The organism is Deltaproteobacteria bacterium RIFCSPHIGHO2_02_FULL_44_16 (assembly GCA_001798185.1).
Taxonomy (GTDB): domain Bacteria; phylum UBA10199; class UBA10199; order 2-02-FULL-44-16; family 2-02-FULL-44-16; genus 2-02-FULL-44-16.
In genome coordinates, this window is sequence record MGRM01000027.1 from 1 (window position 1) to 94425 (window position 94425).

At 43.6% G+C, this 94425-nt stretch carries 100 protein-coding genes and 1 tRNA gene; 65 read left to right on the top strand and 36 right to left on the bottom strand.

Going from position 1 to position 94425, the window contains the following annotated elements; translation table 11 throughout:
* Positions 1-96: 96 nt before the first annotated feature.
* Together A3C46_02720 and A3C46_02725 are read right to left on the bottom strand one after the other, a co-directional pair.
* A complete protein-coding gene (locus tag A3C46_02720) occupies positions 97-312 on the bottom strand; it encodes an antitoxin (protein ID OGQ21511.1) in 216 nt (71 codons plus the stop codon).
* Positions 296-556 carry a hypothetical protein gene (locus tag A3C46_02725; GenBank protein OGQ21512.1) on the bottom strand — a complete coding sequence of 87 codons (261 nt, stop codon included), beginning with the start codon at positions 554-556 and terminating at the stop codon, positions 296-298. The genes A3C46_02720 and A3C46_02725 overlap by 17 nt, the downstream gene beginning before the upstream one ends.
* Before the next feature lie 340 nt (positions 557-896).
* Here A3C46_02725 and A3C46_02730 point away from each other — a divergent pair, with 340 nt between their 5' ends.
* Genes A3C46_02730 through A3C46_02745 form a run of 4 tightly spaced genes read left to right on the top strand, consistent with a single transcriptional unit; the run spans position 897 to position 4464 of the window.
* Positions 897-1940 (top strand): DUF2157 domain-containing protein, encoded by a 1044-nt coding sequence (locus A3C46_02730; protein OGQ21513.1) that lies wholly within the window; start codon positions 897-899, stop codon positions 1938-1940.
* Positions 1937-2569: a hypothetical protein gene (locus tag A3C46_02735; GenBank protein OGQ21514.1), complete on the top strand. Its 633-nt coding sequence runs from the start codon at positions 1937-1939 to the stop codon at positions 2567-2569. The genes A3C46_02730 and A3C46_02735 overlap by 4 nt, the downstream gene beginning before the upstream one ends.
* Before the next feature lie 2 nt (positions 2570-2571).
* Positions 2572-3891 (top strand): hypothetical protein, encoded by a 1320-nt coding sequence (locus A3C46_02740; protein OGQ21515.1) that lies wholly within the window; start codon positions 2572-2574, stop codon positions 3889-3891.
* Positions 3892-3939: 48 nt separating this feature from the next.
* Positions 3940-4464: a hypothetical protein gene (locus tag A3C46_02745; GenBank protein OGQ21516.1), complete on the top strand. Its 525-nt coding sequence runs from the start codon at positions 3940-3942 to the stop codon at positions 4462-4464.
* A 17-nt stretch (positions 4465-4481) separates the two neighbouring features.
* Here A3C46_02745 and A3C46_02750 read toward each other — a convergent pair whose 3' ends face one another.
* From A3C46_02750 to A3C46_02760, 3 genes are read right to left on the bottom strand one after another with little or no spacing between them, the layout of a single operon-like run.
* Positions 4482-4706 (bottom strand): hypothetical protein, encoded by a 225-nt coding sequence (locus A3C46_02750; GenBank protein OGQ21517.1) that lies wholly within the window; start codon positions 4704-4706, stop codon positions 4482-4484.
* Positions 4693-5388 (bottom strand): hypothetical protein, encoded by a 696-nt coding sequence (locus tag A3C46_02755; protein OGQ21518.1) that lies wholly within the window; start codon positions 5386-5388, stop codon positions 4693-4695. The genes A3C46_02750 and A3C46_02755 overlap by 14 nt, the downstream gene beginning before the upstream one ends.
* Positions 5389-5426: 38 nt before the next feature.
* Entirely contained in the window at positions 5427-6575 is a 1149-nt protein-coding gene (locus A3C46_02760; protein ID OGQ21519.1) for a cystathionine beta-lyase, read from the bottom strand.
* Positions 6576-6682: 107 nt separating this feature from the next.
* On the opposite strand from A3C46_02760, the gene A3C46_02765 reads away from it, so the two are divergent.
* Positions 6683-7141: a hypothetical protein gene (locus A3C46_02765; protein ID OGQ21520.1), complete on the top strand. Its 459-nt coding sequence runs from the start codon at positions 6683-6685 to the stop codon at positions 7139-7141.
* A gap of 393 nt (positions 7142-7534) precedes the next feature.
* On the opposite strand, the gene A3C46_02770 is transcribed toward A3C46_02765, so the two are convergent.
* Complete coding sequence (locus tag A3C46_02770) at positions 7535-11038, bottom strand: hypothetical protein (GenBank protein OGQ21521.1); 3504 nt, start codon at positions 11036-11038, stop codon at positions 7535-7537.
* 94 nt (positions 11039-11132) lie between these two features.
* On the opposite strand from A3C46_02770, the gene A3C46_02775 reads away from it, so the two are divergent.
* A complete protein-coding gene (locus tag A3C46_02775; protein ID OGQ21522.1) occupies positions 11133-12155 on the top strand; it encodes an aldo/keto reductase in 1023 nt (340 codons plus the stop codon).
* Here A3C46_02775 and A3C46_02780 read toward each other — a convergent pair whose 3' ends face one another.
* A complete protein-coding gene (locus tag A3C46_02780; GenBank protein OGQ21523.1) occupies positions 12156-13979 on the bottom strand; it encodes a hypothetical protein in 1824 nt (607 codons plus the stop codon).
* Between A3C46_02780 and A3C46_02785 the strand changes: the two genes are divergently transcribed.
* From A3C46_02785 to A3C46_02815, 7 genes are all read left to right on the top strand, one after another.
* Positions 13978-14184, top strand: coding sequence for a hypothetical protein (locus A3C46_02785; GenBank protein ID OGQ21524.1), 207 nt, complete (start codon positions 13978-13980; stop codon positions 14182-14184). The two genes, A3C46_02780 and A3C46_02785, sit on opposite strands and share 2 nt — an antisense overlap.
* Before the next feature lie 30 nt (positions 14185-14214).
* The gene (locus A3C46_02790) at positions 14215-14400 is read left to right on the top strand and encodes a hypothetical protein (protein OGQ21525.1); all 186 of its coding nucleotides are present in this window, start codon (positions 14215-14217) and stop codon (positions 14398-14400) included.
* Between the two features lie 65 nt (positions 14401-14465).
* Positions 14466-14542, top strand: a tRNA-His gene (locus tag A3C46_02795).
* 165 nt (positions 14543-14707) lie between these two features.
* Positions 14708-15022 (top strand): hypothetical protein, encoded by a 315-nt coding sequence (locus A3C46_02800; GenBank protein OGQ21604.1) that lies wholly within the window; start codon positions 14708-14710, stop codon positions 15020-15022.
* A 13-nt stretch (positions 15023-15035) separates the two neighbouring features.
* On the top strand, positions 15036-15227 hold the full coding sequence (locus tag A3C46_02805; protein ID OGQ21526.1) for a hypothetical protein: 192 nt from the start codon (positions 15036-15038) through the stop codon (positions 15225-15227).
* Between the two features lie 47 nt (positions 15228-15274).
* Positions 15275-15775, top strand: a complete 501-nt coding sequence (locus tag A3C46_02810) for a hypothetical protein (GenBank protein OGQ21527.1) — start codon at positions 15275-15277, stop codon at positions 15773-15775.
* 6 nt (positions 15776-15781) lie between these two features.
* Positions 15782-16768: a hypothetical protein gene (locus tag A3C46_02815; protein OGQ21528.1), complete on the top strand. Its 987-nt coding sequence runs from the start codon at positions 15782-15784 to the stop codon at positions 16766-16768.
* A 598-nt stretch (positions 16769-17366) separates the two neighbouring features.
* Here the strand turns inward: A3C46_02815 and A3C46_02820 are convergent.
* Both A3C46_02820 and A3C46_02825 read right to left on the bottom strand, forming a co-directional pair.
* A complete protein-coding gene (locus A3C46_02820; GenBank protein ID OGQ21529.1) occupies positions 17367-17729 on the bottom strand; it encodes a hypothetical protein in 363 nt (120 codons plus the stop codon).
* Between the two features lie 17 nt (positions 17730-17746).
* Complete coding sequence (locus A3C46_02825; GenBank protein ID OGQ21530.1) at positions 17747-18004, bottom strand: hypothetical protein; 258 nt, start codon at positions 18002-18004, stop codon at positions 17747-17749.
* Positions 18005-18144: 140 nt separating this feature from the next.
* On the opposite strand from A3C46_02825, the gene A3C46_02830 reads away from it, so the two are divergent.
* Positions 18145-18366: a hypothetical protein gene (locus A3C46_02830; GenBank protein OGQ21531.1), complete on the top strand. Its 222-nt coding sequence runs from the start codon at positions 18145-18147 to the stop codon at positions 18364-18366.
* Here A3C46_02830 and A3C46_02835 read toward each other — a convergent pair.
* Both A3C46_02835 and A3C46_02840 read right to left on the bottom strand, forming a co-directional pair.
* Positions 18344-18946: a hypothetical protein gene (locus A3C46_02835; GenBank protein OGQ21532.1), complete on the bottom strand. Its 603-nt coding sequence runs from the start codon at positions 18944-18946 to the stop codon at positions 18344-18346. The genes A3C46_02830 and A3C46_02835 overlap by 23 nt on opposite strands.
* The gene (locus A3C46_02840) at positions 18919-20397 is read right to left on the bottom strand and encodes a glycerol kinase (GenBank protein OGQ21533.1); all 1479 of its coding nucleotides are present in this window, start codon (positions 20395-20397) and stop codon (positions 18919-18921) included. Before A3C46_02840 ends, A3C46_02835 begins: the two co-directional genes overlap by 28 nt.
* A gap of 95 nt (positions 20398-20492) precedes the next feature.
* Between A3C46_02840 and A3C46_02845 the strand changes: the two genes are divergently transcribed.
* From A3C46_02845 to A3C46_02855, 3 genes are read left to right on the top strand one after another with little or no spacing between them, the layout of a single operon-like run.
* A complete protein-coding gene (locus tag A3C46_02845) occupies positions 20493-21110 on the top strand; it encodes a hypothetical protein (GenBank protein ID OGQ21534.1) in 618 nt (205 codons plus the stop codon).
* A 13-nt stretch (positions 21111-21123) separates the two neighbouring features.
* Positions 21124-22425: a hypothetical protein gene (locus tag A3C46_02850; protein ID OGQ21535.1), complete on the top strand. Its 1302-nt coding sequence runs from the start codon at positions 21124-21126 to the stop codon at positions 22423-22425.
* A 10-nt stretch (positions 22426-22435) separates the two neighbouring features.
* The gene (locus A3C46_02855) at positions 22436-22999 is read left to right on the top strand and encodes a hypothetical protein (protein ID OGQ21536.1); all 564 of its coding nucleotides are present in this window, start codon (positions 22436-22438) and stop codon (positions 22997-22999) included.
* Here the strand turns inward: A3C46_02855 and A3C46_02860 are convergent.
* The 3 genes from A3C46_02860 to A3C46_02870 form a co-directional block, all read right to left on the bottom strand.
* Positions 22996-24957: a hypothetical protein gene (locus tag A3C46_02860; protein OGQ21537.1), complete on the bottom strand. Its 1962-nt coding sequence runs from the start codon at positions 24955-24957 to the stop codon at positions 22996-22998. The two genes, A3C46_02855 and A3C46_02860, sit on opposite strands and share 4 nt — an antisense overlap.
* Positions 24954-27008 carry a hypothetical protein gene (locus A3C46_02865; protein OGQ21538.1) on the bottom strand — a complete coding sequence of 685 codons (2055 nt, stop codon included), beginning with the start codon at positions 27006-27008 and terminating at the stop codon, positions 24954-24956. The genes A3C46_02860 and A3C46_02865 overlap by 4 nt, the downstream gene beginning before the upstream one ends.
* Positions 27009-27087: 79 nt before the next feature.
* Positions 27088-27681, bottom strand: coding sequence for a hypothetical protein (locus A3C46_02870; protein ID OGQ21539.1), 594 nt, complete (start codon positions 27679-27681; stop codon positions 27088-27090).
* Between the two features lie 345 nt (positions 27682-28026).
* Between A3C46_02870 and A3C46_02875 the strand changes: the two genes are divergently transcribed.
* The 7 genes from A3C46_02875 to A3C46_02905 all read left to right on the top strand — a co-directional run bounded on the left by A3C46_02875 (position 28027) and on the right by A3C46_02905 (position 34999).
* Complete coding sequence (locus A3C46_02875; protein OGQ21540.1) at positions 28027-28467, top strand: hypothetical protein; 441 nt, start codon at positions 28027-28029, stop codon at positions 28465-28467.
* 2 nt (positions 28468-28469) lie between these two features.
* Positions 28470-28955, top strand: a complete 486-nt coding sequence (locus A3C46_02880; GenBank protein OGQ21541.1) for a hypothetical protein — start codon at positions 28470-28472, stop codon at positions 28953-28955.
* A gap of 131 nt (positions 28956-29086) precedes the next feature.
* Positions 29087-31747: a hypothetical protein gene (locus A3C46_02885; GenBank protein OGQ21542.1), complete on the top strand. Its 2661-nt coding sequence runs from the start codon at positions 29087-29089 to the stop codon at positions 31745-31747.
* Positions 31748-31802: 55 nt separating this feature from the next.
* The gene (locus A3C46_02890) at positions 31803-32519 is read left to right on the top strand and encodes a hypothetical protein (protein OGQ21605.1); all 717 of its coding nucleotides are present in this window, start codon (positions 31803-31805) and stop codon (positions 32517-32519) included.
* A 4-nt stretch (positions 32520-32523) separates the two neighbouring features.
* The gene (locus tag A3C46_02895) at positions 32524-33189 is read left to right on the top strand and encodes a hypothetical protein (protein OGQ21543.1); all 666 of its coding nucleotides are present in this window, start codon (positions 32524-32526) and stop codon (positions 33187-33189) included.
* Positions 33190-33200: 11 nt separating this feature from the next.
* Positions 33201-33974 carry a hypothetical protein gene (locus A3C46_02900; protein OGQ21544.1) on the top strand — a complete coding sequence of 258 codons (774 nt, stop codon included), beginning with the start codon at positions 33201-33203 and terminating at the stop codon, positions 33972-33974.
* Positions 33971-34999, top strand: coding sequence for a hypothetical protein (locus A3C46_02905; protein ID OGQ21545.1), 1029 nt, complete (start codon positions 33971-33973; stop codon positions 34997-34999). Before A3C46_02900 ends, A3C46_02905 begins: the two co-directional genes overlap by 4 nt.
* Before the next feature lie 219 nt (positions 35000-35218).
* Here the strand turns inward: A3C46_02905 and A3C46_02910 are convergent, their stop codons facing one another.
* Positions 35219-35758: a hypothetical protein gene (locus tag A3C46_02910; GenBank protein ID OGQ21546.1), complete on the bottom strand. Its 540-nt coding sequence runs from the start codon at positions 35756-35758 to the stop codon at positions 35219-35221.
* Positions 35745-36503, bottom strand: a complete 759-nt coding sequence (locus tag A3C46_02915) for a hypothetical protein (protein OGQ21547.1) — start codon at positions 36501-36503, stop codon at positions 35745-35747. The genes A3C46_02910 and A3C46_02915 overlap by 14 nt, the downstream gene beginning before the upstream one ends.
* Positions 36504-36522: 19 nt before the next feature.
* Here A3C46_02915 and A3C46_02920 point away from each other — a divergent pair, with 19 nt between their 5' ends.
* From A3C46_02920 to A3C46_03035, 24 genes are all read left to right on the top strand, one after another.
* On the top strand, positions 36523-36792 hold the full coding sequence (locus A3C46_02920; protein ID OGQ21548.1) for a hypothetical protein: 270 nt from the start codon (positions 36523-36525) through the stop codon (positions 36790-36792).
* Between the two features lie 118 nt (positions 36793-36910).
* Positions 36911-37420 (top strand): hypothetical protein, encoded by a 510-nt coding sequence (locus A3C46_02925; protein ID OGQ21549.1) that lies wholly within the window; start codon positions 36911-36913, stop codon positions 37418-37420.
* A 52-nt stretch (positions 37421-37472) separates the two neighbouring features.
* Entirely contained in the window at positions 37473-37946 is a 474-nt protein-coding gene (locus tag A3C46_02930) for a hypothetical protein (protein ID OGQ21550.1), read from the top strand.
* Between the two features lie 91 nt (positions 37947-38037).
* Positions 38038-38949: a hypothetical protein gene (locus A3C46_02935; protein ID OGQ21551.1), complete on the top strand. Its 912-nt coding sequence runs from the start codon at positions 38038-38040 to the stop codon at positions 38947-38949.
* A 131-nt stretch (positions 38950-39080) separates the two neighbouring features.
* Positions 39081-39500 carry a hypothetical protein gene (locus A3C46_02940; GenBank protein ID OGQ21552.1) on the top strand — a complete coding sequence of 140 codons (420 nt, stop codon included), beginning with the start codon at positions 39081-39083 and terminating at the stop codon, positions 39498-39500.
* 21 nt (positions 39501-39521) lie between these two features.
* Complete coding sequence (locus A3C46_02945; protein OGQ21553.1) at positions 39522-39950, top strand: hypothetical protein; 429 nt, start codon at positions 39522-39524, stop codon at positions 39948-39950.
* Positions 39951-39956: 6 nt separating this feature from the next.
* Positions 39957-40145 carry a hypothetical protein gene (locus A3C46_02950; protein OGQ21554.1) on the top strand — a complete coding sequence of 63 codons (189 nt, stop codon included), beginning with the start codon at positions 39957-39959 and terminating at the stop codon, positions 40143-40145.
* The gene (locus A3C46_02955; protein OGQ21555.1) at positions 40139-41017 is read left to right on the top strand and encodes a hypothetical protein; all 879 of its coding nucleotides are present in this window, start codon (positions 40139-40141) and stop codon (positions 41015-41017) included. Before A3C46_02950 ends, A3C46_02955 begins: the two co-directional genes overlap by 7 nt.
* A 2-nt stretch (positions 41018-41019) precedes the next feature.
* On the top strand, positions 41020-41514 hold the full coding sequence (locus A3C46_02960; GenBank protein OGQ21556.1) for a hypothetical protein: 495 nt from the start codon (positions 41020-41022) through the stop codon (positions 41512-41514).
* A 15-nt stretch (positions 41515-41529) separates the two neighbouring features.
* Entirely contained in the window at positions 41530-42546 is a 1017-nt protein-coding gene (locus A3C46_02965) for a hypothetical protein (GenBank protein OGQ21557.1), read from the top strand.
* A gap of 127 nt (positions 42547-42673) precedes the next feature.
* On the top strand, positions 42674-43351 hold the full coding sequence (locus tag A3C46_02970; protein OGQ21558.1) for a hypothetical protein: 678 nt from the start codon (positions 42674-42676) through the stop codon (positions 43349-43351).
* 9 nt (positions 43352-43360) lie between these two features.
* Positions 43361-44686, top strand: coding sequence for a hypothetical protein (locus tag A3C46_02975; protein OGQ21559.1), 1326 nt, complete (start codon positions 43361-43363; stop codon positions 44684-44686).
* Positions 44686-45198, top strand: coding sequence for a hypothetical protein (locus tag A3C46_02980; protein ID OGQ21560.1), 513 nt, complete (start codon positions 44686-44688; stop codon positions 45196-45198). Before A3C46_02975 ends, A3C46_02980 begins: the two co-directional genes overlap by 1 nt.
* A gap of 4 nt (positions 45199-45202) precedes the next feature.
* Entirely contained in the window at positions 45203-45979 is a 777-nt protein-coding gene (locus A3C46_02985; GenBank protein OGQ21561.1) for a hypothetical protein, read from the top strand.
* 17 nt (positions 45980-45996) lie between these two features.
* On the top strand, positions 45997-46911 hold the full coding sequence (locus A3C46_02990) for a hypothetical protein (protein ID OGQ21562.1): 915 nt from the start codon (positions 45997-45999) through the stop codon (positions 46909-46911).
* Between the two features lie 3 nt (positions 46912-46914).
* Complete coding sequence (locus A3C46_02995) at positions 46915-47295, top strand: hypothetical protein (GenBank protein OGQ21563.1); 381 nt, start codon at positions 46915-46917, stop codon at positions 47293-47295.
* Positions 47292-47627: a hypothetical protein gene (locus A3C46_03000; protein OGQ21564.1), complete on the top strand. Its 336-nt coding sequence runs from the start codon at positions 47292-47294 to the stop codon at positions 47625-47627. The genes A3C46_02995 and A3C46_03000 overlap by 4 nt, the downstream gene beginning before the upstream one ends.
* Positions 47602-48375, top strand: a complete 774-nt coding sequence (locus A3C46_03005; protein OGQ21565.1) for an EscR/YscR/HrcR family type III secretion system export apparatus protein — start codon at positions 47602-47604, stop codon at positions 48373-48375. The genes A3C46_03000 and A3C46_03005 overlap by 26 nt, the downstream gene beginning before the upstream one ends.
* A 19-nt stretch (positions 48376-48394) precedes the next feature.
* A complete protein-coding gene (locus A3C46_03010; GenBank protein ID OGQ21566.1) occupies positions 48395-48658 on the top strand; it encodes an EscS/YscS/HrcS family type III secretion system export apparatus protein in 264 nt (87 codons plus the stop codon).
* 3 nt (positions 48659-48661) lie between these two features.
* Positions 48662-49567, top strand: a complete 906-nt coding sequence (locus tag A3C46_03015; protein ID OGQ21567.1) for a hypothetical protein — start codon at positions 48662-48664, stop codon at positions 49565-49567.
* A 167-nt stretch (positions 49568-49734) separates the two neighbouring features.
* Positions 49735-50832, top strand: coding sequence for a hypothetical protein (locus A3C46_03020; GenBank protein ID OGQ21568.1), 1098 nt, complete (start codon positions 49735-49737; stop codon positions 50830-50832).
* A gap of 15 nt (positions 50833-50847) precedes the next feature.
* Positions 50848-51498, top strand: a complete 651-nt coding sequence (locus A3C46_03025; GenBank protein ID OGQ21569.1) for a hypothetical protein — start codon at positions 50848-50850, stop codon at positions 51496-51498.
* Entirely contained in the window at positions 51495-52391 is an 897-nt protein-coding gene (locus A3C46_03030; protein OGQ21570.1) for a hypothetical protein, read from the top strand. Before A3C46_03025 ends, A3C46_03030 begins: the two co-directional genes overlap by 4 nt.
* Before the next feature lie 2 nt (positions 52392-52393).
* Positions 52394-52924, top strand: coding sequence for a hypothetical protein (locus A3C46_03035; GenBank protein OGQ21571.1), 531 nt, complete (start codon positions 52394-52396; stop codon positions 52922-52924).
* Between the two features lie 2 nt (positions 52925-52926).
* On the opposite strand, the gene A3C46_03040 is transcribed toward A3C46_03035, so the two are convergent.
* The 6 genes from A3C46_03040 to A3C46_03065 all read right to left on the bottom strand — a co-directional run bounded on the left by A3C46_03040 (position 52927) and on the right by A3C46_03065 (position 58968).
* The gene (locus tag A3C46_03040) at positions 52927-54270 is read right to left on the bottom strand and encodes a hypothetical protein (protein ID OGQ21606.1); all 1344 of its coding nucleotides are present in this window, start codon (positions 54268-54270) and stop codon (positions 52927-52929) included.
* A gap of 59 nt (positions 54271-54329) precedes the next feature.
* Entirely contained in the window at positions 54330-56801 is a 2472-nt protein-coding gene (locus tag A3C46_03045; GenBank protein ID OGQ21572.1) for a hypothetical protein, read from the bottom strand.
* A gap of 2 nt (positions 56802-56803) precedes the next feature.
* Entirely contained in the window at positions 56804-57394 is a 591-nt protein-coding gene (locus A3C46_03050; protein OGQ21573.1) for a hypothetical protein, read from the bottom strand.
* 2 nt (positions 57395-57396) lie between these two features.
* Positions 57397-57666: a hypothetical protein gene (locus A3C46_03055; protein OGQ21574.1), complete on the bottom strand. Its 270-nt coding sequence runs from the start codon at positions 57664-57666 to the stop codon at positions 57397-57399.
* Between the two features lie 174 nt (positions 57667-57840).
* Complete coding sequence (locus A3C46_03060; protein OGQ21575.1) at positions 57841-58140, bottom strand: hypothetical protein; 300 nt, start codon at positions 58138-58140, stop codon at positions 57841-57843.
* A gap of 3 nt (positions 58141-58143) precedes the next feature.
* Complete coding sequence (locus A3C46_03065) at positions 58144-58968, bottom strand: pyrroline-5-carboxylate reductase (protein OGQ21576.1); 825 nt, start codon at positions 58966-58968, stop codon at positions 58144-58146.
* Positions 58969-59062: 94 nt separating this feature from the next.
* Here A3C46_03065 and A3C46_03070 point away from each other — a divergent pair, with 94 nt between their 5' ends.
* The gene (locus A3C46_03070) at positions 59063-59269 is read left to right on the top strand and encodes a hypothetical protein (protein OGQ21577.1); all 207 of its coding nucleotides are present in this window, start codon (positions 59063-59065) and stop codon (positions 59267-59269) included.
* Positions 59266-59670 carry a hypothetical protein gene (locus A3C46_03075; protein ID OGQ21578.1) on the top strand — a complete coding sequence of 135 codons (405 nt, stop codon included), beginning with the start codon at positions 59266-59268 and terminating at the stop codon, positions 59668-59670. Before A3C46_03070 ends, A3C46_03075 begins: the two co-directional genes overlap by 4 nt.
* Positions 59671-59681: 11 nt before the next feature.
* Here the strand turns inward: A3C46_03075 and A3C46_03080 are convergent, their stop codons facing one another.
* A complete protein-coding gene (locus tag A3C46_03080) occupies positions 59682-60470 on the bottom strand; it encodes a hypothetical protein (protein ID OGQ21579.1) in 789 nt (262 codons plus the stop codon).
* A 241-nt stretch (positions 60471-60711) separates the two neighbouring features.
* On the opposite strand from A3C46_03080, the gene A3C46_03085 reads away from it, so the two are divergent.
* The 7 genes from A3C46_03085 (at position 60712) to A3C46_03115 (ending at position 68610) form a co-directional block, all read left to right on the top strand.
* On the top strand, positions 60712-61224 hold the full coding sequence (locus A3C46_03085; protein ID OGQ21580.1) for a hypothetical protein: 513 nt from the start codon (positions 60712-60714) through the stop codon (positions 61222-61224).
* Positions 61225-61274: 50 nt separating this feature from the next.
* The gene (locus A3C46_03090; GenBank protein ID OGQ21581.1) at positions 61275-62120 is read left to right on the top strand and encodes a hypothetical protein; all 846 of its coding nucleotides are present in this window, start codon (positions 61275-61277) and stop codon (positions 62118-62120) included.
* 12 nt (positions 62121-62132) lie between these two features.
* A complete protein-coding gene (locus tag A3C46_03095) occupies positions 62133-62882 on the top strand; it encodes an ABC transporter ATP-binding protein (GenBank protein ID OGQ21582.1) in 750 nt (249 codons plus the stop codon).
* A gap of 10 nt (positions 62883-62892) precedes the next feature.
* Positions 62893-63732, top strand: a complete 840-nt coding sequence (locus A3C46_03100; protein ID OGQ21583.1) for a hypothetical protein — start codon at positions 62893-62895, stop codon at positions 63730-63732.
* 55 nt (positions 63733-63787) lie between these two features.
* Complete coding sequence (locus tag A3C46_03105) at positions 63788-65878, top strand: serine protein kinase (GenBank protein OGQ21584.1); 2091 nt, start codon at positions 63788-63790, stop codon at positions 65876-65878.
* Positions 65879-66007: 129 nt separating this feature from the next.
* The gene (locus A3C46_03110; GenBank protein ID OGQ21585.1) at positions 66008-67114 is read left to right on the top strand and encodes a hypothetical protein; all 1107 of its coding nucleotides are present in this window, start codon (positions 66008-66010) and stop codon (positions 67112-67114) included.
* On the top strand, positions 67111-68610 hold the full coding sequence (locus A3C46_03115) for a SpoVR family protein (protein OGQ21586.1): 1500 nt from the start codon (positions 67111-67113) through the stop codon (positions 68608-68610). Before A3C46_03110 ends, A3C46_03115 begins: the two co-directional genes overlap by 4 nt.
* On the opposite strand, the gene A3C46_03120 is transcribed toward A3C46_03115, so the two are convergent.
* From A3C46_03120 to A3C46_03130, 3 genes are read right to left on the bottom strand one after another with little or no spacing between them, the layout of a single operon-like run.
* A complete protein-coding gene (locus A3C46_03120) occupies positions 68589-69458 on the bottom strand; it encodes a hypothetical protein (protein OGQ21587.1) in 870 nt (289 codons plus the stop codon). The genes A3C46_03115 and A3C46_03120 overlap by 22 nt on opposite strands.
* Positions 69428-70420, bottom strand: coding sequence for a hypothetical protein (locus A3C46_03125; GenBank protein ID OGQ21588.1), 993 nt, complete (start codon positions 70418-70420; stop codon positions 69428-69430). The genes A3C46_03120 and A3C46_03125 overlap by 31 nt, the downstream gene beginning before the upstream one ends.
* The gene (locus A3C46_03130; GenBank protein ID OGQ21589.1) at positions 70417-71364 is read right to left on the bottom strand and encodes a hypothetical protein; all 948 of its coding nucleotides are present in this window, start codon (positions 71362-71364) and stop codon (positions 70417-70419) included. Before A3C46_03130 ends, A3C46_03125 begins: the two co-directional genes overlap by 4 nt.
* A 59-nt stretch (positions 71365-71423) precedes the next feature.
* On the opposite strand from A3C46_03130, the gene A3C46_03135 reads away from it, so the two are divergent.
* Complete coding sequence (locus A3C46_03135) at positions 71424-71720, top strand: hypothetical protein (protein ID OGQ21590.1); 297 nt, start codon at positions 71424-71426, stop codon at positions 71718-71720.
* Between the two features lie 240 nt (positions 71721-71960).
* On the opposite strand, the gene A3C46_03140 is transcribed toward A3C46_03135, so the two are convergent.
* The gene (locus A3C46_03140; GenBank protein OGQ21607.1) at positions 71961-74483 is read right to left on the bottom strand and encodes a hypothetical protein; all 2523 of its coding nucleotides are present in this window, start codon (positions 74481-74483) and stop codon (positions 71961-71963) included.
* A gap of 333 nt (positions 74484-74816) precedes the next feature.
* Between A3C46_03140 and A3C46_03145 the strand changes: the two genes are divergently transcribed.
* Positions 74817-76718 carry a DNA ligase (NAD(+)) LigA gene (locus A3C46_03145; GenBank protein ID OGQ21591.1) on the top strand — a complete coding sequence of 634 codons (1902 nt, stop codon included), beginning with the start codon at positions 74817-74819 and terminating at the stop codon, positions 76716-76718.
* Between the two features lie 83 nt (positions 76719-76801).
* Positions 76802-77536, top strand: coding sequence for a hypothetical protein (locus A3C46_03150; GenBank protein OGQ21592.1), 735 nt, complete (start codon positions 76802-76804; stop codon positions 77534-77536).
* 65 nt (positions 77537-77601) lie between these two features.
* On the opposite strand, the gene A3C46_03155 is transcribed toward A3C46_03150, so the two are convergent.
* Both A3C46_03155 and A3C46_03160 read right to left on the bottom strand, forming a co-directional pair.
* Entirely contained in the window at positions 77602-79338 is a 1737-nt protein-coding gene (locus A3C46_03155; protein OGQ21593.1) for a hypothetical protein, read from the bottom strand.
* Positions 79339-79523: 185 nt separating this feature from the next.
* On the bottom strand, positions 79524-80477 hold the full coding sequence (locus tag A3C46_03160) for a hypothetical protein (protein ID OGQ21594.1): 954 nt from the start codon (positions 80475-80477) through the stop codon (positions 79524-79526).
* Between the two features lie 156 nt (positions 80478-80633).
* On the opposite strand from A3C46_03160, the gene A3C46_03165 reads away from it, so the two are divergent.
* The 3 genes from A3C46_03165 to A3C46_03175 all read left to right on the top strand — a co-directional run bounded on the left by A3C46_03165 (position 80634) and on the right by A3C46_03175 (position 83747).
* Positions 80634-81563, top strand: coding sequence for a malate dehydrogenase (locus tag A3C46_03165; protein ID OGQ21595.1), 930 nt, complete (start codon positions 80634-80636; stop codon positions 81561-81563).
* A gap of 261 nt (positions 81564-81824) precedes the next feature.
* The gene (locus tag A3C46_03170) at positions 81825-82199 is read left to right on the top strand and encodes a hypothetical protein (GenBank protein OGQ21596.1); all 375 of its coding nucleotides are present in this window, start codon (positions 81825-81827) and stop codon (positions 82197-82199) included.
* 156 nt (positions 82200-82355) lie between these two features.
* On the top strand, positions 82356-83747 hold the full coding sequence (locus tag A3C46_03175; GenBank protein OGQ21597.1) for a tyrosine phenol-lyase: 1392 nt from the start codon (positions 82356-82358) through the stop codon (positions 83745-83747).
* Here the strand turns inward: A3C46_03175 and A3C46_03180 are convergent.
* From A3C46_03180 to A3C46_03200, 5 genes are all read right to left on the bottom strand, one after another.
* A complete protein-coding gene (locus A3C46_03180) occupies positions 83744-84892 on the bottom strand; it encodes an ATPase (GenBank protein OGQ21598.1) in 1149 nt (382 codons plus the stop codon). The two genes, A3C46_03175 and A3C46_03180, sit on opposite strands and share 4 nt — an antisense overlap.
* A 52-nt stretch (positions 84893-84944) precedes the next feature.
* A complete protein-coding gene (locus tag A3C46_03185) occupies positions 84945-86669 on the bottom strand; it encodes a hypothetical protein (protein OGQ21608.1) in 1725 nt (574 codons plus the stop codon).
* Positions 86670-86788: 119 nt separating this feature from the next.
* The gene (locus tag A3C46_03190) at positions 86789-87661 is read right to left on the bottom strand and encodes a nicotinate-nucleotide diphosphorylase (carboxylating) (protein ID OGQ21609.1); all 873 of its coding nucleotides are present in this window, start codon (positions 87659-87661) and stop codon (positions 86789-86791) included.
* 13 nt (positions 87662-87674) lie between these two features.
* Positions 87675-87866, bottom strand: a complete 192-nt coding sequence (locus A3C46_03195) for a hypothetical protein (GenBank protein ID OGQ21599.1) — start codon at positions 87864-87866, stop codon at positions 87675-87677.
* Positions 87847-90504 (bottom strand): valine--tRNA ligase, encoded by a 2658-nt coding sequence (locus A3C46_03200; protein ID OGQ21600.1) that lies wholly within the window; start codon positions 90502-90504, stop codon positions 87847-87849. Before A3C46_03200 ends, A3C46_03195 begins: the two co-directional genes overlap by 20 nt.
* A 155-nt stretch (positions 90505-90659) precedes the next feature.
* Between A3C46_03200 and A3C46_03205 the strand changes: the two genes are divergently transcribed.
* Complete coding sequence (locus tag A3C46_03205) at positions 90660-91334, top strand: hypothetical protein (GenBank protein ID OGQ21610.1); 675 nt, start codon at positions 90660-90662, stop codon at positions 91332-91334.
* On the opposite strand, the gene A3C46_03210 is transcribed toward A3C46_03205, so the two are convergent.
* A complete protein-coding gene (locus tag A3C46_03210) occupies positions 91331-92212 on the bottom strand; it encodes a hypothetical protein (GenBank protein OGQ21601.1) in 882 nt (293 codons plus the stop codon). The genes A3C46_03205 and A3C46_03210 overlap by 4 nt on opposite strands.
* Positions 92213-92568: 356 nt before the next feature.
* Here A3C46_03210 and A3C46_03215 point away from each other — a divergent pair, with 356 nt between their 5' ends.
* Complete coding sequence (locus A3C46_03215) at positions 92569-93696, top strand: hypothetical protein (GenBank protein OGQ21602.1); 1128 nt, start codon at positions 92569-92571, stop codon at positions 93694-93696.
* 74 nt (positions 93697-93770) lie between these two features.
* Here A3C46_03215 and A3C46_03220 read toward each other — a convergent pair whose 3' ends face one another.
* Positions 93771-94316 (bottom strand): hypothetical protein, encoded by a 546-nt coding sequence (locus A3C46_03220; GenBank protein OGQ21603.1) that lies wholly within the window; start codon positions 94314-94316, stop codon positions 93771-93773.
* Positions 94317-94425: the final 109 nt, after the last annotated feature.

Sequence of the window (94425 nt, forward strand, 5' to 3'; positions counted from 1 at the left end):
AAAAATTCTTGGCGAATTTAAAGAAGAGTATGATGTTTTAGACCGTCGTTGTGAAGTTCTTACGATATCTGAACGTCATATTGGCGATTTTGTATCTTAAGCTGCCCATTTGAGAGAGAGTTTTTTGCGCCGTTTGACACAATCTAAAAGATAGAGATCGATGAGTTTTTGATACGGAACCCCAGTTTGATCAGCCATTTTTTTGAAATAATCAATGACTTCAGGGCTTAAGTTGATTCCCACAGCTTTCTTCTTCCCTATATAGGGATTTTTAATCTCTTTCATTTTGGAAAAATTATATTCTTTCTTCATAAAATTGTACCTCCTTCTTGGTGGCTTTTCTGGCCGAAATAATACGAATAACTGAGTCAGATTCTCGATAACAATGCACAATAATGAGAAGCCTTGATGCCGAGCTCATGCCTAAAATAATGAAGCGGTCTTCTGTATCAGAATGTTCATTGTCTAAAAAAACACGACTTAATGGGTCATCAAAAACGCTCTGAGCTTCTTCGAACCAAATACTGTGCTTGGAACGATTACTTTTGTTCTTCATTTCATCCCACTCGAATCGTATCACGTCTAGATAGTATATAGATATTAGAAAAATTACAAGAAAAGTTAATTTTCAAGTCATTTGTTTAAGGTTGCAAAATGTGACCTTAAACTTTTCAGTCAACTTGAGGTCGCAATTTGCGGCTTCAAGTTCACAACGAGTTGTTTTTATTAAGGTGCTAGCGATTTTTAAGGTCGCATTTTGCGACCTTAAGTTCATAATGTCTTGTTTTTCCAGTCAAAACACGAGAACAAATCTCGTTCACTTTTCCAGTGAAAATTGATATTTATCGCGAATCGAATTATCACCGGTCAACTCAAATCCTGTCGAAAGGGGAGTTATGAAAATTTCTCGGGAAGATTTGCAATGGGCAACCTCAAACGGACTCCTCACATCAGAGCAAGCCGCAACGCTTTGGCAGGCACTTGAAAATCGCTATCCCACGCGAGCTCGATTTGATGGCATTCATGTTGCTTATTATTTCGGTGCGTTGATTGTTATTTCCGCGATGGGGTGGTTCATGAATCGCGCATGGGAGCAATTTGGCGGTGATGGGATTTTTATCATTGCAACCATCTACGCGCTCTGCTTCCTTTTTATTGGTCAGAAACTCTGGACTAAACCTGGGCTGAAAACTCCGGGAGGACTTTTTTACACCATGGCTGTTTGTATGATCCCACTTGCGATCTATGGTCTGGAGAGAATGACAGGCATTTGGCCGCAAGGCGATCCTGGTTTCTATCAAGGCTATCATGTGTGGGTGAAGGGAAGCTGGTTTCTGCTGGAAATGGGAACAATTCTCGCAGCACTCATAACGCTCAAATTTATTCGCTTTCCATTTCTCATGGCACCGATTGCGCTTTCTCTTTGGTATATGTCGATGGATTTGGCGCCACTCCTTTTTGGCAAGACAGATTTTACGGTAGATGAGCGGAAGCTCGTGTCATTATGGTTTGGGCTGGCGATGCTCTGTGTGAGCTATGTCATCGATCGCCGCACAAAAGAAGATTATGCATTTTGGGGTTATCTTTTTGGTCTCTTTGCTTTTTGGGGAGGCCTCTCACTGATGGAGTCCACGAGTGAATGGAGCAAATTTCTGTATTGTCTTATTAATGTAGTACTCATCATGGTTTCCGTAATCTTGCAGCGACGTATGTTTATGGTGTTTGGTGTGCTCGGAGTGTTTGGCTATATTGGTCATCTGGCGTACAGAGTTTTTGAAAATTCACTTCTCTTTCCTTTTGCCCTGAGCATTTTTGGCATTTTCATTATTTATCTCGGTCTCCAATATCAACGCCATCGCATTTTTATCGAAACTTTCTTGTATCATTTAATTCCGGAAGGCTTGAGACAGTTCTTGCCAACCGAGAGAATTTCAAAATGAAAACATCACTTCAACTCCCAACCTGTACAGGAAAATATTGTTGTTTGATTCCCTTATCTGCAGACGAGATGGTGGATGATCTTTTTGCGGCAGCGCAAAGTGATGATCGGTTTTGGCAGTATATGCCGTATGGTCCGTTTAAAAATAGTGGAGAGATGCAAGCGTGGTTACTCTCCATGCAAAACTCTTCTTCTGATTTTATTTTTGGAGTGAAGCATAACACATCAAATCATTTTGTCGGTATGTGTGGTTATCTTGCGCATGTTCCTGATCATCGAAGAATCGAGATTGGACATGTCTGGTATGGAAGGGAAGCTCAAAAAACAAAAATCAATACGGAAGCGACCTATTTACTTTTAAAATATGCATTTGAAACATTGAACTATCGTCGTGCTGAATGGAAGTGTCACAGCGCTAACACGGAAAGTGAACGGACGGCGCTTCGTATGGGATTTGTATTTGAGGGACTTTTCCGAAATCACATGTGGGTCAAACATCAAAGTCGCGACACAAAATACTTTGCGATGATTGACAGCGAATGGCCAAAACATCGATCTGATTTTGAAAAGTATTTCAATTCCGAAGGTATGAGTCTAACGGTGTTAAAGAATTCATCAAAGGGAGGCTGAAGATGCAGAGAATATTAAAAAAGATTGTCATCATCTCAATGGGAAGTCTGCTTCTCCTTCAACCAAGTGTTGTTTTCTCCGCAACAAAACCTCTTCTCAATAGTGAAATGATTCAGAACAAATATGGAAGTTATGGTGTCAAAGTCCTGAAAAAAACTCCAACGCTCCGAGTGTCCAAACTCTATAGCACGCATGATGGAAAGGAGATTGCTCGTACATTGGCGTTTGTCATTTTTCCAAAGGTTATTGATGAACGAGTGCGCGAAGAGCATGTTTTGATTACCGAGAAATCTCAATCTATCGGCAGCACCTTCAAACAAAGAGGATGGATCGTTCAAAAGCAAAATAGATATTTCGGTATGCGTCCGGAAATACCAAAAAATGTTCGTCAACTCATGGGGGGAATTGAAGACCAGCCTTTGGTGCTTCATATATATGAATTATCCGTAGAGCAGGAAGGTAAGAAAATTCACTATTGTACTATCGCAGAGCTTCATCATCCGGACTATTTAACAACGAAGAAACTTAAAAAAATTTATGGGAAGCACACTGAAATATCAGCTCCTCATACGATTTCACTTGATGAGATTTTGAAACTTGTAGATGCAGAGTTAGAAAAAATAACAGTTCTGTTTCAGGAAGCCAAATTCGATTTTCAAGCTGAAAAAGCAACTATTACGAAGAACGGAAAAGTTGTTCGCTATATTGGAACAATGAGTGATGAAAATGTGCAACGTTTATTGAAAGAAACAGAAGGTCAAAAAATTAAAAAGCTCATTATTTCTTCAAGTGGCGGCGAAACATGTTCAGCAATTGAGTTTGGTTTCTGGGTTGCAAAAAATAAGATTGATGTTGATGTGGAGAGAGCTTGTCTTTCCTCGTGTGCGAATTATGTTTTTCCTGCGGCGAAAAAGAAGAAAATTTATCAACATGCGGTTGTTGCGTGGCATGGAAACATGCGTCAAAAAGATCTTCTTTCTGAGGTGGAACTGAAGAAATATGCTCAGGAGATGTTTAAGAGCATGCCAGCAGATGAACGAAAACTGCTTGGGAATAGCAATGCGTTGTTCCAAAAAATGAAAACACATACAGAATTTTGTCGAACAAGAGAAGATGAATTTTTTAAATTGGTTGGTGTTGATGAATATGTATGCAGAATTGGAAATGAAAAATATGATGCTCAAGGATTTTTCTTTATGTCCAAAAATGATATGGAACACTTTGGTATCAAAAATATCAGCATGCCAAAAAATTACGAGAAAACAAATTTAGATGAATTCCGCAAAAGAGCACCTTTTGATTTTATCCGTCTGCAACACTGATCGACGCGAACAGATCTCTTGAATTTATGTGACAAAGGCCTTTTAAAAATGGAAAAAAGAGGAAAAGAGGATCATTTCGTGACAAGACTCATAAAAGAGATCGCTCCATTGCCAGACACGCTTGTTCAATCAGCATTGTCTGGTGCAGATTATCGAGATGCATTTGCGGTGGATGTCCCTTCGGGGCGTTATGCTACCATCACTGATTTTGCTCGTGCTTACTTTCTAGCTCAGCCGGCATGGTTAAGAATTATTAGCATGAATCAATTGTCGCGAACGAAGATGGAACAAAACGTAAAAAGTGCAAAGTTCGCACCGGGCGAGGCGATCGGTTCATGGAAAATATATGCCCGCAATGATCACGAAATTGTCTTTGGTGAATCCTTAGGATTTATGACCTACCGTTTTTCTCTTTCTTTGAAACAGGGATCTCAGACAGATACGGTGATGGCGTCAACTATTACCAAAATAAATTCTCGTTTTGGAAAAATCTATTTTTTTCTCGTGAGACTTCTGCACAAACGTTTTGTACGATTAACACTTCGATATGCAATTTCTGAAAATGTGTCTTAAGTTTTCAGGATGTGTGTTTATTTTTTCTGCGTTAGAAGCGCTGGATCATCGGTAAACACCGCATCAGCTCCAAGGTCGCGAGCTTTTTTGTAGTCTTCCGCAGTGTTAATTCCAAAAAAGACAATTTTTGCACCCGTCATTGTTCGTGTGCACGCAACACTTTCCGATGTCCACATTTGAAAGGGAACCTTGACGCAGGTTTTACCCATTTTTGTCGTGTCGCAAACCTCAAGCTCTCGCACCAGTTCGTAGGCAATCCATTGTTGCGGATTTTTTTTCAACTTTACAGTCATTTGTGCCATCAATAATCATAAGACGTTTTAAACTCGGTTCTCGATCTTCAAAAATAACCGCATCTGGTTTTTGTGCATGAAGCGCTTTCGTATGCTCTGCGGAGGTGGAATAAAAACGAAGCCTTGGCCATTCTTTTTCTGGAACCGATTTTACAACTGCAGCAATAAGGGTTTCAGCCGGCAGTGATTTAAAATCGACAACAATTGGCATGTTTGGAATTTTTTCCAAAACTTCGTTGAGCATTGGGATGCGCAGTTCCTCTGGATTACATTGCGTTTTATACGTTTGAGGCCCTTGATATTTTGCGCTCGTATCAAGTGCTGTCACTTCTGCCGCTGTCTTGTCGGCAATAGCTCCTTTACTCTCTGTCCACATCGAGAGATCTTCAGGATGATAAAGAACAACAACGTCATCTTTCGTCACTTGGACGTCGAGTTCAAGAGCAGCTACTTTTTGCTGAACATTATGTCGAAAAGCACAGAGTGTATTTTCTGGAAAATTTAATTTCCCACCACGATGAGCAATGATTTCTGGTTTTGCCATATGCGATCCTTTTCTTTTGGGATGAGCATTTTCAAATGGGAATGCTGAAAATACGATCATGAGGAGAATCAGTCTTTTCTTGAACATGGAGCCTCCCTATCAACAAATGAGATTTGCAGCAAGAGCTATGCAAGCGCTTGTTTGAAATCTTCAAGTAAATCATGTGCTGATTCGATCCCCACAGAAACGCGGATGAGTGTATCAGAGACACCAGCTTTCATACGTTCTTCGTAACCCATGGCAGCATGCGAAGTTTTTGCAGGGCAACAGAGTAATGTTTCCACGCCACCAAGGCTCACCGCTTTGGTGTCGAGATTCAGTTTCTGAAAAAAACTCTCGGTGTGTGTTGCATCGCCGTCGATTTCAAAACTGAGCATGCCGCTAAAGCCATCCAGAAACTCCCGCGCGAAATGATGTTGTGGATGCGTGGTGAGACCTGGATATGAAACAGTTTTGACCTTGGGATGCTGCGAAAGCATTTCAGCAAGTTGCTTCGCATTCTGATGATGTTGCTTCATGCGAATCGCTAATGTTTTGAGACCACGGTGGAGCAAAAAACAGGCGTGGGGATCGAGCGCTGCGCCAAGATAGTGCATGGTTTGAAGCATTGCTGTGATGTACTGTTTTTTCCCGATGGCAGCGCCAGCGATGAGATCCGAATGTCCATTCAAATATTTTGTAGCGCTATGGAGTGAGACATCAAATCCAAGTTCAGCAGGACGAAAGTTGATCGGAGTTGCAAACGTGTTGTCTGTCATTGAGATCAAATTATGTTCGCGAGCAAAATCGACAACAGCTTTGAGATGAGGAACTTCCATAAGCGGATTAGTAATCGTTTCAATATAGATTGCTTTTGTATTTGGTTTTATTTTTTTCTTCCAGTGTGTGGGATCAGTTGCATCAATAAAATCACAGCTGATGCCAAACGAAGCAGCGTGTTTCTGGAAAAAATTCATGGTGCCGCCATAGAGCGATTGATGGGCTAAGAGGTGGTCTCCATGTTTGAGGGTCGCAAGGAGCGCTGTGGTAATCGCGGCCATGCCACTGGAAAAGACAAGGGCTGCTTCAGCATGTTCAAGCGCTGCAAGTTTGTGATGAAGTACTTCATGATTCGGGAGATTCGATCTTCGGATGTATTTTGTATCCCCTTGTTGCGCATCATTATATTCATAAGCAGATGATTGAAAAATCGGCAGCGTTACTTCACCCTCATAAGATGTTTCCCTTTCGCCAGCATGAATGACGGCAGTTTCAAGTGTGTAAGATTTTTTCATATTTTCTCCTGTTTTCTCTACCTAAAAGATCGTCATTCATTTCACAAGCTGCTTCATTGACACTGCTAAAGTGCTAGGCTACGAAATCTGAAAGAGAAGGAGGACGTATGACACTTACCTTAAAAAGTAATGGATTTGATGCGAATGGACTGATTCCTCAAAAGTTTACGTGCGACGGGAAAGATATTTCTCCTGAACTTGAGTGGAGTGGGGTCCCTGCTGGAACAAAATCATTAGCACTTATCGTCGATGATCCTGACGCTCCGATGGGAACGTGGGACCACTGGCTTCTCTTTAATATTCCAATGAACGTTACGAAATTTTCTGAAGGGATGAAAGCACGACCACTCGGAACGATTGAAGGAAAAAATAGTTGGAATCGAACAGGTTATGGTGGGCCGTGTCCTCCAGATCGCGAACATCGCTACTTTTTCAAACTCTATGCGCTTGATACGACACTGAGTCTGAAAACAGGCGCGACGAAAAAAGAAATTGAAAAAGCGATGCAAGGGCACATCCTCGCACAAACAGAATTGATCGGAAGATACGATCGTCCACGACGATAACTTTTGCAAACGCATATAATATGGAAGACACAACCTTCAATCGAAAATTGATTCGAACTTTCGTTGTGGTTCGTTCCGGCTTCTTTTCTGCACTGTTCCCTTTGTTGCTCTGCCATTTTTTATTTATGGAATGAATATTATTCGAAAAAACAGGGTTGTTTGTCCGATACCAAATAGTGTTGTCGGAGGTATACCCTTATGAAGGATGATCTGATTTATCTCCAGCATATCTCCGATGCTCTCAAGAAGATATTTTCGTATACTCACGATGGAAAAGAAGTATTTTTTTTTTGATCGTTCAAAGTTTGATGCTCATGGGACAACTTGCGTTTCGTTCGATTTATAGTTTGAGCCTTGTGCATCTTTTTGGAAGTGATTTTACAAGAGGAATGATCACTTCTTATGATATTCAATTTTTGGTGATGGAAGAGGCGTAACGTTTTGAGGTGTTATTTTTCTTATCTGCATCCCCTGGACTTCCACAAGTTGACGGCCTTCATAACCAAAGGTGTATCGACTTCTCTCAGAGCTTTGAATTTCTGTGATCAAAGATCGCTCACGTTTCGCTGCAAACGATGAAGGTTCCAAGGTTGAATGAACCAGGTCATCGTGAATTTCAGATGTTGGTATTTTTGTTTCTTCATCTGCGTAGTTCCGAAGAAAAATGAGAAGCTTTTGTAAAAAACGGGGGTGTCCCTTCGTGGCTGTATCCACCGCATAAGCAAGAGTTCTTTGACTATTGCGTATCCACGCATTTCCAATTGTTGCCCAATCTTCGTCCGCATCACTTTTCCCATATTCTTCCGCAAAATCTGCTGGATCTGAAGAATCTGCATGTAAACGAGTGAAAGCTTCCCGATCTTCATCTGAAATATGAAAAAAGAGCGGATGGACCGCTGCATGAGCGATCGTATCAATGTCAACATCCTCATAGAGTTCCATTCGGTAACGAAGAGGTTCTCCTCTTCGTGTGCGACCATCAGGGACGACAAGCTCCTGTAGACCTGATGCATGTTTCCGTTTGTCGTGAGAGTGACGTTCGACCCCGATGAAGCGATTTTTTACATGGAGCGGTATTTTGGTCAGTATCTCACGCGCTGCAACAACAGTGCGATCCGAAATTTTTTCTCCCTTGAAGTTAAAAATAATGACGGTCATGTCGGAGCTTTGATGTGGTTTTGCTGGATCTGGTGTGTTTCCAAGGAGAAGCATCGGTTTTATGTCTCCCTCGATTGTTGCAGGAGCAATGACCAGTTGTGAATATGAGTAACTACGATGCGCTTCATCTGCCACTGTTTGGGAATGATCATGCATCCCAAGTTGGAGACCCTGTGCGACGAGCTGCCAGTCCTGCATGCGTTCAGGGTTAAAGGTTCCCTGTCGTAGCCGATCAAGGTCTTGCTGATTCAAATAGATATATTTTCCGTTTTCTGCAGCGATCCTTCTGGCATTTGGGTCCGGATTATTCGCAATCGTGTCATAAAATTCCGATGCGCTCATGACACTTTCTGAAGGAATCTGTCCCCGAACTTCAAGGTTCGTGACAGCGTGTGAAAGATTTGCAAATTGTACTCCCTGTCCAGAAGCGAGTTGCTGAAAATGTTTTGCGGCTGCAAATGTGCGTGGTGAGAACGGTTCCTGACGAAGAGCCTGTTCATAGAAGTGGGCAGTTGCTGAAAATTTTTCCTTTGGAAAGAGGCCATCGACTTGAAGTGTGTAGAGATCATTAATTGCCAGACCTAATGATTTTTTATCGGTCAAACTTTCTGATGATACTGCCTCATTGATAAGAAATATTGCAAGAGGTTGGGCCCGAGCAAAGTTGATCCTACCATAACGATCTAGAATTGCGCGAAGCGCATTCCGGCCATGGAGTGTTTTGGCGATGTCGCGATTGTTCAGAATTTCATCTGCAATATCTAACATGGTCTTTGCAGCATCATCCCCAAACATCTGACCACTTACAGCGTCAATCAGTCGCGGATCGTGCGTTCTCGCCCACTCTTCTTTGATCCAGTCGTTATAATCTTCCTGAAGATTCTCATAGCGTTTAGCGAGTTGATGCAAAAGATTTGCCCATGGCGCAGAACTTTGCTCGCCCATTTCTGGATATTCAGCTTCGGCTGCGCGAGCGAGCCTTTCAAATTCCGCTCTTTGGTCTGATGGGGAAAGAGTCTTTTCAAGAAGTCGTGTCCAGAGTTCTTGGGGTGGTCCTTCATACGATCGTCTAACAAGTTTAAAATAGACGAGATTATCGTTTGCCGCATCAGATGGCGCAGGAATATATCCTGGTTCAAGATCAGCTCGAAGATAGCCAGCTACATGTTGGAGCCAGCCTAGTGCATGCTGATTTATAAGTGCGAGAAGCGTTTCACGCTTCCCTGATGTCGGTTGATCCGAAGTTTTATTCAAGATGACGCGTGCGACTTCATTCCATTGATCCTTCCATGCTGGATTAATTGAGGTCACAAGCGTGAGTGTTTTTGCCAATGCTTCGACATAAGCTTGTTCAGCTGGTCGATAGGGTGCATTTCCGACAGGAAGAGCTTTGAGAGCTTCAATACCTTTATGAGCAATGACGGTGAGAAAATAATTTATATTTCCAACGGTATTGGAAGGATTCTGCAGCAGATTTTTGGAGAGTCCCTTGAGCTCAAGTGTGCTCCCTGTCAATTTCCCCCAGATTGCATCACGGATGTGGAAAGGTGCGTGCTGCATTTTTTGAGCGAGCGCGCTTTCAAAAGAGATACGTGCATATAAAAGAGATCGCTCTCCTTCAATCGAATCTTTTTTTCGTAGTGGACCGACAGGTTGCTTCAGATAAGCATTTGCAACATAACGATGGAGCGTTGCATTGTTGACTTCAAGAAAACGAGAAAGAGTGGTGTAGGCGCCCATACGTGTGTATGCGTTAGGACTGTTGAGAGCGTTTGCCACACGATCGATCACTTCGAGAAGTCTTCGCATCTCAAGTGTCGCTCTTCCTTTTTGAGGTGCGAGGAGTGCTGCAGCTGTAACAGCTGACATCCATTCAAGAGGTTTAGCTTCAGTTGCAGCCATGACAACATCATAGAGGGCTTCGAGAGAGGCTAGAGTTGGAACAAGTGCGGGTTCCTGATCTGTAATCTCGCGTGCAACTTCATAATGATCCAGTTTGAAGAGTTCTTCCCATCGCTTCTTTTGTGTCGCTTTATCAAATCGAACGTTTTCAAAAATAGGGGTTGCAAACGTGGCTGTGGTTGCTCCGTTTGGCAATTGAGCAAGTTTATATAAATATCGGTAAACTCCTTCGGTAAGATAAAGATCACGATTATCTTTGAGAAAATCAAAGGGTCGCATTCCTCTGATATGAAATCCGCCATGAAGTTTGCTCAGCCAATTTGCATAGTTTTCATATTCTCCAACCGGAGCGCGCACAGAACTTCCATTTTCTGCATCGAGGCCAATGAAGGTTTGAAAATCAGATCGATCCGATTTCCCTTGAAAGCCGATTACTCCACTCGGTTTTCCATCGACCATGGGCAAATCGGTTTCGGAGAAATAGAGCGTATAAAAGATGCCACCTTCGCGAAGTGGTTTTGCCCAATAAACACCATGGTGCGGACCAAAGGAAATTCTCTGTTTTTCAGTTCCGACATCCAATTGAAGACGATATTCTTTTTCATCAACAGTGACAGTAACTTCAATTTGCTTTCCCGTTTGCTTTCCAAAAAGGGGAATATTTTTCGGGTGAATATGCTCTATCGGTGTTAACGGAGTTGGTTGAAATCCATCAGTCGGTTGCAAAGAGGACGGATCTTTTTTTGGGAGAGTTTTCGGTTCTGGTGAACCAACCGTGCCTGAACGAATGAAAGAAAGGATGTGATTGATAAAAGTCATGTGGTTTAAATAAAGCAAAGTCTATGCCAGAAAATGAATTCTTAACATTTGATTTTTTCAAGTGAATTTGAAAATGTTTCTATAAAGCTGGAGACAAAATACCCGGAGAAGAATGAAATATCGACCATTTGGAAAAACAGGAGTCAATGTCTCTGAGATTGGAGTAGGAACTTGGAGCATGGGGGGCATGTGGGGTGCTCGCGACGACACACAAGCGATCAAGGCGATGATTCGCGCGATCGAGCATGGTGTGACCTTTATCGATACCGCATGGATTTATGGCAATGGTCACAGTGAACAGTTGATCGCCAAAACATTTCAGGAAATGAAACGATCGGTTTTTGTCGCCACAAAAATTCCTCCCAACAATTTGGAATGGCCCGCGCGTGTGAGCGTTCCTCTGCACAAGGCATATACAGCTGATCATATTGTGAAATATACCGAGATCAGTTTGAATAACTTAAATGTCGACTCACTTGATCTTCAGCAACTGCATGTGTGGACTGATCGTTGGCAAGAAGGCTTTGAGGACTCTCTTTTGACGGCGATTGAAAAACTCAAACGACAAGGGAAAATACGTTTCTTTGGGGTTTCACTCAATGCGCATGATCCGAACAGTGGTTTGCGGCTCGTGAAGTCGGGTCTTATCGATAGCGTCCAAGTGATCTATAATATTTTTGATCAAACTCCTGAAGAAAAACTTTTTCCTGTATGTGAATTTTATAATGTTGCTGTCATTGCGCGTTGCCCGTTTGATGAAGGGGCCCTAGCGGGAGCGCTGACTCCTGACACGAATTTTGAACTTCGCGATTGGAGGCGTTCTTATTTCCGTGGAAAACGATTGGAAGAGACATGCGATCGCGTTGAAAAACTAGAATTTCTCATTCGACCAGATCGCACGCTTGCACAAACAGCGCTTCAATTTTGTCTTGCACATCCTGCGATCACAACGGTCATTCCCAGCATGCGGACGATGAAACATGTGGATGAAAATTGTGCTGCATCCCATGGAAAGTATCTCAGCGAAGAAGAACTCCGTCTTCTCAAACACCACGCTTGGCCACGAAATTTTTACATGCGTGCTCCAGGGACGCTTGTCAGAATCCTCAGAAAACTCGGTTTGTTTCGTCTCTGATTACGGCAACACCACAATCGTTTCAATCTGCCCAGTTATTCCACTTTCCGTACTTACAGAATCGGCAACATCAGATGCTGTTGGATTAAGCGTCCCCGTGACATACTGATTGTCTGATTCGCGAAGCGCGCTGAAAAAGAGTTTCGATTCGTCGCGCGGATCCTTAATGACTTCATACATCTCATAGCCATTTAAAAGTTCGGTGTTATTTGTCTTGGTATTTCCCATTTTGTGAAATTCAAAAGCTCCATCGGTTGCATTGAATGCACTGCAATAGATGATGTTGTCGATCGTCCAGCAATTATCGACCGAGAGGTTGTCATTTGACAGTCGCGTAATCGATCGTGCGTCAGGGTCATCGTCATCATAATTCACATGAGCAAGTGCGTTGTAACTCGATCTCCAATTGCTTCCCGGATCTTCGCACCATTCGTGATTGAGGTCCCAACCACCTGGAATCGTGATGGTACAGGCAGAAGTGGTGACACCATTGTAACAGCCACCGGAGGTTGACCATGTTCCGCCAGCGCTTGTGCACGCATTTTGTGTGATGTGTTCCTGCAGCTCTCCATCTTTGGTGCACGATCCGGTGCCGTTATCTACACAGATATCGCACGTCCAGGTTCCCGCTTTTTTATCGAGGATCGCGCCGACAAGATAGATTTCTTCAACATTGTCACTATCGGTATCTGCAAGGAGAATTTTTTTCGGTTTGTTATTTCCGCCGATCATGCTTTTTGTTTCTTCACAGCGCGTGCGCTGTGTTGCTTTTGAATTTGCATTGCCATCGATGTCTGATTCAATATAGCGCCACACATCGATGGAACAATCTGCAATTTCTGTCGATCGGCTGCTGCCACTGGCATCGGGATTGTATCGATAGAGACAGGCGTCATCCCATTCCGGAAGTGTGGCCTGAAGCGGATCCGGACCATAGAGGAGAACTTTTCCGGAATGCGTTCCGTTTTCAATCGCCTTAAACGTAAAATCCCACCATCCGCGAGAGATGACCTGTCGTTCACCGTCAGTGGTGACGATGTAGAGAGAACTTTCTCCATCACATTTTGATGATGTCGATGTGATACCGGTGTGCAAGACAGCGCCGTCAGGTGTGACGGTAAATTCGCGGAAACAGATGTTGGCGTTGATGACCTCAGTGACCTGGTCGCTTGCAGGGTCATAGCGAAGAAGAACATCTTTCCAGTTTCCGGGAACGTGCATGGGGAAATAAAAACGGTTATTCGAGTCCTTTTGTACGCTTTTTGGGCTTGAATCCCAGGTATTGAATTCGAGCTGATTTGTCACACATTTCAGCGCTGCATTCTCTTCGTCGAGACTCACGAGATACACCTGACAGGTGAAAGGAGAAGAGGGTGACCAGGGATCCTTATAGTTTGCAATGCTGACGCCGTTTGCCGTTTCGGTATAAATAAACGGATGTTCAAAGACGAGAAGTCCGTAATTTCCTGCCACCGCAATAATCGAGAGTTTTGGAAGATCCGCAAGTTGACCCTCTGTGGCTGAGAGGACCTCTTTGACACCACTGCTTGTCACGGCCCAGAGTGGAGATTTTGTGCTGATAACGCCGTCGCTTCCATTTTGTTTTCGCGTGCTTGCGGATTCAGAACTGACGGCAGAAGAATTTTCCTGGGTTGTAAAAAGCGCCTGGGCATCGGACACATTTGCCTTGAGCACAATGGCTTCTGTACCGCACCAGCCGCCACCTGCACAGTCGCCACTTTTGTTCTCTGCCCCACTTCCACTACCACCGCAGGCTGAAAGAAATAAAAAAAGAATACACATGGAAGAATGAATTTTTTTCATGGTCCCCTCCTTGTTTTGGAACAAACAAACAACTTTTGCACAGAATGTACCAACTCTCGCTTATTTTCTCCTTTTATTTTCAAAGAGTTATATGAAGTCCATCGAAGCAGTGGGTTTTTTTCTTCCCAAAGAAAGTCGGATGAGGTGGTGTGACATGGTGACATATGGTGTGAATGATATTGCTTCTGTTTTTAAATTTGTTTAGTGTACGCCACCTAAAATGAAAGGAGGTAGTATGCGGTTACTGAGTCTATTGATGTTGGTGCTGTTTGTTTCGTTGGGTGTTGGGTGCCAGAAGAAGGAAGAGATACAGCCAGAGCTACAGACCGAAATGTCGAGTCCGACAGACACAGACCAACAAGCTCCAGAAGCTGCACCAGATGCACCTTCTGGCGAACAACAGCCGACTCAAAATCAGTAAAAGTTTTACCCTCTTCGTGAGACGTATGGCGATATGAAACATACGTCTCACTGATGAGAGAGATGGTGGCTGTAGCTCAGTCGGTTAGAGCGCCTGGCTGTGGCCCAGGAGGTCGAGGGTTCGAACCCCTTCAGCCACCCCATAAAAAAACTCTTGGAGTTCCAAGAGCTTTTTTATTGCCTCGATAAAAACTTCAAGCACGACAAGAATCAGACAAAATGAAAAATGATTTGACACTATGAGTATAGTGTAAGTACACTATGTTATGGCTCAGTGGAAATTCGTGGAATGGTTGCTCATTTGGCTCCTGGAAACTTCTCATTTCGACTTCGATTGGGATCATGGTAATAAGACCAAGAATGTTTCTAAGCATGGTATTTTGCTTGCTGAAGCAGAAGAAATTTTCAAGTCAGGTTTAGCTCTTCCGTTGGGTATTCAAGTTCATCCTCTGATGGACGAACAACGTTTAGGAATTGTAGGGCCAACGTTTTCAGGTCGAATGCTTCAAGAGGTTTTTGTTTTAAGGGAGGGTCGTGTTCGAATCATTAGCGCCAGGCCGGCTCATCGCAAAGAAAGGAGACAGTATGAAGAAATCTTACGTAAAATCGCTCAAGGAATATAAAGGAATAGTACAGTTGGATGCCTCCAAAATTCTTGAGGCGATGAAAAGGTATAAAAATGAACGCAAAAGGCCCACGAGTGTTGCGTTGGACGATGCGACAATTTCAGAATTGAAAAAAGTGGCCGAAAAGCAAGGTATTCCGTATCAAGTATTGATTCGCGTGTTCATTTTGGATGGATTGGAACGACTCAAAAAAGCTGCTTAAATAAATGAACACCGAATGAAGAGCACGTTGAAAAATAGGAAATTTTTGTGGATAAAAAGAACTCTGAAAAATGGATTGCTAAGACAATTTTACCGCCGTTGATAACGGGGATTTTCATTTTGATTACGGCGCTTTTAACAAGTTCTTATTTAACCAAAGAGCAATATGAAGCTGATCTTATCATCGACTTATTGCCTAAACTGACCAGTAATAATGAAAAAGAAAATAAATATGCTCTTTACGCCCTTAAAGTTGGGATTGCTGAAGATCGATTCAAAGATTTTGTAGGTTTAGTCGCAACGGAATATGCTAACGAAATACGAATCCAGCTTGAATCAAAGAATTTGAAGGGGGCTAGAGAAATTATAAAAAAAGCGGCTTATGTAGACGGTATTGTTTATGATCGCACCGTAGAAATCTTAAAAGAGCAAGACGAATCTATGATGAGTAAGCTTTTATGTCATAAGAAAGTTCCTATCATTTTTGCTACAACCAGTGGACTATATACGGAATATACTCTCATTGAAGAAAACTGCCCAAGTGAATGAAGCACCATGGCGAGATGTATTTATCGTAATCACAATTTTTCAAAGGACCATCCTTCCTCAAGGGAACATATAATTCCGGAGTTCCTTGGTGGATTTTGGTGGGAACGGTTTGCCTGCTCAAGGTGCAACAGTGAGCTTGGGAGTGCAACAGATTCCGAATGGCAAAAGAATCATGAAGTCATACGGGCGTTGACGGAGTTGCGGATGCCCGTCGATCCCAACGTCTTCCGAAGAACACAAAAGCCTCCAACCGAAACAAATGAGAAACCAAGATACGAGCTTGTCGGATATGCGAAGACCAAAGCTCCTTTTTTTGTGGATCGGCCAAGAGGCGTGGTCAATATTGATAGCAACTTTGTAGAGGATCGTGAAAAAGGTTCTACGGCTATCTCCGGTATCATTCAATCGGACTATGGAGTGTCCAAAGCTGAGGCATCTCAAATTGCAAAGGAAGCGATTGAGCAACTTGTACGTCTAGCGCCCGGCAAAACCGCTCGGATAGAAAAAACTTTCCCCACAGGCAAACTCATCATCTCATCGTCTCCGATAGAAGTTGAAGGCACGGTTAACATGCTAGACCACTTCAAACCCACGATTCCGGTCAGGTCCGTGGTCAAAATCGCCTACGGATTTGCCGCCGTCCTTTTGAAGGATGATATTCTTTGCGAGGAATATGAGAAGTTCAGAAAATTTCTCATGATCCCGGATAGCGGTGAAAAAATACGAGCACTGGCTTTGGATACGGTATGGGAAAATCTCCAACCAATTCATGTCTTAGGGGTGAGGGCGAGACATGGGAAATTGTACGTTGTCGTAATACTCTTTCATTGCATGGGATTTGTTATCGAGCTTGGCCCCGCAAAATATTTGACTGACGCTCAATGCCTTTTCGACATCAAGAAAAAAACGGCTGAACTCTGTCATTTTGCTTCTGAATCAGAAGTGGCAATCAATGAAATCCTTGAGAAAGAATTTAAGGGAGAAATAAGTTAGACCTCCAGGGGAGCCTCTTAGATGACCGAAAACCATCTATGTACTCGAAAAAGCTCCTGCAGACACTTTTTATTCAATACAGTTTGTTTGTACCTCGGGATCGCTAGATTTGTGCGTAATAGTAGTCTGTCCCTTGTCCCTTAATTCATTAAAGTTAATATAGGATTGAGCTAAGATTTGATAATGCTTACAGGACTCCATATCATCAAACTGAGCGGGCACATCACATTTCCATTCTTCAATAACTTTAGAACAGTGTTGGTATTTAACTTTAGCCGGGCTGCATCCCATAGAAAAAAGTACAAAAATGAATATTAATAGGGCCCGATTTGGGTTCATTTCGGTGTGACTACGGCTAGAATAGTGAAAGGTCAAGTTCAAGATTGGCAATATGCGTATCAAAGGGATAGGAGCATTGGGCTTTGTAGGTAAAACCAGTTGCCGAGTTAGGCGGCCAAGGCGAACTCCTTGCAGGCGGTTCTAAAATCGTCTATGTATCCACGCCAAATTTACATCAGCAAAATTCTCGCATCAAAATCCTGTGGAAAATTGGAGAAGATCGACATCAAAACGTTAGAGCAGGCGTATCAACAATAAATCATCCGCCGATGAACGGATCATGATGAATTGAAATCACCGATTTTTGAGGATGCATGCACCAGTTGAATTGATTCAACAGATTCATGCCAATGAGTCCATCAATATTGTATCGATCTGGAAGATCAAGCGCGGCAACTTCAAAATCTTCAAATATCTTTCCAAAGACTTCAAACTTACCGACCTTCAAACAGTAGCCAAACTCTTTTCCAATCACTGATTCGGTTTTGAATGGTTTGGTCATGTCACGAGCTGAGTATCCAATGGAGTCGATGCGAGAAGTACGGATTACAGTCATATAAGCACCCGTATCAATGATAAATTTTCCAGAAAAGGTAAATGTTGGGCTACTCACTGTAGCCATTGTAAACGGAACCCCCTTTAAGAGGTTGTATTTATAATTTGCCATAAGAGAGGACCAACGGGATTCTCAGGAAGGATATCTCCTGTAAACCGTATTTCGACAGAAGGAATAACTGACCAAAGTTTTTTTAATTCTACTGTAAAAAACGCTTCATCAGCATTATGTGCAACCACTTTTCCGCTTATGTTTCCATACGGCAAATCAGTTTCACCTTCTTGATCAACAATAGCGACCCACTCGTCAGGATACTGTTGCTTCATCTCTTCCCACGTCATTTTTTGTCTCACAGGGTTTCTCCTTCTTGGCTAGGAGCAATGTACTCCTCACGTCGTTCACTCTTCAAGGGAAAAGTGTCATTACTTTTCTCTTATAATCCCCTTGCATCTCACGATTGATCTTCGTAAATTTTTTTAGCATGTCACTTTTTTCATTTTCATCTGATGATATTTATTCCATTTTTGTGGCGGTTCTTTTTAGTATTGTCGGCTTTGCAGCCTGGCGCTATGGCCGTCGTTCTCAGAGTGGACGACATATGATTTTGGGAGTGGTGCTCATGGGCTATGGTTATTTTGTCCACAATGTTTGGTGGTCACTTGGGATAGGAACGCTGCTCGTCATCTTTCTTTTTTGGCCGTAAGTTTGGTTTGTAAAAAATCTACTTTTTCAATCTCATACGTGTATTCACCACTCCACGATCCTTTAAAAAATTCAGTTTTTGGTATGAGGGCAACGCCTTTTGCGCCAAGGGTTTCGGCAAGTGCGACGGATGCTGTATTTCGTGTGTCCATTTTGATGATTATTTTCATCGCATTCCATATTGTAAAAAGATGTTCAATAATACAGCGACAGGCTTCGGTTGCATAACCTTGTCTCCAGAAGGGACGGAAAATCGTATACGCAAGTAAAGCGTGTGGTGTTTCTCGAGGTAAGGTGACTTCGATTTGGCCGATCAATTGCTTTGACTGCGAATCGCGTACAATCCAATTGAGCCAATATTCAGATTTATCTGGAGAGAATCCTCCTTCGAGAAAGCGAACACGTTCTCGAAAATTTTCCTGTGAAGTTGGAGGATCTTTTGCAATCCAGGTGTAAAGTTTTGGATCTTGAGAAAGTTCATAGAGTTGCTTTGCATGTTGATGGGAGAGAGGTTCGAGTTGTAAGCGAGAAGTAGTGAGTGTGTGAAGATGAGTCACGCTTTTTTGATAGCACTTTGCCAACGCTTAAGACGCCACGATACTTCCTCATCTGACATTTTTGGAGAAAAAGTTTTTTCTTCCTTCCAATGTGAAGCAATATCCTGTTCGTTTTCCCAAACTCCGACGGCAAGGCCTGCAAGAAAAGCAGCGCCAAGCGCTGTTGTTTCAATAACGTGTGGACGAATAAGTGTTGTTTCCAAGATATCTGCTTGAAACTGCATTAAAAGATCGTTGGCAGAAGCGCCACCGTCTACTTTGAGTGTGGTAAGTTTTTTCCCGATATCTTTTTGCATGGCTTCTAAAATATCGTATTGAAGAAATGCAATCCCCTCAAGACAAGCCCGAGCAATGTGAGCAGCGGTTGTCCCACGAGTGAGACCGGATATATTTGCCCGTGCCTCTGGTTTCCAATGTGGGCTCCCAAGACCAACAAATGCGGGAACAAAGCTAACCCCCGCACTATCAGGAACTGATGCTGCAAGGGATTCAATCTCAGAAGCAGTTGTGATCATTCCTAAACCATCACGAAGCCACTGGACTGCAGCTCCTGCAATAAAAGCACTTCCTTCAAGGGCATAAATCACCTTCCCATCACGTTTCCATGCAACTGTTGTTAAAAGTCCGCTCTCTGAGTGGACAATTTTTTCTCCTGTATTCATGAGAAGAAATGAACCGGTGCCATATGTGCATTTTGCATTTCCGGTTTCGAAACATGCTTGTCCAAAAAGAGAAGCTTGTTGATCTCCTGCAATGCCAGCGATCGGAATACCGTCAGGAAGTCCATCAACATTCTTCGTGACTCCATATATTTCCGATGAGGATTTGATAGAGGGGAGAATTTCTTTTGGGATTTGAAAAAGTTCCAAAAGTTGAGGATCAAACTGGCATGTTTCGAGATTCATGAGAAGAGTACGAGAGGCATTGGTGACATCGGTCACATGTGTTTTTCCATGTGTCAGTTTCCATACAAGATAGGTATCGATTGTTCCAAAAACAATATCTCCCTTTTCTGCACGTTTCGGAAGAGAAGGAATATGGTCGAGAAGCCAAGCGATTTTTGTCGCTGAAAAATAAGGATCGAGAATCAGACCGGTTTTTTCTCGGATCAGCGGTTCACATTTTTTTTGTTTTAAACTTTCACAAAGGTTGGCAGTTCGTCGATCCTGCCAGACAATGGCATTATGAACAGGTTTTCCGGTTGATCGTTCCCATAAGAGCGTTGTTTCACGTTGATTCGTGATGCCGATTGCAGCTATCTGTGCTGTTTCGATGTTTGCATGAGCGAGCGCTTGTTTGATCGCGAAACAGACTGATCTCCATATCTCTTCGGGATCGTGTTCAACCCAACCTGATTGTGGATAGTGTTGAGGAAATTCGCGATTTACTTTGGCATGAATATGCATCGCATGGTCAATCAGAAGCACCGTTGTTCCTGTGGTCCCTTGATCAATACTGAGAATATATTTTTTCATTCAGACTCCTGATCAAAATCATTTTTGCTACTGACTGTACTCATTTGTTTTTTTGCTCATTGGGACGAAGCTCTATCTCAAGAAAGGATAGTACCATGACAAAAAAAGGTTTCATTCTTATTCTTTATGTCGCGCTGTTTGTTCTGTTTTTACAGAAACCTCTCCATGCAGCCACGCAGGTGTATTTGGATCCGGAAAGTAAGCTGTGGATTACCGGTACCTCAACACTTCACTCTTATACCTGTGTTGCGCATGAAATACAGGCAGAGGTGGTCTTTCAGCCCGAGGTATTCCGTTTCAAATCGACTCCGGAAGTTGTCAATGAAGTAATCCGGAAGAAACATTGGAAACGTTTTCAGCTTGTTATTCCTGTCATGTCGCTTCGTTCAGGGAAAAAGGGATTGGATAAAAACATGTATAAAACCATGAAAGCGGAAACGCATGCTTTGATTACCTTTTCTCTCAAAAGTTTGCGACAGACGCAACCTGTGTCGAAGATCATTGCTCTTGGCACGCTTACGATTGCCGGTGTTGCACAACACGTAGAGCTTCCCGCAGAGCTTGAGATTCATAACGACGGATTTTGGATCAAAGGACAGAAAGAACTTTTGATGACGAGTTTTGGAATGCAGCCTCCCAAAGCAATGATGGGAGCAATCAAAACAGATGATGCGGTAACAGTCTTTTACGAACTTTTTTTCCGTTCCAACTAGTGGAGGAGCAATGATGAAATCACAATGGTGCAAATGTGCGGCAGGAATGATGATGGTATTTCTCGTGAGTGTCAATGCGTTTGGTATCGAAGTGATCAGAAAAGAAGATAAAGAGCTGGACATTAATATTCATGGACAGGTGCTTGGTTTTGGCGAGAGAGTGAAGGATCCATCCAGGAATGATTTACGTCTCTATCTCTTTCTCAAACAAGCACGACTTAATTTTAAAGGACGATTTGATGATTTTAAATATCATATGCAGCTTGTCTTTGGGGGTGAGGAAGAGGTCAAAGATAAGAATGCATCTCTGGGGCTTCTGGATTTAAGCGTTGATTTCCCTATTACAAGCATGATTCGGCTCAAAATTGGCCAATTTAATGTTCCCTATAGCAGAGAAAGAGTTACGGATGACGCTTTCTTTCTTTTCACGGATCGATCAATCCAGAATTTGGGCTTTCGTGTAGGTCGTGATGTGGGTGTTGCGGTGCATGGATATTTTCCGTATGATATCGCCGCAACGATTGGTGTATTTACGGGTGGTGGTCGCGATATTCCTCTGCGATTTATTCCGCAAAAATTGGGAACTCCTCTTTTCGTCACGCGTTTTGGAATCAATAAAGGACTGGATGAAGATATCTTTACGCTGAAGCAAAATAATTTTCGTAAAGATTCTTCCGGATGGGCTCTTTTCATGAACGGACTTTTTATGCGTGATTCGAATGTCGGTCATTCGACGGTGATGAATGTAAAAGCGACTGAAAAATCACTTTTGACAAATAGTAACTGGAACCCCTTTATTAATTTATCGCCGCTTGACAGAGGTGATCTCTGGCAAGGTGGCGCCGATTTTGCAGTTCGTACATCTGTCTCTTCCTGCATCGTGTCAGCTGAAGCTGAAGCAAACTATGCAAAATATGCGAATGGCTACGGTGGTTTGAGCCTCATGGGTGGGCGTATGCAGACATCGCTCTATAAGGCCCCGTTTGAAGTTGCGGTGCGGTATGCCGCGTTACGTCCGGATTCCCGTTTCAGATATTTTGACTCCAAAAACAAAACCACCTTTGATATTACACCAACAGGTGGGCTCATTCATGAAGTGGGTCCATCGCTTAATTTTTATTTCAAAGAGCATCATGCAAAAATCATTTTTGAACCATCAGTGCTCATCAATGTTCCTGTCGCCACGGAACCGGGTATTGGTTCTTACGTATTAACTGATCAGGTTGATCAAACGAGCGTGCTTGCATTGTCAGGAGCATCAGTTGCAAGAAAAGTTGTTCCACAAGCAAAGCTTTTGTTCCAAATGAATTTTTAAAAGGGGAACAATGATTTGGAAAATCATCATTCTTATTCTTTTTGGATCTCTCTGCACGATTCATTCTTTCGCCGAAGAAATAAAGATCTCTCTTTCGCGAGACCAGAAAGGTGTTTACATGCTTCAAGGTTTTTTGGACGTCAATGTTCCGGTGTCGATTGCGTGGGAAGTGCTCACAGATTATGACAACATTGATACGTTTGTTTCTTCACTTGAGACAAGCAGTGTGAAAACACGCGAGAAAGATGTTTTGCTCATTGAGCAGAAGGGAAAGGCAAAAGCTTTCCTTTTTCAGCAGAAAATTCGACTTTTGCTTCGTGTTTCTGAAACAGCTCTGCGTCATATTGCCTTTGATGATGTTTCATATCAGGATTTTAAAAGTTATTCCGGTTCTTGGTGTATTGAATCAACAGCTTCTGGGGTTCGCCTTCGCTATGTCTTGCTGGCGAACCCCCATTTGCCAGCAATGCAGTTTATTGTCCAGCGCGGTTTAAAAAATATGGCAAAGAATCTTTTGTATGAGGTGAAAGTGGAAATGGAAAAACGCTGTTTGCTGAAATGTGAAAATATTTAAACCAGTCCAATACTTTTAAAGAAGGCTTTATTATTTGATGTACGACCCAGGAAATTTTCAACTAAAACGAGTTCATCTTCACTCGCTCCCGGTTCTAAGATTTTTTTTCGTAATTCCATGCCGACATGAGCGTTCAGAACCCCTTCAGATTGAAAACGAGTAAAAAGATCTTCCGAAAAAACACGACTCCAAAGATAACTATAGTACGCCGCTGCATAGCCGATCAGATGTCCAAAGCTTGCTTGAAAGTGTGTCCCCTCAGGCATGGGAATACCGCGAATCTCTTTCCAGAGTTGCTTCAAGAGAGCAGTGGTGTCGACTTTTTTTTCCGTATGATAAAGATGATTGAGTTTGGACAACATCACTTGTCGTGAATAATTCAGAGCGGGAAAGGTATCTTTGGCTGCAATCATGCGACGTATCATCTCATCGGAAAGAGGTTTTCCTGTTTCATAATGTTTGCTGACAAGTTTAAGTGATTCAGGCTCATAAAACCAATTTTCCATAATTTGAGATGGAACTTCGACAAAATCCCATGCCACACGATAACCAGAGAGTTGTCGATATTCTTGGCGTGAACAGAGAAGATGCAGAATATGTCCGAATTCGTGAAAGTAGGTTTTTACTTCGCCTGGAGTCAGAAGAGAAGGGGAAGAAGCTGTCGGACGAGAGAAGTTTGCAAACATCACACATGCTGGAAGTTGATATGTCCCATCAGCAAGACGACGACCCTCATACAACGGGAAAATAGCTGCATGACTGTATTTCCCAGGACGTGGAAAAAGATCGAGATAAAAGTGACCTAATATTTCGCGTGTTGCAGTATCTTTGACTTCAAAAAGTTCAACCTCTTTATGCCAGGCCTTGCGGCCCTTCATTTTTTTCTCTTCTTTCACTTCCTTCATCTCGATACCGAAAAGTTTTTTGAAAAGCTCAAAGGCTGCTGTTGTGACATGCTCAAGTGGGAAATAGGATTTCAGTTTTTGTTCATCCAGATCAAAATGGAAGTTTTTATATCGTGTTGCATAATAACCAATATCCCAGTCTTCTACCTCTCGTGCGTTTGGAAAATCTTTTTGTTTCATGTCGAGAATTTTTTGAATCTCTCCGATGATGCGTGGTTGAAATTTTTTCTGAAGATCATCCAGGAAAGAGACAACTGTGGCGGCATTTTTTGCCATTCGATCTTCCAGAATATAATCGGCATAGTGATCATGATTCAACTTTTCAGCAAGCTGACGTCGTTTGTGTAAAATGTCATCAAGAAGGGGGAGATTTTTCTCTCGTGCTCGATTGAGAAATGTCGACTGCACTTTTTTTCGGATTTTTGCTGCAACAGCGTGTGCCATGACCGGAGTGACGTGAGGATAGGCCATGGTGAGACGATATTTTCCATTCTTTTGCTCGAGTGAAGAGATAAAATTGTCTTCAAGACCTTTCAGTTCTTCATTCGTGAGCCAGAGTTCATCTGAGCATTCGCGAATATTTTTCGAAAATTCAAGCTCTTCCTGAATCAATTGTTTTTTCAACATCAATACTTCATTTTGTTTCTTTTCAGAAAGTCCAAATCCATTGTGTTTAAATTTGAGAAGTTTTTTCGAAAGGACTTTTTCTTCTGCTGATGAAAGAGTCTTATCTTTACATGAAGAAAGAGCGGTATAGAGCGATTGCTGACTGTAGATATCGACATCAAGATAGCGTTGAAGTTCATTTACTGCATGCTCGGCTGATTCCCGAAGAGTGCTATGAGGAGAGGCTTGCTGCAGAATCACCAAGATGTTGAGCTGATCTTCTACGTCTGCTTCTATTTGATCAAATGCTGCGACGGTATTCTGAAACGATCTTTGGCTTTGTTTGAGAGACCCAATGTGATCAAAACGTTTCTGCGCATCAGAAATAATTTTTGCAGAATTTTTCTTTATCTCTTCTGCTGAAATATCAAACGAGGGAAGTTTCATTTTTTCAGACCAATGCTTCTGAAGAAAGCTTTCTGATTTGGTTTTCGGCCGAGGAAATCCTTAAGCATGTCATTTTCGTCTTTTGTTCCACCTGGTTCAAGAATAAATGTTCGATATTCTTTTCCAACCTTCCCACTTAAAATTCCTTCTTTTTGAAATCGGCGAAACATATCTGCCGCAAAAACTTCACTCCAGAGATATCCATAATAGGAGGCATCATAGTGCATTAAGTGATCAAAGCTTGCTTGAAAATGTGTTCCTTCTGGAGCATCGATAAGAAAGATTTCCTTCCAGAGTTTTTTCAACACGGCGTCGGTGTCGACATTTGCACCGTTTGCATAGTATTCATGAGCAAGAAAGGCATAGAGAATCTGTCGAGAATAGCGTGCGCCAGCGTAAAGATTTTTTGCTTCGATCATTTTTTTGACCATCTCTTTCGGTAGCGTTTCCCCTGTTTGATAATGATGGGAAATTTTTTCCAGAACAAGTGGCTCCCAAACCCAGTTTTCGAGCATATTAGACGGAGCTTCGACAAAATCTCGTGCCACATTCGTTCCTGAAAATTCAATATAGGGGGAGTGGCCGAGCAGGCCATGCATGACATGACCAAACTCATGAAAGAAAGTCTCAACTTCATCATGAGTAAGCAACGAAGGACGTGACTGAGATGGTTTGGTGAAATTGGCAACCATGGTTGCTACCGGGATTTGTAAACTTTTATCGGGAAGTATATGTGCTGGGACAATATCCCACATTGCTGCATGACCATATTTCCCCTCCCGTGGGAAGAGATCGATATAAAAATATCCAATAAGATCGTTGCTTGTATGGTCTCGTACTTCAAAGACTTGCACATCCGGATGCCAAACATCTTTGACAGAAATTTCTTGAAAGTTCAGTCCGAGAATTTGTTGATAGACTTCAAAGATTCCCTTGAGAACGTGTTCAAGAGGAAAGTATTCTTTTATTTTTTGATTATCAACGTCGTAACGTAATTTTCGAGCAAATTCATCATAGTAATATCTATCAGCGTCAGTGATTCTCACAGCTTTCGGGTCTTCATATTTACGTTTGAGTTCAAGCATATCATTGAAATCTTTCTTCAACGGTTTTTTTAGTTTTTGTCGGAGAGCAGTGAGAAATTTTTCAACCTGTTTTGGATTTTTCGCCATTCTCAGTTCAAGGATATAGCCTGCATGTGTTTTATAGCCGAGAAGATGTGCAATCTCGGCTCTCATGCGAATGATCTCTTCTAAAAGAGCCACATTTTTATCTGCTGCTCGGTTATACATCATTTTTTGTAATCGGTCGCGAGCATCCCCGCTTTTTGCATTGCGCACAAATGGGAAATAGTCAGGATAGGCATTTGTAATTTTGTATTTTCCATCAGGTATTTTTTCAAGACGACTAATATAGTCATCTGGTAAACCTTCCAATTCTTCTCTGGTGACCGTAATAAAACTTTTATCCTCTTGAATGTTTTTACTGAAATCTGATGTCAGTTGAACCAAATTTTTTTTCAAGGTGATAATTTTTTCGCGAATATCCTTTGGTTGTAAAAGCCCATTACGCTTAAAATCTCGAAGTGTTTCCTCCAGAAGTTTTTCATCAAGAGGCGAGAGTTTTTCTTTCTTTTGCGCATATATTTGAATGGCATTGAAAAGATCCTCACGTGTAAAAACTTCAATGCCGAACTGATCAAGCTTTACTTCACATGTTTGAGCAGTATCTCGAATTTTTTCATCAGGCGAAACGTTTGAGAGAAAAGCAAGTGGAGCAAGTGTCGTGATGAAATCTGCTTGGATGCGACTCAGTTCTGCTACTGTATTCTGAAAAGTTCTGGTGTCATCTGTCAGCAACGTCAAAAGTTTTAGACTTTTTTCTGCTTCCACGATCGCTGCATCGCATTTTTGCGAAATTTCTTTTGCTTCATACGTGAAAGAAGGGAGCGTTGTTGTCAGTTTTTGTATCTCTGTATGTGCCGATAAGCCGGGAAGGGTGATGGTCAAAAGAGCGATAAGAATAACAAGCAGACGATGACGAACGTGCATAAACTTTCTCCTCAAAGGTTGTGAAAAGTTAAATGAAAGATCCGCTTTCATAGCAATATCAATACAGTCTGACAAGGGACTAACACCCAGGGCCTGAATAAGAGAAGTCACTGCCGATGACGTAATTGCAGCCCCCTTGGCTTCCGGAGCCGATTCCTGTGTTGAAACTTCGATGAAGAGTTCCACCTTGTGACCAGGAACCACCTTGTCCATGCGCATTTGCTGCTTGGATGACATTCACGACAAAGGGAACTCCGAAGGCATTCAGACCTGCAAGATTCCCTTGTTGATCAAGAGTATATTTCCCCGGCATGGGATATCCCCCTCCAGCTCGCGCAGTCCACCACAAAGCTTCGTTTTGTGAAACTTCACGATTATTGATAAAAACTTTTGAACTTCCTTTGGAGGCAGAAGGAGAAAGTTCACCAACACAATGTTTCGGGAAAAGAAATCCCATTGCAGGTCCTTCCCACTGTCCCCAAAGACCTGATGTTTTATCGCACCAATATTTTCCTGACTTTGGTTGAACACCATAAACTTTTTTGATCTCTGCAAGTTGAACTTGAGTCAACTCTTGATTGTTCATGATCACTTTTGCAGGTGCATTTTTTTGCTCTGCAAATGCAGATTGAGAAATGCAAAAAAGAAGAACAATAAAAATAAATTTTTTCATAAAAATCCTCGGTATCAACGGCTGCTTCGGACAAACTTTCTCGGGCCGCTCCATTGTGGGTCGACCCACAATGTTCGCTTAGCTCTCGACAATTTTATTGTCAAATCCCGGGTGTTAAAATTGTCTCGAGATACCCTGCGAAAGTTTATCCTCGCGCGCCGTTGTGCACATGTCTTAGGTCGTTTGCAAAATCCTCGTATGTCATTGCGAGGAACACAGTGACGAAGCAATCTCCTGTAACGGTGTTTTCAGGAGATCGCCACGCCCTTCGGGCTCGCGATGACGCCCTTTGCAATCAGACTCTGAGAACTTGACGCAGAGAAAGGTTCTCATTAGAAACAGATGATGTTTGCAAAGCTTTTTCCGATTTTCATCGCCATTCTCGGCGGTATTCTGGTTGCGATTCTCATTCGACTCAACGCTGCGCTTGGAGAACGAGTCGGTATTTTGGAATCTTCCTTTGTCGTGCATCTGATAGGAACTATTTTTGCGCTCCCTTTTTTATTTGGAAAATTTTCATCCTTTTCGTTCTCACGTCTGAAACAGTTTCCTCCGCATCTTTTTTTCGGTGGAATGTACGGCATATTGATTGTTTTGAGCAGCAATTATCTCGTCAGTCATATCGGAATGGCGCTCACCGTTGGGATTTTTTTAGCATCCAATTTAATTTTCGGAACGCTTGCGGATCATTTCGGTGTTTTTGGTCTCCCCGTTTTTCCCTGTGATCGAAGACGGGTTTTTGGACTTGCGCTCAGCGCTCTCGGGGTTGGTTTTCTTTTGGGGTAATCATGTTTTCTTTTTTTATTCTCCTTGCAGTGGTGAATGGTGGCCTTCTGACGCTTCAATGGCTTACCAATGCCGCTCTTGGAAATCATGTGGGGAGTCTTGGAAGTTCTTTTGTGAATCATTTTGTCGGAGCTATGGTTGGTTTCCTGATTGTTTTATTGGGATTTCGTACTGGAACTTTCGATTTTCAAAACATTCCTTGGTATTATTTTGCAGGTGGTTGTTTGGGGGTGTTTGTCGTGTATAGTATAAATGTTGCTATCACACATATTGGAGCTATGCTCACCACACTTCTTTTTGTAACGTTTCAACTTCTGACATCAGCAGTGATTGATCATTACGGTTTTTTTGAAGCGAAACAGATTCCGCTCGACTCTAAAAGAATCATTGGACTCTTCTTTCTTTTTTTAGGTGCCTGTATTGTGCTGGTAAAACCTCGGAAGGAATTAATGAAAGTTAATCTTTCCGAAATTGTTGAGCGATCTTAGGGTGCGTGGACAATGAAGCTATCAAAAAAGAACGAAGATGGATAACAAAAAAGAAGAGCGAAGCCAAGGACATCCGAAGTTAATGTCACCGAAGTTATTGTACTAATTCAAAAGAATGTTAGAGGAAGCTGATGCGGCATCGGTTATTTTCTTTCATTTCTTTTCTGGTCATACGCCATCCCTGGAAAATCACGGGAGCTTCGCTCTTTCTTACCATTCTTTCGATTTTTTTTGCTCTCTCCCATCTTGCCCTTGATGCTGATTACGACAATCTTGTTTCTGAAAAACTTGACTATCATCAGCGGTACAAATCTTTTTTAAGGGAATTTGGAGACCAGGAATATCTCTATGTTGTCGTGGAAGCAGAAGGAGATCCGCAGCGTGCGCGCGATTTTTTGGATCAGCTTGGAGCAAGACTCACAACCATTCCGGATATTCAGGAAATCGCCTGGAAAATAACAGATCCTGCTCTTGAAAAAGGTTTTCTTCTCTATCTTTCAGAAGACGAAATAAAAGAGGTCGGCGATTTTCTTTCGGAAACTCCATTTTCTCTCCGTCATATGGCAGCATGGAAAGGGCTCGATTCTTTTTTTGCGGCAATTGCAGGCACTCTTCCGTCAATGACGACGCAGTCTGAAACTTTCCTCGCGCGCGGATTTACACTTCTTTCAGAGATGATGGACATGATGCAAGAAACGCTCGGGAAGAATGAAATCAAAACCGGAATCTTTGATACATTTTTGCTGCGGCAGGCTGAAAATTTTGATCCCAAAGGTTATCTTCGGAATGGTGATCTCTTTTTTCTTCTGATGATGCCTCAAAAAGATTTTTCGACGATGTCGGTGATCGAAAAACCGTTGGAGGAAATTCGTAAAACAATTGACCTTACGCGAAATGAATTTCCCGGCATCAAGGCGGGATTAACCGGAAGACCGGTGCTTGCAGCTGATGAGCTGATGGCCACAAATCGGGATATGAATCTTGCAACCGGACTTGCGATTCTTGGTGTTGGTATTCTGTTTATTCTTTTTTTTCGAAGTTTCACTCGTCCACTCCTCGCAACGCTTTCATTGTCTATGGGGATTGCCTGGACCTTTGGGGCTGTCGCCCTTTTCTGGGGTGAGTTGACGATTCTTTCTCTTGTCTTTGCGCTCATTCTTGTTGGAGCAGCCAATGAATATGCTCTTCAATATGTTGGACGCTATGAAGAAGAATTTGCAAAAAGTCGTAATGCGAGTCTCGCAACACAACAAAGTCTCATGACAACCGGAAGAGCCAATATCACAACAGCACTTACGACTGCTCTTGTTTTTGCAACCCTCATGTTCACTGATTTTACAGGTCTCGCACAGCTTGGAATGATTGCCGCCATTGGCATTCTTCTCTGTCTTCTTTCGATGACGGTTGTACTGCCTGCCATGCTTTTTCTTGCAGATGAACGAAAATCAGGAACGAACTTTATTTCTTTTCAACCTCTTCAATTTCGTTTTCTCCCAAAACTTTATACTTCACCACGTCTTCTTCTTTTCACTCTTTTTCTTCTGACACTTTTCCTGATTCCTTTTGCTTTTCGTGTCCGTTTCGATACGAACCTTTTGCAACTTCAAGCAACAGGGCTTGAATCTGTTATGTTTGAAAACCTCATTCTTCAAAAATCGAGCGAGACGACCTATTTTGCCAATATGATCGTGAAGGATACAAAAGAAGCAGAAGAGAAAGCAGATCTCTTGCGACAACTCCCGAGTGTTCGTCGGGTTGATACGCTTGCTACCGTTATTCCTGAGCGTCAGGAAGAGAAACGAAAACTTCTTTCTTCGTACCTTCCAAAATTCCAACACATTTCGTTTGCTCAGGTCGAGAGCGATATCGATCGAGAGAAGCTTATCGTCTCTCTCACGCAATTTTCAGGATCGCTTGAAATACTTCTCAAGAAAGCATTTGCTTCTGGACGTACGGATGCTGTGAATGAACTCGAAACGTTTTTGGAAAAAGTAACGTTACTCCAGAAAAAAATTGAGAGCGCTGATACAGCAGCACTCGAAAGACTTGGTGCTTTTCAGATGCTTTTTCTGAACGAACTCAAAAAATATGCAGACATTCTTGTTCAGGGATTTTCTCCAGCCATGATGACAACTAAAAATTTACCCCCTTTTTTAAAGAGACGTTTTCTGAGCGAACACGGGAAAGAAGCAATCGTCATTTATCCCAAAGAAAATATTTGGGACCCGCAAGCCCTTGAACATTTTGTCGATGATATTCGCTCTGTTGATCCACATGTTGTTGGAACCCCGATTGAAGTACATGAATCGGGAAAGTTAATGGTGAAGACACTTCTCGCAACAGCGTTTCTCTCGGTCTTTGTGATTTTTCTTTGTGTCTGGTGGGATTTTCGCTCAGTGCGACTCACACTTCTTTCTCTTTTTCCTCTTCTTCTCGGAACGACATGGCTTTTTGGATGTATGGGACTTTTCAATATTTCTCTCAACATGGCAAATTTTTTTGCGATCCCTATTCTTATTGGTGTTGGTGTAGACAATGGAGTCCATCTGCTTCACGGTTTGCATCATGATCGAAATTTGCATGCGATTGGTGAATCAACGGGAAAAGGACTTGTGCTCACTGCATTTTCAAATGCGATCGGTTTTGGCATGATGATGATCGCAAGTCACAAGGGTCTTGCAAGTTTAGGTCAAATGATGACGATCGGTGCTGCTGCCTGTTTGATTGCAACTGTTGTTGCACTCCCACCGCTTGCAGCGAGAATTATGAAATGGGAGAAAAAAGATGTTTGAAGCTTTAGGACGGTCATTGCTCAAATCATTCAGCGCACCTCTGATGATGAGTACCATGTTTTGTGAGGCGCTGAAAACTGCTTGGACAGAGCGTGGCAAGAGCGACAAGCTTGTTTGGAACGTTATCTTTCAACAGATTCTTTTCACTGGGGTTGAAGCGATGAAGGTTGTGACGATCATTGCGCTCCTTCTTGGTTTTGTAACGATTATTCAAACCGTAACACAACTTCCGAAAGTGGGAGGCGAAGCGCTTATCGGCAAGATGCTTGTGCTTGTAGTTGTACGAGAACTTGGTCCGATGCTCACCGCTTTTATTATTATCGGCAGATCAGGAACCGCGATTGCGATTGAAATTGGCAATATGATCGTTAATCATGAGATCGAAGCCATCGAGATGATGGGCATTAATCCGCTTCGTTTTATCGTGCTTCCGCGCCTCATTGGAGTGACTATTGCTGTTGCTTGTCTTTCCCTCTACTTTACAATTGTTGCTCTTTTTGGAGGATTTCTTTTTTCAAAATTTTTTACTTTTTATCCTTTTCCTGTTTTTCTCGATCATTTAGGAAGTGCGTTTGGGGTGTGGGATCTCACGGTCAATATCATGAAATGTACGTTGTTTGGCGTGATTGTTGCTGCCATCTGCTGCTATCGGGGATTCACGGTAAAATTTTCTTCAACAGAAGTTCCGCAGGTGACAACAAAAGCTGTTGTGGGTTCAATATATGTTTGTTTTTTAATCAATGCCGTTATCACAGCATTTTTCTATATATAATGATATGGGCTATTCACTTGAGCTGAACAATATCACGTTTTCTTATAGTATGGTGCCGTTTCTCACCGGGGTCTCTTTGTGTGTACAACCGGGAGAAGTTATAGGTATCACGGCAAAAGCTGGAGATGGGAAAACAACACTGCTCAAGATCTGTGCTGGGCTCATTGAGCCGCAACAAGGAGTCCTGCTTATTGATCGCAAACATTTTTGGCAGCTTTCCATGAAAGAACAATATCGGCTCCGTGGTGAGTTGGGTTTTTTGTTTCAAGAGGGTGGACTCATTGCAAACATGACGATCTTTAAAAATTTGGCTCTTCCGCTTCAGTACCATGCTTTGTTCTCTGAAAAAGAAATTGCAACCATGATCGATCAATGGCTTTCAAAAATGAAACTTATGCCGTATCGCGATCTTCGACCAGCAGCTCTTTCATCTGGTCTTCGGCGCGCTGCTGGTTTCATTCGCACGATGATGCATGAAGCAAAACTTTTCTTCTGGGATGAGCCCACGGAAGGGGTGTCGCAGGAACTTATTGCCCAGATTGGGGAGGCGATTGAGCATGCAAAAAAGAGGGGAGTGGCTTCGATTTTGACAACACAAGATGAAGCTTTTCTACGTCAATATACTGATCGTACGTTGACTCTCGTTGACGGAAAACTTGAAGAGAGATAAAAAGACAAACGATGCCATTTAAATTTCGCCATCTCCAAAAAATAGTGGGAGGTTTTTTTATTCTCTCCTGTCTTGCGTTCTTTGTGCTTACAGCTGTTGTTGCTCGCGGTGAAAAATGGTTTCAAAAATATGTTCACTATACAACCCATTTTTCTGCAGCTGAAGGTTTAAGCTCCGGAGCAAGTGTGATGCTCAAAGGATTGCAGGTTGGGCTTATCGATCATGTGACGCTTGATACAGATAATCGAGTGAAAATTGAGTTTCGCATTTTTGAGGAATATGCTGATCGCGTGCGAGGAGGCACGGAAGTTTCTGTTCTCTCCTCATTTTTTGGTTCAAGCCAGCTTGAGCTTTCTTTAGGACCGCAAAACAATGAACTCATTGCGGAAAAGAGTGAAATTCCCGCAAGCACACAGACGGGCGGAAAACTCGATGAACTTTTAGAAACATTTGGAAATATCGCAAAGCGTTTGGAAGATCCTCAAGGTGACTTGATGCAGATTTTGCAAAATATGAAGGGAATTACGGAAAACGTTGATAAAGCCATGGCGCCGACTGATGGCTCTCTTTACAGTGAACTGCTCTCTTCCATGAATCATCTCGATAAAATTTTAAATGGTCTCGAGACTTCGACACCGGACATGCGCGATGCAATCGGAGAAGCTCGGAAGGGACTGTGGGAGGCAAATAAAGTGATCAAAGCCTTACAGAAAAATTTTCTACTTCGTGGAAATGTCGAACAGCTCTTTGAAGAGGATTCGGTCATAAGAGCTGAAGGGAGATGATCATGAGACGAAGACGAACCAAAAGGTGCCTGACATCTTTCTGGCATGGTTTTGATGCAAGAAAGTGTCTGGCACTTCTTTTGGTTCGCAATCATAAAATTTTCTCGAGATTCTTCGCCCTGAGCAAAGTCGAAGGGCTTAGTATGATCGGCATATTTATTCTTTTATTTTCATCGTGTGGCGGGAAAAAAGAAGATGTGGTCCGTACGCTTCAGAGAGATGCAAAGACACTCAACATTCGCGGCAACGAACTTTTCTATCAGGGAAAATATGAAGAGGCGGCAAAGTTTTATGATCGAGCGCGTCTGACAGCTCTCTCGATTGATGATCGCACATCAGTTGCAGAGAGCATCAATAATCTTGGTTCGCTCTATCTGATTGCTGATGAAAAAGAAAAGGCACGCGGTGCCTTTGAAGAAGCGCTTCGTTTCAATCGTGAAATCAAGAACTCATCCGGAATTGCTACCAATCTCTTGAACATTGCGAGCCTCCATATTGATGAAGGGAAACCAGAACAAGGGCTCAAACTTTTGGAAGAAGCTAACGGTGATGCAAAAGAACCACAAGAGAAAGCAGCGCTTCTCAATCAAAAGGGGAGAGCATTGATCGCTCTTCATCAATATGAAGAAGCATCACAAGTTTTGAATGAAGCGTTGCATTTGGCTCTTTTAAAGAAACTCCATCGAACTGCTGCTTCAAGCTATTTTCAACTTGGAAGATTGCATGAAACCCAAGGAAATCTCCCACAAGCGCTTGAAGCCTATCACGAAGCGCTTCGCGAAGATAAACTCGTCGAATACTCTGTTGGGATCGCCAGCGATCTTTTTCAGATAGGAAAGATGTATGAAAAACTTGGGAAAAAGGAGGAAGCCTTTGAATCTTTTGAACGTGCCTATCTTGTTTCCGCGGAACTTGGCGCGCGCAAGCAGATGAAAGAGTATCTTCAGTCACTCTTGGCACTTCAAGCCTTTGCACCTTCTAGCGCTCGCATTAATGAATACCAACGCGTTTACTCGAAATTGTAAGGAAGGCCAGGGACGTTTTTTTCACGCAACTTTCTAGAAGAAAAAGCGAAAGGAGCCATGAATAAAGGATCTGTTGAAAAATGTCATTCCTGCGAAAACGGGAATCTCATGGATGTCAGGAGATCCCCGTTTTCACGGGGATGACAAACAGTAAAAAATATTCACCGATATTTTAAGGAGTTGTTCTCATTGTCCACACACCCTAATAAATCTTTAAGATTATCTTCCAGCCACGGCGGTTTTAAGGGTTGTGATATCGCGATCGTGTCGTTCGACTTTTTCACCTTGACGATCAATTTTTTCTGACAATGTACGTTCGACTCGTTGAATGTCAGCACTGAGTTTGGTTTCAACTCTTTGAATTTCACCGCTAAGCTTGGCTTCTACCTTTTGGATATCATCTGTAAGTTTTGTTTCAACTCTTTGAATTTCACCGCTTAGTTTGATTTCTACCTTTTGGATATCATTTTTTAAACTATCATGCACAGTTTTGATCGCTTGTTGTGTAAACTTGATTTCAGAAATAAGCCTTTGATCAACGTTGTCAATTTTGCTGTTAAGTATTTGTTGTCCTTCAGCGATCGTTTGAATTTGGGATCGCATATCTTCGAGAATAATATTCTGATAGCGAAACTCTTCAGCAGACTTTCCGTTTGGAGTGGATGATTTTTTCTTCATGGTTTCTTTCGTGGGCGCAGCAAGAATGTTCATAACCAATTGATGAAAGAAGACAAGTGCAATTTTTTCACTTTGGCACAAGCATCATCACACCAATTCCAATCACCAATGCGATAAATGATTTCACGCGATTGCGGCTATCGTGAAATGCTTCGGGAAGAAGATCGCAGGTGGCAACGTACACAAATGTTCCGGCAGCAAGAGCAGCAGGAATGTTGGCTACATGCTCTGGAAGAAAATGGAGAAATTGTGAGGAGAGAAGTGCACCAACGGGTGTGCTCAGCGAGAAAACGAGAAGAAGAGACGCAGCACGTGTCAGTGAAAAACCTGCGAGCCGAAAAATGGTGACAAGCGAAAAAGAAGCAGCGGATGTATGCGCGATAATTGCAATGAAGAGCAGCGACGCGAGTTTTGGAGATTCGAGCGCGAGTCCAAGACTCACCCCTTCTGAAAGACCATGAACGCAAAGTCCAATCAATGTCGTCCAACTTAAGACCACATGTTCATGAGAACACGCTTGATCGTGACATTCTTCGTGAGAGTTGAGAAGAACTTTTTCCAGAAGAAGAATCGCCATGAATCCAACAAGCACGAGGGCATTGATCAGATGCGTGGTTTCATACTGCGTCACTTCCGGCAAGATGTGGAGAAAGACAGCACCTAAAAAAACACCAGCGCCAAAGGCGACAAAGAGATGAAGCTGTCGACTCGACCATCTTCCCCACAACGGAAACAAACCTCCGATAATGCCGACAGCGAATGTCCCGATTGTATAGATCCATATTCTTTCCATCTCTTCTTTATGGAGCATTGCGAGAAAGGACACAAGATGCTATCGTTTCACCATGGCAAAACGATCATCCTCACCGTCGGCCGAGTCACTCGGTTATCCTGAAATCGAAGCGCTTCTCGATTCTGAAAATTTTAATGAACTCAATGATGTCTTTTCCAAAGTGCATGACGCTCTTGATGATATCTCTCGAAAGAAACGGGGCCTTAAAAAGGGGAGGGATGCTCAAAAAGTGATGACCGCTTTGGAAATGACCATGGAACTCTTTCGAGAGCTTCTTTCCATCAAATATACCCTTCAAGAGAAATCAAAAAATAAGAAGTAATATATTGAAATATATAAGTATTTTTCGTTTTTCTTTCCCCATTTTATAAATCCTTCAAGCTTAAGGCAACATTGGGATCTCACCTTTCCGATAATAAGAGTGAACCGTGGAGGATACCGTGTCAAACATACAAACGATTCAACCAGCAGAAATAAAAGCGGGGACAAAACTAAAAGGTGTCAGTACCGGAAAAGATTTTAATCAATTCCTTGGTGCTGTCGAAGCCTTTGGGCCCGCAAGCGCAGAAGCCACTCATCAATATGGATCTGTCAGTTCTGGAGCGGTGCTCTCTTCAGCTTTCTCTGGCGTCTCTGCTTCACGCTCACAGATGGCTCCTTCATACGCGTTTGGTGGTGCACCTCTTCCTGGTTCTACTCCTTATGGCATGAGTCCGATGAAGGCCGGTGGAGTTCTCCCTCCAGGATCTGGAACCTTTGTCGATAATACCACTCCTGGGTTTTCAACTGGGGAGCTGATGAGTTCGATGCATCAAAATAATTTAAATTTGATGCAACTCCAAGCGATGATGCAATCCAACATGCAAGAGTGGAATACAAAATCAAATATTCTTTCAGCTGATCACCGTGCACGTATGGCGATGATTGAAAAATTCACGGCTCGAGGATAATCTCGAAGTGACTGAAGGATTGAAGTTGCGTCGTACAATATCGGCCGCTATAATGCGGCCGATTTGTTCTTCAATAATAATAATGGGGGCGGTGGGCGTGATTGAACTCGATCGCAAATATCTTCGCATCATGATGGAAGCAGGCTATGTACTCATCGGCATGCGTCGATTTGATGATGCAAAAAAGATTTTTGAAGGTCTTTCCCTTCTCTCTCCTGAGAGTGAAATTCCGATTGTAGCCCTCGGCGGAGTTTCATTTTGCGAAGGAGATTTTCAAAAAGCGATTCTTTATTATCGCAAAGCTTTGAAGGTCGATCCTCAAAGTTTTTTTGCTAAAGTGTACCTCGGAGAAGCGCTCCTTTTTTCCGGGAAAAAACAAGAAGGATTGGATCTTCTCGAAGAAGTGAAAAGTATCGATGAAAGGGGCCCTGCTGGTCATTTTGCGCAGGCGCTGCTCGAAGCAATCGAAAAAGGATTTGTGCCAAAAAAGGATGCTCATGCAAAAAAACTTCGTTCGGTTCATTAGATCTATTCGCTCGCGCGGAGTGAATCCGCAACTCGCTAAAGTCAGGTGGAAATCCTGCTCTCCCCCTGACTACCCCCATCGGGGATCCACGATGCGTGTCCTGACTTTTCTCTGTGTTTTTTCCTGTTTTACCGCGTGTGGGCAGATTTCACTTTACCAGGATCTTTCAGAAGAAGATGCCAATGAAATGCTCGTGCTTCTTTCAGAGCATAATATTAAGGCCAATAAGAAAAAAGAGACGCGTCAAAATGAAATTTTTTATTCGGTTGAAGTTTCTCCAAACGATATGCCGCGATCTCGTCAGTTACTCGTTGAACACAATCTTCCTCGTCGTCGTGAACTTGGACTTGATGGAGTCTATAAAGAAAAGGGGCTCATCCCGACACCTGATGAACAAAAAGCTCGTTATCTTCTCGCCCTCAAAGGTGAGATTATCAATTCTCTCGAGCGTATCCCGGATGTTGTCGATGTTGACGTCGTCCTCAATTTGCCGACACAAGATGAGTTTGCCAGTCGTGCGGCGAATGAAATCAAACGTCCTACGGCATCTGCGATTATTAAAGCAAAACCGGGCTTAACGGTAAGGTCAGCGATCAGCGAAGCCAAAATTCAACAATTTGTGGCAAATGCCATTGAAGGACTGAATCCCCGAGATGTGAGTGTCATTATTAGCTATATTTCTTCAGGGACGCCGACCTTGCAGCCAGGGGATGTGTTGAGTCTGACGACCCCAACACGTGAAGGTTCAAGCTTTTCACCAGAAGAGCAAGGCCAAGAGCTTTTAGGTTTGAGTCTGAATGAAACGTCAAAATCAAAATTAAAACTCTATTTTTTGATTTTTTTCCTGCTCCTCGTGCTGCTCTCTACAGCTCTTATTATCGTCATCGTCCAAGGATCTCGTTTGAGACGGGAGCTCAGCCAAACCCGAGATATGCGGACGATTGAAGGGCGAGTGGTTGAGACTCCGCGACAGCTTCAGGAAGGGGAAGAAGAGGAATTGTAATATAATCCTTTGAATTCATTCATTTTTTCTGCTACATCCTTTTTTCGAAGAAGACGCAACATTGGGTCCCAAAAAAACCGATAAGTATTATGAAAGGTTCGGGTATACTGAAAAGCGTTACGAGGTGATCCATGGGAGCAACAACCCCAATGAAGTTTGATCTGGTTCGCTACGAAGCTCGAGTGGTTCAAGGTATTGATCCCCACGAGCGGGAAGCGAAACGTCCAGGGGGGTTCGGACGTTTTCTTTCCGGAATGGGAAAAGTCTTCGGAGCTGCGGCATTTCCGCTTTCTATTCTTTTCCCCCCAGCAGCCATTGGAGCTGCAGCCATGTACGGTGTGGGTGCTATTGGGGACCAAACGCAAGCAGCAGCGTATCAACGTCATATGGAAAAATTACAAAAAGAAGACGCTTCGTACGTCTCTTTTCCGGGACTTGGTCAAGATGTGGCTGGGATTCAACCAGCAGCGTATCAAAGCGCAGATCATGAGGTGATGGGGATTCTTTTTGCGCGAAATCAAGCAATGCTTCATCAAACGCAAAAGTTGTAAGGGGTAAGTGAGGAGGGTTGTATGTCTATTATCAGAAATATTGGTCCAAAGTCAGATATTCCACGGAATGATCATTCTCCAGATCGACTCCATCGTGATGAACGCCCTTACGGTCAGCCAGAAGAGCAGGGTGCGCCGTCAGATTTTGGAGATCGATTAGAAGCACAACGACTTCTTCAGCGTGGATCTAGTGCTCGAACAGCGAAACTGAGTCCCGAAGAAGAAGCAGACCTGGCAAGGGATTTAACCGCAATTGTGGATTATGTGAGTGAAACTCAAGTTGGATATAATTCCTTAAGCCCTTCTGATAAATCTTTTTATGCTGATAATTCTGCTGGTATCCCAGGAGTTCAAGCTTACTCTCAAGTTCGTACCAATCTCGAGGATGCGTTACGAATGGCAGCGTTTGCCGACCTTCCGAAGAACACAAAAAATTCTGATACCGCTTGACATCTCGTGCTCTTGGGGTTTTTGATCCCCACACATGTTGGTGCAAAGGGGATTTCCTGTTTTCGACTTTTTTCTTCTTTTTGTTTTTATCTTACAATTCAGCCTCTTAGACATCATGCCTTCTTCTTTTTTTCTGGCATGTTTTCTGCACCTGTAAATTCTGTCGGAAACCTCGCAAAGGGGGTGGCATGGTAAAGCAGGCGCTGAAATCAGATGCAACATTGCAAAAAGAACGCGACGCCAAAATACGTCCTGAAAGCAAACGCCCTTCGAAAAGTACGAAGAGTGCGAAGGCCGTTGTCCCTTCTGCCAAACAGGAAGAGCTTCACCTTCTCAAAGTTCGCGATCAACTTATCGAACAGTACATGCCCTACGCTGCATCAATCGCAAGTCGCGTCTGTCAAACACTCTCTTCAACGGTTGATTACGAAGAAGTTCTTTGTAATGCCAGATTGGGACTCCTCGAAGCTGCGAAGCGGTTTGACCCAAAACACGATGTCGATTTTCGAACCTTTGCCTACTATCGCATCAAAGGCGCTATCTATGATGGACTCCGAAGAAGCGGATGGTTACCTCGAACACTCTACGCAAAAATTAAATTTGAAGAAGCGGCAAATGAATATCTTCAGCATCAGTCTCTCTATCGCGCCGAAAATGGGGGCGAAACACGTAAATCCACGACACTCTCTGGTGAAGGGGGAGAGACAGATCACGTTACCGAAACCGTTAGCAGTCTTGCTTCCATCTACATTGTTTCCATTGATGCCACGGAAGATATGGAAATTGAAGATCAGAATGGGACCGATATCGAAAAGCGAACCGAGTTCATGCAAATTCGAAAACATATGCGTGAAGCGATTGGAAGTTTGCCTGAAAAGGAAAAACAACTCGTCATGATGTATTATTTTCAAAATCGAACACTCGAAGAGATTGGAGAGCGACTTGGACTTTCAAAGTCGTGGACGTCACGGTTGCACGCGCGCGCGCTGACGCTTCTTTTTAAGCGAATTAAAAATCGTGCGCAGCCAAAGAAAGATGACAACGAGGATGGGGGAGAAGAGGAGTAATTATGCCAGTGGAAGCCGTCGTCGGAAAACTGAATGCAGAAGCCTTGTCCAAAGCAGTCGAGAAATCGAATGTTGCGGCACAAGATCAAACCAAAGCAAATGGCTTCCAAGAAGCCCTTTCCGCTGCGGAAAATTCAGGGACAGAATTTGCAAACATGTTAGGTTATGGAAACACGGACATTACGCCGACCAATAAAATGGAAATTATTTCTGCGGATTTGGTAGATTATAATCCGACTCAGCAAGTCCCTTCTTATGAAGCTCCGCAAGGGTCAGAAAAATTGGTCGATTTGTTAGGAGAAGTGAATAAGGGCCAAATGCAGATGGATAGTCTGGTGAATCACATTCTCTATAGTGGAAAACGTTTTTCAAATCAGGAATTGCTCGTGGTTCAAGCGCATGTTTTTCATTTTGCGCAAATGACCGAATTGACGGTGAAGTTAGCGGAGCACGGCGTTAGTTCCTTTAAACAAGTCACCAACACGCAATTTCAGTAAACGAAAGGTATTTCAATGTCTGAAGCCATGACACATCGACATCAAATGGTCGCGGCATTAGCAGCGATGTTATCTCAAGACATCGAAGATTTTCTTCCTCATCTTGCCGATGATGAAGCGCAGCTATTGCGCAGAGCTTCTGTTTTTTCACAAGAACAGGGAAATCGCGAAACAGAAGCACGAAAACAGATCCAGCTTTTAAAGGCGCAACAGGCTTTTCATGGACTTGCTGAAATTCATCCCGCCTGGATTTTAGAAGAGCTCGAACATGAATCGCCGCGCGTGATTGGAATGATTCTTCGTTATCTTCCGTCGCGACATGTTCGTTCTGTGTTGGAACATTTGCCTTCGGAAATAAAAAGCAGACTTCCAGACATGGTTGAAGTTTTTGCTGTTCGCTCCGAACTTTTAGAGGTCATTCGAAAACGATTTGAAGCGCGATTTTTACCGATGCGATGTTCACGAAGTTCGGATTCATTTACGTATGAAGAATTTGCGGCTTTTAAAAGTGAAGATCTTGAAACTCTCTTTTTTGATTTGGGAATTCATGAAATGGCGATTGCGCTTTCCAGCGTTTCATCGAAACCTCTCCGGATGCTGCTCAATCGTCTTCCGCTCAAAGAGGCAAAGCGTTTACAACTCCGCATTCGTGAACTTTCAGATGTCTCTCTTTCGCTTCGCCATCAAGCACAGTTTCTGATTATCAATGTGGCAAATGAATATGTGGGAGCAAAAAAACTTTTCTTCGAATTAGGAATTTGTGCTTTTGCACGCTCGCTGGGAAACAACAATGAAAATGTGGTTCGCATGATTCAGCAAAAATTGAAACCAGAATATGGTTATATTCTCAAACGCGCTGTGACCGAATGGTCTGATGTGGCTCAGGATGAAATGACGAGAGAACGTCAAAAAATTGTGGAAGAACGTATTGCTGCTTTAGCGGCAGCGCATTTGATTGATACTTCGTGGCTGGAACGATGTGAAGAATCGACACAGAGTGAACCAAAAGGAGAGGTTTCTTTACATGCTTAGAACACGTAACAAAATAAACTTTTGTCATCCCCGCGTAGGCGCGGATCTCCTGAGATTCCCGCTTCATGAATGCGGGAATGACAGCAGATTTATTTTACCGAATTTTAGCAAGCGATGAGGAGTAACAATGTCAAAAGTTATTAAAGGAAGAGAGTTTGAGGAACAGCAAGCAGCCAAAGGGGCAGTGATTGCACCTGTTCATCCAAAACTTCCCGTCACTTCAAGCAAAGATGGAGTGCTTCGTCATCGTGTGATTTCAGCCTCAGCTGAAGCTGAAAAAATACTTCTTCACGCTTCGCAAGAAGCTGATCGTATTCGCGAAGAGGCAAAAAAAGTGTTGAATGAAGTAGAAACCGTTCGTGAAGAAGCGCGGCGTAAAGGATACGCTGAGGGGGAAGCCAAGGGGCTTGCGCAAGTATCAGAACAACTGATTGCGTTGCATCATCTGAAAGAGAAATTTTATGAAGAAGCAGAACCAGAAGTGATGAAACTTGTTCTTTCAATTGCGGAAAAAATAATTGGAAATTTAGTTTCTGAGCACAGTGATGCTGTCAAACATGTGGTAAAAGAATCGCTTGAAAAAGCGATTGGGGATCAGATTGTGGTGCGTGTAAATCCAGAAGATTATCAGACCATCCTTTCGAGTGAAGGAGAATTTCGAAAAGTGATTGATCGTACGAGACGCCTTGTCTTTAAAGAAGACGATTCGATTTTAAAAGGGGGATGTATTGTGGAAACTGAAGTCGGAACCATTGATGCGCAGATCGAAACGCAACTTCAAGCGATCAAGAAAGCGCTGAGTTAAAGGATCATTATGGATCTCCCCATTGTTGATTTTCATAAGTATCACCATCTTCTCTCATCTGTTTCCACCTATAACATCAAAGGAAAGGTGACGGAGTTGACCGGACTCGTGGTCAAAGCGGTGGTGCCTGGAGTTCGTATTGGGGAGCTCTGTTTTATTGTCCCTTATCATGGACTCCCTCCGATTAAAGCTGAAGTCGTCGGTTTTCGAGATCAAGAAGTTCTGCTGATGCCTCTCGGAAACCTTGAAGGGATTGGGCTTGGAAACGATGTGATCCCCACAGGACACACGTTGACGGTGCGGGTGGGGAAACAATTGCTGGGTCGCATTCTCGACGGGCTCGGTGATCCACTGGATGCAGAAGATCACGGACCACTTGAATATGAAGCTGAATATCCGGTGAGCGCAGAGCCACCAAAAGCTCTTAAGCGTGAACGTGTCACCAAACCAATTTCTGTTGGCATTAAATCGATCGATGGACTTCTGACCGTTGGCGAAGGGCAGCGTATCGGTTTTTTTGCAGCCGCAGGTGTCGGCAAATCGACACTTATTGGGATGATTGCGCGCAACACTGAAGCTGATGTCAACGTCATCTGTCTCGTCGGAGAGCGAGGTCGGGAAGTACGAGAGTTTTTAGAAAAAGATTTGGGAGAAGAGGGACTCAAACGTTCGGTCGTGATTATCTCGACTTCTGATGAACCATCTCTCGTGCGCCTTAAAGCTGCCTATGTTGCAACCGCGATTGCAGAATATTTTCGTGATCAAGGTTTACGAGTGATGCTGATGATGGATTCCATTACGCGATTTGCTCGTGCCCTTCGTGAAGTCGGTCTTGCAGTCGGAGAACCGCCGGCGCGAGAGGGATATACGCCATCAGTGTTTTCAACACTTCCGCGTCTTCTCGAACGTTCAGGCAATTCCGACAAAGGATCGATTACAGCGTTCTATACGATTCTCGTTGCCGGAGATGACATGAATGAGCCGATTGCGGACGAGACACGTTCGATTCTCGATGGACATATCGTGCTTTCGCGCGATCTGGCTGCTCGTGCGCAATATCCGGCCATCGATATTTCTCAGAGTGTTTCCCGTGTGATGGATGACATCATCGATGTGGAACATCGCGATGCTGCAAGAAAACTTCGGGAAATTGTGGCGAACTATGAAAAAGAACGAGATCTGATTTTAATCGGTGCGTATGAAGAGGGGAGCGATCCCAAAGTCGACTACGCCATTGAGAAAATTGAAGAGGTCAACACGTTTCTCAAACAAAATGTGGGAGATAAGTTCTCCTTTGAAGAGACGCTGGAACAACTTCAAGGGTTATTTGAATAATGAAACAACGATATCGATTAGAAGCTCTCTTGAAACTCAAAGCGCGCATGAAAAAGCGCGCGGAGATAGCGCTTGCCCGCTCCCTCAAACGTCTTCAAGAAGAGAGAAAGAGATTAGAAGAGTTTCGAAAAGAACTCACGCAGATTATCGCGGATTGGAAGAATGCTCGAGAAGAAATGAAATCAGCTCTTAGCGCGGGAATGGTGGTGGGTGAAGGAAATGTTTATGTGAATTATGTCCGTAAACTTGGAGAGGATCAGAAAGAAAAAGAAGAAGAGATTGAAGATCAACATGAGGTGATTGAAGAAGCGGAAGGAAAGGTCGCTTTTGCTCGTCGTGAATACATTGATGCGTCACGCGAACTTCAAGTGATGGAGAAACATAGAGAGTTGTGGCAGAAAAAAATGCGAGGAGAATTGAAGCAGATCGAAGCGAAAAAACTCAACGAGCTTGGGAACGTCATTCATCAGTTGAAAAAGTGGCGCGGGGAAAAACCGATTTTTGAGGGATAACCTTATGAGCGAATCATTTAAAATTGATCGTCAGGTGGATATCAAAAGGGATGAGTTAAAGCCCAAAGACAAGCCAAAAGAAAAAGATTCGGCTGAATTTCAACGCGTGCTTGAGCAAAGCCGTGTTCCGGTGCAGATGACAAATCGAGTAACGGTTCAACATGCGACGGAATATGCGGTTCGCGATCGTCGCCGTGAAGATGAAGGAAAATCTGACGAACAAAAGAAAAAACAGGATCGAGAGGAAAAGCGAGAAGGAGAGACCAAAACCCATGAACGGACCCGAAGCGCTCGTGTGGCAGATCAAAAAGTCATGGGAAAGAGTTCCTTTCGTGAGGGGAAAAATGGGAATAGTTCGGGGCAGGGAAATTCAGGTGGATATGGAGGTTATGAAGGAAAACGTCGTTCCACTCTCTCCTCCACGCTCGAAAATGCAAAATCTTCTCCTATTTCACTGACCGCGCGGTTTGAAGAAAAACTCAAAGCTCTCCTTCAAAAAAATACGGAGTCGCCTCGTCTCACCCAAGCGATGCTCGATAAAATTGTTCAGTTTGTGCGGCTGGGACTCACCAAAGCAGGGGAGAAAGAGCTTTTCATTGAGCTTCATAAAAGTTGGTTTCAAGGTTTAAAGCTCCACATTACGTCGAAGGAGGGGAAAATGGTCGTCGGTTTTAAAACCGGAGATGCAAAGACTCGGCGTGTTTTTGAAGAACATCAGGAAGAGATCAAGTCGACGCTTTTGAAAAAAGGTATTCAGGTTGATGAAATCATTGTGAGCTGATAAGAGTTTCGCCATTCATGTCGATACAACCATTTCATTTTTCCCTTCGAAAAGTAAAAAGTGAAGAGGTTCGCCTCCTTGATGCATTGTTTTCTTTTCTTCCTCAAACGCAGATGCGTGAGCATTTTTCTGATGTTCTTCGAGAGAGTTTGCGAGCGTATATGGGACAACAGGTTTCATTTCATCTTGAATCCATTCAAGAAACACATTTTAAAACCTTTTCGCACCGCATCACTTCGCCAGCAGCCCTTGCGGTGTTGGGAATGTTCCCCACAACATCAAAATTGTTTGTGGATATCGATCCGAGCACTGCTTTTGTGATGATCGACTGTATGCTTGGAGGAAAAGGTGAAAATCCTCTCGCGTTGCGAAAGCTGACCGATATTGAAGAAGGAGTGCTTCAATTTTTACTCTTGCAGCTCATGACACGAATTCGCAAAGAATATGGCGATGAACCTCGTGTTCATTTTCGTTTTGAACGATTTGCCTCCGAGGTTTCTGAGCTCGAAGCTTATGAAGATGAAAAGACACCGGTTGTCATTTTGACCGTTCGATTAAAATGGGGTCACATCGATGGCTTTGTTCGTCTCTGTTTCCCCCATCCTCTTCTTCACGATGTTTTCCTCGCAGCAACCGATCGACCTGAGGAGAGGGAATATCTTGTGAAAACAATGCAAACATATGATTATGTCAAAACTTCTCTTTGGGCTGAGGTGGGTCGGACCACACTTACTCCCGATGAGATCGTTGCCCTTGAACAAGGAGACGTTATTTTATTTGATGAGAGTTTTGTGACGCTCAAAGGAAAGACTCCCACAGGAAAAGCTATGCTTCGCGTCGGATTTGGAAAAGAGGGTGGGTATCTTACAGACATGGTAGCTGAGCAGGATGAGATCCATTGTCGATTCCTCACGACATATTCAGGAGAGTAGAACATGAAGAAAGATGAAAAAATAGAGAGCGAACTTCAGAGCGAACTTCAAAAAGACGAGCTTGATGCTTTTGAAGAATTTGAAACAGGAAAAGGAGAGGATGAAGAACCGGCACAAGAAGAAGCAGAAGCTCCCTCTTCTTCCTCTTTTGATCCTGCGGATTTTGCTCCTGATATTCCCGTGCAACTCGTCGCTGTCATGGCCAAAAAAATGATTACGGTTCGAGATCTCATGGAGTTTCGCATGGGTCATGTCATTGATCTCAATCGTCCCCCGTCTGAGATGGTCGATCTTGTTGCCAATGGAAAGTTGGTTGCTCGAGGGGAGCTTGTGGAGATCGATGGGAAACTCGGTGTTCGTATTCTCAAGTTGGTCCGTTCATGATTGCCCTCCTTCTTCAAATACCGACGGTACCGGCAACAAGTTTAACGGCGATGGACTTTACGTGGCTTTTTCTTCAGATGTTTTTTGCGCTCGCGGCAGTAACGGTTTTAGCCATTTTCATTCTCAAATTTATTGTTCCTCGCATGGGCATGACAAAAAGATTTAAACGCAATCAGCTTTTTCAGGTGCACGGCCGTTTTGCACTTGAACCAAAAAAAAATCTTTATCTGCTTGAAGTCGCAAAAAAATATTTCGTGATTGGGACCTCTGAATCTGGTATAGACAAAATTGCGGAACTGGAATCCCATGACATCGAAGATCAACCGAAATAAAATATTTCTGGGAAGTAGTAGTCTTTTGGTGGGACTGCTTTTGTCTGTTTCTGCTTTTGCGCAAGCGGGAAGCGTTGGCGTTTCGAGGCCGCTCGTTCTCCTTATTGCACTTGCGGCTATTTCACTTGTTCCTTTTCTGGTGATGATGATCACCTCCTTTGTCAAGATTGCAGTGGTGCTCGCGCTCATTCGCAATGCCTTAGGTACTCAGCAAGTGCCGCCAAATATCATTATTACGGGGCTCGCCATGATTCTCACGATCTATATTATGGTTCCCGTGGGGAATGATGTCTATCGTGCGGCAGAGTCGGTCATTCAGCAGGGAACAAACCAGCCACTTCTTTCTCAAGCTTCGATTGAATTATTAAAACAGGGAGCTGAACGGGGGAAAGAACCGGTGCGAGCTTTTCTTCTGAAACATGTTCACGATAAAGAACGCGCCCTTTTTTATAATCTGGCGTTGAAACTTCGCACGAATGAAGAAGATCGCAAAAATATTACGGATCAGGATTTTATGAATCTGATTCCTGGTTTTGTGATTAGCGAGCTTTCAGAAGCTTTTCAGATTGGCTTCATTCTTTTTCTTCCATTTCTCGTGATCGATCTCGTGATTGCGAATATTCTTCTTTCGCTCGGTATGTTCCAAATTTCTCCCGTCACGATTTCACTTCCGTTTAAATTATTACTCTTTGTTCTGGTGAACGGATGGCATATCATCTCAAAAGGGCTTATCTTAGGGTACGTCTAAAGCCTTTCGAGGAGGTTCTATGGAATATTTCGTCGCGGTTGCGAAGCAGACTCTTTTTTTGGTGTTAATCCTCACCGCTCCTCCTGTTCTTGTGGCGTTAATTGTCGGGCTTGTGATCAGCATTCTTCAGGCGACCACGCAGATTCAAGAACAAACGCTTACGTTTGTCCCAAAGCTTATCTCGATTGTGGCAGTACTTGCTATTGCAGGACCATGGATGCTTGCTCAGTTGGTGTCATTTACGTCCGCCATTTATGAATCCTTTCCAACGTATATTAAATAAAACATGCAGGAACTTTTCGACAAACTCGGTGTCAATGTTAATGTCACGTTTCATCTTCTCTTCATTGCACTGATCTGGGTACGATTGTTGGCAATGGCTTCGATGATCCCTTTTCTTTTGGGAAAGCCGGTTCCGCGATCTGTTGTTGTTGCGGTGACGATGCTTCTCGCAGCCTATGGTTATATTCATCTCGTTCCCTCTCATCCTCCTGTTCTGGATGAATCACCTCTCAATCTTTTTATGCTTTTCTTAAAGGAAGCGTTTTACGGTTTTGTGATTGGCATTGCTATTTCGGTTATTTTTTACGGCATTCAAGCAGCAGGAGCGATGGTCGATAATCAGCGTGGAGTCTCGATTGCGCGCATCTTGATTCCTCAGCTTGGGGAACAAGGTTCGCTTACAGGGACATTTCTTTTTCAACTCTCTATTGTTCTTTTTTTAGCGATTGGTGGGCACCTCCAATTTCTTGAAACATTTTTTTTAAGTTATCAAGCGCTTCCTCTTCTTGCTTATCCTTCTGTGGGTGTGGGTTTTATTCCTCTGATTGAACTTTTTATTCATATTACGGCTGAAGTTTTATTTATTTCCATGCAACTTGCCGCTCCGGTTATTATTGCTCTTTTTTTAGCTGATATTATTCTCGGTATTGCGAATCGTATCGCTCCTCAAATTAACGTTTGGGAACTTGGTTTTAATGTGAAAGGGTATGCGGGAGTTATTATTGTCGCTCTTTCGATTACCATGATGGGAGAACAAATCGTGGTCTATGCGTTCAATGCGAATCGGTATGCGGCGCTTGCCATCCACCATCTTCAAGGAAAGAAAGAGCGCTCAAAAGAAGAGATCGATATTCCAGAAGAAGGACTGATTCATCCAGAGGATGGTCCTCTTCCGGTTTTTACCCCTTAAACGGGGTTAGAACTCCCCGTTTGGCTCCTTTGCTTCTCGAAAGAGTTCTTTATAACTATATGAAATATATATATTTTTTATAAATCATGAGCCCGCTTACTTGGCATCTTCATTGCATATCTAAGTCATGAAGCTCTTTCATTCTAGAGAAGAGCGGGAGGAAGCATATGTCACGTATAGATCAGATCCGAAATCGCGATTATCTCGAGCGAGGTGAAGAAAAGCGCCTCGAAAAGAAAGATCAAAAGGCGATCGAGAAGGCGTTCGATGAGAAAAAAACCGTCACTTCAAAAACCCCTGTGACGGATAAGTGGGATGCTCTCAATGCTCACAGTAAAAGATCAGCAGGGTTTGGAGAACCTTTTTCCCCTCGTCAAGCCTTGGATTCTGAACTGACGACTCGTCTTGAACATATGTCAGCAATGTCGCAAGAGATGACGCATGTGGAAAATGAATTAGGGCGTGTTCGAAAAGATGTGGATGCCAAACAACACGAAACATTAAAAAAGCATTTTGAGCAGACTCAAAGTCGTCTGCAAAAAAATTTCGAAAAAGTAGATTTCATGGCACGCGAAACCAATCGCATGGGGGAAATAAAAAGCGAATGGACTGCAGCTCGTGAACGTCCATCTCAGCAATTCTCGCTGACACAAACGAAATCGATGTCTGCGGGTCGTGCTCAACCAGGTGTGCTTGGAACTCCAATTGCACAATCCAAAGCAGTGACGCTTCCTCCAGGGTGGGGTTCTGAAACAAGCGATATTCGTTTTCCAAGCGATGCCTTTATCAAGACCATGCATCTCGATAATCTGACCCAAGACGCATTTGGCGATGCGCTTCAAAATTCAAATCGAGGGCGGGAGATGATGCTTCTTTTTCACTATCTTGCTCAGCGAGCAGCCTCAGGCGATATCGGCGCTATGTATGAATTCATGAAATTTGTCGGTTACATTATTTCAAAAGATAAAGCCAAAGAACTGATACAGGATGCGACACAGATGATGAAAATGCAGGAACAGGAGCGTGAAGCGAATAAAATGATCTATGATTTTAATGTAGACCCAAATGATCCAGCGTCGAGTATGGAATATTCAAAACGAATGATTTTCGTAAAGCAGGAAACGGATTCAATAAATACGAATATGAAACTTTTAGGACAAAAAATGGAAGTCGTAGGCCAAACGGTAGAAGTGATTACCAATATGGTTCAGAACTTGCTCGAAGTCAAAGGCCGGGTTGAACGCAAGAGTTCGGGTGGGGCATAAAAAAGAGGATCCTCGATGGCAATTTCATCATTTTTCTGCGATAATTTGGTGTCTGAACAAGAGGGTTTTCGGAGGGAAGCTATGCCGAAGAAAAAAACTCCTCGTTTTTCTCCCGAGATAAAGGAGATGAGCGAAGAAGAGGCACATGCAGAAGTCGCAGATTTCTTTTTGAAACTCGAAAAAGAATATGAAGATGTCTCCAAAGAGGAAATGAAAGTTGGAGCGCAGAAAATTCAATCTTATCTTCGAGGAGAAATTGGTTGGGGTGAGCTTTTTAATTTTACTCCTGAAATGCTCTTTCAGATGGCGGAATATGGGTTTATGCAATTTCAAGCGGGAAGATTAGAAGATGCGGAGCGGGTCTTTAAAGTTCTTACCGTTCTCGATTGGAATAATCACTATTACCACTCCATGATGGGTTCTATTCTTCAACGTCAAAAACGTTATGGAGAAGCGATTATGGAATATACGCAGGCTCTTGAGTTAGCGCCTGATGATATGGTGAGTCTGACGCATCGAGGAGAAATTTATTTGCAACACGATCTTCTCGAAGAAGCGCGCGCTGATCTTGAAAAAGCCATTGCCTCAGACCCTCACAAAATTGATCGTTGGGCAAATCGCGCTCGCGTGCTTTTGGAACAACTTGAGGTCAAAGGAAAACAATGATCGACTCTGTCCGTATCCCAAAGCAGGAACCTCGCGATCTGGATAAACGTCTGGCAGACGCAGGCATTCTTGACCAACTTCGCAAGGGAAATATTTTTGAAGTTCTCAAAAATCTTCCCACAGGTGTCACCAAAGAAGACATTGAACAATTCATGCGCGAAGAGAAAAGACGCTTGAGTGGCGATGTGGTTCAAGATTATGAAATTAAATCCTCGCAAGCTGATTATCCTGGCGTTGATCCCGCGCTTTTTGCAGAACATCGTGCCGACATGTCACTTTCCTCCCAAGAGACGGAAATGATGACCCAAGGGATTCAGGGAGGAATGCACATCAAAGCGATGAAAGCGGGACTGGCGAAGTCTGATGGCAATGCAACGGGAGAGGGCGCAAATGACGATATCAGAGGTCTCTCCGAAGAAACACTACAAGAGCTCGATCAATTTTTAAACGAAGTGGGAAATCATATTATGGATTCGCAAATGATTTCTCAGCTCAAACAAAAAGATGCTGAGATTCAGAAAGAAATGAAGGAGATCATGGCGCTTTGCAAATCGGGAAAAATTCATCCTGTCTTTGTTCTCATTGCATTGGCAAAATTTTATTCTTCAAAAAGTGGAATTCTTTTTACCTGGAAGGGAAAAAGATTGGAGAACATGAATGAAGTGGTAAATCGTACTTCCCAAGATTTACGAGGAGCATCTGCAACCATGGACTATGGAGAGGTCCAGATGCTCAATAATCGAACGCGTGAAGGAGCATTTCAGATGAATATGGAAATGCAGGATATGCAGAAGCTCGCACAGAATATTGAATCGGTGCTTTCAAGCGTCAAATCGATGTCGGACCTCATCTTCCGTGCGCAAGATGAAATGGTTCGCAAAGTGAGCGCCTAAATATGGGAGAAGAACATCGACAAACACAAATCTTGGATCCAAACCCCGATCGCATCAAGCATGTGACGGAACTCTTTTTTCGGTATGTTCAGGATAAAGTGAGTTTGGCAGAGCTCCAAGGGATCAAGCGTTCTGAACTCATACGCCTGGCTGATGCAGGACATGTCAAGTTTCGGCACGGACGAGTCGATGAAGCAGAGAAAATATTTCAAGGACTGTTGCTGCTTGATCATCGTAATCCTTATTTTCATGCGATGATGGGAGCCATTCACCAAAAACGAGAACGACCGGTTGAAGCGATTATGGAATATTCACAAACGCTTCAACTCACTCCGCGTGATCCTGCGGCGCTTGTCAATCGAGGAGAAATTTATCTTCGTCATAAAAATTATCGTAAAGCGGCAGAAGATTTTCGTGCTGCCATCTTACTTGATCTTGAAGGAAGTAATCTGTGGTCCAATCGAGCACGTTCGCTTGTCATCGCTATCAAACGCTCTATCGAAGCTGACCGTAAGCGCGCTACGCGACAATAATCTTATTCTTTTGAAGGAATATTATATTTCTTGAGCAGATTGCGCAGATGTTTGCGATCGATTTTAGCTTCGCGAGAAGCTTTCGATAAATTGTGATTATGACGTTGCAGAAGTTCTGCCAAATATTCTTTTTCAAATGACTCCACAATTTGCTGTTTCGCATCTTTAAAAGGGACATCCGTATCGACGGGCATGCGCTCAGTTCTCTCTTCGCCGTGTTCAAGTTCAGAAAAAATGAAATCGAGATGGGAACGAGTAATTTCCTGACCTTCCACAAAGGAAACCGCACGTTCAATCACGTTGTGAAGTTCGCGAACGTTTCCTGGCCATTGATAACGATGCAGAAGTTTTATGGCCTCATCATTGATTTTTGTGACCTTGAGGGCGCCATCCGGTAATTTATTGTAAGGAGCGCTTTTAAGAAAATGTTCAATCATAAAGTCGATATCTTCGGGGCGATCGCGAAGCGGAGGAAGATTGATCTTCACTACCGAAAGACGATAGTAAAGATCTTCACGAAAGCGGGTTTCAGAAATTTCTTTGCGCAAATTTCGATTAGTGGCGCAGATAACCCGAACGTCAATTTTAGCAGCCGCATTGCTTCCGACACGTTTGATTTCCCGTTGCTCAAGCGCGCGTAATAATTTTGGTTGAAGATCGAGCGTGAGTTCTCCGATTTCATCCAGAAAGATCGTTCCCCCATTGGCGGCTTCAAAGGCGCCACGACGTGATTTGACAGCACCCGTGAACGCACCCCGTTCGTGGCCAAATAATTCTGATTCAATGAGATTCGGAGCGACTGCAGAACAATCAAAGACCACAAAGGGCTGAGCTTTGCGGGCGCTGTGATGATGAATGGCTCTGGCCACTAAATCTTTTCCAGTTCCGGTTTCTCCTTCGATAATGACCGTAGCTTGTGTCGGTGAAATTTTTTCGAGAATCGAGAAAATTTGGCGCATCTTGCGACTTTTTCCGACGAGCTCTCCAAAGATTTCGCTTTGTGACGGTTCAATTTTTACTTTTTCATCGAAAGCGTTAAATTCAAGAGTCGTATTTCCAACTTTGATGGTATCCCCTGGAGTTAAGTAAGCTTCTTTGACACGTGACCCATTGAGATACGTTCCATTGGTGGAATCAAGGTCTCGCAAAAGAAAACTATCAGAAGAATATTCAATTTCGAGGTGATTGCGCGAGACTGTTTTATCCGTAAGAATAAAATCATTGTTCTCACGCTTTCCGATGGCCATTCTATTTTTATTGAGCGTTATTTTGTTTCCACGCATAGGCCCCTCAATGACTGTAAGCTGGCATTTACGGAGGGAGACGACCTCAGGGGTTTCGTCCATTTTTAGAAGTTCTGTTTTTCCTTCAAATTCCATTTCTTTCGCCATAGTGGTCCGGCTCCTTATTCTTTTTCCAGGATAATATTAAAACTTTTTTTGGATCCATCCATTTTGAAACTGTGCGTCCAGGTTTTATAACCTTTCAGTGTGACAATGACACTGTGTTCTTGATCTGTTCGAACGTTGCGAACAATAACCGGAGTTTTGGGAACTTGTTGTCCATCGAGCATCACTTCTGCTCGTGCGGGAGAACTGATGATACTGACTTCACCGTAAAGATCAGCAAGCTCGATATCCGTAAGATCAACCGTTTCTCCGGGTTTCAGTTCAATTTTTTTCGAGAAACGAGAAAGACCTTCTTTATTCACGAGCACGGAAACGCGTCCGGAAGGAACCGTGAGTGTGAGTGGAGTTTTTCCTTTGTATTCAGCATTAATAAAAATATCTGCATCAGAAGGATTTGAAGCTAGCCTTATTTTTGCTGAACCACCGCTACTGAGTGGTTCCGAAGGTGGAGATGCTTCTTTCGGTGGGATTTTTTTTGTGACTACCTGGGGTTTCTTTTCAGGTTGAGGTTTCGGTTTTTCCACTGGCGCTTCAGGAATGATTATCGGTTTTTCAGCTGTTGGAGCCATGCGGGTAAGTGTCGCATCAACAGGAACTGTTTGTGCTGCAGTGAGTTCCACCTGTGTGGACCAGATATCAAAACCTTTTAACGATAACTCAATGTGATGTGGTTTTTTGAGGTCAAGGTTAGAAATGGTAGCCGGAGTTGTACGTCCTGTTGTTTCCCCATTCATAATCACTGCTGCACCTGAAGGAGTGGAAGTAAGAGCAATGGAACCGCGTTCAGCGACAAGCGGTGAAAGACGAGTTGAAACTTTTTGCGGTTTGGCATTTGAAAGTCGGACCACTTGTTCAAAGTCTTGATATTCCGGTTTTGAAAGAGTGATTCTCACATCGGTCTCAAGCGGAAGGTTTTCAAGTGTCGCCGGAGTAACGTTTCCCGTTAACTTTCCATTCATCATAATGGAAGCGCCGAGAGGTTCTGAAATAATATTTAAAATACCCAAAGGTTTTTGAAGTTCCGCTGAAAGTTCGAGGGGTGTTTTATTCAAGGGTTTGAGCGTACGTTCGATAATGCCATATCCTTCAAGTTCCAGACGCACTTGATATTCTCGATTGAGAACCAGATTGGAGATGGTTGCAGGAGTTCGAAGGCCAGTGTCCTTGTTATCAAGATAAATGCGTGCGCCTGCAGGAATTGTCATGATTCTGCTGGAAACAGTTGCGGAAGGAGGAGTCTCAATTTGAACTGCTGGTTTTTCTTCTTCCCAAAAACGAAGTGTCGGAAATTGATTGAATGCAATATAGGAGCCCATTGCCAACAGTAACGGAATCATACCAGCGACAATCCATTTTAAAAATCCTGATCGCTTTTTTTCTGTTTGTGTTTTTGATCCGCGTGCGGTGATCGATCCAATTTCCGGGAGAGGTGTGTTGCCATGAACAAGTTCAACTTGTTTCTTTCCTTCTTTCACACTCATCGAAGATGTTTGTTGTTCTTGGGAGGTGGTTTTTGCAGCCCGATGCGCCTCTTCTTGAATACGTGCCTGAAATTTCTCCGTGATAAATTTTGAAAGTTTTCGAGGAGAAAAGTCAAGATACTGCGCATACAAAAATTTTGTTAATTCCACCTGAAGATCGCCCGCATGGTGATAACGTTCTTCTGGATTATAGGCGAGTATCTTTGCGAGAAGTTCGCGAAGTTTTATGGGAATCGTTTCAGGAAGATTCTTGACTTGAATTTTTGTGGTCCGAATTTTTTTCAGGACTTCAAATTGTGACTCGCCCGTGAAGAGTTTTTCTCCGGTAATCATTTCATATAAAAGAATTCCAACCGAAAAAATATCGGTTCTCCGATCAATGGGTCTTCCGAGGGCTTGTTCCGGAGACATATAGGCAATCTTGCCCTTCAGAATTCCGGCCATGGTGTGGGAAATATTCATCGCGGCTTTCGCGATCCCAAAGTCCACAATTTTCACTTCGCCTTCATAAGAAATCAGCACGTTCTGAGGGCTGACATCGCGATGAACGATGCCTAAAGGATGGTGTTGATCATCAGTTTTGCGATGCGCGTAATCGAGGCCTTTGCAGATTTCGCTCGCAATATAGACCGCAATGTCGTGCGGAATCAGCTCCTTCTGTTCACGCGAGATATAAAGGATGTCGCGCAAATTGACGCCGCTAATAAATTCCATTGCGATGAAATAATCATCGCCCACTTTTCCCAGATCATAGACTTGTACAATATTTGCATGAGAGAGAAGAACCGAGAGCTTGGCTTCATCGATCAGCATCGTAATAAATTCACTGTCAGCGGCGCAGTGGGGGAGAATGCGTTTGATCACCAGAAGTTTTTCAAAACCATCCACGCCAAACGTTTTGGCTTTGTAGATTTCTGCCATTCCTCCGACAGCAAGTTTGTCGAGAAGAAAATATTTTCCAAACTGTTTTGGTTCAAAATCAGCCATAGTTATTCAATTGATTGAAAGAGGATGAGAAGCGCGACAATGAGAATAAAAAGAAGCGCTACTATTATCCCTTTGCGATGCGAATGTTTTACGTATTCGACACCTTTGTCTCTTTCACCTTTCTTGTATTCAGAGTTCATTATTGATTGACGATGGAGTCCGCTTTGACCCATCGATTGTAAGATCCCTAATTCAATTTCTTTCTTATATGCCCAGAATTCACGTGGAACCTCATCAAGCCGTTGGAGACGTTTCAGTTTGAGAACATCTTCAAAACGTTGAAGAAGTAAAAGTCCGTTTGCTGTGGTTGTCCCATTTGTCCAAACAATATCAGCAAGAAGAAAGGGGGTGCCTTGACGAAGTGCAGCATGTTGGTAACGACATTTCAAAACACGATCGGTCTGGATTTTCGTCCATTTGATTGATTGTTCCGATCGATGAAATTTATCCCACTCATGTTCAGCTTGTTGCTGATAATGAGCATCTGGATCTTCTGGCTGTTGTCTCCGCTGATGCTGATCATCTGTCGCATGTTTTGATTCGTTGATGCGATAGGAAGCAGGAACATCTGGACGGTCAATTTTATCGACCATAATTATTTCCCATCCCCTGTTGATTTTTTTTCTTCTTTCTTTTTTTCAGGAGTTTTCTTTTCTGCTTGGGCTGTTTCAGTTTCTTTTTTTGCCGAAGAACCGTAACCGTCTTTATACCAGCCGCCGCCTTTAAGAGTGAAACTGGTGCGCGATACAATGCGTTTCACAGCGCCTTGGCAATCGGGGCAAATGGTCAAAGGAAGGTCCGTGATTTTTTGAAATCGCTCAAATGCCTTTGAGCACTTCTCACATTGATATTCATAAATCGGCATAACGATCTCTTTTCCTTTCAAAGGGGACCTGACTCACCAGATCCGCCTGAGGAATGAAGACCCCATTTTACGGGTCTCAAAAGAAATTGTAAAGAAATCAGCTTTGTTGGGGTGAAATGAAAGGTAAGTTGCGAGGTTTCACTCTATTCGAGAAATCAATTGCAACTGATTGATTTATATTGATTTATTTTGCGCTAAGCTCAATAAGAAATTGACTAAAAACATTTCCAGAAAAACAAGCAAAAGAAGGGCAATCATGGGCGTGAGATCGATCCGAAGTCGAAGCAGAGCTCGGGGAAGAAATCGCCGAAGGAGTCGGTAGACCGGTTCTGTGAGGCCATACAGCAGTCGAACAATGGGATTATAAGGATCTGGATTCACCCACGTGATGAGCGCGGACGCGATAATGATCATTTTATAGACACCGATCACAAGGCTTAAGACATTGGCAAGTGCTGCAAAAAAATAGGACATGTATTACTCCTTTGTACTTCTGAGCTCTTTTGAGCGTTGCACTGCTGCCTTCATGGCTTCTTCGATTGTCTTCCAAAATTGACGGTTTTCGAAAACTTTCATTGCTGCCCACGTGGTCCCTTTTTTTGAAGTCACCCGTTCGCGAAGTTTTTCTGGATCAGCGCCGTCTTGAGCTGCAATTGCTGCTGCCCCAAGCGCTGTTTGGACTGTCATCCGAAGTGCGAGTTTTGGATCGAGTCCCAGTTTTTCCGCTGCATCGCGCATCGCTTCCATCATCGCGAAGAAATAAGCGGGACCAGTTCCCGAAAGTGCAGTAATCACATCCATAAGTTTTTCATTTCGAATGTCGATGGTCTGGCCGACAGCTTGAAAAATTTGATGGGCAAAACGTCGATCACGTTCTGGCATCTCCTTTGCGCAACAAATAGCACTGACACCAGCATCGATGAGCGCTGGAAGATTTGGCATGACGCGAACAAGTTTTGCTTTGTTTCCAAAAAGTGTTTTGAGCTTTGCGAGATCGACCCCTGCTGCGATGGAGATCACGACATGATCAGCCGTGAGTTTCTTGGCAATTTCCGCGGCGACGGCTTTCATGTCCTGCGGTTTGATTCCGAGGATTAACGTATGAGCGCTTTCGACAAGGGAGACATTATCGGGTGTCGTGTGAATGCCGTAGGTTGTTTCCAGGAGTTTGAGACGTTTCGTTCTGCGGGCTGAGGCAATGATTTCATAGGAACGTACAAGTTGTGATCGAAGAAGTCCCTTTATGAGCGCTTCGCCCATATTTCCAGCGCCAAGCACACCGACGATGTATCGATTTTTCATTGCAATCTTTTAAATGATTTTGATCAGTGACGCAAATGGTTTTCCAAACAGCTCTTGACATACATCTATTTTTAGAGAAAGATACATATCAAGTATGGCTACAAAAACAACAATGAACTTACCTGAAGAGCTCTTGAAAGAGGCAGTAGAAGTCAGTGGGGCTCAAACGAAAACGATGGCCGTCATTTTAGGGCTTGAGGAGCTTATCCGCAAAAAACGTTTAGAAGGCCTTCTGAAACTGAAAGGAAGTGGAAAAGTTCATTTTTCAAGAAGTGATTTGAAGCAATCTCGACGCCGATGAATGTTCTTGTTGATTCTTCTCTTTGGATTGAATTTTTTCAAAAAAAGCCGCGCATTGATCTCACTTCATTAGAACTTCTTCTTGAGGAGAGGCGAGTTGTTACCTGTCTTCCTATCCAAGCTGAAATTCTTTCAGGGAAAATGGATCATCTTACAGCTCAAAAGGTAAAAGCAGCATTTGAAGTGATGATCCATGTTGATCCCGATTGGAACTCTCCTATCATCTGGAAAGAAATTGCGACGCTTGCGCACCTTACCAAGAAAAAAGGTCAAAAGATGCCAGGCCTTGTTGATCGAATGATTCTTATTGCTGCAAAAACTTCAGGATCCCTTCTTTGGAGTATGGATAAGCACATGAATCAACTTGCAGTGCTTGCAGAAGTGCAACTGTTTTTGTCTTGAAAGTTGTTTTGCTATTTTTCTGACGTATTTTGCCGACGCTCTCCAAAAATCGCGGTGCCGACGCGGATGATGGTGGCCCCTTCTTCGATGGCGATGTCGAAGTCGTGGCTCATGCCCATCGAGAGTTCCTTGAGATCAAGTTGCTCTGCGAGTTCGCGCATCTGACGAAAGTAAGGACGGCTTGCTTCGGGATTCGGGTCATAAGGAGGAATACATATAAGACCTTTCACGCGAAGATGTTGCAGTGATTGCATCTGATGCAAAAGTTCTGCAGCATCTTTCGGTGTCATTCCGGATTTGGAAGATTCGCCGCCAATATTTATCTCGAGAAAAAGATCAATAGAATCTCTTTCGAAACATTCTTTGGTAACGGGTCCTGCCGCCTGCGGTGTCCCGGCCCTCCCGCTATTGGCGGGAGACCCTCCCGGAACACGCTCCGGCGTCACCCGAACCATGGAGTTTCGAAAGAGATCTATTGCTACTGCTGTTTTCATGGAATCGATCACAATGCTTGTTGTAATCGGCGCAACAAGTTTTACTTTATTACGTTGAAGATGCCCGATGAAGTGCCATCGGATTTCAAGATCATGAAGGAGCGCAGCTTTCTCTTTCATCTCCTGAGCGTAGTTTTCTCCAAAATCTCGTTGTCCTGCATCATAGGCTTCTCGAATCAAATCTGTTGATACTCCTTTTGAAACAGCAATGAGTTGGATCACTGTTGGATCTTGGCCAGATTTACGTGCAGATGATTCGATTTTGCGTTGGACGTTTTGCAATTGTTGAAAAAGAGGTTTGTTCATAAATTGAAAGTCTCTCGGAGGCGCTGTCTCACTACGGAAAAAATCCTCACTCGCCGGATTTTTTCCTGCGCTTCAGCCTGCTGTGCATTGAGGCTTCGTTCCCAGCGTCTGAAGACGCCGCTCGACAATCGCCTCCTGCGGACTTTCAATTTCACCCGTACCACTTCTTGTCAATCGTTCAAAAGCACGATATCATTCAAAAATTACTGGGGGATTCATGAGGCGAGCTTTGCCAACATTGTTGGTGACACTTTTTATTGTTTGGCAAAGCGGATGTCTTTTTGGCGGCAAAAGCAGCTATCACGGCGTGAAATCCTATCGTGAAGGACGCGTTTTTCTTCCGGAGCACCGCTCGTATAATGTAGGGGAGCTTCCACGTGGCTGGTACGAAATTGAGACCGATGCGAGGGCTATTGCTTTTTATCATGATGCGTATCGATCAACTATGTTTACCGATGCTTTTTGCAAAGATGCTTTTGATGATGTTTCCCACGAAAAATTGATTGCCAAAATGGTGGGTGGACTTCAAGGACTTCAGACCATCAGCTCGAAAACCTTTCAGCTCGATGAGCGAAGAGCATTGCAAAAGCATTTTCGAGGATCATTAGATGGAATCGAAGTGGGGGTTGTTGCTGTTGTGGTCAAAAAAGACCAATGTCTTTTTGATTTTGTCCTTGTGACTCCTCCACAACCAGAAAAGCAAGTGACAGAAGATTTCGAACATTTTTATCAAGCGTTTCACTTTACACGATAGGAAATTTACCAATAACTGACAGTTAGTTATTGGTAAATTGCTTGCAAGATATGACTTCAAAACGGATGGACATAGAGCGTTCTTTGTCAGCTCAGCCCATGACACCGCCGATCTTCAGTCCTCGGGCTTTTGCCGCGTCGATTGGAGAGCGAGCGATTGATTTGATTACCTTTGCCGGTGGAATGACAAATCTTACGATTGCCACGTTTCGTGCTCTTTTTCGACATCGCCTTTCGGTCGTCGAGCTTGTTCATCAATTAGCTTTTATTGGAAATCGTTCTTTTGCGATTGTGGGACTCACCGCTATTTTCACGGGGATGGTCTTTGCGCTTCAACTTGCAGTGGGCATGGGTCGGTTTGGACTCAAAACCTATATTGGACAAATTGTCGGAATCGCTATCTTGCGAGAACTCGGTCCCGTGTTGACCTGTCTGATGATCGCCGCTCGCGTGGGGAGTGGGATTGCCGCTGAGTTGGGATCGATGGTGGTGACCGAGCAAGTGCTTGCCATTGAAGCGATGGGAGCAAATCCGATGCAAAAACTTGTTGTGCCCAGACTTCTGGCGACGATGATTGCGGCTCCGATTTTAACCGTGATGGCAGATATCATCGGTGTTTTTGGAGGGAGTGTCATTGCGATTTCGGAGGCAGGAGTCACACTTCCCTTTTATCTCGATCAAATTCAAAACACGGTCATCATGGAAGATTTTTCGAGCGGAGTTTTTAAAGCCATCTGCTTCGGCTTTTTTATTTCGATGGTCTCTTGTTATCACGGCCTCAGCACGGTCGGCGGGACTGAAGGGGTTGGCCGATCGACAACACGAGCGGTCGTGCACGCATCGATGTTTATTTTTGTGTCAGACTTTTTCTTAACGAAACTCTTTATCACTTTATAAATGAAGGAATGAATGGCTCTCATTTCATTTCAAAAAGTTTGTAAGGCATTTGGTGCAAAACAGATTCTCGTGAACGTCGATATTGAGATCCTAGAGGGAGAGACGCTGACGATTATTGGAGGAAGTGGAACCGGAAAATCGGTCTTTTTGAAACTTCTTCTCGGAGTTTTAAATCCCGATAAGGGAGCTGTTTTTTTTCGAGGGAAAAATGTTTCGGATATGAAGGAAAAGGATTTGATTGAGATGCGAAGCCATATGGGGATGCTCTTTCAGGGAGCGGCGCTTTTTGACTCGCTCACGGTGGGACAAAATGTGGCGTATCCGCTGAAAGTTCATTTTGATTATGATGATGACAAAGTGGAAAACATTGTGGCGGAGTGTCTTCAGATGGTGGGACTCCCCGGAATCGAAGATATGATGCCAGCAGATCTCTCAGGAGGTATGCGCAAACGTATCGGTCTTGCGCGCGCGATTGCGACACATCCTGATGTCATTCTCTATGATGAGCCGACGACAGGACTTGACCCTGCCAATACGCAGAGGATTGCAAAACTGATTCGCGAACTTCAGCAAAAACTTTCAGTGACTTCTGTTGTCGTAACGCATGATATGGAATTCGCCTTTTCGATTTCAAATCGAATGGCAATGCTTCATCAGAGAAAATTTTCCTTTGTCGGAACCGTCGATGAAGCGCGATCGTCTTTAAATCCAGTAGTTCAAAATTTTTTACAAGGAAAGATGGAAACAGGAGATACGTCCTAAGGGAGAAGCTATGGCACGAGAACGAATGACAGAACTTCGAGTTGGAACCTTCATTGTCTTAGGTGGCCTTCTTGCCATGCTGATGATTTTCTTTATCGGTGGTGAAGGGAAGATTTTTAAACGTACCTATACACTGTATACTCAATTTGAATCTGTTGCAGGACTTCGACCGGGAGCCGATGTCCTTCTGGCGGGGATGCGTGCCGGAACAGTCGAAAATATTTGGTTTCCTAAAGATCTCACCGATAAACAAGTTCGTGTGGCTTTAAAAATTCAACGACATTTTCGCGATCGCATTCGCACGGATAGTTTTGCGCTCGTCAGTACGCAAGGGTTGTTGGGAGATAAATATGTTTCTCTGACGGTCGGCAGCCCTGATCAACCGGAATTGAAAGATGGAAGTTTACTTGCTTCTAAAGAGGGCGGATCGATTTCGGCAGTTGCGGATAAAGTCAACGAGGTGATGGGAGATGTAAAAGAAATTTCGTCTTCTATTAAAGCGATGTTTCAAGGAAGTATCGATTCCAAAAGTGAAGGGGATATTCGAGCCTCTATTGCTTCTCTTCGTCGGCTGATGGAACATGTTGAAAAGGGAGAAGGTCTTTTGCATGCTCTTGTCTATGATCCTCAAGGAGGAGAGATGATGGCATCCCTTTCTCAGGCCTCAAAATCAGCAGAGGAAATTCTCGAAACCGTTCGCACGGGACAAGGAACCGTCGGACTTCTGATCAATGACCCGGCTATTTATGAAGATGTTCGAACCCTTCTAGGCCGCACAAGTCGCAATAAACTCTTTCGTGCCGTCATTCGCGCAACTCTCCGCAAAAATGAGAACCAAGTATTGAAATAGCGATTTATGAATGGTAACATGGCGTTGTCTTTCACCAACATTTTAAGGAGGTTTCATGGGACTTGAATCCGAACGACGTAACTTGATGGATATGGTCACAAGTCTTCACGACGTTCACGGATATCAGGAACTCAACTGGGAAGGAAATTTTGCTGAATATCTCCGTATCGTCGAAAAAAATCCTGCCGTTGCTCGCACTGCCTTTCAACGCGTTTACGATATGATCATCCGTGAAGGGTTTGAAGAATACACCGAACATAAAAAGAAAATCGTTCATTATAAATTTTTCGAAGATCCACTTGATAAAGGAAAGGATGCTCTTTTTGGACTCGATCTTCCGCTGATGAAGCTCGTGAATATTTTTCAAGCTGCGGCACGTCGATATGGTCCTGAAAAGCGTATTATTCTTTTGCATGGTCCGGTGGGAGGAGCGAAATCAACGATTGCGCGTCTCATTAAAAAAGGTTTGGAACACTATTCTCGCACACCCGAGGGGGCCCTTTATACTTTTTCGTGGGTACGCGGAGGAACCAAGGGACTCGACGCTGTTTTTGGCAATGCGGATGAAATTACCTGCCCGATGCACGAAGAACCGCTTCGCCTGATTCCTTTGAATGTTCGGGAAAAAGTTTTGGCGGAACTCAATAAAGTATTACCTCATGAGCAACAGATTTATGTCGAAGGAGATCTTTGTCCCAGTTGTCGTTTTATCTATCGTGAACTGAGCCGTCATTATAATGGAAACCTTGGCGATTTGATGAATCACATTCGCGTCAGACGCATTCTTCTTTCGGAAAAAGATCGCATTGGGATTGGAACCTTTCAACCGAAAGACGAAAAGAATCAAGATTCCACAGAGCTGACGGGAGATATTAATTATCGCAAGATTGCAGAATATGGTTCTGATTCAGATCCGCGCGCCTTTAACTTTGATGGCGAATTTAATATTGCGAATCGCGGCATCATTGAATTCATCGAAGTGCTGAAGCTCGACGTTGCCTTTCTGTATGATCTGCTTGGCGCATCTCAAGAGCATAAAGTAAAACCGAAAAAATTTGCGCAAACCGATATTGATGAAGTGATCCTCGGACACACGAACGAAGCTGAATATCGAAAGCTGCTCAATAATGAATATATGGAAGCACTTCGCGATCGTACGGTCAAAGTGGACATTCCTTATATTACAAAATTGCACGAAGAGGTGAAAGTCTACGAAAAAGATTATGGTGCAACCAAAGTCAGAGGAAAACACATTGCGCCACACACCATTGAAACTGCAGCCATGTGGGCTATCCTTACGCGCCTTGAAGAACCGAAGAAAGCGAATCTGACCCTCATGCAAAAGTTGCGACTCTATGGTGGAAAAACGCTTCCCGGATTTACAGAAGATAATGTGAAAGAGCTTCGCAAAGAAGCGATGCGTGAAGGGCTTGATGGTATTTCACCGCGTTATATTCAGGACAAACTTTCGAATGCGCTTGTGGCTGATATTGGCGGCGGATGTGTGAATCCCTTTATGGTCATGAACGAACTTGAAAGTGGACTGAAGCATCATTCACTTTTGAAAAATGAAGAACAGCGAAAGCGATATCGTGAACTCCTCGCTGTCGTCAAAGAAGAATATGAAGATATTGTGAAAAATGAAGTACAGAGAGCTATTTCAGCCGATGAAGATGCAATTTCGCGTGTCTGCGGAAATTACATTGATAATCTCAAAGCTTACACACAGCGGGAAAAAGTGAGGAATCCGTATACGGGTCAGGATGAAGAGCCAGATGAACGCCTCATGCGGTCTATCGAAGAGAAGATCGATATTCCGGAAAGCAGAAAAGATGATTTTCGTCGCGAGATTATGAATTATATTGGAGCGCTTTCACTCGAAGGAAAAAAGTTTAATTATAAAACCAATGAACGACTTCACAAAGCCCTTGAGCTTAAACTTTTCGAGGATCAAAAAGATTCTATTAAGCTGACAAGTCTTGTTTCAAGTGTGGTGGATAAAGAAACGCAAGAAAAAATCGATGTGGTCAAAAGTCGGCTCGTGAAAAATTACGGTTACTGCAACACCTGTGCGACAGACGTGCTGAATTTTGTAGCTTCCATTTTTGCTCGAGGGGATGTGAAGGAGAGAAAACCGATGGCATAGCAAGAGAACTTCTCAAAAAGGTCCAGATGCGAGGCAGCCTGAGGAAGCCGACTGAGGCGTACTCGAAGGTACGCCGCAAGAAGGACTGACGAAGGTAACGAAGCAGTTGGACCTTTTTCAGAGGTTCCTTTGGCGCAAAAAATTGATCAACATGTTGCAAGATTTAAACACATCCTCCGTGGCCGCATTCGCAAAGGCCTCCGAAAATTCATTTCTTCCGGTGAGTTGATTGGTCGTCAGGGAAAGGATCTGGTGAGTATTCCAGTTCAGCGTATCGATATTCCACGATTTGTGTATGGTGACAAACAAAAGGGTGGAGTGGGTCAGGGTGAAGGAGAAGTAGGAGAAGGAATAGGAGAAGGTGATGGCCAAGCCGTCTCCAAGGCGGGAAATGCGCCTGGAGAACACATCACCGAAGTGGAAGTGACACTCGAGGAATTGGCGGAACTTTTGGGTGAAGAGCTTGAGCTCCCGCGTATCAAACCAAAAGGTCAGCATGAAATTGAAGAGATGCGCACACGTTATTCCAGTATTGCCACTGCCGGTCCTGAAAGTTTAAAACACTTCAAACGCACATATCGAAAAGCGCTGAAACGTCACATTATGAGTGGGACGTATAATCCCAAAAATCCAAAAGTGATTCCGATCCGCGAAGATCGAGTTTATCGTTCGTGGAGTAAAAAAGAGAGTCCCTCGAGTCGTGCTGTCATTATCTATATGCTCGATGTTTCTGGTTCTATGGGAAATGAACAAAAAGAAATTGTGAGACTGACTTCTTTTTGGATCGATACGTGGATTCGTTCACAATACAAACAAGGTGTGGATGTTCGGTATATTATTCACGATGCGGTTGCTCGCGAAGTTGATCAAGAGACTTTTTTTCATACACGTGAAAGTGGCGGAACGATTATCTCCTCTGCCTATAAACTTTTTTTGAAAATGATTCAGGAACAGTATGATCCTCATGAATGGAATATTTATCCTTTCCATTTTTCTGATGGCGATAATTGGTCGGGAAATGATACTGAAGAATGCCTGAAACTGTTGGAACAACAGATTTTGCCGATCTCCAATGTTTTCTGCTACGGGCAGGTCGAGAGCGAATATGGAAGTGGACAATTTCTTCATGACTTGACCGGAAGATTTCAAGAACATCCTCTTGTCATGACCTCAAAGATTCCGAATCGTGATGCGATTATTGACGCTATCCGACATTTTCTGGGGAAGGGAAAATGAAAAAATATCAAACCCAACTCGGACCTGAATTGACTTCCTGGCAAAAAAAAATCGAAGCACATGCTCGCGATTATGGCCTCGATTTTTTTGATGTCATCTTTGAAGTTGTAGATTGGAAACAGTTAAATGAGATTGCGGCGTTTGGTGGCTTCCCCAATCGTTATCCGCATTGGCGATTTGGAATGGAATATGAAGAACTCTCCAAAAGTTATGCGTATGGACTTTCAAAAATCTATGAAATGGTGATCAATAACGATCCTTGTTATGCCTATCTGCTTTATTCAAACGCTCTCGTGGATCAGAAATTAGTGATGGGGCATGTCTACGCTCACTGTGATTTTTTCAAGAATAACGTTTATTTTTCTCACACCAATCGCAAGATGATGGATGAGATGGCGAACCATAAGACGCGCGTCATGCGTTCGATTGATCGTCATGGCTATAACACGGTTGAGGAATTTATCGACTGTTGTCTCTCTCTCGATTCGCTCATCGATTTTCATGCTCCTGCTATACGTCGTCGTCGAGCTCCCGAAATTGAAACCAGCGAAAAAAACCCAGAAGTGGCGCAGCCATATCGACTGAAAGCGGTACGCCCTTATCTTGAAAAATATGTAAATCCCCAATCATTTTTAGATGAGCAGCAAAAACAAATCGTGGAAGATCAACAACGAGTCCATCATATTCCCGAAAATCCGGAGCGCGATGTGATGCTGTTTTTGCTGGAGTATGCACCTCTTGATCGCTGGCAAAGAGATATTCTTTCGATGATACGCGAAGAGGCCTATTATTTTGCACCACAAGGTCAGACGAAAATTTTGAATGAAGGATTTGCGAGTTATTGGCATAGCAAGTTGATGACGGAAAAATTGCTGACGGATGACGAAGTCATCGATTATGCGGATCATCACTCGGGCACTGTCTGCATGCAGCCCGGGAAACTCAATCCTTATAAGCTTGGCATCGAGCTTCTTCGCGATGTTGAAGAGAGATGGAATAAAGGACGGTTTGGAAAAGAATATGAAGAATGTACCAATATGGTGGAGAAGAGGAAATGGGATAAAAAACTTGGATTGGGACGAGAAAAAATTTTTGAAGTGAGACGACTTCATAATGACATTACCTTTATTGATACTTTTCTTACTCCGGAGTTTTGTGCAAAACAGAAGTTTTTTACGTTTGCGTTCAATGTTACGGCGGATCAGTATGAAATTGCGAGTCGTGAATTTGAAAAAATCAAACAACAACTTCTTTTTCAACTGACCAATTTTGGAAAACCGATGATGGAAGTTGTCGATGGCAATTATAAAAATCGCGCTGAACTTTTGCTTCGTCATGTGCATGAAGGCATTGATCTGCGTGTCGACTATGCTCAAGAAACGATGAAAGCACTTTTTCGCATTTGGCAGCGGCCAATCAATGTTGAAACCATCGCTGATGGAGTTCATAAGATTTTAAGTTTTGATGGAACCTCTCATACCGAATCACGCCTGTAACTTGCTGAAATTGTTCTTTTTTTCAAAAAGAAAGCCTGCATGAAAAGAACAAGAAGAACTAAGAAGCCGCTACTTATGAGAGCGAGCTCCCAAGCGCTGATCCAAAAGGCGATGCTGATATTAAAAAGCGCAATGCTGAAAAAGAATGCCGGATAGAGCCAATTGAGCTGCGCTCTTTTCTGGGTAAGGCTTGGCAAAGCTCTCCAGATCATCTGATTCGTTAGGATTACGACAAACGCGACGAGAAACCAGCCTGCGAAATTTGAAAGCGGAACGCCGAAGTATTTTCCAGGATTGACATAATAATGGATCTGTCCCAGAAACCATTTCTCTCCCATGGTTGCCACGGGGTCGATGATGATGTCTAAGAGCATGGTAAAAAATGCTCCCAACGAACAAAAAATTATTTCAAAACATTTCCTTGAGCCTTTTACTTTTTCTGTGTGAAGCAAGCCGCTGTGATGGCCCTCGTCAGCACCTGCGAGGTTTGTAGCAGGCGCGCACGAGGGTCGAGCAGACAGGCTTGCTGTAGTAAGAAAAAGAGCAAGGGTATATCCCGCGAAAATCAAAAACGGATATGACAGAGAATCAAAGAAGGGAACTCCGAACACTAATAATTCTCCCTGTAAATTTTCATATCTATAATGATACTCACCGTACGGAAATCCATTGTGGATCGAGGAATATTCGGAAAGCCACGCAATCCCATAGCCTGTCACAAGCCACAGTAGTGTTCGCCGCCATCCCCAGAGTCTCCATGCAAGCAAGAGGTACGCGATGAGGAAAAGAAAAACATACGGGCGTTTAAGAATGGTCGTTATGAGCTCTGTAAATAGTGTTGATGCCAAAGGAGACTCTCCCGAACAGTTTCTTCAAATGGTCGTGGTGACAATTTAATTTCTGTTTGTGCTTTGATGCAATCAAAAAACCAATGGTGTTTTACCAGTCGAACACTCGTTCGGGTTGCAAGTGGCGCTCTCTTTGTTGCTCGCGCGAGAATTTCCGCTGCTCTTGACGCACTCGAAGCGAGAAAATAGGGAAGTCTGAGAAGTGGTTTTTTTATGTTCGTATTTTTTTCAAGTTGTTGAAGAAGATCGGATATAAAAAGATTATGCCCTCCAAGAAGATAAATCTTTCCGTTTGGTTCTTGATGGAGCGCTGCGACAATCGCGGTTGCTACATCGCGCACATCGACCATGTTGATCCCCGCATCATAATAGAAGGGGAGTTTGCCTTTTAAAAACGCTCGAATAAGGCGTCCTGGAGGGGTTCCATGAATATCGTTTGGGCCAAGGACAGCCGTGGGTCGAATGATCGTCGCTGGAAATCCTTGTTGAATATGATCACGAACGATTGCTTCAGCGAACGCTTTACTTCTTTCGGCATGACCGTTGATGTATTGTGGAAGAGGAGATGTTTCATCTCGAGGGTTATTGTCCGGTGCTGGCCCCATGACATCACAACTGGAAAGAAATACGAAGTGTTTGATCCTTGCAGCTTTTGCTGCAGCACAGATACATTTTGTTCCTTGTTCATTCACTTCATAAAATTTTTTGACGGGACGGTACCAAAAAGTATTAAGCGCTGCTGCATGAATAACAGCATCACACTGTTGCAGTGATGTGAAGAGAAGAGTTGTATCGCGTATATCCCCGCGAATCATTTTCACCGAAAGTCCTTTGAGATTGAAATCGATTTCGTCAGGAGCGAGAAGAGCGAGTACTTCGTGGTTTGAATTGAGAAGAGAACGGATGATGTGAGATCCAATAAAACCTCCAGCTCCCGTGACAAAAATGCGTGAGAGCTTCATCCCTTAATGGAAAGGAGAGCGTCGACAATTTGTGGTTCCCATTGTCCATTTTCTTTTTCGCGAGCAAAAATGGAGAGAGCTTTTTGGGCGCTCATCGCATGACGATAGGGACGATTGTGGGTCATCGCATCAAAGGAATCTGCCACGGCCGCAATTTTTGCCATAAAGGGGATCTCGTCTGCAGTGAGCTTATCAGGATAACCTTTCCCATCGATACGCTCATGATGAGATCGAATCACCGCAAGTGAGGGTTCCAAACTTTTAAGGCGTGAACAGATATCATATCCTTTTGTGGGATGGGTTTTGATGTGATCAAACTCGTCGTCGGTGAGCCCTTCAGCTTTGAGGAGAATGGCTTCTTTAATCCCGATTTTGCCAATATCGTGCAAAAGACCTCCGCGATGAAGGTAACTCAACTCTCGCTCCGCGAGTCCAAGAAGCGCTCCGAGTTCCACTGAAAGTGTGGCAACACGTTCGGAATGACCATGTGTAAAACTATCTTTCGCTTCAAGCGCTGCTACGAGCGAAAAAAGAACACTTTCACTCGTATCGAGATCATTGTGAAGAAATTTTGAATGAAGAAGTGATTTGACGCGCGCTAAAAGTTCTTTTGCTTGTAGCGGAAAACGAAGGAAATCGTCCGCCCCTAATTCAATGGCTTTTATGCGCTCTTCCGCATTTTCAAGGGAAGAAGTAATGACGACAGGAAGAAAACGAGTAACCGAACTCTGTTTCACGCGTCGACAAATTTCATAGCCAGAAAGAGAAGGAAGTTTTAAATCGAGAAAGAGAAGATCGGTTTTTTTTTGCTGAAGATGCGCAAAAGCTTCTTCACCATCAGTCAAAACAGTGAGTTCGTGAAGGGTATGAGCCAAAATCTCCTGTAAGAGAGCAATCTGCTGTTGATTGTTCATCGCCAAAAGAATCTGTGCTCTTTCACGCATAAAGTCTTTATACCAGAAGAGGATTGCAATGTGCAATGGTCTGGAATAAGAAATTTTCTATGTGGCGTCTTTTTAAATTCATTTTCTTTTCTGGTCTTCTTATTCTTGCGGCGCTCACGATTCTCGGTCATGAAATTGGAGGAAAGACCATTCCAGAGCATGTCCGCAGTTTTCTTTCGCGCGATGGAATGAAAGAGAATGTGAAGGATATTCGGGTGTTGGTGGGCGAGGCGATTAAAGCGGTCGGATCAGAGATCGAAGGCGAAGTGACCGAGGCAGAACAAAAAGCGATGGAGAAACTCGTGAAAGAGGCTCTTGAAGAGACCCCGCCTCCCGAGAAAAATAATAAAAACTAGAGTTGTCATCGCGAGCCCAAAGGGCGCGGCGATCTCCCGAAAATACTATAGTCGTTTAACTTTCAACTGGGATATTGTCATCCTCGCGCAGGCGGGGATCCAGAAAGTCTGATAAACAACTGGATTCCTGCTTTCGCAGGAATGACATCGTACTCATGAAAAGTTAATTTATTATATCTGCTGGAGATTGCTTCGTCGCCTCAACTTCGTGGGGCTCCTCGCAATGACATAAAGCGGATTTTAAGCAGGTCGAACTATAGCAAGGGTATAGGCATCGAGTTTGATGTATTTTTTTGCAACTCGCTGAATATCTTCCACGGTCACTTTGAGAATTTTCTGAGGAAATATCCTCGCTTCATCAATCCCGAGTTTGCAAATGTGATTGAGGGCAAAATTCATTGAGACAGTACTGTTTCGTTGTTGTTCAAGTTCGTGGGTCCCCACAAGATATTGTTGTGAGCGGTGGAGTTCTATTTTTTTGACTGGCTCGCGTAAGAGAGAGTCGAGTTCGAGCAAAATCGCATCAATGGCCGTTGTCAGTTTCGCGGGGTCTGTTCCAATATAGACTGCAAAATGTCCCGGATCGATTCCTGGTTGAAAAAGGGAAGTGACAGAATACGCAAGACTCATTTGATCGCGCAGCTTCAAAAAGAGACGACCTCCTTGGCCCGAAAGAATGTTATTGAGCACAATCATAGCGTAGGTATCGTTCTCTTTGAGGCGTGGTCCTTGAAATCCAAGAACCATGTGAGCCTGTTTTTTTTCTCTCTTTTTAATTTCAGTTTTCTGAATGATGCGTGGTGCCGGATCATCATGAAGATGAGGGGCTGCGCCCTTTCCAGGGGAAAGTTTAAAAATATATTCTGCGAGAAGATCTTTGATTTCTTGAGGTGAGACATCTCCTACGACCGCAATCACGGTCTCTTGTGCGCGCATTCTGCTTTTCCAAAATTTGAGCAATGGTGAGGAAGCGAGTTTTGAAACAGAGCTCTTGCTTCCAAGACTTTTGAGTCCATAAGGATGTGTTGGAAAAAGAGTCTTTAAAAAATCCATAAAAACAAGTTTGGCAAGCGCATCTTCTTGCTGACGTATAGCTTGAAGTTGCAATCTTTTTTCTTTTGCAACTTCATCGGCCGCAAATGCAGGCGAAATAAGGACGTCCGTAAAAATGGAAATGCCATCTCGAAGATGTTCACTTAAAAATTCTGATCGAAGTCCTAAAGCATGACGTCCACTAAACCCATTTATTTCCCCTGCGATTTTTTCAATGTCATGAGCAATGTTGAGCGCTGTTCGGCTTGTTGTCCCTTTCGTGACGAGTTGTGAAATGAGAGCGTTTATCCCGTTATTCTGTTTTGTCTCAAAACGAAGACCTCCAGGGGCTGCAGCGGTGATCGAAACAAGAGGAAGCGTATGGTTTTCATGGATGATAAGCGTCACGCCATTGGAGAGATGTGTCAACGTTGTTGGATCCTTTTTTTGGCTTCTTTTTGAAGACGAGATTTTCGGTTTTTGCTGCAATATATTTTTTAATTCTTCTCCTTTTCCTTTCCACTTTGATTTTTGAGGAGTGAGAAGAATAGAAGTTGCTTTCTGCATCGCAAGATATGTTTGTGCGACACGTTGCACATCTTGTGGTGTCACGGTTGTCAACATGTGATAGTAACGTTCTTCAAATTGAGAGGTCCCTGCTGTTGCGAGAAAATAGGCAAGTTTCCCTGCTTCTCCTCCGACGGTTTCGCGTTCGTAAAATTCATTGGCGCGGATATTGATTTTCGCACGCGATATTTCTGACATGCTGATGGGTTCGTCCATGATGAGCTTGAGTTCCTGAGTGATCGCCTCAAAAGCTTTTTTCACATTGGCATCTTGCATCAGACCACCAATGATAAAAAGTCCAGGATCACGAGGAGTATAGGCATGAGCGGAAATGTGATGAACGAGATGTCGCTTTTCTTTTATTTTTTGTTCTAAGCGAGCGCTTTCCGTTCCTCCCAGAATGTAACTTAAAATATCGAGCGCAGGAATATCATCGTGACAGATGTGAGGAATGTGAAAGGCAAGAGCAAAATGAGTGCTCTGAATATTCATCGATTTAAGAGCGATTTTGAGATGTGTCTGAGGAGGTTCTTGGTTGATGGTAAAGTTATGCGGAGGAGGTGGGCCTTGAAAACCTGAGAAAACGCGTTCGATTTTTTTCAGCATTTGTTTTGTTTGAAAGTCGCCAACAACGATAAGCACAGTATTTGCAGGGGTATACCAACGAGTATAAAAACTTTTGAGATCCTTCGAGGTAAAAGATTTTACCGTTTCCGGAAAACCGATAATCGGACGGCCGTAAGGATGTGTCGAATATGCGGTTCGAAAAAGATATTCTCCCACCATTTGATGAGGGCTATCGTGTTCTCGGCGAATTTCTTCCAGGATCACTTCTTGCTCGCGCGCGAGTTCTTCAGCATCAAAAAGAGGATGCTGTACCGCATCAGCAAGAATTTCGAGAGCTTGATCTGCAAAGCGCGACGCCATATTAATGTAATAAACTGTTTGATCAAAAGAGGTGTAGGCATTAATATCGCCACCGCAAGCTTCGACATCGTGTGCGATTGTTCCCACAGCTCTGGTAGGAGTTCCTTTAAAGAGCATATGTTCAATGACATGAGCGATCCCAGCTTCGCTGTCTGTTTCAAAAGCGCTTCCCACTTTGAACAAGACGTTCAAAGAAATAACGGGAGCAGTATGATTTTCTTCCAGCAGCACATGCATGCCATTGGGAAGAAAAGAAGAAGAAAGACCCATGCTTGACTCCTTTAATCGAAAACGACAAACGTTAAAGAAAAGAAGAGCTGAGAGCGTTTAATCATTTGATATTTATATAGAAAAAAAAGAAAGGAAAGTGAAATGTGAGAACTTGTTTTGATTCGTCACGGTCAGGCTGATGGCAATGTTCGGCTCGTTCACTCTAACGCGTTCAATGGTTTTGGAAGTGATTTGTAGGGTTTGTTTTCAAAGCTCGATATTTTCGCTCACCCTGAGCCTGTCGAAGGGTGAGACATGCTTCGACAAGCTCAGCATGAGCGGCTAGAATTATAGAATACGATGAAAAAATCTGATTTTCAAAAAATGTCGGTGGAAGCACTCGAAGCCGAAGTGCGCCGACATAACGAACTTTATTTTCTCCAGCATGCTCCAGAAATTTCGGATGAACTGTTTGATCAATTAGTCGAAATACTTCGAAAGAAAAAACCAGATTCATTTGTGCTCACAGAACTTATTTCTGATGTGCGTGAAGAAGGAAAAAAAGTAAAGCACGCAGCGCCGATGTTGTCGCTGGATAAATGTTACGATGAAGCTTCGCTTCTCTCGTGGGCATCAAAGTTTGAAGGAGATGTTTTGGGAATGCCGAAAATTGATGGATGCGCGGTTTCCCTTCATTATGATCAGAGCGGAAAACTTTCACGCGCCGCAACACGCGGGAGTGGCATTGAAGGCGAAGATATTACGGCCAATGTCCACGCTGTTGATTCTATTCCGAAACAACTGAAGATTCAGAATGTTGAAGTAAGGGGAGAAGTGTACATGCCTCTTTCGATTTTTCTCAAGTATCGTGAAACCTTTGCCAATCCTCGCAATCTCGCAGCGGGAGCGATCAAGCAAAAAGATCCGAAGAAAACGGGCGCATATTCTCTTTCCTTTTTCGCGTTTGATCTTCTGGGGACTCAGGCGATGTCAGAAGTTGAAAAGCGTGAAACGCTTCAGCAACAAAAAATTCCGGCGCTGGAATGGAAACTTCTGAAGAGAGATGAGATGGGATTCTATTTTGCTCACATCTTGAAAAAGCGCGCAGCGCTTGATTTTGAAACCGATGGTGTTGTGTTTAAAGTCAATCTTCTCTCAGAGCAAAAGAGGCTCGGCAACACAGCGCATCATCCTCGTTATGCGCTTGCCTATAAATTTCAAGGAGACGCGGATACGACACTTCTTCTCGATGTGGAGTGGAGTGTGTCGAGAACGGGTGCGATTACGCCGGTCGGAATTGTTGAACCGGTGAAGCTTTCCGGGGCGATCGTGAAGCGAACATCACTTCATAATGTGGGAAGGATGGAAAAGTTTGGCGTCACGAAAGGGGCAACTGTGTTGATGATGCGTCGTGGCGGCGTTATTCCGCATCTTGAATCGGTTATTGAACAGGGCAATGAAAAAATAGAAACGCCGAAGGTGTGCCCATCATGTGGTTCTCCGACAAAAAGAGTCGATGATTTTCTTTACTGCACCAATCCAAAAAGATGTGTGAAGAGTAAAGTCGGCGAATTCGCTCATTTTGTGAAAGCGCTTGAGATCGATGGTTTTGGTGAAAAACTTTTAGAGCAACTGTATGAACAAGGCCTCGTGACAGATATTTCTGAGTTTTATGAGTTGACGTTCGATGAACTGCTTCAGCTTAAGCGCATGGGAGAGACGTTAGCAACAAAGCTGCTTCGCCATATTCAGGAAAAGCGAAAGCTTTCTCTTGAAACTTTTTTGCAGAGTTTAGGCATTCGAGAAGTGGGGAGACAGGCTGCAAAACTTCTCGTTGAGTATGGTGATGGAGAAAAAATTCGCTCTGCTACAGAGGAAGAACTGGCAACACTTCATGGCATTGGACCGGTGATGGCGCATGAAATTGTGAGAGGCTTGAAGAAAAAAAGAAAAACAATTGAGCGCTTACTCAAGCATGTTCGTCTTACGCATCAACCATCCACAAAAAAAGGTCCGCTTTCGGGAAAAAGTTTTCTTTTTACCGGAACGCTTGCATCGATGCAGCGTAAAGAGGCGGAAGATCGCGTCGAAGCGTCCGGTGGAGTCATGGCACAATCAGTAACCAAATATCTCGATTATTTAGTTGTCGGAGATGAAGGTGGCGCTGGATCAAAGCTTACCAAAGCAGAGCAACTTGTAAAAAAAGGTGGAAAAGTCAAAATTATCTCGGAGAAAGAATTTTTGAAGATTATAACTATTTGAAATTATTGAGTAATTTTATTATTTTCTGCCGCAACTTTTGCCCCCTCTCAGAACGATAATAGAGATGAACAAGGGAGAGTTCTATGCGTGGAAGTGGGGCAGTTGCAGATCGTATTGAGGCTACTCGAACTCGCGCCGCAGAGAGTGAGAATCTTGCGGGCGTGACGCAAGAGCGGGCTGATGAAGCATATACGCATCGTGCTCAGCAAAATGATTTGGCGCTTGAAAAAGCTGATATCCAGATTGATGGTCAACGCAACAAAGTTGAGACAGGACTTCAATCTCGTAATCTCGCGCAAACCATGCTCAGCGAGAATTTTGAACTTTATCGCATTCGTTATTTTCTTCATCAACTCGCCATCGATTTTCAAGAATTTGCCGGAAAAGCAGAGGCGCGCACTCGCATGCAAAAGGTCATGGATGAAGTTCTTTCAAGTATTGGAAAGGCCTTTAGCCGACTTGCAGCGTCGAAGTTAGGGGAGTTAGGGGGAAGAATCTATGCGCAAGGCTTTGAAGCAGCGAGAGAGCTGAACTTAGGAGTTGATCGTCCCGTCGATTTTGGTGAGCTGATGCGATCATGGAATGAAGTCATTCAAGGGCGCCAACGTCTTCAACAACTTGAGGTGCAAGTGAAAGAACTTTTTGCCGATTTGGAATCCGCACTGCGGCAAAGAGAAAATACAAAAGAAGAAGGTGAAGTTCAATTAGCAGAGATTGAATCTGAGTTTCGAGCAAAAATCGAAGAGATATTTTCGAAGGCAACGGAGCTTTCGCGTGAAGCGGACGCATTGGAGTCAGGACTTCCCTCTCCAACATAATTTTGATTCTCAAAAATAAAAAGGGTGAGCATATGCTCACCCTTTTTTATAAAGAATAAAATTCTTTAAAATGTTGAACAGCGACCACTATTTGGTCCCCAGCCTTGACCACCACTTGTTTTACATGCTTCTTGTGACACCATTGTGGGGGAAGTCAGGCTCGTACAGCTTGTATCACTCCAACAACGTTCGAGGGTGTAACTTCCTTGTTGTTCAGAACGGACTTCTTCTTGGTGACCGACAAAATTTGGATCACTCCCTTTCTCATCAAGTTGAAAGCCATCATCCTTCATATCATTTTCAACGACCTTACGATGCTCTTGGTGGAAACAGGCTTCACCTCCAGCGCCGCGACGATTTCGGTAGCGTTCTTCATATGCCATACATTCTTTCATGTCACTTTCAGCGAGAGCGCTCATATCAACTGCATTTCCGGTATCACCAGCGGGAAGAGTCCCATCCCATTCTCGAGTAAATGTCGTATCAATAGTGGGCGAAGATAAACTTGTCCACGCATCACTCGCAGTTTTTGGGTTTGCACATTGAGAACTTGGAACGACACTATACTTACGATTTTTTAATTTTTTCCCGAGATCAATCGTCACATCTTCAATACCAATGCTATAACATTCGCCAAAGGTGTGACTGATGCTACAAGTATCGCCACTTGCGAGACTTAATCCCTGTTGTCCTGGACACAACTTGCTTGATTGCGTTAACGAAAGTCCTTCTGATTGACCGATATTTTGGAGCACTTCACCGCGATGTTCTGTTGGACAATTTTCGATCAAATCACTTGCTGGCATAGCCGGAACTTGTCCGCTAAAGTTTCCTTCACCGCAACCGCAGGTTTCATTTTGAACCGCACGTACGGAAGTGGTGAAGTTATTTGCGACACCTGATTGGAAATCATTAAAAATCCCTTTATGATAAAAACGAATTTTATCTGCTGCATTGGCTTTATCATGTGAATATTCAAATCGGATATCTCCAAACAGTCCTGAAATTTGACCAATGATATCCACGACAGCATCCGAAGCTTGTGTCATAACGCCATCGCTAATCGTGACGTTCGTGCCTGTAATATCGATCCTTGATCCCTCATTTTTTCCTCCGTGAGGGAAGCTATTAATAAGCATAGCGGTCACTTTTTTTGCTGCTTCATCAGTTGTAATCGTTGCTTCGAAAAGTCTCTTCGACTCACTGCCCGAAATCTGGACTGCGCCATCAATGCGCAATTCATTTCCATTAAAGGTGCCAGCACGAACAATCATGGTCTGACCGTCAGGGCGAAAATCCTCTTTTGCCTTATCATCGAATTCTTCTTCACCAGCATTGTGAAATTCGCGCTCATTTTTACGATCCTCATCGAGTTTCTCTTTCATATCAGCAGGGGGCGCTGGAATTTCGATGACATTATAAACGAAAGTATCAGTCCCAATTTTAAAGCCCGCTTTCTCTGCTTTTCGCATATGGCAGAGCATACTGTTCAATTGATCTCCTTGACGACCTATCTCTTCCAGATTCATATTTACTTCGCAACCAAGCCGCGAAAAGAGAGCTTTAAAATCAGCTTGCTCTCTTACATCTCCCGCGAGGCCCTTTGAAATCGAGGCGCTTGCAGAACCCTCTGAAGCGCTGAGCTCTGAGATATCGAATTCGGGAACAGCTCCAGTTGATGTTACTTTTGTTGTTGTTGTCGTTGTAGAAGTCGCGCTCGTACCGCTGCTTCCTCCGCATGCTCCTTGGAAGAAGACAAGCGTCACAAGACTCATTCCATAAAAAATTTTTCCAAGTTTCATAATCTCCCCCTCATGTAAGGTTTATCCCCGTGCGATACTGGAAGTGAAGCAAGAAAGATGCCAGAAAGAATTAATTTTTTTTGGTATTTAAAATTGAGAAGTTAACACACATATCAACAGGTTTGAGAGTTCTGTTCTTGTATCTTTTCACCTCCATGTTTGCTTTTTTTGACGCTTGATTGTTTTTATTTGAAGAGAGCATGTTTCTTCATTTTTGTCGCAAGGGTGGATCGAGGAATCCCGAGTTCTTTGGCCATTTGAGAACGATTCCCTTCATGTTTTTGCACCGACGCCGCAAGCGTCGCTCGTTCAAGTTGCAAAAGGAGACTCTTATATTTTTTTGGCCGCGGTGCAGAAATGATCTTGATATGTTCAGCGCGAAGTTCGTTTCGGGGATGCAGCAATACCGATCGCTCAAGTGTATTTTTCAACTCACGTACATTTCCTGGCCACTCATATGCTTCAAGTTTTTCAAGAGCGCAGGGAAGTAAAGTTGGAGTACGGATCGTATGTTTCGTGAGCTCCAGAAGAAGTATCTTTGACAGAACTTCTATATCTTCTTTGCGATTACGCAGTGGAGGAAGGTAAATCGGAACCACAAAAATGCGATAAAAAAGATCAGCTCGAAAAGTTCCTTCATCAATCATCTGAAAGAGATCGCGATGTGTTGCGGAAAGAAGACGGATGTCGATGGTGATTTCGTGTTGTCCTCCAATGCGTCGAATCTTTCCGGTTTCAAGCGTGCGTAAGAGACGCGTTTGAAGTTCAAGGGGAAGCTCTCCGATTTCATCGAGGAAAAGTGTTCCACCATGTGCTTGTTCAAAAAATCCGGCACGACTTTCAAGAGCTCCGGTAAATGCGCCTCGCTCATGTCCGAAGAGAAGCGCTTCAATCATACTTGAAGGAAAAGCGCCGCAGTTAAGAGCGATCAAGGGTTTTTGTGCGCGAAGACCAAGTTCGTGGATGGAGGTTGCCACCAGTTCTTTCCCCGTTCCACTTTCGCCGCTAATGAGCACGGAAGCTTTTGAAGCTGCTGATCTCTCAATGAGCTCAAAGACTTCGCGCATTTGTCGGCCCGAGCCAATAAGCTTGCCAAGCGTTGCTATTTTTGGAAGAACGTTTCCGTCAAAAGAAGACATCGTCAATGTGGGGCGCAGCAAAAGATGATCTAAAGTTTTTAGAGATATGCGTCAACACTCTTAAAGGGTTTTTTACTATTTTTAAAATCATGTTCGAGAGAATTGTTCGCATTTATGCACTCTGTTTTATAAAGAGCACACAAAAGGAGAAGAATAATGGCACGGAAAAAAGTGACAGTCGTTGGTGGTGGTTTTGTCGGATCGACAACAGCACAGCGTATCGCGGAAGCGAAACTTGCTGATGTCGTGCTTGTCGATATCCTCGAAGGAATGCCGCAGGGCAAAGCGCTTGATATGGCTCAGTCAGCACCACTGATGGGATTTGATTCTACGGTCATTGGAACAAACGATTATGCGGATACGAAAGAGAGTGACATTGTGGTGATTACTGCAGGACTTGCGCGTAAGCCCGGTATGACACGCGATGATTTACTTTTAAAAAATGCAGAAATTGTTTCAGGAGTGGTGGAACAAACAATTCGATATTCTCCTCATGCGATTTTTCTTGTGGTGAGTAATCCTCTCGATGTCATGACCTATTTGACCTGGAAAAAATCTCAGTTACCAACGCATCGCGTGCTTGGCATGGCAGGCGTGCTCGACTCTGCGCGATATCGCACGTTCATTGCGATGGAACTCGATGTTTCTGTGAAAGATGTTCAGGCCATGGTGCTTGGCGGTCATGGCGATACCATGGTTCCGCTTCCACGTTATTCAACAGTTGCAGGAATTCCGATTACAGAACTTATTTCTCCAGAACGGATTCACGCGATCAACGAACGCACCACAAATGGTGGAGCAGAAATTGTGCAACTTTTAAAAACAGGAAGTGCGTACTATGCTACTTCTGCGGCAGTGCTTGAAATGGTGCAAAGTATATTGCGCGATGAGCGAAGAATCCTTCCTTGCTGTGTCTATCTTGCAGGTCAATATGGCATCAAAAATCTTTACTGCGGTGTTCCTGCTATTCTTGATCACACGGGTGTTAAAGAGGTGATTGAGCTGCAACTCACGGGTGATGAGCTTGCGATGCTCAAACGTTCGGCGAGTTCGATTCGTGAGCAGGTAGGAAAACTCCAGCTTTGATTCCGTTCATGCTGAGCCCTTCGATAACGCCGTTCATCCTGAGCTCGTCGAAGGAGAACGGCATACTCAGGACATGCTTGTCGAAGCATTGAGTCACCCTTCGTCCCTCGACAAGCTCGGGATGAACTCAGGGTGAGCGTTTTCTGACAGCTTTTGGTTAAAAGTGACTCGTTGTCATTCGGTTGAAGTGAAATCGTATTATTTTTCATAGAGTTAAATCATATTCCTTTGGCATATTTCTTGCTATTTTAAAGAAGAAGTATGCTCTCTTTTGCCATTCGACTTGCTGATCGTCTTGGTCTTGCTGACCATGAAGCCCGTGACTTAGTGTTAGAGTCCACGAATAGTTATATCTCCATTCGTGTGGGCGCTGTTGTTCGCAAAAATCCACATGCCATGAGATCATTGCGAGTTGAAGGAATTTTGCGTTGGCGCGGTGTTGAATATGACATTGCGATTGAAGATCACGAAGGGAATGGAACCCTTGGAAAATTTGATTCCGCAAAACTTCGCGATCGTTCCACAGGAGAAAATATCGGAGGAAATCTGCCGCAGCGTATTTATGCAGCGCTTATTCCGCTGATTGAATTGCAAGCCCAAGACCAACTCGAACGCGCTCGTCGTAAGAAACATTAAACTATTTCAAAACTGATATGGTAATTAACTTTTCGTATGTCATCCTCGCGAAAGCGGGGATCCAGAAAAGCTGATAAATACCTGGATTCCTGCTTTCGCAGGAATGACACCGTACTCAATCTTGACGAGTTCGAGCTTGCATGCCATAGGCGGCTGATGGAAAAACGATCCTGGGCTGAACCCTATAAAATTAAAACCGTTGAACTGTTAAAGATGACAACGCGTGAGGAACGTCAAGCTGCGCTTATTGCAGCGGGCTATAATACGTTTCTTCTTCACTCAGAGAATGTCTATATCGATCTCCTGACTGATAGTGGAACCAATGCGATGAGCGACGCCCAGTGGGCGGGGATGATGCTTGGAGACGAAGCCTATGCCGGTAGTAAAAATTTCTATAGGCTCGAGGAAAAAGTTCAGAAATATTATGGTTATAAATATTTTATTCCAACCCATCAGGGACGAGGTGCGGAACATCTCATTTCAAAAATTCTCATTAAACCTGGAGATATCATCCCCGGGAATATGTATTTCACGACCACGCGGCTTCATCAGGAATTAGCAGGTGGAACGTTTGTTGATGTGATTATCGACGAAGCGCACAATCCTGAAAGTACATATCCTTTTAAGGGGAATGTTGATCTGAAAAAACTTACGAACTTGATTGAAAAGTTTGGCGCTCAAAAAATTCCTTACATCACGATTGCTGGAACCGTGAATATGGCGGGTGGCCAGCCGATTTCCATGAGTAACATGCGAGAAGTGCGTGCACTTCTGAAACCACACAACATCAAGATTGTCTTTGATGCTACACGCGCGATGGAGAATGCTTTTTTTATTCAACAACGTGAAGAGGGATATCGGGATAAAACTTTGGCGCAGATTCTCAAAGAGATGTGTTCCTATACCGATGTGGCAACGATGAGTGCAAAGAAAGATCTGCTCGTGAATATTGGTGGCTTTCTTGCTTTGAATGACGAGGAAGTTTTTGAAGAGGCGAGAAATTTAGTTGTGGTCTATGAAGGACTTCATACCTATGGGGGGCTCGCTGGTCGTGATATGGAAGCCATGGCGATCGGCATTGAAGAGGCGATCGATGAATCGCACATGCGCGCACGCATTGGCCAAGTGGAATATGTGGGAAATAAACTTTTAGAACTTGGCATTCCTGTGGTGAAACCGATTGGGGGGCATGCTGTTTTTCTCGACGCAAAGAAATTTCTTCCGCACATTCCGCAAGATGAATTTCCTGCGCAAACGCTTGCTGCAGAGTTGTATCTCGATTCTGGAATTCGCACGATGGAACGTGGCGTTGTTTCTGCGGGGCGCAATAAAGAAACGGGGAAACATAATTATCCAGCACTTGAACTTGTGCGGCTCACTTTCCCCCGCCGCGTGTATACGCAAGCCCACTGCGATGTCACCGTCGAAGCAATCGCTGCGGTATATAAAAACAGGAATCAGATCCGCGGGCTCAAAATGGTCTATGAACCAAAATATCTCCGTTTTTTCCAGGCGCGATTCGAGCCCCTTGGGATCATTAAATCTTAAAATGGTGTTGAAGTGAGCAATGCTGCAAGATTTTGAATACATTTCTCATAAGGAATAATCGTAATCCCATCCACTTCTTCACGACGATCTCCTCCATAGACAAAATAAGCGTTTGCACCCGGGTAATCTTTCAGAAAAAGTTTGAGACCTGTTAGATCGTTTCTTGAAAATCGTTTTGCTCTTTTTATTTCAAAAGCAAAAATTCCTCTCTCTCCATAGACAACAAAATCGACTTCCATGTCATTTGCGGTGTGCCAATAGTAAAGTGTGTACCCAAGATCATGATATTCATTGAGAGCCCGGACTTCTTGAAAGAAAAGAGTTTCGAGTGCTGCTCCCTCAATTTCTTCCGGTCGATCCAGCGGTCCTGAAGGTCGAATGGTGCGATAAACGCCAGCATCAAAGAGATAAAACTTTGTATGTGAAATCATGCGACGCTTTGCACGTTTGGTAAAGACCGGTAAGCGAACGCCAAGAAGCAGGTCTTCCAGGATTGTAAAATAATTTTCGACAACTTTTCGTTCGACGGAACATTCGCGAGCAACTTCGCTGATGCTCAGAACCTGACCTTGTGAGAAACTTGCGGCTTCCAGAAAACGAGAGAAAGCTCCTAAATTTCGGGTGAGACCTTCTTGTTGGACTTCCTCTTTGAGATACGTTCGGACATAGGCTTCCAGATAACGTTTTGGATCTGACTCCATATAGACACTTGGAAGGAACCCATAACGAAGTGAGTGCTCAAGGTTAAAGTCTTGACCTAATTCGAAAACTGTTAAGGGATAGAGGAAAAGAGTAAGCGCTCTTCCCGCTAATAAATTAATTCCTTTTTGCTTGAGCTTTCGAGCGCTCGATCCTGTGAGAACGAATTGATGACGTTTCGATTCAATCAAGCGATGGACTTCGTCAAGGAGAGCTGGAATCTTTTGCACTTCATCAATGATGATCGGATGTTTAAAGTTTTTTGGAATGAGTTCTTCAAGACGATGAGGTCTCGCAAGAAGGTCGGTAAAAAGTGCATCATCCAGAAGGTCAAGATAAAGAGCGTCGGAAAATGTCTGCCGAATCCACGTTGATTTTCCGGTTCCTCGTGGTCCGAAGAGAAAAAAGCTTTTCTTTTTCGGGCGGTTGATAATTCTGGAATACATAACTCCATTTTGCACATATTTTTGGAATTATCAACTCCAATTTTAAAGTATTCTACGCCTTCATGCGTGAGCCTTTTTCTTCGTGGGCAAAAATCCAGCTGACGAGTTTTGATTCACTGATAAGCAACTCTTGTTCTTTGCTTGTGGGCTCATGCAAACTTTTGATGCCATGTGAGCTCGTATCATGTCGATCGCGCGTATCCCATTCGCGAATGATGGCTTCAATTCTCTCTTTCCAGAGCGAGAAGTTTTCAACACGAAGATCGATCCACCCATCATGGGCCCATGTATCGATATGGGCTTGATCGAGTCGATATCCTTGAACAGGGGATTCAGCTGGGATCGCAATATGTTTCCCGCGAAGTAATTTTTTCCCATCAGCCAGCAGAAGAGGGATACCAATGGAAATAATACGAGAGCGCAGCTCTTCATCGTTCAAAAGAAGTTCTTCGCATGCGGCTGCAATCTTTTTCTCGTCGTGCGTCAGCACTTTTTGAAGGGTGCCGTAAAGACGTTTTAAGAGATGAGCTTCGTACAGCAGTTTGGAAAGTCGCGGTGGTCCCAATATTTCAAACGCAATACTTTCAGCGCCATGTTCCTCGACAAGTTGCTGAAGATAAGAAATCGCATACTTTCGTAAATGTCCTGCGCGATAGGTTGGACCCATGATCGATGTATCAAGAGCTGCCACAATATCATTGCCAGTATTGCGTCCCATAATTTCCCAAATTGCGGTTTTTGCAATTTCTTCTGGGGTGATGAATTCCATTTGGCTTTCATCGGTGATCGTTTCAAACTCACCAAGAGAGAAAAGACCGTTTTCTCCTAAATCAATGTAGGGTGCCTCCATCACACGCGGTTTTCCTTGTGTGTCCGTGATGTATCGAGGAGTGGTGGTGCTCTGCGAAAAGAATTGTCCCTCAAGTAATACCGCATCTTTCAGCGCGGTCGATTGAAGATAAATCGGTTCTTTCTTTTTCGTAATCGGTCCATATCCAATTTTTTTCCATGCAATGGCTGCTGCTGGCTTCAGTTCTTTTATCACCGGTGCATCGGGCGTTCTTCCCATGAGGAAAAGAAGCATACTGTGCGCTCCTGCAATAGCTGATTTTGAAAGGAGCATCTGCGAAGGCTTGTCTTCACTGTGGGTGTACGGAATATTGAGCCCCATGCCTCCTGTGCCGCACGTTCCAATTTTAAGATAGCATTTCGTTTCTCCTGCGATCATCGATTGCAGCAAAATTTGAATGTGTCGAATGAGCTGAGGGAGATATTGCATGCACAAGAGTTGCTCGACTGTTTGTTGAATCTCCTGTGAACTTTTTTCTTCGCGCATGGTTTTGAGAACTGTTTTCGAAGCACCGTAAAGATTCTGATAGGAAATAGCAGTTGCCGTATTCACGCAATCGACAATGACATCAGGTTTGTAATTCATGATCTGCAGATAAATTTCCGATGCCTGTAAAATATCGCGATTGAGAGGATCAAAAAGATCTTGAAGAAGTATTGCTCGCTGTTTGGCGTCTTGCAGCAGGTCTCTGCGAGAGATATCTTTTTGTTCGGCACGCACAAAAAGATTACCTGAAACACCTTTAAGAGATGGCGCATTCTTTCCATATTCATGTTTGAGCTGAGCGAGAGCTGCATCCACTTCATCTTGAAAAAGAGAAGTAACAATGAGTTCTTTTATTCCTTCACCAATCAGTTCACGACAGATCGCAAGCCCGACAAGTCCAGCTCCTCCCCACACCAGTACTGTTTTTCCTTTGAGCTCCATAGATTGTCTCCGTATCAGTAAGACCTCTTTCGAAACATTTCTTTTTGTCTCGGGTCCTGCCGTCTGCGGTGTTCCGGTCTCCCGTTTATCGCGGGAACCCTCCGGAAGCACCTCCGACGTCACCCGTATCTCATCTGTTTCGAAAGAGGTCTTATTACTAAGTGTATATCCACCGCAGGTGCAGAGTGGGTGAGGCTTCCCACGGAAATGAAATCAATGCCAGTACTAAGATAGTTTGGCAATGTCTCTAATGTCATGTTTCCCGACGCTTCGAGAAGCGATCGCGGCGAGTATTTTTTCGTTATTGCTACTGCTTCGCGGATCATGTCAGGCGACATGTTATCAAGCATAATGATGTCGACATGTGCTTCAGCTGCAATGTGAACTTCATCAAGTGTTCTGGTTTCAACTTCAATGCGTAGGGGCGACCGGCCACTTGCCCCTACATGTTTTTTTATTTTCGCAATCGCCTCTTTGATGCCACCATCTGCCGTGATGTGATTATTTTTGATCATATAGAGATCATACAGTCCCATCCGATGATTGGTCCCGCCACCAGCTTTGACGGCTGCTTTTTGAAGCTCACGAAGTCCAGGAATGGTTTTTCGTGTGTCGAGAATTTTCACGTTCCCCTGTGCAAGATCGACAAAACGTTTTGTAAACGTTGCAATACCACTTAAGTGCTGAAGAAAGTTAAGTGCCGTGCGCTCTGCAGTTAAGATTGAAGCAAGAGAACCTTCGATGTGTGCGATAACACCTTTCGCTTTGAGATGATCTCCTTCTTTACACACGGTTGTCCATTTCATTTTTGGATCAACGGTTTTGAAAACTTTATGTGCGACAATGAGTCCAGAGATGATGAGATCTTCTTTCGCACGAATTTCCGCACGACCTTTGGCTGAAGTAGAAATGATAGCTTCTGTCGTGATATCGCCCATGCAGATGTCTTCTTGAAGGGCAAGGGAAATTAATTTTTCGATGTGAGAATTCATAAGAGCTACGAGATCAGACTCTGAAGTCAGCATTGCCGGAAGCGATGGGGACCCATTGCGGTGAGCTGGCTGTGAAAACCTCAGCACCCATGATTTTTATGGGGGAATGAGGAGGGTCCATAGCCAAGCGAGTCCGCAAAAGGGTCATCGCGGGAGGCAGCGCTGACAGAAGAGTCTGATCCTTGTTATATTTTTTTGAGTGCATCTGATAATTTTTCATATTTTTCTTGGGCTAATCGAAGTCGTTCGCGCTGAGTGTCCACAATTTGTTTTGGAGCATTCTCGACAAAATTCTTGTTTGAAAGTTTTTGTTCACACACAGAAATTTCTTCTTTGGTCTTTTCTGTTTCTTTTGTAAGTCTTGCTCTTTCAGCTTCTGTGTCAATGAGTCCTGCATGAGGAATCATGATTTCGGTCGATCTTATTACAGTTGTAGAAGCCTGATCCGGTCGTTTAAGATTTTTGCCGATCTCAATTTTTTCTACTCCAGCAAGATCTCGAATCATTTTTTCAAATTGCTCCGCAATTTTCAGTTCATCCTTTTGGGTTCCCGTGATGAGTGCCGTGATTTTTTGTTTCGGAGGGACGTTGTGTTCAGCTCTGACAGTGCGAATGGCGGTCACAAATTCTTTTGCGAGTTCAAAATTTGTAGCTTCTTTCTCGTAGGGGAACTGGCGTTCCTTTTCTGGGTACTTATCGATCATGAGTGTTGTGGCAGCGAGAGAACTCCAGATTTCTTCCGTGATAAAGGGCATGAAGGGATGAAGAAGACGAAGTGTTGTGGTGAGAACATGATGAAGTACCCCTTGGGTTGCATTTTTGTGCTCAGCATTATCACTATAGAGTGTTGGCTTGATCGCTTCTAAATACCAATCGCAAAAATCGTTCCAGACAAATTGATAAAGACCTTGGGCAGCTTCATGAAAATGAAAGGCTTCAAGGGATACAATAGTATCGTTTGTAACCTTTGCAAGACGATGGAGAATCCACTGATCCGCCGCCGAAAGCTTCGCTTTTTCATTTTTTTCTTTTTTAATATTTTCGAGATGTGTGAATGCAAAGCGCGCTGCGTTCCAAAGTTTGTTGCAAAAATTTCGGCCCATTTCAAATTTCGAGGTCGAGAGTTTTAAATCCTGTCCTTCGGTTGAAAGAAGAACGAGTGAGAAGCGCATGGCATCAGCGCCATACTTGTCGATGATCTCCAAAGGATCAATCCCATTGCCAAGACTTTTACTCATCTTGCGGCCTTGTTCATCGAGAATGGTACCGTGAATATAGACATCAGGAAAGGGAACTTTCCCCATCATCTTGAGGCCCATCATTACCATACGAGCGACCCAGAAAAAAATGATCCCTCGGTCAGTCACGAGCGTCGATGTGGGATAGTATGTTTTTAGCGACGCTGTTTTTTCTGGCCAACCGAGCGTTGAGAATGGCCAGAGCGCTGAAGAAAACCAGGTGTCAAGCACATCAGGATCTTGTTCGAGATCTGTAGATTCACAACAAGGACAATGTGTCGGTGTTGTTCTTGACACGATTGGCTTTCTGCAACCAATTTGACATTCACCCTTGTCGCGTCCTCGACAATACCACACTGGAATTCTATGCCCCCACCAGATTTGGCGAGAGATACACCAGTCACGAACATTTTCGAGCCATTGCAAATAAAAATCTTCCCATCGTTCTGGATGAAACGTGACTCGTTTCTTCCGGGATGCTTCCATGGCGAGCTGCGCTAGCGGCTTCATTTTCACGAACCATTGATCTGAAAGCCATGGTTCAATGATGGTGTTACAACGATAACAGTGGCCCACCGAATGAGTGTGTCCCTCAATTTTTTCTAACAGCTGCGCTGCTTCCAATGCTTTGATAATTTTCTTCCGACAATCCTCACGCGTGAGGCCGACATAGTTTTTCCCAGATGCATCGTTCATTGTTGCGTCTTCATTCATGACATTGATACGCAGAAGATGATGTCGCGCTCCAATTTGAAAATCGTTGGGATCGTGAGCAGGAGTGACTTTGACAGCGCCTGATCCAAATGCAGCGTCAACGTGATCGTCGGCAATGATGGGGATGCTTCGATCTGTTTCCGGAAGCTGCACTTCTTTTCCGATGAAATGTTTGTAACGAGGGTCCTTCGGATTCACCGCGACCGCAGTATCGCCAAGAATGGTTTCAGGTCGTGTCGTTGCAACCACAATAAAACCAGATCCATCAACAAGAGGATAGCGAAAATGCCACAGGTTTCCTTGTTTCTCTTCATGCTCCACTTCATCATCGGCTAAAGCAGTGCGACAGCGCGGGCACCAGTTGACAATATATTTTCCTTTATAAATGAGACCATCTTCATAGAGCTGCACAAAACATTCGCGCACAGCTTCTGAAAGGCCTTCGTCAAAAGTGAAACGCGTTCGCTCCCAATCGCATGATGCGCCAAGCGCTTTCAGCTGATGTAAAATTTGGTCGCCATATTGATCGCGCCATTTCCAAATCCTTTGCACGAGTTCTTCTCGCCCCAATTCATGACGCCGCTTTTTTTCTTTGTCCAAAATTTCTCGCTCGACCACATTTTGCGTCGCAATGCCGGCGTGATCAGTTCCTGGTTGCCAGAGCGCTTCAAAACCTGACATCCGTTTCCAGCGAATGAGAATATCTTGAAGTGTATTGTTGAGCGCATGTCCCATGTGAAGCACGCCTGTGATATTGGGTGGGGGAATGACGATACAATACGGCTTCTTTTTGGTGGTATCAGGTGCGTGAAAGAGACGATTTTTTTCCCAAAATGTATACCATTTTTTTTCGACTAATTTTGGATCATACGTTTTCGGAAGGGCAGGCATGGAGGACTATCTAGAGAAAGGCCTCCATATTGTCAAAGAGTTAGCCAAGATATAGCGCCGCGCGAGGGTTCACTCATTTACCCGAAGCAGGCGCTTACATGCTTGACCATCATCAAAGAGAACATTAAAGTATGTCAACTTTCAAAGGGGGAATCATGAGTGACAATCTCAAAGCCTGTTTTGCCGAATTTTTTGCCACGTTTTTACTCGTCTTTGTCGGTGTCGGTTCCATTATTATGAACACGTCAACTAATGGAAGTATCGGACTTATAGGAATTGCACTTGCCCACGGCCTCGCTATTTTTTTGGGTTGCGCGATTACCGGACATATTTCAGGCGCACATATTAATCCAGCGGTTACGGCAGCAATGCTTGCAACACGACGTATCGGTTTTGGATTAGGACTGGCATATATCGCAAGTCAATTGCTTGGCGCCCTTTTTGGCGCCTCTCTTTTAAACTATGCGATGCCGCTGACAGCTGCGAAAGCTGCTTTTTATGGAACTCCCATGCTTGCTGATGGGGTTTCCTTTCAGCAAGGAATTTTTCTCGAAGCTGTTCTCACGTTCATTCTCGTGCTTTCTATTTTTGGAAGCGCTGTTGATGCGCGTGGTCCGAAATCAATCTCAAGCCTCGTGATTGGCCTTGCGATTACGGCCGATATTTTTGTTGGCGGTCCGATCACAGGAGCAGCCATGAACCCAGCTCGTGCGTTTGGTCCAGCCATTATGTCAGGGATATTTACCAATCACGCGGTTTACTGGATTGGCCCTATGATTGGTGGAATCCTGGGCGGGATTGTTTACGAACGGATGTTGAAGAAAAATTAAGAACGAAAAAGATTCTTCAGCACAAACCAGACATTCTCTTTGCGTTCGCGCAGACGTCGATAAAAGTAGGGGAGCCAGGCATATCCAAAGGGGACGTAGATGCGTACGCGCCATCCTTCGCGCTTTAATTTTTCTTGCAGATCAGATCGCATGCCGTAAAGCATTTGAAACTCGAACGCATTGCGCGAAATATCATTATTGACGACAAAGGCTTTGATTGCCTCGATCAGTGCTTCATCATGGGTTGCAAAACCGTGATAGAGACGACTTGTCAGGAGCCTCTTTGCAAGTGCAAGGTATTGGCGTCGAATGTCGTTTTTCTTTCGAAGTGCCAGAACCGGAGGTTCTTTGTATGCTCCTTTGCAGAGGCGAAGACGAATGCCATCTTCAATAAATCTCACCACATCATGAGGACTTCGTTTGAGCATGGCTTGCACAGCAGCGCCAACAGGAAATCCTTCGCTTTTTAGCTGAAGAATGATTTCAAATGTCGCATCTGTTGTCGAAGATCCTTCAATATCAACACGAACAAAAGCGCCAAGGTCTTTCGCAGTTTGAGCGATTTTCTTTAAATTATGTTCAAAAAGTTTTCTATCGATCAGAAGACCGAGTTGAGTCGGTTTGACGGAGATATTCAAATCGAGCTGTCGCTCTCTCAGGGCTCGTAGTAAAAGAATGTTCTGCTCAGTTGCAATCGTTGCCTCTTCAACGCTTGCAACGCTTTCACCTAAAAAATCGAGAGTGGTAAAAAAACCTTTTGCATTGAGATTTTTTACCACCTCAAGTGCTTCTTTGAGTGTTTGTCCCGCAACAAAGCGTTTTGCAAAAATGAAAAGAGAGGATTGCAGAAAATCGCGTAAGCGATGTTCATTGGTCATTATTTTTCTCTGTTCTGTCGCCATTTCCATTCTGATTCCAATAGTTGAGTTAAATTGCAAAGTCAATTTTGGCCATTGATAATTGTCGAAAAATTATTTCAAAAGGCCAAAAGGTGTCTGGCAGATTTCTGGCATGGTGTTAATGTCAGAAACTGCCTGACACTTCTTTTGGCCATAAGAAACGCAAACCAAAAGAAGTGCCAGACACTTTCTTGCATCAAAATCATGCCAGAAAGATGTCAGGCACCTTTTGGTTTGCACAAAAATCATTCCGGGAATCCGTCAGTTTTTTTAGTGTTACAACGATTGACAAAAAAATAGTGCATCGTCATAAACACGACTTAACCGAGGAACTTATGTCCACAACCAAGCTCATTTACGGTATCAGCCATTACAACGCGAATCTTTTCTATGCGACGCAATATCATGCGCCAGATGCCTATCTCTTTTTACTTCATAATGGTCGCAAGTACATGATCATGAAACAACTTGAATATGACAAAGCAAAGCGCCTTGCAAAAGTCGATGAGATCATTCGCCTGGAACCCTTTTGGCAACGAACAGGAAAATCCATTCCTAAAAGTGATTATGATATCGATGTCATCGACGAAGTGCTGAAGGAGTTTGGAATCAAAACATTTCAAGTTCCTGAAATGAGTTCTTTGTTACTTGTCGATGAGCTCCGTAAAAAAGGTTACACCATAGAAGGGGTCGAAGACCCTTTTTTTCCGGAACGTCAGCGAAAAACTAAAGAAGAAAAGAAACATATCGAGACGTCGCAGAAAGCTGCTTATGGCGCGATGGATCTGGTTGAAAATATTTTACGAAAAAGTCGGGTTCGAAATGGGCGTTTGATCTATCGCAACAAAACACTGACGTCAGAAGTACTCCGTGCTGAGATTGGAATCTATCTTCTCAGTCGCGGTTGTCTTGCGAATGATCCGATCATCGCCGGCGGAGTACAAGGATGTGATCCGCACGAACGTGGAACCGGGCCACTCAAAGCCAATCAATCGATCATTGTCGATATCTATCCGAGTTCGATCAAGACTGGTTATTACGGCGACACGTGTCGCACGTTTTGTAAGGGAAAAGCTTCTGATGCCCTCAAAAAATTATATGCAACAGTCCTCGACGCGCAGCTTGCATGTTTAAAAAAAATAAAAGCAGGAGTGAATGGCCGCACCATTCACGAAGCGAATCAGAAATTTTTTGAATCCAAAGGCTACAAAACAGAAGAGAAAAAAGGTCGCATGCAAGGTTTCTTTCACGGGACTGGTCACAGTCTCGGAATCGAGCCGCACGAAGAACCAGCGCGCATCAATCGTCGCGACTATACATTAGAAGAGGGGAATGTGCTGAGTGTCGAGCCAGGTCTCTATTATCCCGACATCGGCGCTGTGCGCATCGAAGATCTTGTCTATGTGACGAAAACCGGCTGCGACGTGATTGGAAAGTATCCAAAAAAGTTGGAGATACGTTGATTCAAACTGGTGTTTGTTTATTTTTTAAGCTTCTGGACTAAGATTGGATCTATACTTCTTGAAAAACAAATATTTTAATCCGCTCTTCCCCAGTATTGGGTTTTATGTGCCCATGTCTCTTTCCAGGCTGGCGTTGTAGTGTTTACACGAATCCATGCTGATTCTGGAAGAAGAGTTTTTTGAATTTGCTCCATGACTTCATTTCCAGAAATCTCAAAACTTGCATCTCCACAATCTAATTCATTGTCTCCGATCAAGAAGGTATCATCGAAATACCAGTCACGTTTACCTCCCGAATGCAGATCTGATCTTAACATCCGAAGAGTACAGGATGATGTTTGTCCCGCTTTTGTTACGGTGAAGAAGTAAGATATTCGTTCAGCATGTGCATCACGGATGCTAGGAGCTTCATAGATAGCTGATTCATATTCGACTCGTTGGAGCCGAAATGAATCGTTGCCAGGAAGACCATCCGGTCCAACAGTGAATTGAAAAATTGTTTTAGGTGGTTTTCCCCACGATCTCTCTTCTTTTGTAATGGTGAGATCAGTGCGGGTTTTTAGATTGGACCAGACTTGATTAACTGGAAGATATACTCTTTGTTCGCCTGCTGATTTCATAAATACTCCTTGTTCATTTCAAAACATGTATAGCCCGCGCAAAACAAGATGTCAGATATGATAGGCGAAAGTTTTGTGGTGGATGTGTTTCACAAAAGCGGTTTTTGTT

What these genes read in the sequence shown, in the direction of transcription:
- A3C46_02720 (OGQ21511.1), bottom strand. Translation starts at nt 312, where the DNA reads ATGAAGAAAGAATATAATTTTTCCAAAATGAAAGAGATTAAAAATCCC.
- A3C46_02725 (OGQ21512.1), bottom strand. Translation starts at nt 556, where the DNA reads ATGAAGAACAAAAGTAATCGTTCCAAGCACAGTATTTGGTTCGAAGAA.
- A3C46_02730 (OGQ21513.1), top strand. Translation starts at nt 897, where the DNA reads ATGAAAATTTCTCGGGAAGATTTGCAATGGGCAACCTCAAACGGACTC.
- A3C46_02735 (OGQ21514.1), top strand. Translation starts at nt 1,937, where the DNA reads ATGAAAACATCACTTCAACTCCCAACCTGTACAGGAAAATATTGTTGT.
- A3C46_02740 (OGQ21515.1), top strand. Translation starts at nt 2,572, where the DNA reads ATGCAGAGAATATTAAAAAAGATTGTCATCATCTCAATGGGAAGTCTG.
- A3C46_02745 (OGQ21516.1), top strand. Translation starts at nt 3,940, where the DNA reads ATGGAAAAAAGAGGAAAAGAGGATCATTTCGTGACAAGACTCATAAAA.
- A3C46_02755 (OGQ21518.1), bottom strand. Translation starts at nt 5,388, where the DNA reads ATGTTCAAGAAAAGACTGATTCTCCTCATGATCGTATTTTCAGCATTC.
- A3C46_02760 (OGQ21519.1), bottom strand. Translation starts at nt 6,575, where the DNA reads ATGAAAAAATCTTACACACTTGAAACTGCCGTCATTCATGCTGGCGAA.
- A3C46_02765 (OGQ21520.1), top strand. Translation starts at nt 6,683, where the DNA reads ATGACACTTACCTTAAAAAGTAATGGATTTGATGCGAATGGACTGATT.
- A3C46_02775 (OGQ21522.1), top strand. Translation starts at nt 11,133, where the DNA reads ATGAAATATCGACCATTTGGAAAAACAGGAGTCAATGTCTCTGAGATT.
- A3C46_02785 (OGQ21524.1), top strand. Translation starts at nt 13,978, where the DNA reads ATGGTCCCCTCCTTGTTTTGGAACAAACAAACAACTTTTGCACAGAAT.
- A3C46_02780 (OGQ21523.1), bottom strand. Translation starts at nt 13,979, where the DNA reads ATGAAAAAAATTCATTCTTCCATGTGTATTCTTTTTTTATTTCTTTCA.
- A3C46_02790 (OGQ21525.1), top strand. Translation starts at nt 14,215, where the DNA reads ATGCGGTTACTGAGTCTATTGATGTTGGTGCTGTTTGTTTCGTTGGGT.
- A3C46_02815 (OGQ21528.1), top strand. Translation starts at nt 15,782, where the DNA reads ATGGCGAGATGTATTTATCGTAATCACAATTTTTCAAAGGACCATCCT.
- A3C46_02820 (OGQ21529.1), bottom strand. Translation starts at nt 17,729, where the DNA reads ATGGCTACAGTGAGTAGCCCAACATTTACCTTTTCTGGAAAATTTATC.
- A3C46_02825 (OGQ21530.1), bottom strand. Translation starts at nt 18,004, where the DNA reads ATGACGTGGGAAGAGATGAAGCAACAGTATCCTGACGAGTGGGTCGCT.
- A3C46_02830 (OGQ21531.1), top strand. Translation starts at nt 18,145, where the DNA reads ATGTCACTTTTTTCATTTTCATCTGATGATATTTATTCCATTTTTGTG.
- A3C46_02840 (OGQ21533.1), bottom strand. Translation starts at nt 20,397, where the DNA reads ATGAAAAAATATATTCTCAGTATTGATCAAGGGACCACAGGAACAACG.
- A3C46_02845 (OGQ21534.1), top strand. Translation starts at nt 20,493, where the DNA reads ATGACAAAAAAAGGTTTCATTCTTATTCTTTATGTCGCGCTGTTTGTT.
- A3C46_02850 (OGQ21535.1), top strand. Translation starts at nt 21,124, where the DNA reads ATGAAATCACAATGGTGCAAATGTGCGGCAGGAATGATGATGGTATTT.
- A3C46_02855 (OGQ21536.1), top strand. Translation starts at nt 22,436, where the DNA reads ATGATTTGGAAAATCATCATTCTTATTCTTTTTGGATCTCTCTGCACG.
- A3C46_02860 (OGQ21537.1), bottom strand. Translation starts at nt 24,957, where the DNA reads ATGAAACTTCCCTCGTTTGATATTTCAGCAGAAGAGATAAAGAAAAAT.
- A3C46_02865 (OGQ21538.1), bottom strand. Translation starts at nt 27,008, where the DNA reads ATGCACGTTCGTCATCGTCTGCTTGTTATTCTTATCGCTCTTTTGACC.
- A3C46_02870 (OGQ21539.1), bottom strand. Translation starts at nt 27,681, where the DNA reads ATGAAAAAATTTATTTTTATTGTTCTTCTTTTTTGCATTTCTCAATCT.
- A3C46_02875 (OGQ21540.1), top strand. Translation starts at nt 28,027, where the DNA reads ATGTTTGCAAAGCTTTTTCCGATTTTCATCGCCATTCTCGGCGGTATT.
- A3C46_02880 (OGQ21541.1), top strand. Translation starts at nt 28,470, where the DNA reads ATGTTTTCTTTTTTTATTCTCCTTGCAGTGGTGAATGGTGGCCTTCTG.
- A3C46_02885 (OGQ21542.1), top strand. Translation starts at nt 29,087, where the DNA reads ATGCGGCATCGGTTATTTTCTTTCATTTCTTTTCTGGTCATACGCCAT.
- A3C46_02890 (OGQ21605.1), top strand. Translation starts at nt 31,803, where the DNA reads ATGTTTTGTGAGGCGCTGAAAACTGCTTGGACAGAGCGTGGCAAGAGC.
- A3C46_02895 (OGQ21543.1), top strand. Translation starts at nt 32,524, where the DNA reads ATGGGCTATTCACTTGAGCTGAACAATATCACGTTTTCTTATAGTATG.
- A3C46_02900 (OGQ21544.1), top strand. Translation starts at nt 33,201, where the DNA reads ATGCCATTTAAATTTCGCCATCTCCAAAAAATAGTGGGAGGTTTTTTT.
- A3C46_02905 (OGQ21545.1), top strand. Translation starts at nt 33,971, where the DNA reads ATGATCATGAGACGAAGACGAACCAAAAGGTGCCTGACATCTTTCTGG.
- A3C46_02920 (OGQ21548.1), top strand. Translation starts at nt 36,523, where the DNA reads ATGGCAAAACGATCATCCTCACCGTCGGCCGAGTCACTCGGTTATCCT.
- A3C46_02930 (OGQ21550.1), top strand. Translation starts at nt 37,473, where the DNA reads ATGCGGCCGATTTGTTCTTCAATAATAATAATGGGGGCGGTGGGCGTG.
- A3C46_02935 (OGQ21551.1), top strand. Translation starts at nt 38,038, where the DNA reads ATGCGTGTCCTGACTTTTCTCTGTGTTTTTTCCTGTTTTACCGCGTGT.
- A3C46_02940 (OGQ21552.1), top strand. Translation starts at nt 39,081, where the DNA reads ATGGGAGCAACAACCCCAATGAAGTTTGATCTGGTTCGCTACGAAGCT.
- A3C46_02945 (OGQ21553.1), top strand. Translation starts at nt 39,522, where the DNA reads ATGTCTATTATCAGAAATATTGGTCCAAAGTCAGATATTCCACGGAAT.
- A3C46_02955 (OGQ21555.1), top strand. Translation starts at nt 40,139, where the DNA reads ATGGTAAAGCAGGCGCTGAAATCAGATGCAACATTGCAAAAAGAACGC.
- A3C46_02960 (OGQ21556.1), top strand. Translation starts at nt 41,020, where the DNA reads ATGCCAGTGGAAGCCGTCGTCGGAAAACTGAATGCAGAAGCCTTGTCC.
- A3C46_02965 (OGQ21557.1), top strand. Translation starts at nt 41,530, where the DNA reads ATGTCTGAAGCCATGACACATCGACATCAAATGGTCGCGGCATTAGCA.
- A3C46_02970 (OGQ21558.1), top strand. Translation starts at nt 42,674, where the DNA reads ATGTCAAAAGTTATTAAAGGAAGAGAGTTTGAGGAACAGCAAGCAGCC.
- A3C46_02975 (OGQ21559.1), top strand. Translation starts at nt 43,361, where the DNA reads ATGGATCTCCCCATTGTTGATTTTCATAAGTATCACCATCTTCTCTCA.
- A3C46_02980 (OGQ21560.1), top strand. Translation starts at nt 44,686, where the DNA reads ATGAAACAACGATATCGATTAGAAGCTCTCTTGAAACTCAAAGCGCGC.
- A3C46_02985 (OGQ21561.1), top strand. Translation starts at nt 45,203, where the DNA reads ATGAGCGAATCATTTAAAATTGATCGTCAGGTGGATATCAAAAGGGAT.
- A3C46_02990 (OGQ21562.1), top strand. Translation starts at nt 45,997, where the DNA reads ATGTCGATACAACCATTTCATTTTTCCCTTCGAAAAGTAAAAAGTGAA.
- A3C46_02995 (OGQ21563.1), top strand. Translation starts at nt 46,915, where the DNA reads ATGAAGAAAGATGAAAAAATAGAGAGCGAACTTCAGAGCGAACTTCAA.
- A3C46_03000 (OGQ21564.1), top strand. Translation starts at nt 47,292, where the DNA reads ATGATTGCCCTCCTTCTTCAAATACCGACGGTACCGGCAACAAGTTTA.
- A3C46_03005 (OGQ21565.1), top strand. Translation starts at nt 47,602, where the DNA reads ATGACATCGAAGATCAACCGAAATAAAATATTTCTGGGAAGTAGTAGT.
- A3C46_03010 (OGQ21566.1), top strand. Translation starts at nt 48,395, where the DNA reads ATGGAATATTTCGTCGCGGTTGCGAAGCAGACTCTTTTTTTGGTGTTA.
- A3C46_03015 (OGQ21567.1), top strand. Translation starts at nt 48,662, where the DNA reads ATGCAGGAACTTTTCGACAAACTCGGTGTCAATGTTAATGTCACGTTT.
- A3C46_03020 (OGQ21568.1), top strand. Translation starts at nt 49,735, where the DNA reads ATGTCACGTATAGATCAGATCCGAAATCGCGATTATCTCGAGCGAGGT.
- A3C46_03025 (OGQ21569.1), top strand. Translation starts at nt 50,848, where the DNA reads ATGGCAATTTCATCATTTTTCTGCGATAATTTGGTGTCTGAACAAGAG.
- A3C46_03030 (OGQ21570.1), top strand. Translation starts at nt 51,495, where the DNA reads ATGATCGACTCTGTCCGTATCCCAAAGCAGGAACCTCGCGATCTGGAT.
- A3C46_03035 (OGQ21571.1), top strand. Translation starts at nt 52,394, where the DNA reads ATGGGAGAAGAACATCGACAAACACAAATCTTGGATCCAAACCCCGAT.
- A3C46_03040 (OGQ21606.1), bottom strand. Translation starts at nt 54,270, where the DNA reads ATGGACGAAACCCCTGAGGTCGTCTCCCTCCGTAAATGCCAGCTTACA.
- A3C46_03045 (OGQ21572.1), bottom strand. Translation starts at nt 56,801, where the DNA reads ATGGCTGATTTTGAACCAAAACAGTTTGGAAAATATTTTCTTCTCGAC.
- A3C46_03050 (OGQ21573.1), bottom strand. Translation starts at nt 57,394, where the DNA reads ATGGTCGATAAAATTGACCGTCCAGATGTTCCTGCTTCCTATCGCATC.
- A3C46_03055 (OGQ21574.1), bottom strand. Translation starts at nt 57,666, where the DNA reads ATGCCGATTTATGAATATCAATGTGAGAAGTGCTCAAAGGCATTTGAG.
- A3C46_03060 (OGQ21575.1), bottom strand. Translation starts at nt 58,140, where the DNA reads ATGTCCTATTTTTTTGCAGCACTTGCCAATGTCTTAAGCCTTGTGATC.
- A3C46_03065 (OGQ21576.1), bottom strand. Translation starts at nt 58,968, where the DNA reads ATGAAAAATCGATACATCGTCGGTGTGCTTGGCGCTGGAAATATGGGC.
- A3C46_03070 (OGQ21577.1), top strand. Translation starts at nt 59,063, where the DNA reads ATGGCTACAAAAACAACAATGAACTTACCTGAAGAGCTCTTGAAAGAG.
- A3C46_03075 (OGQ21578.1), top strand. Translation starts at nt 59,266, where the DNA reads ATGAATGTTCTTGTTGATTCTTCTCTTTGGATTGAATTTTTTCAAAAA.
- A3C46_03080 (OGQ21579.1), bottom strand. Translation starts at nt 60,470, where the DNA reads ATGAACAAACCTCTTTTTCAACAATTGCAAAACGTCCAACGCAAAATC.
- A3C46_03090 (OGQ21581.1), top strand. Translation starts at nt 61,275, where the DNA reads ATGACTTCAAAACGGATGGACATAGAGCGTTCTTTGTCAGCTCAGCCC.
- A3C46_03095 (OGQ21582.1), top strand. Translation starts at nt 62,133, where the DNA reads ATGGCTCTCATTTCATTTCAAAAAGTTTGTAAGGCATTTGGTGCAAAA.
- A3C46_03100 (OGQ21583.1), top strand. Translation starts at nt 62,893, where the DNA reads ATGGCACGAGAACGAATGACAGAACTTCGAGTTGGAACCTTCATTGTC.
- A3C46_03105 (OGQ21584.1), top strand. Translation starts at nt 63,788, where the DNA reads ATGGGACTTGAATCCGAACGACGTAACTTGATGGATATGGTCACAAGT.
- A3C46_03115 (OGQ21586.1), top strand. Translation starts at nt 67,111, where the DNA reads ATGAAAAAATATCAAACCCAACTCGGACCTGAATTGACTTCCTGGCAA.
- A3C46_03125 (OGQ21588.1), bottom strand. Translation starts at nt 70,420, where the DNA reads ATGAAGCTCTCACGCATTTTTGTCACGGGAGCTGGAGGTTTTATTGGA.
- A3C46_03130 (OGQ21589.1), bottom strand. Translation starts at nt 71,364, where the DNA reads ATGCGTGAAAGAGCACAGATTCTTTTGGCGATGAACAATCAACAGCAG.
- A3C46_03135 (OGQ21590.1), top strand. Translation starts at nt 71,424, where the DNA reads ATGTGGCGTCTTTTTAAATTCATTTTCTTTTCTGGTCTTCTTATTCTT.
- A3C46_03140 (OGQ21607.1), bottom strand. Translation starts at nt 74,483, where the DNA reads ATGCATGTGCTGCTGGAAGAAAATCATACTGCTCCCGTTATTTCTTTG.
- A3C46_03145 (OGQ21591.1), top strand. Translation starts at nt 74,817, where the DNA reads ATGAAAAAATCTGATTTTCAAAAAATGTCGGTGGAAGCACTCGAAGCC.
- A3C46_03150 (OGQ21592.1), top strand. Translation starts at nt 76,802, where the DNA reads ATGCGTGGAAGTGGGGCAGTTGCAGATCGTATTGAGGCTACTCGAACT.
- A3C46_03155 (OGQ21593.1), bottom strand. Translation starts at nt 79,338, where the DNA reads ATGAAACTTGGAAAAATTTTTTATGGAATGAGTCTTGTGACGCTTGTC.
- A3C46_03160 (OGQ21594.1), bottom strand. Translation starts at nt 80,477, where the DNA reads ATGTCTTCTTTTGACGGAAACGTTCTTCCAAAAATAGCAACGCTTGGC.
- A3C46_03165 (OGQ21595.1), top strand. Translation starts at nt 80,634, where the DNA reads ATGGCACGGAAAAAAGTGACAGTCGTTGGTGGTGGTTTTGTCGGATCG.
- A3C46_03170 (OGQ21596.1), top strand. Translation starts at nt 81,825, where the DNA reads ATGCTCTCTTTTGCCATTCGACTTGCTGATCGTCTTGGTCTTGCTGAC.
- A3C46_03175 (OGQ21597.1), top strand. Translation starts at nt 82,356, where the DNA reads ATGGAAAAACGATCCTGGGCTGAACCCTATAAAATTAAAACCGTTGAA.
- A3C46_03180 (OGQ21598.1), bottom strand. Translation starts at nt 84,892, where the DNA reads ATGTATTCCAGAATTATCAACCGCCCGAAAAAGAAAAGCTTTTTTCTC.
- A3C46_03185 (OGQ21608.1), bottom strand. Translation starts at nt 86,669, where the DNA reads ATGGAGCTCAAAGGAAAAACAGTACTGGTGTGGGGAGGAGCTGGACTT.
- A3C46_03190 (OGQ21609.1), bottom strand. Translation starts at nt 87,661, where the DNA reads ATGAATTCTCACATCGAAAAATTAATTTCCCTTGCCCTTCAAGAAGAC.
- A3C46_03195 (OGQ21599.1), bottom strand. Translation starts at nt 87,866, where the DNA reads ATGCACTCAAAAAAATATAACAAGGATCAGACTCTTCTGTCAGCGCTG.
- A3C46_03200 (OGQ21600.1), bottom strand. Translation starts at nt 90,504, where the DNA reads ATGCCTGCCCTTCCGAAAACGTATGATCCAAAATTAGTCGAAAAAAAA.
- A3C46_03205 (OGQ21610.1), top strand. Translation starts at nt 90,660, where the DNA reads ATGAGTGACAATCTCAAAGCCTGTTTTGCCGAATTTTTTGCCACGTTT.
- A3C46_03210 (OGQ21601.1), bottom strand. Translation starts at nt 92,212, where the DNA reads ATGACCAATGAACATCGCTTACGCGATTTTCTGCAATCCTCTCTTTTC.
- A3C46_03215 (OGQ21602.1), top strand. Translation starts at nt 92,569, where the DNA reads ATGTCCACAACCAAGCTCATTTACGGTATCAGCCATTACAACGCGAAT.
- A3C46_03220 (OGQ21603.1), bottom strand. Translation starts at nt 94,316, where the DNA reads ATGAAATCAGCAGGCGAACAAAGAGTATATCTTCCAGTTAATCAAGTC.